The sequence below is a fragment of the Amycolatopsis sp. NPDC058340 genome, assembly GCF_042723975.1.
Classification (GTDB): domain Bacteria; phylum Actinomycetota; class Actinomycetes; order Mycobacteriales; family Pseudonocardiaceae; genus Amycolatopsis.
In genome coordinates, this window is sequence record NZ_JBHXIB010000003.1 from 127,834 (window position 1) to 209,519 (window position 81,686).

78 protein-coding genes and 2 riboswitches (1 of these 80 running past the window's edge) are annotated in these 81,686 nt (G+C 69.7%); of the genes, 44 read left to right on the forward strand and 34 right to left on the reverse strand.

What is annotated here, in order from left to right:
• Positions 1-746 carry the 5' end (the start) of a BTAD domain-containing putative transcriptional regulator gene (locus tag ACFWIW_RS05690; protein ID WP_378367327.1) on the reverse strand. 2,902 nt of this gene lie to the left of the window's left edge, so the window shows 746 of its 3,648 coding nt (coding positions 1-746); its start codon is at positions 744-746; the stop codon falls past the left edge of the window.
• A gap of 60 nt (positions 747-806) precedes the next feature.
• On the reverse strand, positions 807-2,852 hold the full coding sequence (locus ACFWIW_RS05695; RefSeq protein ID WP_378367328.1) for a BTAD domain-containing putative transcriptional regulator: 2,046 nt from the start codon (positions 2,850-2,852) through the stop codon (positions 807-809).
• A 267-nt stretch (positions 2,853-3,119) separates the two neighbouring features.
• Here ACFWIW_RS05695 and ACFWIW_RS05700 point away from each other — a divergent pair, with 267 nt between their 5' ends.
• Both ACFWIW_RS05700 and ACFWIW_RS05705 read left to right on the forward strand, forming a co-directional pair.
• Entirely contained in the window at positions 3,120-3,371 is a 252-nt protein-coding gene (locus ACFWIW_RS05700; protein WP_378367329.1) for a hypothetical protein, read from the forward strand.
• 75 nt (positions 3,372-3,446) lie between these two features.
• The gene (locus ACFWIW_RS05705; protein ID WP_378367330.1) at positions 3,447-4,082 is read left to right on the forward strand and encodes a response regulator transcription factor; all 636 of its coding nucleotides are present in this window, start codon (positions 3,447-3,449) and stop codon (positions 4,080-4,082) included.
• Here the strand turns inward: ACFWIW_RS05705 and ACFWIW_RS05710 are convergent.
• The 7 genes from ACFWIW_RS05710 to ACFWIW_RS05740 all read right to left on the reverse strand — a co-directional run bounded on the left by ACFWIW_RS05710 (position 4,079) and on the right by ACFWIW_RS05740 (position 12,798).
• Complete coding sequence (locus ACFWIW_RS05710) at positions 4,079-5,035, reverse strand: hypothetical protein (RefSeq protein WP_378367331.1); 957 nt, start codon at positions 5,033-5,035, stop codon at positions 4,079-4,081. The two genes, ACFWIW_RS05705 and ACFWIW_RS05710, sit on opposite strands and share 4 nt — an antisense overlap.
• Positions 5,036-5,122: 87 nt before the next feature.
• Positions 5,123-5,650, reverse strand: coding sequence for an EF-hand domain-containing protein (locus tag ACFWIW_RS05715; RefSeq protein WP_378367332.1), 528 nt, complete (start codon positions 5,648-5,650; stop codon positions 5,123-5,125).
• 45 nt (positions 5,651-5,695) lie between these two features.
• On the reverse strand, positions 5,696-6,241 hold the full coding sequence (locus ACFWIW_RS05720) for an HPP family protein (protein ID WP_378367333.1): 546 nt from the start codon (positions 6,239-6,241) through the stop codon (positions 5,696-5,698).
• Positions 6,238-6,963, reverse strand: coding sequence for a respiratory nitrate reductase subunit gamma (narI, locus tag ACFWIW_RS05725; RefSeq protein WP_378367334.1), 726 nt, complete (start codon positions 6,961-6,963; stop codon positions 6,238-6,240). Before narI ends, ACFWIW_RS05720 begins: the two co-directional genes overlap by 4 nt.
• Positions 6,960-7,571 carry a nitrate reductase molybdenum cofactor assembly chaperone gene (gene narJ / locus ACFWIW_RS05730; protein ID WP_378367335.1) on the reverse strand — a complete coding sequence of 204 codons (612 nt, stop codon included), beginning with the start codon at positions 7,569-7,571 and terminating at the stop codon, positions 6,960-6,962. The genes narI and narJ overlap by 4 nt, the downstream gene beginning before the upstream one ends.
• Positions 7,568-9,133 (reverse strand): nitrate reductase subunit beta, encoded by a 1,566-nt coding sequence (narH, locus tag ACFWIW_RS05735; protein ID WP_378367336.1) that lies wholly within the window; start codon positions 9,131-9,133, stop codon positions 7,568-7,570. The genes narJ and narH overlap by 4 nt, the downstream gene beginning before the upstream one ends.
• A complete protein-coding gene (locus tag ACFWIW_RS05740; protein WP_378367337.1) occupies positions 9,133-12,798 on the reverse strand; it encodes a nitrate reductase subunit alpha in 3,666 nt (1,221 codons plus the stop codon). The genes narH and ACFWIW_RS05740 overlap by 1 nt, the downstream gene beginning before the upstream one ends.
• Before the next feature lie 303 nt (positions 12,799-13,101).
• Between ACFWIW_RS05740 and ACFWIW_RS05745 the strand changes: the two genes are divergently transcribed.
• From ACFWIW_RS05745 to ACFWIW_RS05755, 3 genes are all read left to right on the forward strand, one after another.
• A complete protein-coding gene (locus ACFWIW_RS05745; protein ID WP_378367338.1) occupies positions 13,102-13,308 on the forward strand; it encodes a hypothetical protein in 207 nt (68 codons plus the stop codon).
• Between the two features lie 89 nt (positions 13,309-13,397).
• Positions 13,398-14,057, forward strand: a complete 660-nt coding sequence (locus tag ACFWIW_RS05750) for a pentapeptide repeat-containing protein (RefSeq protein ID WP_378367339.1) — start codon at positions 13,398-13,400, stop codon at positions 14,055-14,057.
• Between the two features lie 45 nt (positions 14,058-14,102).
• On the forward strand, positions 14,103-14,435 hold the full coding sequence (locus tag ACFWIW_RS05755; RefSeq protein ID WP_378367340.1) for a helix-turn-helix domain-containing protein: 333 nt from the start codon (positions 14,103-14,105) through the stop codon (positions 14,433-14,435).
• Between the two features lie 227 nt (positions 14,436-14,662).
• Here the strand turns inward: ACFWIW_RS05755 and ACFWIW_RS05760 are convergent, their stop codons facing one another.
• From ACFWIW_RS05760 to ACFWIW_RS05770, 3 genes are read right to left on the reverse strand one after another with little or no spacing between them, the layout of a single operon-like run.
• Positions 14,663-15,253, reverse strand: coding sequence for a ClpP family protease (locus ACFWIW_RS05760; protein ID WP_016335566.1), 591 nt, complete (start codon positions 15,251-15,253; stop codon positions 14,663-14,665).
• On the reverse strand, positions 15,250-15,876 hold the full coding sequence (locus ACFWIW_RS05765; protein WP_378367341.1) for a ClpP family protease: 627 nt from the start codon (positions 15,874-15,876) through the stop codon (positions 15,250-15,252). The genes ACFWIW_RS05760 and ACFWIW_RS05765 overlap by 4 nt, the downstream gene beginning before the upstream one ends.
• Before the next feature lie 56 nt (positions 15,877-15,932).
• The gene (locus tag ACFWIW_RS05770) at positions 15,933-17,135 is read right to left on the reverse strand and encodes a serine/threonine-protein kinase (protein WP_378367342.1); all 1,203 of its coding nucleotides are present in this window, start codon (positions 17,133-17,135) and stop codon (positions 15,933-15,935) included.
• 88 nt (positions 17,136-17,223) lie between these two features.
• Here ACFWIW_RS05770 and ACFWIW_RS05775 point away from each other — a divergent pair, with 88 nt between their 5' ends.
• Entirely contained in the window at positions 17,224-18,783 is a 1,560-nt protein-coding gene (locus ACFWIW_RS05775; RefSeq protein WP_378367343.1) for a PucR family transcriptional regulator, read from the forward strand.
• Here the strand turns inward: ACFWIW_RS05775 and ACFWIW_RS05780 are convergent.
• Genes ACFWIW_RS05780 through ACFWIW_RS05790 form a run of 3 tightly spaced genes read right to left on the reverse strand, consistent with a single transcriptional unit; the run spans position 18,771 to position 21,363 of the window.
• Positions 18,771-19,640 carry a polysaccharide deacetylase gene (locus ACFWIW_RS05780; protein WP_378367344.1) on the reverse strand — a complete coding sequence of 290 codons (870 nt, stop codon included), beginning with the start codon at positions 19,638-19,640 and terminating at the stop codon, positions 18,771-18,773. The genes ACFWIW_RS05775 and ACFWIW_RS05780 overlap by 13 nt on opposite strands.
• Positions 19,637-20,749: a tRNA-dihydrouridine synthase gene (locus ACFWIW_RS05785; RefSeq protein ID WP_378367345.1), complete on the reverse strand. Its 1,113-nt coding sequence runs from the start codon at positions 20,747-20,749 to the stop codon at positions 19,637-19,639. Before ACFWIW_RS05785 ends, ACFWIW_RS05780 begins: the two co-directional genes overlap by 4 nt.
• On the reverse strand, positions 20,746-21,363 hold the full coding sequence (locus ACFWIW_RS05790; protein ID WP_378367346.1) for a DUF1989 domain-containing protein: 618 nt from the start codon (positions 21,361-21,363) through the stop codon (positions 20,746-20,748). The genes ACFWIW_RS05785 and ACFWIW_RS05790 overlap by 4 nt, the downstream gene beginning before the upstream one ends.
• A gap of 217 nt (positions 21,364-21,580) precedes the next feature.
• On the opposite strand from ACFWIW_RS05790, the gene ACFWIW_RS05795 reads away from it, so the two are divergent.
• From ACFWIW_RS05795 to fahA, 3 genes are all read left to right on the forward strand, one after another.
• The gene (locus ACFWIW_RS05795; protein ID WP_378367347.1) at positions 21,581-22,114 is read left to right on the forward strand and encodes a MarR family winged helix-turn-helix transcriptional regulator; all 534 of its coding nucleotides are present in this window, start codon (positions 21,581-21,583) and stop codon (positions 22,112-22,114) included.
• Positions 22,115-22,194: 80 nt separating this feature from the next.
• Positions 22,195-23,037 (forward strand): hypothetical protein, encoded by an 843-nt coding sequence (locus ACFWIW_RS05800; RefSeq protein ID WP_378367348.1) that lies wholly within the window; start codon positions 22,195-22,197, stop codon positions 23,035-23,037.
• Positions 23,034-24,209: a fumarylacetoacetase gene (fahA, locus tag ACFWIW_RS05805; protein ID WP_378367349.1), complete on the forward strand. Its 1,176-nt coding sequence runs from the start codon at positions 23,034-23,036 to the stop codon at positions 24,207-24,209. The genes ACFWIW_RS05800 and fahA overlap by 4 nt, the downstream gene beginning before the upstream one ends.
• 1 nt (position 24,210) lies before the next feature.
• Here the strand turns inward: fahA and ACFWIW_RS05810 are convergent, their stop codons facing one another.
• The 6 genes from ACFWIW_RS05810 to ACFWIW_RS05835 are packed head-to-tail and all read right to left on the reverse strand — an operon-like array spanning position 24,211 to position 29,786.
• Complete coding sequence (locus tag ACFWIW_RS05810) at positions 24,211-25,518, reverse strand: ABC transporter substrate-binding protein (RefSeq protein WP_378367350.1); 1,308 nt, start codon at positions 25,516-25,518, stop codon at positions 24,211-24,213.
• On the reverse strand, positions 25,515-26,516 hold the full coding sequence (locus ACFWIW_RS05815; protein ID WP_378367351.1) for a branched-chain amino acid ABC transporter permease: 1,002 nt from the start codon (positions 26,514-26,516) through the stop codon (positions 25,515-25,517). The genes ACFWIW_RS05810 and ACFWIW_RS05815 overlap by 4 nt, the downstream gene beginning before the upstream one ends.
• A 1-nt stretch (position 26,517) precedes the next feature.
• Entirely contained in the window at positions 26,518-27,396 is an 879-nt protein-coding gene (locus ACFWIW_RS05820; RefSeq protein ID WP_378367352.1) for a branched-chain amino acid ABC transporter permease, read from the reverse strand.
• Positions 27,397-27,407: 11 nt separating this feature from the next.
• Positions 27,408-28,112, reverse strand: a complete 705-nt coding sequence (locus ACFWIW_RS05825; RefSeq protein WP_378367353.1) for an ABC transporter ATP-binding protein — start codon at positions 28,110-28,112, stop codon at positions 27,408-27,410.
• Positions 28,099-28,869 carry an ABC transporter ATP-binding protein gene (locus ACFWIW_RS05830; RefSeq protein WP_378367354.1) on the reverse strand — a complete coding sequence of 257 codons (771 nt, stop codon included), beginning with the start codon at positions 28,867-28,869 and terminating at the stop codon, positions 28,099-28,101. The genes ACFWIW_RS05825 and ACFWIW_RS05830 overlap by 14 nt, the downstream gene beginning before the upstream one ends.
• 59 nt (positions 28,870-28,928) lie before the next feature.
• Positions 28,929-29,786 carry an alpha/beta hydrolase family protein gene (locus ACFWIW_RS05835; protein ID WP_378367355.1) on the reverse strand — a complete coding sequence of 286 codons (858 nt, stop codon included), beginning with the start codon at positions 29,784-29,786 and terminating at the stop codon, positions 28,929-28,931.
• 140 nt (positions 29,787-29,926) lie between these two features.
• On the opposite strand from ACFWIW_RS05835, the gene ACFWIW_RS05840 reads away from it, so the two are divergent.
• Together ACFWIW_RS05840 and ACFWIW_RS05845 are read left to right on the forward strand one after the other, a co-directional pair.
• On the forward strand, positions 29,927-30,523 hold the full coding sequence (locus ACFWIW_RS05840) for a QsdR family transcriptional regulator (RefSeq protein ID WP_378367356.1): 597 nt from the start codon (positions 29,927-29,929) through the stop codon (positions 30,521-30,523).
• Positions 30,524-30,571: 48 nt separating this feature from the next.
• A complete protein-coding gene (locus ACFWIW_RS05845) occupies positions 30,572-32,938 on the forward strand; it encodes a LuxR C-terminal-related transcriptional regulator (RefSeq protein ID WP_378367357.1) in 2,367 nt (788 codons plus the stop codon).
• Positions 32,939-32,995: 57 nt separating this feature from the next.
• On the opposite strand, the gene ACFWIW_RS05850 is transcribed toward ACFWIW_RS05845, so the two are convergent.
• Positions 32,996-34,003, reverse strand: a complete 1,008-nt coding sequence (locus ACFWIW_RS05850; RefSeq protein WP_378367358.1) for a prenyltransferase/squalene oxidase repeat-containing protein — start codon at positions 34,001-34,003, stop codon at positions 32,996-32,998.
• 31 nt (positions 34,004-34,034) lie between these two features.
• A riboswitch (cobalamin riboswitch) is annotated at positions 34,035-34,177 on the reverse strand.
• Between the two features lie 100 nt (positions 34,178-34,277).
• Positions 34,278-34,345: riboswitch (cobalamin riboswitch) on the forward strand.
• 89 nt (positions 34,346-34,434) lie between these two features.
• Here ACFWIW_RS05850 and ACFWIW_RS05855 point away from each other — a divergent pair.
• The 10 genes from ACFWIW_RS05855 (at position 34,435) to ACFWIW_RS05900 (ending at position 44,314) form a co-directional block, all read left to right on the forward strand.
• Entirely contained in the window at positions 34,435-36,876 is a 2,442-nt protein-coding gene (locus tag ACFWIW_RS05855; protein WP_378367359.1) for a prenyltransferase/squalene oxidase repeat-containing protein, read from the forward strand.
• The gene (locus ACFWIW_RS05860; protein WP_378367360.1) at positions 36,873-37,433 is read left to right on the forward strand and encodes a flagellar hook-length control protein FliK; all 561 of its coding nucleotides are present in this window, start codon (positions 36,873-36,875) and stop codon (positions 37,431-37,433) included. Before ACFWIW_RS05855 ends, ACFWIW_RS05860 begins: the two co-directional genes overlap by 4 nt.
• Positions 37,430-38,353: an ABC transporter substrate-binding protein gene (locus tag ACFWIW_RS05865; RefSeq protein ID WP_378367361.1), complete on the forward strand. Its 924-nt coding sequence runs from the start codon at positions 37,430-37,432 to the stop codon at positions 38,351-38,353. The genes ACFWIW_RS05860 and ACFWIW_RS05865 overlap by 4 nt, the downstream gene beginning before the upstream one ends.
• Positions 38,353-39,465, forward strand: a complete 1,113-nt coding sequence (locus tag ACFWIW_RS05870) for an energy-coupling factor transporter transmembrane component T (protein WP_378367362.1) — start codon at positions 38,353-38,355, stop codon at positions 39,463-39,465. Before ACFWIW_RS05865 ends, ACFWIW_RS05870 begins: the two co-directional genes overlap by 1 nt.
• The gene (locus tag ACFWIW_RS05875; RefSeq protein ID WP_378367363.1) at positions 39,462-41,057 is read left to right on the forward strand and encodes an ABC transporter ATP-binding protein; all 1,596 of its coding nucleotides are present in this window, start codon (positions 39,462-39,464) and stop codon (positions 41,055-41,057) included. Before ACFWIW_RS05870 ends, ACFWIW_RS05875 begins: the two co-directional genes overlap by 4 nt.
• Positions 41,006-41,875: an ECF transporter S component gene (locus tag ACFWIW_RS05880; RefSeq protein ID WP_378367364.1), complete on the forward strand. Its 870-nt coding sequence runs from the start codon at positions 41,006-41,008 to the stop codon at positions 41,873-41,875. The genes ACFWIW_RS05875 and ACFWIW_RS05880 overlap by 52 nt, the downstream gene beginning before the upstream one ends.
• A 105-nt stretch (positions 41,876-41,980) precedes the next feature.
• The gene (locus ACFWIW_RS05885) at positions 41,981-42,595 is read left to right on the forward strand and encodes a TetR/AcrR family transcriptional regulator (protein WP_378367365.1); all 615 of its coding nucleotides are present in this window, start codon (positions 41,981-41,983) and stop codon (positions 42,593-42,595) included.
• A gap of 313 nt (positions 42,596-42,908) precedes the next feature.
• Entirely contained in the window at positions 42,909-43,520 is a 612-nt protein-coding gene (locus tag ACFWIW_RS05890; protein ID WP_378367366.1) for a hypothetical protein, read from the forward strand.
• Positions 43,521-43,636: 116 nt separating this feature from the next.
• Positions 43,637-43,933, forward strand: a complete 297-nt coding sequence (locus tag ACFWIW_RS05895; RefSeq protein ID WP_378367367.1) for a hypothetical protein — start codon at positions 43,637-43,639, stop codon at positions 43,931-43,933.
• Between the two features lie 147 nt (positions 43,934-44,080).
• Entirely contained in the window at positions 44,081-44,314 is a 234-nt protein-coding gene (locus ACFWIW_RS05900; protein WP_378367368.1) for a hypothetical protein, read from the forward strand.
• A gap of 4 nt (positions 44,315-44,318) precedes the next feature.
• On the opposite strand, the gene ACFWIW_RS05905 is transcribed toward ACFWIW_RS05900, so the two are convergent.
• Positions 44,319-44,546: a hypothetical protein gene (locus tag ACFWIW_RS05905; RefSeq protein ID WP_378367369.1), complete on the reverse strand. Its 228-nt coding sequence runs from the start codon at positions 44,544-44,546 to the stop codon at positions 44,319-44,321.
• Positions 44,547-44,790: 244 nt separating this feature from the next.
• On the opposite strand from ACFWIW_RS05905, the gene ACFWIW_RS05910 reads away from it, so the two are divergent.
• A complete protein-coding gene (locus tag ACFWIW_RS05910) occupies positions 44,791-45,612 on the forward strand; it encodes a hypothetical protein (RefSeq protein ID WP_378367370.1) in 822 nt (273 codons plus the stop codon).
• A gap of 15 nt (positions 45,613-45,627) precedes the next feature.
• The gene (locus ACFWIW_RS05915) at positions 45,628-46,341 is read left to right on the forward strand and encodes a hypothetical protein (protein ID WP_378367371.1); all 714 of its coding nucleotides are present in this window, start codon (positions 45,628-45,630) and stop codon (positions 46,339-46,341) included.
• Between the two features lie 39 nt (positions 46,342-46,380).
• Here the strand turns inward: ACFWIW_RS05915 and ACFWIW_RS05920 are convergent, their stop codons facing one another.
• Entirely contained in the window at positions 46,381-48,036 is a 1,656-nt protein-coding gene (locus ACFWIW_RS05920; RefSeq protein ID WP_378367372.1) for a glutamate--tRNA ligase, read from the reverse strand.
• 171 nt (positions 48,037-48,207) lie between these two features.
• Here ACFWIW_RS05920 and ACFWIW_RS05925 point away from each other — a divergent pair, with 171 nt between their 5' ends.
• From ACFWIW_RS05925 to ACFWIW_RS05940, 4 genes are all read left to right on the forward strand, one after another.
• The gene (locus ACFWIW_RS05925) at positions 48,208-49,446 is read left to right on the forward strand and encodes a hypothetical protein (RefSeq protein WP_378367373.1); all 1,239 of its coding nucleotides are present in this window, start codon (positions 48,208-48,210) and stop codon (positions 49,444-49,446) included.
• Positions 49,443-50,978: a substrate-binding domain-containing protein gene (locus tag ACFWIW_RS05930; RefSeq protein ID WP_378367374.1), complete on the forward strand. Its 1,536-nt coding sequence runs from the start codon at positions 49,443-49,445 to the stop codon at positions 50,976-50,978. Before ACFWIW_RS05925 ends, ACFWIW_RS05930 begins: the two co-directional genes overlap by 4 nt.
• Positions 50,965-51,738, forward strand: coding sequence for a hypothetical protein (locus tag ACFWIW_RS05935; RefSeq protein ID WP_378367375.1), 774 nt, complete (start codon positions 50,965-50,967; stop codon positions 51,736-51,738). The genes ACFWIW_RS05930 and ACFWIW_RS05935 overlap by 14 nt, the downstream gene beginning before the upstream one ends.
• Positions 51,739-51,884: 146 nt before the next feature.
• Positions 51,885-52,061 (forward strand): hypothetical protein, encoded by a 177-nt coding sequence (locus ACFWIW_RS05940; RefSeq protein WP_378367376.1) that lies wholly within the window; start codon positions 51,885-51,887, stop codon positions 52,059-52,061.
• On the opposite strand, the gene ACFWIW_RS05945 is transcribed toward ACFWIW_RS05940, so the two are convergent.
• Positions 52,008-52,949, reverse strand: a complete 942-nt coding sequence (locus ACFWIW_RS05945) for an MBL fold metallo-hydrolase (protein ID WP_378367377.1) — start codon at positions 52,947-52,949, stop codon at positions 52,008-52,010. The genes ACFWIW_RS05940 and ACFWIW_RS05945 overlap by 54 nt on opposite strands.
• 82 nt (positions 52,950-53,031) lie before the next feature.
• On the opposite strand from ACFWIW_RS05945, the gene ACFWIW_RS05950 reads away from it, so the two are divergent.
• Together ACFWIW_RS05950 and ACFWIW_RS05955 are read left to right on the forward strand one after the other, a co-directional pair.
• The gene (locus tag ACFWIW_RS05950) at positions 53,032-53,892 is read left to right on the forward strand and encodes a LysR substrate-binding domain-containing protein (protein ID WP_378367378.1); all 861 of its coding nucleotides are present in this window, start codon (positions 53,032-53,034) and stop codon (positions 53,890-53,892) included.
• A gap of 90 nt (positions 53,893-53,982) precedes the next feature.
• Positions 53,983-54,399, forward strand: coding sequence for a hypothetical protein (locus ACFWIW_RS05955; RefSeq protein ID WP_378367379.1), 417 nt, complete (start codon positions 53,983-53,985; stop codon positions 54,397-54,399).
• Positions 54,400-54,402: 3 nt separating this feature from the next.
• On the opposite strand, the gene ACFWIW_RS05960 is transcribed toward ACFWIW_RS05955, so the two are convergent.
• Positions 54,403-55,308, reverse strand: a complete 906-nt coding sequence (locus ACFWIW_RS05960) for a glutaminase (protein ID WP_378367380.1) — start codon at positions 55,306-55,308, stop codon at positions 54,403-54,405.
• 171 nt (positions 55,309-55,479) lie between these two features.
• On the opposite strand from ACFWIW_RS05960, the gene ACFWIW_RS05965 reads away from it, so the two are divergent.
• A complete protein-coding gene (locus ACFWIW_RS05965; protein WP_378367381.1) occupies positions 55,480-56,868 on the forward strand; it encodes an amino acid permease in 1,389 nt (462 codons plus the stop codon).
• Between the two features lie 119 nt (positions 56,869-56,987).
• On the opposite strand, the gene ACFWIW_RS05970 is transcribed toward ACFWIW_RS05965, so the two are convergent.
• Positions 56,988-58,472, reverse strand: coding sequence for a CoA-acylating methylmalonate-semialdehyde dehydrogenase (locus tag ACFWIW_RS05970; protein ID WP_378367382.1), 1,485 nt, complete (start codon positions 58,470-58,472; stop codon positions 56,988-56,990).
• A gap of 20 nt (positions 58,473-58,492) precedes the next feature.
• Positions 58,493-59,362 carry an aldolase gene (locus ACFWIW_RS05975; RefSeq protein WP_378367383.1) on the reverse strand — a complete coding sequence of 290 codons (870 nt, stop codon included), beginning with the start codon at positions 59,360-59,362 and terminating at the stop codon, positions 58,493-58,495.
• A gap of 109 nt (positions 59,363-59,471) precedes the next feature.
• Here ACFWIW_RS05975 and ACFWIW_RS05980 point away from each other — a divergent pair, with 109 nt between their 5' ends.
• The gene (locus tag ACFWIW_RS05980; protein WP_378367384.1) at positions 59,472-60,221 is read left to right on the forward strand and encodes a GntR family transcriptional regulator; all 750 of its coding nucleotides are present in this window, start codon (positions 59,472-59,474) and stop codon (positions 60,219-60,221) included.
• On the opposite strand, the gene ACFWIW_RS05985 is transcribed toward ACFWIW_RS05980, so the two are convergent.
• The 5 genes from ACFWIW_RS05985 to ACFWIW_RS06005 form a co-directional block, all read right to left on the reverse strand.
• Positions 60,201-61,646 (reverse strand): APC family permease, encoded by a 1,446-nt coding sequence (locus tag ACFWIW_RS05985; protein ID WP_378367385.1) that lies wholly within the window; start codon positions 61,644-61,646, stop codon positions 60,201-60,203. The two genes, ACFWIW_RS05980 and ACFWIW_RS05985, sit on opposite strands and share 21 nt — an antisense overlap.
• A gap of 135 nt (positions 61,647-61,781) precedes the next feature.
• A complete protein-coding gene (locus ACFWIW_RS05990; RefSeq protein ID WP_378367386.1) occupies positions 61,782-63,074 on the reverse strand; it encodes an APC family permease in 1,293 nt (430 codons plus the stop codon).
• A 75-nt stretch (positions 63,075-63,149) separates the two neighbouring features.
• The gene (locus ACFWIW_RS05995) at positions 63,150-63,602 is read right to left on the reverse strand and encodes a MoaF C-terminal domain-containing protein (RefSeq protein ID WP_378367387.1); all 453 of its coding nucleotides are present in this window, start codon (positions 63,600-63,602) and stop codon (positions 63,150-63,152) included.
• A gap of 99 nt (positions 63,603-63,701) precedes the next feature.
• The gene (locus ACFWIW_RS06000; RefSeq protein ID WP_378367388.1) at positions 63,702-64,175 is read right to left on the reverse strand and encodes a carboxymuconolactone decarboxylase family protein; all 474 of its coding nucleotides are present in this window, start codon (positions 64,173-64,175) and stop codon (positions 63,702-63,704) included.
• A gap of 78 nt (positions 64,176-64,253) precedes the next feature.
• Positions 64,254-65,102: a cobalamin-binding protein gene (locus ACFWIW_RS06005; RefSeq protein WP_378367389.1), complete on the reverse strand. Its 849-nt coding sequence runs from the start codon at positions 65,100-65,102 to the stop codon at positions 64,254-64,256.
• Between the two features lie 141 nt (positions 65,103-65,243).
• On the opposite strand from ACFWIW_RS06005, the gene ACFWIW_RS06010 reads away from it, so the two are divergent.
• The 10 genes from ACFWIW_RS06010 (at position 65,244) to ACFWIW_RS06055 (ending at position 78,863) form a co-directional block, all read left to right on the forward strand.
• Positions 65,244-66,125, forward strand: coding sequence for an SIS domain-containing protein (locus tag ACFWIW_RS06010; protein ID WP_378367390.1), 882 nt, complete (start codon positions 65,244-65,246; stop codon positions 66,123-66,125).
• 7 nt (positions 66,126-66,132) lie between these two features.
• A complete protein-coding gene (locus ACFWIW_RS06015) occupies positions 66,133-67,023 on the forward strand; it encodes a 1-phosphofructokinase family hexose kinase (protein ID WP_378367391.1) in 891 nt (296 codons plus the stop codon).
• Positions 67,024-67,033: 10 nt separating this feature from the next.
• A complete protein-coding gene (locus ACFWIW_RS06020; protein ID WP_378367392.1) occupies positions 67,034-67,915 on the forward strand; it encodes a ketose-bisphosphate aldolase in 882 nt (293 codons plus the stop codon).
• A gap of 81 nt (positions 67,916-67,996) precedes the next feature.
• Positions 67,997-69,397 carry an ABC transporter substrate-binding protein gene (locus tag ACFWIW_RS06025; protein ID WP_378367393.1) on the forward strand — a complete coding sequence of 467 codons (1,401 nt, stop codon included), beginning with the start codon at positions 67,997-67,999 and terminating at the stop codon, positions 69,395-69,397.
• A complete protein-coding gene (locus ACFWIW_RS06030; RefSeq protein WP_378367394.1) occupies positions 69,397-70,347 on the forward strand; it encodes a carbohydrate ABC transporter permease in 951 nt (316 codons plus the stop codon). The genes ACFWIW_RS06025 and ACFWIW_RS06030 overlap by 1 nt, the downstream gene beginning before the upstream one ends.
• A 10-nt stretch (positions 70,348-70,357) precedes the next feature.
• A complete protein-coding gene (locus tag ACFWIW_RS06035) occupies positions 70,358-71,287 on the forward strand; it encodes a carbohydrate ABC transporter permease (RefSeq protein ID WP_378367395.1) in 930 nt (309 codons plus the stop codon).
• Between the two features lie 6 nt (positions 71,288-71,293).
• Positions 71,294-72,361 (forward strand): ABC transporter ATP-binding protein, encoded by a 1,068-nt coding sequence (locus ACFWIW_RS06040; protein WP_378367396.1) that lies wholly within the window; start codon positions 71,294-71,296, stop codon positions 72,359-72,361.
• Positions 72,358-74,214 (forward strand): DUF5107 domain-containing protein, encoded by a 1,857-nt coding sequence (locus ACFWIW_RS06045; RefSeq protein WP_378367397.1) that lies wholly within the window; start codon positions 72,358-72,360, stop codon positions 74,212-74,214. Before ACFWIW_RS06040 ends, ACFWIW_RS06045 begins: the two co-directional genes overlap by 4 nt.
• Positions 74,215-74,340: 126 nt before the next feature.
• The gene (locus tag ACFWIW_RS06050; RefSeq protein ID WP_034316006.1) at positions 74,341-75,126 is read left to right on the forward strand and encodes a DeoR/GlpR family DNA-binding transcription regulator; all 786 of its coding nucleotides are present in this window, start codon (positions 74,341-74,343) and stop codon (positions 75,124-75,126) included.
• 602 nt (positions 75,127-75,728) lie between these two features.
• The gene (locus ACFWIW_RS06055) at positions 75,729-78,863 is read left to right on the forward strand and encodes a TIM-barrel domain-containing protein (protein ID WP_378367398.1); all 3,135 of its coding nucleotides are present in this window, start codon (positions 75,729-75,731) and stop codon (positions 78,861-78,863) included.
• 49 nt (positions 78,864-78,912) lie between these two features.
• Here ACFWIW_RS06055 and ACFWIW_RS06060 read toward each other — a convergent pair whose 3' ends face one another.
• Entirely contained in the window at positions 78,913-79,554 is a 642-nt protein-coding gene (locus ACFWIW_RS06060) for an FMN-dependent NADH-azoreductase (protein ID WP_378367399.1), read from the reverse strand.
• Between the two features lie 83 nt (positions 79,555-79,637).
• Here ACFWIW_RS06060 and ACFWIW_RS06065 point away from each other — a divergent pair, with 83 nt between their 5' ends.
• From ACFWIW_RS06065 to ACFWIW_RS06075, 3 genes are all read left to right on the forward strand, one after another.
• A complete protein-coding gene (locus tag ACFWIW_RS06065; protein WP_378367400.1) occupies positions 79,638-80,117 on the forward strand; it encodes a MarR family winged helix-turn-helix transcriptional regulator in 480 nt (159 codons plus the stop codon).
• A gap of 93 nt (positions 80,118-80,210) precedes the next feature.
• The gene (locus tag ACFWIW_RS06070; RefSeq protein WP_378367401.1) at positions 80,211-80,792 is read left to right on the forward strand and encodes an ATP-binding protein; all 582 of its coding nucleotides are present in this window, start codon (positions 80,211-80,213) and stop codon (positions 80,790-80,792) included.
• The gene (locus ACFWIW_RS06075; RefSeq protein ID WP_378367402.1) at positions 80,789-81,322 is read left to right on the forward strand and encodes a hypothetical protein; all 534 of its coding nucleotides are present in this window, start codon (positions 80,789-80,791) and stop codon (positions 81,320-81,322) included. The genes ACFWIW_RS06070 and ACFWIW_RS06075 overlap by 4 nt, the downstream gene beginning before the upstream one ends.
• Positions 81,323-81,686: the final 364 nt, after the last annotated feature.

Genomic DNA, 81,686 nt, shown 5'->3' on the forward strand with positions numbered 1-81,686 from the left:
CTGCCGTCGAGGATGCGCTGGTGCAGATTCCGCAGCGGGGCACCGGGTTCGACGCCGAGTTCGTCGCGGAGGATCCGCCTGGCCTCGCGGTACGCGCCGAGCGCTTCGATCTGGCGTCCGCTCGCGTACAGGGCGCGCATGAGCGTCTCGTGCAGCGATTCGCGCAACGGATGACGCTGCACCAGCGCGGTCAGCTCGGCCACCACTTCACGGTGATCGCCGGTGCCGAGCAGGGCGGTGGCGCGCAGTTCGGCGGCGGTGAGCTGGAGTTCGGCCAGCCGGACGCGTTCCGCTTCGGCGAACGGGCCCGGTACGCCGGAGTAGGCCTCGCCGCGCCAGAGACCGAGTGCGGAGGTGAGCCGTGCGGCCGCGCCCCGCTGATCGGCGGGTGCCGCCTTGACGGCCGCGACGTCGGTTTCGAACCGGTGGACGTCGAGCGCCTCCCCGGCCAGGCGCAGCGAGTAACTCGATCCCGACGAGCCCAGGATCTCGTGCGCGTCACCGCCCGCCTTGCGGATCGCTCCGCGCAGGCCGGAGACGTAGGTGTGGACACTGCCGGTGGCGCTCGCGGGCGCCGACCCGCCCCAGACGGCCGAGATCAGCTCTCCCAGGGAGATCGCCTGGCCGTGCCGCGTCGCCAGGGTGGCGAAGACCGCGCGCTGGCGGGCGGGCCCGAGCTTCAGCTCGACGTCGCCGAGCCAGGCACGAGGCGGCCCGAGCAGCTCGACGCGCAGCCCGTTCGTCACGCCGGCTCCATTTCTCGTCATACCTCGAAAGTGGCCGGATCACTGATGTGTCCCCGCAGTTTAGGACGTCCTCGGTGCGGTCGGGTTGCGCACCCGGGCGAGCGCGTGCAGCGGCGTGCACCAGGGCTGGGTGGGCCAGGCGGGAGCGGTGTCCGTTTCGGGCAGCAGCAGGGCGGCGAGTTCACCGGTCAGCTCCTGGTGCTGCTCCTCGGTGAGATTCCGTTGGTGGGAAAGCACATTGAGTAGTTCGACGGCGGGCCCGGCGGACAGCGCGCGGACGTTGTCGAGCACCCAGCGGGGGATCCAGGGCGCGGTCAGCTCGTCGCCTGCCTGGAGCAGCTGCTCGGCGACACGATCCGCGGGGGCGCCGGAGTCCGCCATGGTCGTGGCGATCTCCTGGTGCAGCACGGCGCGGATGGCGGGCGGGGTGTTCGCGGCGAACACCGCTCGAATGAGCGGGACGCGGAACCGCAGGCGTTCCCCGCCGGCCTCCAGCACATGCGCCGCGAGCGCCTCGTCGACCGCGTCGGTGAGCGACCGCGGTTCGCGGCCGGTGATCCCCGCCAGGTCCGAGACGGTGAACGACGAGCCGAGCAGCGCGGCGGAATTCAGCGTTCGCTTGCACGGCACGGAAAGCGTGGCGAGATGATCCTCCACCACGGCCGCGAGCCTGCCGTGCGGCGTGGTGTCCGGCTCGTGGCCGTCGGCGAACCCGGCGAACAGTTCGCGCAGATAGGCGGCGTTCCCGGCGGTGTACTCGGTGGCGAACCCGAGGAAGTCCTCACCTGGATCCCTGGCCAGGGTCTCTTCGGCGAGCGCGGCGACGGCCTGGCCGTCGAACGGCGGCAGCGGGACGATCTCGCCGTCGAACTCCGAGCGGAGGAGGTCGAGCGTCCGGCGCCGGGGGAGCGGGCGCGCCGAGCCGATCAGCAGCAGCGGCAGGTGCGCGGTGAGCCGGTGCAGCCGCTGCCAGGCGAGCAGGCTTTCCTCGTCGGCCCAGTGCAGATCTTCGAAGACGAGCACCCGCGGCCCGTCTTCGCATAATCCGGTGACCGTTTTGCCGAGATCGTCCAGCGCCTCGCCGCCGAGGCAGTCGGCGATGAGGCTCATCGGGACCGCGCCGCTCAGCTCGTCGGCCCCGGCCCAGCGCGTCCGGCTTCTCGCCGTGGCCAGCGCCTCGGCGAGGAACGCGCTCTTGCCGCTGCCCGCTTCGCCGTCGAGCCAGACCGTGCCGCCGCGACCTTCGTCCAGCAGGGCGGACAGATGCCGCCGAACCCTGCCGAGCTCGAACTCCCGGCCGACGAAAGCGGACGGCCGCCCGGGTACGGCCCGCGTCCGGTCCCGGGGGTGCAGTGACGGATCGTCGTCCAGGATCCGTCGCCGCAGGTCCAGCAGGTCCGGGCCGGGTTCGAGGCCGGACCGCTCGATGATCGTCTCGCGGGCGCGGTCGAACGCTGCCAGTGCCTCGGCCCGCTTCCCGGACCGGAACAGGGCGGTGATCAGCATGCGGTGCAGGCCTTCGCGCAGCGGATGGCGCTCGACCAGCACGGCGAGCTCGCCCACGAGGTCGTGGTGGCCGCCGAGCCGCAGGGTGATCTCGGCCTGGCGTTCGAGCGCGCTCAGCCGGAGTTCGTTCAGGCGGGCACGCTCGGTCTCGGCGAACGGGCCGGGGATCCCGTCGAGCGCGGAACCCCGCCACTGCCCGAGCGCGGACCGCAGGGACTCCAGCTCCCGCTGGTGCGCGCCGTCGAGCCGGTGCGCGCGGGCACGGTCCAGCTCGGCCTCGAAAACGTGCACGTCGACCTGCTGTTTCGGCAGGTCGAGACGGTAGCCGGCGCGGCTGGCGACGAGCGGTTCGCCGACCGGCTCCAGCGCGCGGCGCAACGCCGAGACGTAGTTGTACACGATGCCGGTGGCGCTGTCGGGCGGCCGCTCGCCCCAGACGGCGTCGATGATCTCCCGGCGGGAGACGAACTGGCCGGCGTGCAGCGCGAGCGTGGCGAACACCGCCTGCCGCTGGGCAGGCCCCAGCGCGATCTCGCCGTCGCCGTGGCGGGCGGGGGAACCGCCCAGCAGCCGCACCGTCAGCGAGGAAACCTCGTCCATGACCCGCCGCCTGTGCGTCCGACCGCTGAAAAAGAATGTCCCGCTCGGCGGAAATCCTAGTGGCGCCGATGTGGGATTCGCAATCAATCGGACACCCACCGTGTGGGTTTGGCCCGCCATGACCGGATTTCGCCGATCCGTGGACTGTCGGATGTCCGTTCATGTGGGTTTCCGCGCCCCGGACGAGTGGGCAGACCCGGACGTTCGCAGGGGCAAAGTGTCGTCCGGTGCTGGTGGCGGGCATGCGCGGCTGTGCATGCTGTGCCGGTGAGCCAGGATCAGGAGCTGTTCGCCGGTGATGTCCTGCTCAGTCTCGCCCAGAACGGCAGGCTGGTCCTGGACGCCGATGAAGCGGAAGCACGCGTCGCCGAGCTTCGCCGGACGCTGGCCTACGGCTACGCCCTCCTCGCCGACCCGGACTACACCGGCCCCGAGGCCAGGCTCCGCGAGCTTCTGGACGAGCTCCCCAAGTACGTCGAGGCGTTTCAGCAGGCCACGAAGTCCTTCACGCCTCGTTGAGAATTCGTGAAGAGCTCCTTCGCAGACTGTGTCCCATCCATCCGACTGGGGCCGCGTACAAGCGGAGGGGACGAAGTGGACACGGAAACCCGACAGATCACCGTGGCGGTGCACGCGCCCGATCCGATCACCACGGCGGGCCTGGCCAGCCAGCTGGGCATGCAGCAGGGGATCGACATCCGGGACTGGGAGCGGCGCGCCGAGACCGACGTGCTGGTGTTCGCCGCCGAATGCCTGACGCCGGAGATCGTGCTCTGGCTGCGGCGGCTCGCCGCCGAGGACGGCAAACCGGTGGTGCTCGTGGTGAGCCAGATCAGCGAGGCGGAGCTCGTGCCCGCCATCGAATGCCGGGTGGTGGCGGTCCTGCCGCGGTCGGCCACGACCGGCGAACGGCTGGCGCACGCGGTCCGCGCGGCCGCCACCGGCGGCGGAGTGCTCCCGCCGAGCCTGCTCGGCGAACTGCTCAAACACGTCGAACGGCTGCAGCGCGAGGTGCTCGACCCGATGGGCGTCAACACCGCCGGGCTCACCACGCGGGAGATCGACGTGCTGCGGCTGATGGCCGAGGGCAAGGACACCGTCGAGATCGCCGGTGAGCTCAGCTACTCGGAACGCAGCGTCAAGCACATCATCCAGGGCATCACCGGACGGCTGAAGCTGAAGAACCGCCCGCACGCCGTCGCGTACGCCGTTCGGGCCGGGGTGATCTAGGCGGGACTCGCGTGATCAGGCGCCGAACTCGCGTGATCCGTCGCGCGGTGCCGGTCGAGGCGTTCGGCGACGGCGGCCAGTTCGAGCGGCTGGTCGCGTTCGCGGGCCAGCCGGAGGCATTCGGCGGCGGGCTCCTCGCCGAGGCAGGCCCGGACCAGATGGCGATGCAGCAGCACCCGTCCCGTCGGCATCGCGGCGGCGAGAGCCTCCAGCGCGTCGAGTGCCTGTTTCGCCGACGCCCGGTCGTTCCTCCGCAACGCGAGGTCGGCGAGATCGGCCCAGGCGATGTCCGTGCCGACGGCGAGTCCGCGGGTGGCCTCGCGGAGACGGCTGGCGGCGCGGCCGGTCTCACCCATGGCGATGTCGACGCGGGCTTCCGCGATGTCGAGCAGATGCGCCAGTGTCGGTGCCGTGGCGCGGGCGGCGGTGAGCAGCTCCCGTGCCTCGGTGGGCCGTCCCTGTGCCAGCAGGACCGACACGGCCGACAGACACATCGCGGACGAGCCGATGTCGTAGCCGCGCCGCGAACGGTCGGCGACGGCCCGGCGGGCGAGGTCGATCGCCGGACCGGGCCTGCCGCGCATGGCCGCGAGCATCGACCGTTCGCTGTCCCGCAGGCCGGATTCGGGGAAGGCCTCGTCGGCAAGCAGCTTCTCGGCGCGTGCCCGTTCGCCCAGCACCAGCAACGCGGAGACGTACGAGGCGATCTGGTCGTTCAGGTACCGCGGTACCGTCCTCGACGGCCACCGCTCGCGCTCGGTCAGACTCGCGCCGAACCGCGCGGAACGGCCGTCCCAGAGCTCGGCGAGGCCGCGGAAGAGCTCGCCCAGCATGGCGGAAGCCGCCGGCCCGGCGCGCCAGGAATCGTTCTCCGCCAGCAGTTCGGCCGCTTCCGTCCACCGGTCCCGCAGGCACAGCGCGATCGCGCCCGAGACCATCGAGTCGGCTTCCACGCGTGCCATCCTGAGCGGCCGGGACGGTGGCGACCTGCCGAGTGGCCGGGGTCGGCCCGTTTGGACGCGGGGTCCGCCCGAACGCCGTCAGACCGCCAGCGGACCGAAGACGAGCGTGCCCGGCGCCTCCGCGTCGTCCCCCGCCCAGAACTCCAGCCACAGCGCGGCGAACTCGTCACGGGACAGCATTCCGTCGCCGTCGGAGTCCAGCAACGGGAAGGTGGCGTCGGTGTCGGTGGGGCACCCGTTCCACACCTCGATCAACTGGTGGTATTCCGCCGCGGAGATCAGCCCGTCGCGGTTCTCGTCGACCGCTTCGAACATCGCGTCGGCCGTGGCGGTCACGGCCTCGGGCGTGTCCGGGAGCTTGTCGACCACCAGCAGCACCTCGTCGAGGGAGACCTTGTCGTCGCGGTTCAGATCCGAGGCCGCCAGCAACGTCGTCCACCAGCTCAGCATGATGCCGGTCAGCCGCCGTTCGTCGCCAGGGCCGCGCCGCCGCGCCCAGCGGTCGGCCAAGGCCTGGAAGTCTTGCTCCTCAAGGAAACCGTCGCCGTCGACGTCCATCGCGGCGAAGACCCCCGACACCTTGCGCCGTTGCAAGTCGCTTGCCATGCGTCCGAACGATAGAACCGGGCACGGTGGGGGAACAGCGGCCATTCAGGGGCCCGGGGAGCCACGATCGAGGGACGGCCGCTCACGCACGGCAGGCGCGCGCCACCAGGGATAGGGCAGGCCGAACAGCCTGTTGATCAGCACCGCGAGCAGCGCGATGAGGGCCACGCCCACCAGGACCGCGGCGAGCTGCGGAGCGGTGTGCAGCAGGCCGAGCGCGATGATCAGGGTGGTGGCCCCGGCGGGCGGATGGGGGATCTCCAGCGCGGCCATCGCGGCGCACGTGAGCCCCAGCGCGATCGCGGCGGCCCCGATCCTGGCCCACGACGGATGCGTCAGGTCAGGGGCGGCCGACAGCAACCCGGTGGCCGCGAGACCGGTGAGCCCAGCCACGACACCGGCCAGATGTCCGAGCACCGTGTTGCGCGGGCTGGCGGCGGGTGCCCGCGGGCTCGTGAACACCAGGAACGCGGTGGGCCCGAGCGAAGGGAACAGCAGGGGAGCGCCGGAAAGGATCGCGCAGAGCCCGATGAACACGATGCAGCCGAACGAACCCAGCCCGGCGTAGACGGTGCGGCGGATCCGGGTCATTCCCAGCCACGGCGCGGTTCGCGGGTGCCGACGCCGCCGGGGGCGCGGTGCCGGTAGACCACGTACGGGCGGAGCAGGTACCGCACCGGCGCGCTGAAAGCGTGCACCAGCCGGGAAAACGGCCACAGCGCGAACAACACCATGCCCAGCGCGACATGCAGCCGGTAGTCCAGCGGTGCCGACGCCATCAGCTCCGGCTGGGGATCGAGCAGCAGGATGCCGCGGAACCAGGGCGCGACCGTCTCGCGGTAGTCGTAGCCGCCGCGGACGCCGTTGTCGACCACAGTGGTCGCCAGCCCGGCGAACATCACCAGCACGAGCACCACGTACATGTACCGGTCGCTGACCGAGGTGGCGCCGCGCACCGCCGGCACCCGGATCCGCCGCCACAGCAGCAGACCGAGCCCGCCGAGCGCGACCAGCCCGGCGAGGGTGCCCATCCCGAGCGAGACCAGGTGATAGCCGTGTTCGTCGAGTCCGGCGAATTCGGTGACACCCTTCGGCACGAGGAGGCCGAGCACGTGGCCGCCGATGACCATCAGCAGCCCGACGTGGAACACCGGACTGGCCACGCGCAGGAGCTTGGCCTCGTGGAGCTGGCTCGACCTGGTGGTCCAGCCGAATTTGTCGTGCCGGTAGCGCCAGATCGTGCCGAACACCAGCAGCACGATCGACGCGTAGGGCGCGGCGCCCCACAGCAGCAGGTCCAGTCCGGAACTCATCGGCCACCTCCGGCGCCGGTGGGGAACGGGTCGAGGCCGACCAGCTCGGCCGGCGGTTCGGCGGGCAGCGGCGCGGGGACGGCGGGCAGCGTGGCCAGCACCGCCGCGACGGCGTCGCGATACGGGGTGTCCATAGTGGACATGTTGCGGTGCAGGAGTTCCAGCGCGGGATGAAAGCGGGTGAGCACCTGGGTGGCGGCGCCGGGGCCGGCCGCGGCGGCGAACTCCAGGATGACGGGCAGGAAGTCCGGTAACTCGTTCTCGGCCGGCGCGAAGCCGTGGGTGCGGTAGAACCGGCGCAGGGCGGCCAGTGTCTCGCCGCGCCGCCGGGTGTCGCCGTCGAGGAACCAGCTCAGATGCAGGGTCCGCCGGGGTTTCCGGTCGAAGACCTCGATGTAGTGCGACGCCAGCTCGCGGGGATCGCCGTGTTCGAGATAGGCGACCGTGCGGCCGAGTTCGCCGTGGCCGGGGCCGGTGGTCTCGTCGAGGCAGGCGCGCAGCAGGCCGAGTTTGCCGAGGACGGCTTCGTCGGGATATTGCAGGCACCAGCCGGCGATCTGGCGCAGGGCCGCGATGTCCCGCGTGGCACGGGGACGGAGGAGTTTCACCGGCCCTGCCCCCGCAACGTCGGGAAAAGCGCGTCCGGCCGGGCGCCGTCGTCCCAGCTGACCAGGTCCACTGTGGACTCACCGCCGCCCATGCCCGGTCCGCCGTCGACGTCGAGGCTGCACCGGGTGGCGATACCCTCCAGATCGTGGGCCTGCCCGATACCCGCGGTGGGGATGACGTACCGCTCGTCGTACTTCGCCAGCGCGAGCAGCCGGTGCATGGCGAAGATCTGCTCACCGGTGAGGCCGACGGAAGCGGGGATGTCCTCGTCGGTCTCCTGCCCGAGGTTCACCGCCCGCAGGTAGGACCGCATCGCGGCCAGCCGCCGCAGCGACCGCCGGACCGGCGCGGTGTCCCCGGCGGTGAACAGTTCGGCCAGGTACTCCACCGGGATGCGCAGGGCGTCGATGGCGCCGAACAGATTGTCGCGGTGTTCGCCGTCGTGGCCGCTTCCGCTGACCGCGTCGACCACCGGCGACAGCGGCGGGATGTACCAGACCATCGGCATCGTGCGGTATTCCGGATGCAGCGGCAACGCCAGCCGGTAGTCGTGGATCAGCTGGTACACCGGCGAACGCCGGGCCGCGGTGAGCCAGTCGTGCGGGACGCCCGCCACCTCGGCGGCCCGGATCACGGCGGGATCGCGCGGGTCGAGCAGCAGATCGAGTTGCGCCGGGTAGAGGTCGTGCTCGTCCTCGACGGACGCGGCCGCGGTGACCTTGTCGGCGTCGTAGAGCAGGACGCCGATGTAGCGCAGCCGTCCGACGCAGGTTTCCGCGCACACCGTCGGCTGCCCGGCCTCCACCCGGGGATAGCAGAAGGTGCACTTCTCGGCCTTGCCGGTCTTGTGGTTGAAGTACACCTTCTTGTACGGGCAGCCGGTGACGCACATCCGCCAGCCGCGGCACTGGTCCTGGTCGACCAGCACGATCCCGTCCTCCGCGCGTTTGTACATCGCGCCGGACGGGCAACTGGCCACACAGGACGGATTGAGACAGTGCTCGCAGATCCTCGGCAGGTAGAACATGAAGCTCTGCTCGAACTCGAACTTGATCCGGATGCCGAGTTCCTCGCGCAGTTTCTCGGCGATCGGGTCCTTGACGCCGTGTTCGGTGGATCCGCCGAGATCGTCGTCCCAGTTCGGCCCCCAGGAGGGCTGGGTGGGTTCGCCGGTGATGGCCGACCGGGGCGCGGCGGTGGGCACGTCGTCGCCCAGCGGCGCCTCGATCAGGGTGGCGTAGTCGTAGGTCCACGGCTCGTAGTAGTCGGAGATCTCCGGCAGTTCCGGGTTGGCGAACAGTTTCGCGAGCTTGGTCAGGCGCCCGCCCGCGCGGAGCCGCAGCTTGCCCTTCGCCGTCCGCTCCCAGCCGCCCTTCCAGCGCTCCTGATCCTCGTAGCGGCGCGGATATCCTTGCCCCGGCCGGGTTTCCACGTTGTTGAACCAGGCGTACTCGGTGCCCGCCCGGTTCGTCCAAGCCTGTTTGCAGGTCACCGAACAGGTGTGGCAGCCGATGCACTTGTCCAGGTTCATCACCATGGCCAGCTGTGCCATGACCCGCATCAGTAACGCACCTCCTGGGAACGGCGGCGGATCACGGTGACCTCGTCGCGCTGGTTGCCGGTGGGGCCCAGGTAGTTGAAGCCGAAGGAGAGCTGGGCATAGCCGCCGATGAGATGGGTGGGTTTGAGCAGCAGCCGGGTCAGCGAGTTGTGCGTGCCGCCGCGTTTCCCGGTGGCCTCGCTGCGCGGCACGTTCACCGCCCGGTCCTGTGCGTGGTAAAGGAAAACGGTGCCCGCCGGCATGCGATGGGAGACGATCGCGCGGGCCACCACGACACCGTTGCGGTTGACCGCCTCGATCCAGTCGTTGTCCTTCGCTCCGATGGCCTCCGCGTCGGCCGGGCTCATCCAGATCCCCTGTCCGCCGCGGGAAAGGGTGAGCATGTGCAGGTTGTCCTGGTAGGTCGAGTGGATCGACCATTTGCTGTGCGGGGTCAGATAGCGCACGGTGACCTCGGTGGAATCGCTGGAGAGATACTGCGCACCCAGCGGCGGCCGGTAGACCGGCAGCGCCTCGCCGAGTTCGTGCATCCAGTCGTGGTCGAGGAAGAAATGCTGACGGCCGGTCAGGGTGTGCCACGGTTTCCCGTGTTCGACGTTGATCACGAACGCCGAATAGCGCCGTCCTCCGCTCTCGCTGCCGGACCACTCCGGGCTGGTGATCACCGGCGCCGGACGGGACCGGGTGTCGGCGAACGTGATCTTCTTGCCCTCGTGTTCGGCGGAAAGATGCGCCAGTTCGGTGCCGACACGCTTCTCGAGTTCGCGGAAGCCCTGGGTGGCCAGCCGTCCGTTGGTGGTGCCCGAAAGCGCGAGCACGGCGTCCGCCGCCTTGATGTCGGTGTCGATCAACGCCTGGCCCTGTGCGGCGCCTGTCCTGGCGACGCCGTTCTTCGCACGTAGCCAGTTCACTTCCTCGCCGACGTCGTAGGTGATGCCTTTGCTGGTGGCGCCCAGCTTCTCCAGCAGCGGCCCGAGCGTGGCCAGTTTCGCCGCCACGGCGGGATAATCGCGTTCGACGACGGTCAGCCGCGGCATCGTGACACCGGGGATCGGTTCGACGTCGCCGTCGCGCCAGTCGCGGACGACCCCGCCCGGCTGCGCCGTCTCACCCGGGGTGTCGTGCGTCATCGGTGTGGCGACAAGGTCTTTGCGTACGCCGAGATGCCTTTCGGCGAGCCGGCTGAACCGTTCCGCGATGGTGTGGAACGCCTCGAAGTCGGTGCGGGTCTGCCACGGCGGATCGACGGCGGCGTTGAACGAATGCACGAAGGGATGCATGTCCGTCGACGAGAGGTCGTGCTTTTCGTACCAGGTCGCGGCGGGCAGCACGAGATCCGCGAACAGGGTGGTGCTGGTCATCCGGTAATCGATCGCCAGCATGAGATCCAGCTTGCCGACGGGCGCGGTGTCGTGCCATTTCACGGATTTCGGCCGCGCGTCCGGCGGTGCCTCGTCGCCACGCAGGTTCGCGTCGGTGCCGAGCAGATGGCGCAGGAAGTATTCGTGCCCCTTGGCCGACGAGCCGAGCAGGTTGGACCGCCACACCGTGAGCACCCGCGGCCAGTTCTCCGGCGCGTCCGGATCCTCGGCGGCGAAGCCCAGCTTCCCTTCGCGGAGCTGGGCCGTCGCGTGCCGGACGGGGTCGAGCCCGGCTTCCTCGGCCTCGTCCACGAGATCGAGCGGGTTGCGGTCGAAGGTGGGGAACGACGGCATCCAGCCCAGCCGCGCCGACTGCGCGAGGGTGTCCGCGGCGCTAGTGCCGGCGAGTTTCCCTTGTGCCAGAGGGGAAGCCAGTTCGTCGTTGCGCAGCGCGTCGTAACGCCATTGGCCGGTGTGCAGGTACCAGTAGGCGGTCCCGATCATCTGCCGGGCGGGCCGCACCCAGTCCATCGCGCCCGCCAGGGTCTGGTGCCCGGTCAGCGGCCGCACCTTCTCCTGCCCGACGTAATGCGCCCAGCCGCCGCCGTTGCGGCCCTGGCAGCCGGTCATCGTGAGCAGCGCCAGGAAGGACCGGTAGATGGTGTCGGAGTGGAACCAGTGGTTGGTGCCCGCGCCCATCAGGATCATGCAGCGGCCGCGGGAGGCCTCCGCGGTCTCGGCGAACTCCCTGGCGATGCGGGTGACGCGATCGGCCGGGACCGAGGTGATCTCCTGCTGCCACGCCGGGGTGCACGGCTCCGCCGGATCGTCGTAGCCGGACGGCCATCGGCCGGGCAGATCGCCGCGCCGCACACCGTACTGCGCCATCAGCAGGTCGAACACCGTGGTGACCAACCGCCCACTCTGCTCCACGGCGGGCACCCCGCGTCGTAGGACACCCTCCGCGTCGAAGCGGGGAAGGAGCACCTCGACACCTTGGTGAGCCGGATCGGCGAGCAGGCTCAGCCGCGGTACGACGTCGCCGAGGTCGAGGTTCCAGCGGCCCTGGTCGTGCTCGTTCCAGCGGAAGCCGACGGAGCCGTTGGGCACGACCGGTTCGCCGGTGCGGTCGTCGACCAGCACGGTCTTCCAGTCCGGCTCGGCTCCGGCGTCGCCGAGGTCGGCGGCGGTGAGGAACTTCGACGGGACGTACGCGCCGTCCCGCTCGGTCAGCGTGACCAGGAAGGGCAGGTCGGTGAAGCGGCGGACGTAGTCGGTGAAGTACGGCACCTGCCGGTCGGCGAAGAACTCGGTGAGGATCACGTGCCCCATGGCCATCGCCAGCGCGGCGTCGGTGCCGGGATGCGGGGCCAGCCACTCGTCGGCGAACTTGGTGTTGTCGGCGTAGTCGGGGGAGACCACGACGACCTTCTGGCCCCGGTACCGTGCCTCGGCCATCCAGTGCGCGTCCGGTGTCCTGGTCACGGGGACGTTGGAACCCCACATCATCAGGTACGCGGCGTCCCACCAGTCCGCGGATTCCGGCACGTCGGTCTGGTCGCCGAACACCTGCGGCGAGGCCACCGGCAGATCGGCGTACCAGTCGTAGAACGAAAGCATCGGAGCGCCGATCAGCGCCATGAACCGGGACCCGATCGCGTGCGAGACCATCGACATCGCCGGGATCGGCGAAAAACCGGCGACCCGGTCCGGGCCGTACCGGGAAATGGCGTGCACATGCGCGGCGGCGGCGATTTCCGCGGCTTCGTCCCAGCTCACCCGGACCAATCCGCCCTTTCCCCTGGCCCGCTGATAAGAAAGCCTCTTCATCGGGTCGTCCATCACCGACGCCCAGGCGACGACGGGATCACCGTGCTGTTTCAGCGCGGCGCGGTACATTTCCACCAGTACGCCTCGCGCGTACGGGAAACGTACCCTGGTCGGCGAGTAGGAATACCAGGAAAAGGAGGCGCCGCGCGGGCAACCGCGTGGTTCGTACTCCGGTTTGTCGGGGCCGACGGAGGGATAATCGGGATCCTGGCTCTCCCAGGTAATGATCCCGTCCGAGACGTACACGTTCCAGCGGCAGGAACCCGTGCAGTTGACGCCGTGCGTCGACGGGACCACCTTGTCGTGGCTCCAGCGATCGCGGTAGAACACGTCGCCTTCCCTGCCGCCGGTGAGATGTACGGAACTCTCCGCGCGGGTGAGATAACGGCCGAGGCGCAGCAGTGCGGTGGTGGCCGCGCCTTCCTCGTGGTGGATTCCCGAGCCGTTTCCGTTGGCTTTTCGTGGCGAGCGCACGCTCGCGACCTCCCGACTTAAGTCGTGAATGAGGCAGACAGCGCGAACAGGACGTGCCTAGTCTGTCCGGAGAACGCTTGCGATGTTAGCGGCATCGCGCACCGGTTGTCTTTGCGCGAAGGTGATCATGGCCGCCGATCACTCGAAAAGACCAGCAAGTAAATGTCTTGGTAATGGCCGGGTAAGTGTGGGTAGAAATTCGATTGTTCCGTTCGGTCGGGCGATCGAAATATGCGCCTTTCGTTGTATTTCCGGAACCGGATGCCGCGGCGGGTACCGTATGTACCCGTCAGGAGGTGGAGCATGACAGCCGGAATCGAGCGGGCGGCGCACGCCTACTGCCCGGTCTGCAACCCGGACCCCGGCCTCGGCGAGCCGGTCACCGCGCTCTGCGGAGCCACTCATCCGTACTGGGGCCGTCGTGAGCGGCCGGTGAACAACTGCCCGGTCTGTGAAGCCGTCGTAGCCAGGACGGAGTACCCCTGTGGTCACACTGGTGCCGAGAGGTGACGTGTCGCGCGCCGCGGTGAGACCGCCGTTTTCGGAGCCGCGGTGTAGGGCGTCCGGGACTGATCTCGGGCCCCGGTACGGTCCGGGACATGGAGTTCCGGGATTTCGGCGGCATCAAGGTGCGGCGGCCTTCGGTCGAGCGTGACGACCTCGGCAGCGAACCCGCCGTGTTCGGCGGCGATTTCGATTTCGACACCGTCCATCTGGACGGCGGTGAGCAGGACGGTGCCCGCGGGGGCGGCGAGATCGCGCGCTCCCTCGTCTCGGAGGTGAGCCTGGCGAACGCCCGGCTGGACAGGTTGACGCTCTCCGACGTCGTCCTCGAAGGCGTCGACCTGTCCAACGCGGCCATTCGCGAGTTGTCGGCCCGCCGGGTCGAAATCCTGCGCTGCCGGGCGATCGGGCTCGGGGTGGCGATCACCTCCGCCACCGATCTGTACGTCGAGAACGCGCCGTTCGACTACGCCTCGGTGACGGTCGAGCGGGTGAAGGGCGCGGTCGTGTTCTCCGGATGTTCGTTCCGGGAGACGGTGTTCTCCGGCGACCTGTCCCGGCTGACGTTCCTGGACTGCGACTTCACCGAAACCGAATTCGCGGCGACCGCCGCGGTGGGCTGCGATCTGCGCGGCTCGCGCCTGTCCGGTGTCCGCGGTCTGCTGACCCTGCGCGGCGCGAAGATCACCGGTGAACAGGCCGTCTCGGTCGCGGGCATCCTCGCGGCCGAGAGCGGCTTGTCGGTTTCGCCTTGAGCGGAACGGGGCACGCGGGCCCCGGCCCGATGTCACGATGATCGTATGGCGGACATCCTCCCTTTCCAGCAGAAGCGTCCCGAACCGGCACCGCTGTGGCGTGACGTGCTGGGCCGGAGCCTGCGCGCCGCGAGGGAGGAACAGGGCGGCCGCCTCGTCGACGTCGCGGAACGCGCCGGGATCTCGCCGCAGTACCTGTCCGAGATCGAGCGCGGCCGCAAGGAGCCGTCGAGCGAGATGATCGCTGCGGTCACCGGCGCGCTCGGGCTCGACCTGGCGGACCTGCTCTTCGGGATCGCGGGCACGATCAGCCGGGGCGGCAGCACGGGCCTCGCGGTCGGCCGTCGTCCGCGAGGGCCGGTGCTCATGGCCGCCTAAGCCCTGAGGTCACGACCACCTGTACCGAACGGTGGCTTCGCGTGCTTGATCGGACGGCACGTGTGATCCGACGGACGACACACGTGACCAGGCGGACGGCACACTCGCGGTGAAGGCATCGCCGCGAGTCGTCCGTCCGGACACGCGTGTCGTCCCTCCGCTCACGTGTGTCGTCCAACCAGTCACGCGAGACCGCCACTGGGCATCCGCGCAAACTTGCCGAGTCCCTAAGCCCGTTCGTCCAGGACGCGGTCCGCCAGCCCGTAGGCGACGGCGCCCGCCGCGTCGAACACACGGTCCCGGTCGGTGTCGTGACGCAGATCCGAGACGGCACGGCCGGTATGGGCGGAAAGGATCTCTTCCAGCTGCGTCCGCACCCGCACGACCTCGTCGGCCTGCAGGATGAGGTCCGGGATGGTGCCGCGACCCTGCGCCGCGGGCTGGTGCAGCACCACCCGGGTGTGCGGCAGCACGAACCGGTGCCCGGCCTCGCCGGCGGCCAGCAGGATCGCGCCCGCCGCGACCGCCTGGCCGACACAGGTCGTCGCCACCGGCGCCTTGATGAAGCGCATGGTGTCGTACAGCGCGAGCATCGCCGACGGGTCACCGCCCTCGGTGTTGATGTAGAGGTTGATCTCCTGCTCGGGGTTGTCCGCCTCCAGGTACAGCAGCTGCGTGATCAGGGCGTTCGCGACCCCGGAGTCGATCGCGGTCCCGAGGTAGATGATCCGCTCCGACAGCAGATGCGAGTACACGTCCATGATCCGCTCGCCGGCGGGGCTGCGGGAGATGACGTTGGGGATGGTGTAGGTGCTCATTCGCCCGCACCCCTTTCCGTGCCGAGGCCGAGTTTGTGGGTGCGGACGGGGACGATCTGGTCGAGGCTTTCGACGATGTGGTCGATGAAGCCGTATTCGCGGGCCTGCTCGGTGGTGAACCAGCGATCGTGCAGCGAATCGGCGAAGATCCGGTCGATGGGCTGCCCGGTGTCGTCGGCGATGAGCCCGAGCACGGTGTCGCGTGTGTAGCGCAGATCGTCCGCCTGCACCTCGACCTCGACGGCCGAGCCGCCGATACCGGCCGAGCCCTGGTGCATCAGGATCCGTGCGTGCGGCAGGGCGAACCGTTTGCCCGGCGTGCCCGCGGAAAGCAGGAACTGCCCGGCGCTGCACGCCAGCCCCAGCGCCAGGGTGGCGACGTCGCACGGCACGAGCCGCATCACGTCCCGGATCGCCAGCATCGAGGGGACCGAACCGCCCGGCGAATGGATCCACAACGCGATGTCCTTGCGCGGATCCTCGCTCGCGAGTGACAGCAGCTGGGTGGTGAGGACCGTCCCGTTGTCGTCGTCGAGCGCACCGTCGAGGACCAGGACTCGCTGGCTGAAGAACCTTTCCCGTTGCCGTTGGTCGAAGAGTGGCTGCTTCTCGTTGTCGGTCATGCCCCGACCATGCCGCCGGGGCCCGGCCGCCCGCCGCTTTCTCTGCTGTGAGCGGATCAGCCCACAGCAGGGCGTTTCGCCGGGACCAACCACACGCCGATGATCAGCGCGGCGGCGAAGACGAGGGCGACGAGATCGAGGACGCGCCCCGGATACAGGGGGAGGCCCAGGTATTCCCGTTCGCCCAACGTCTGCAGCAGGAGCAGGCTGAGCAGCGTCAGCCCCGCGCCGACGGTGGTCATGACCTGTCCCCGGCGGACCCTGGCGAACAGGAGGCCGCCACCGGCCACCGAGAACACACCGGCCAGGATGAGGCCGACCTGGCAGAGCAGGAGCGGCACCCAGTGCCCGTCCAGCAGGTACGCGTGGTGGACCATCATCGCGTCGGTCAGCACGTAGAAACCGAACACGATCCCCGCCACCCCCGCCAGGATCGCGGGCACCGAAGGCATGCTGAGCCCGGGAGAAGGCGGCCGCGGTACCGGCGTTTCGATCCCGTTCGCGGCCTGGGCCAGCAACGGGAGGGCGACGTCCGGCAGCATGCGCGCCTGTGGGGCTTTCGCCAGCATCCCGCGAAGGACGTCCGCGAGCGGGCCGGGTGTCCGGTTGACCGGTGGCTGCTCGTTGACCACGGCGTACAACGTGGCCGCGACGTTCGCCCGCTGGAAGAAGTTCCCGCCCTCGCTCGCGCTGAGCAGCGTCACGCCGAGCGACCAGAGATCGGAATGGGGCGTGCCTTCGTGCCCCGCGATCGTTTCGGGGGCGAGGAAGGCCGGAGTGCCCGCCGGATCCAGTGCCTTGGCGATCCCGAAGCCGGTCAGCTTCACGGCGCCGTCGAGACCCACCAGGATGTTCGCGGGCCGGACGTCCCCGTGCACGACGCCCGCCGTATGCGCGGCGGCGAGCGCGCCGAGCACCCTCCCGCCGATGTCGGCCACGAACCGCGGCGGCAGCGGACCCGCGGCGGCGAGATCCTCCAGGGTCCGTCCCTCCACCGGGTCCATCACGATGAACGCGGTCCCGTCCGCGACCACGACATCGCGGACGGGCACCACCGACGGGTGATCCACCGCGACACGGGCTTCGCGCTGGAGCCGCTCGGCGACGGCGGGCTCGTGGGTGGGAAGCCGCAGTTCCTTGATCGCGACCTCGGCGCCGTCCGGGCCGTCCTCGCCGCGCCAGAGCACGGCCGTCCCGTCGTCGGCCAGCTTCTCGAGCAGCGTGTAGCGCTCGGCGATCGTGCTGAAAACTGTTGTCACGGTGGGGACGCTAACCAGGGCTCATGACAAAACGATGAAATGGCCGTTCATCCATAAAGGACCGGCTCGGCTGGATATATTCACAGTCATGCTGACCTTGGCGGCACTGGTCGAGGACCCGGCCCTGGAACTGAGCGTGGTCGTCCCCGGCCACGACGGAGCGCTGGCCGGGCAGGTGTTGTGGGTGCACAACACGGAGCTCCCCGATCCGGGCCCGTACGTGCGCGAACACGAGGTCGTGCTGACCAACGGCCTGTGGCTGGACCGGGTCGATCCGGCGGAGTTCGTCGCGAGGGTGGCCGGCGCCGGAGCGGCGGGGATCATCTTCGGCCTGCGCGTGGAACAACGGGACACCCCTCCCGCGCTCGCCGACGCCTGCCGGGAAGCCGGGTTGCCGCTGCTGGAGATCTCGGTAGCGGTGCCGTTCACCGCGGTCACCCGCGCGGCCGCGGCGATCCAGGCCACCGACCGGCAGAACGCGCTGATGTCGTTGGTGCGCCGAGGCGACGAGCTGACGTCCGCACTGTCGAGGGGCGCGGGCGCGTCCGGGGTGCTCGCGGTCCTCCGCCGCGAGCACGAGCTTCCGCTGGCGGTCGTGGACCGGATGGGCCGGGAGCTGGCGTCGGCCGGCGCCGAGCTGGACGCCGGGCAGACGCGTGCCGCGGCCGAGGCGCTGGCAGGCCATCCACCGCCGCTGGAGGCGGATCTCGGCGCGGGCACGCGGGCGGCGTTGTTCCCCGTGGGCGCGATCGGCGACGCGGACGCCGCCCTGTTGTGCCTGCGTCCCGCGGCGGAGCTGACGCCCGGCGAGCGGGACGCGCTGGAGCAGACCGCCCGCTACCTCAGCCTGGAGGTGGCCCGGCACCAGGCGGTGCAGGCGATCGAGATGCGGTTCGCCGTCGAACTGCTGGACATGGTGCTCTCCGGGGCGCAGCGTGCCGCGGAGGTGCCCGGCAGGTTGCGCGCCTTCGGGGTCGATCCGGACGGGCCGCTGGCGGTGATCGCGCTGGCGTTCGCGGGTGAGGAAACCGCGACCCCGCCCGGGATGGCGGAGGCCGTGACGGATTTCCTGCTGGCGGACGGGTTGCCCGCGGTCGTGGCGGCGGGCAGCCAGGACGTCGTCGCGGTGCTGCCGTTCCGTTCGGGCAGGCAGTCTCCCGCCGCCTTCGCGCCGCGGCTGGCGGCGTCGGTGTCGCACCGGCTCTCCGGTGGGCGCGTGGTCGTCGGGCTCGCCGACCCGGTGCCGGGCGCCGCCGAACTGCGGACGCCGTTGTCGCGCAGCCGCGAGGCCTGCCGGGTGCTCCGGGGCAGGCGCGGCGGGCCGGTCGCGGCGAGTTTCGCCGAGCTGGGCAGCTACCGGCTGCTGCTGGAGTCGCACGACGAGCAGTGGCGGCACACCTTCGCCGACGCCCTGCTCGGCCCGCTGCGCGAGCACGACCGCGTCCGCGACGGCGAACTGGAGACCACCTTGCGGGCGTTCCTCGACCACGACGGCCAGTGGGCGGCCACCGCCGCAGCGCTGTACGTACACGTCAACACCTTGCGGAACCGGCTGGCCAAGGTCACCGAGCTGACCGGTCGCGACGTCGGGCGGACCGCGGACCGGGTCGACCTGTTCCTGGCCTTGGAGGCGGCTCAGTCGGGATAGACCGCGGGGTCGGCTTCGAGGCGCCGCAACGGTTCCACGGGCAAGGCGGGGTCGGCCAGCGCCGCGGCCGCCACGTCGCGGCACCGGGCGAACCGGACGTCGCCGAGGCCGAGCCCGAACTCGATGAGCGCACGCACGGCCTCCAGCCGTCCCGGCCTGCCCGAAAGGAACGGGTGCAGGCACAGGTTGAACAGGCATCGATAGCGGCGCATCGCGTCCAGCTCGGCGCGCCACATCTCCAGCACCCGCACCGGCGAGGTGATCACGGAGCCGACCTGGGGCGCCGGAAGGAACGCGTACTGTTCCCAGTCGTCGAGCGACCAGTGCACCGGCAGTTCGGCGATCCGGCCGGCCCCGGTCTCGATCAGGTACGGCCGGTCGTCGGCCATCAGCGACGAGTCGTAGCTCAGCCCGTGTTCGGCCACCAGCGCCGGAGTGTCCCAAGTGGACTCCCAGCCGGCCGCGCGATGACCGCTGATCTCGATGCCCTGTGCGGCGAACACCGCCATGCCCCGTTCGAAATCGGCGCGCTGTTCGGCGGCGGTCATCGCGGTCGGCGGACGGTGGCTGTAGGAGTGGTGGGCCACCTCGTGCCCGCGCTCCACGATCGTGGCGGCGAGGCCGGGCCGCTGTTCGGCGACCCAGCCCGGCACGAAGAACGTCGCGGGCACGGCCAGCTCGTCGAGCAGGCCGAGGATGCGCGGCACGCCGACCCGGGGCCCGTACGCCTGATGGGACATCGTCGACAGATGGTCCGCGTAGCCCCGTCCTCGGGCGAGGATCGGGGATTCCGCGTCGACGTCGAAGGTCAGGGTCGCGACCGCGGCCGCGCCGCCGTGCCAGTTTGCTTCCGTCACGCCTGCCGACTCTCCCGCCAACGGCGCGCGTTCGCCACCGTGACCGTCGGCGAGACCATCGCCCGGTCGAATTCGGCCAAGGGCTGTGCCGCGGCGACACGGGCGGGCAGATCGGGGTTGGCCAGCGCGCCGTGCCCGAGCGACAGCAGGTCGGCGTGCCCGCCGGTGAGCACCTCCTGCGCCTGCGCGAGGTCGTGCATCCCGCCGTTGGCGATCACCGGCAGCCCGGTGACCTTCCTGGCGAGCGCGGTGATCGTGCCGCCGTCGGCCAGCTTCGCCGTCTCCAGCCAGTTCCTGCCCTCGCTGGCGATGTGGAGATACTGCGCGCCGGCCTCGGCGACCGCGGCGAAGATCACCTCGGCGTCGTCGCGGCCGCCGGGCCAGCGATAGGTGAAGTCGTTGACCTTCGTCTGCGACAGCCGCACGCCGGTCACCAGCTCCGGCACGGCCTCGGCGACCGCGGTCACGACGCGGGCGGTCAGCCGGATCCGGTTCGCGACCGGCCCGCCGTAGGAGTCGGTGCGGTGGTTGGTGTAGTCGGTGAGGAACTGGTCGAGCAGGTACCCGTTGGCCGCGTGCACCTCGACGCCGTCGAAGCCGGCCTGGCGGGCACGTACGGCCGCGGCCGCGAAACCGTCGACGACGCCGTCGATCTCGGTGGTGGTCAGTTCGCGGGGGACCGGCCACGGCCCGGAGCCGCCGTACGCGCGCATCTTCTCCCCGCGCGGCTGGACGGCCGAAGGAGCGACGGTGTTCGAGTGGCCTTGCGCGATCGCGCCGGCGTGCATGAGCTGCGCGATCATCCGGCCACCCGCCGCACGCACTCCGGCGGTGACCACCCGCCAGCCCGCGATGTGTTCGTCCCGCGCGAGGCCCGGCTGGTTGAGGTATCCCTGGCTGGCGGCGCTGTCGGGGTAGGTGCCTTCACTGAACACCAGCCCGAAGCCGCCGCGGGCGAATTCGGCGTAGTAGTCGGCCATTTCGCCGGTCGGGGTGCCGTCCGGCCGCGCGGAGACACGGGACATCGGGGCGACGGCGTAGCGGTTGCGCAGCGCGAGGCCGCCGAGGGTGGCCGGGGCGAGCGCGGGGTGTTCGACGGTGGTCGTCATGACCGGGTTCCTCCAATGTGGACGGTTTCGATGGCGAGCGGGGAGAGTCCGGCGTCGCTGATCCGGACGAGGTCTTGCGGGCAGGCGGAGACCACGACGACGCAGTCCATCTCGGCGCGCAGGGTCACCGCGTCGCCGGGCCGCGAGGTCGCGGTGAGCCAGTTCAGGCGTCCGTCGTCGCCGACCGGGACGCGCATGAAGACGTTGATCGGCTGCGGCGCCGGGCCCGTGAAGCTCAAGCCTTCGTCTGTCAGCGCCTCACGCAGGTTCGTGGCGCAGGACCGGTGCCCCGGAGCGCCCAGCGCGGTGTACCGGGCCGGGTCGCAGGCCGGGATGAGCATGTCGTGCTCACCGGGCGAGGTGTCTTCGACCAGCGTGAGGATCGGGCGGCGCAGGTCGGTCAGGAAGGCCTCGCCGACGGCCGGGAACAGCCTGTCGACGCCGGCGCGGGTGTGCGCCGCGCTGTGGTGCTCGGTCAGTCCGGTCCCGCCGCCGTCGCGGAAGGCGAACACGTCCCCGACCTGGCCGCCGTCGACGTCGATCACCCGCACCAGATCCCCTGCGGCCACCCGGACGGCCTTGGCGGTCCCGGGTGGCACTTCCGTTCTGCTCATGTCCCCAGCAAACCGGTGCCACCCGACCTCCCGCCATGGAGAAACCTCCATGATCAAGCGTGCGAAATGGGCGAACCTCCAGGCGTAACTCGCGTGATCGAAGGCGTAACTCGCGTGATTGGAGGCGGAACAGCGTGTTACGGCCCCAATCACGCGAGTTACGCGCAAAGTTGTTTCGACTTTGACCATTTTCGGAGTACCGGGTTAGTGTTCGCCGATGGAAGACGGGGACGCGGCCGGGCTGGACTTCTGGTCGTTCGTGGCGCTGGCGAACCGGCGGCTCGCGCACGAGTACGGTTTCCGTCACCAGCTGGCGACCGAGGTGCTGCTGACCCTCAATCGCGCCTCCGACCTGGTGACCTACGACCTCGAAGCCGCGGTGCACCGGCCGCGCGGACGGTCCTGGTCGGCGTTCCGGCTGCTGTTCGTGGTCTGGCTCGCCGGACCGCTCGAACCGACCAGTGCGGCCCGGCTGACCGGGATGAGCCGGGCCGCGGTGTCGAATCTGGTCAAGACGCTGGTCGCCGAGGGGATGCTCGACCGGGCCCCGGACGAGCGCGACGGCCGGTCGGTGCGGTTGTCGCTCACCGAGGCGGGACACGAGGAGATGGTCTCGGTCTTCCGTGAGCACAACGAGCGCGAATTCGGCTGGACGAACGCGTTGACCGAGACCGAACAGCGCATCCTCGTGATGCTGCTGGGCAAGCTGATCACCAGCCGCGCCGAGTTCGGCACCCGGAGCCGCAAGTAGGCCTTCCCGTCGTCAGGAAGACCGGGCTACGCTGCCCGATGGATAGTCAAAGTGTGAACTAAATCGGCGAGGAGGAGACCATGGTGCACGGCGGACGGATTCCCGCGCTCTTCGCCGGGCTGTGCGACGACGCCGCGGTGTTCCCGCCCGGTCTGGCCCCGCTGCCGGACGCCGTCGCGGCACACGACGAGCACCTCGGCGCTTGGTACGCCGATCTCGTCGGGCCGCTGGTCATCGCCGCGACCGCGCTCGGCGACCTCGCCGAAGTGCTGGGCGACCGGGAGACCCCGCTGCCGGTCTCGGTGACCCTGCCCGGCGGACCGGCGCAGCTGGACGGCGTGAACGAGGCCGTCGCCAAGCTCCCGGTGAAACTCGCCGCGCTCGAGATCGCCGTCCCGGACGGGATGGGCCCGGACGAGGTGCTGGCCGCGCTTTCCCGCGCCACCGCGCCGGTCTTCGTCGAGATCCCGCGTGACGAGCGGCGTGTCCCGCTGCTGACCGCGCTTTCCGGCACCGGTCATCAGGCGAAGTTCCGCACCGGCGGCGTCCGGGCCGATCTGTACCCCGGCGAGGCGGAACTCGCCGCCGCGGTCCGGGCGGCCGTCGAGGCGGACGTCCCGTTCAAGGCCACCGCGGGGCTGCACCACGCCCTCCGCAACACCGATCCGGAGACCGGCTTCGAACAGCACGGTTTCCTCAACCTGATGCTCGCCACCGACGCCGTCCTCACCGGCGGCGACGCCGAAGCCGTGCTCGCCGAACGAGACGGCGCCGTCGTCGCCGAGCGGCTCCGGGCGCTGGACGCGGATCGTGTCGCCGCGGTCCGCGCGGGTTTCACGTCGTTCGGCACCTGCAGCATCACCGACCCCCTGACCGAACTGGCCGGACTCGGCCTGCTCGAGGCGCCCCGAGGAGAGGCATGACCACGATCGACATCCCCGCAGGCTCGCTGTTCGGGATCGACAACCTGCCGTACGGCGTGTTCTCCGTCGACGGCGATTCGCCACGCGTCGGCGTGCGTGCCGGCGACTCGGTCGTCGACCTGGCCGCGGCGCTCGGCGACGACGTGTTCGCCGCGCCGACGCTGAACCCGTTCATGGCGCAGGGATACGACCGCTGGGTCGCGGTCCGCGAGCGGATCCGCGACCTGGTCTCCGGCGAGGTCCCCGACGGCGCGGTCCACGCGATCGGACGGGTGACCCTGCACCTGCCGATCGAGGTCGCGGACTACGTCGACTTCTACGCCTCCGAACACCACGCCTCGAACGTCGGCAGGCTCTTCCGCCCCGACGCGGAACCGTTGCTGCCCAACTGGAAGCACCTCCCGGTCGGCTACCACGGGCGCTCCGGCACGGTCCTGGTCTCCGGTACGGACATCGTGCGCCCGAGCGGCCAGCGCAAGGCCCCGGCCGAAGCGGCGCCGGTGTTCGGGCCGAGCGCGCGGCTGGACATCGAGGCCGAGATGGGGTTCGTCGTCGGCACCGGGACCCCGCTGAACACCCCGATCACGCCGGACGACTTCCCCCGTCACGTCTTCGGCGCGGTCCTGCTCAACGACTGGTCGGCCCGTGACATCCAGGCGTGGGAATACGTCCCGCTGGGCCCGCACCTCGGCAAGAGCTTCGCGACCTCGATCTCTCCCTGGGTGGTGCCGATCCTGGCGCTCGAAGCCGCGCGGATCCCGCTGCCCGGCCAGACCGATCCGGAGCCGCTGCCGTACCTGCGCGAGAGCGACCCGTGGGGGCTCGACATCGACCTCGTCATCGAGTGGAACGGCGAAGAGGTCAGCCGTCCGCCGTTCCGCGAGATGTACTGGTCACCCGCGCAGATGCTCGCGCACCTGACGGTCAACGGCGCCTCCTCACGCACGGGTGACCTGTACGGCTCCGGGACGATCTCCGGACCGGAGAAGCGTCAGCGCGGCGCGTTCCTCGAATTGTCCTGGGGCGGCAAGGAACCGCTCACGGTCAAGGGGGAGGAGCGCACCTTCCTGCAGGACGGCGACGAGGTCGTGATCACCGGCACCGCGCCCGGCGCGAACGGCTCGCGGATCGGGTTCGGCGAGGTGCGGGGACGCGTCCTGCCGGCGAAGTGACTCAGCTGCCGGGAATCCCGTTCGGCGGCGGCGCGTCGTTCGCCGCCGAGTCGTTCGCCTCGATGGCGGCGTCGCCGAGGTCGGTCACCAGTACCGGTGTCAGATCCTTGCCGACGCCGCCTTTGAGCTCGACCACGGACATCCCGGAGATGCCCAGGTGGCTTTCCCCGGTGTAACGGAACGGCGCGAGGCCCGGTCCCTCGAACGACTTCCCGGACTGCTGGAGCACTTCGACGATCCGTTCCCGCGTCAGGTCCTTTCCGGCCGCCCGCAACGCCTGGACGAACGTGTACGCCTGCGCCATCCCGTAGATGCGGTAGTTCGTCAGGTCGCCGCCCTTGCCGTGCGCCTTCCAGACGTTCTGCCACAGCTTCGTCCACGCGTTGTCCGGCGCGTCGACACCGGGCAGGTATTCGGTGGTGACCACGCCGTCGATGAGCGACGCACCGTTGGTCACCTTGCCTTCGGAGAACCGCGCGAGCAGGGAGCCGACGAGCGCGGGATCGGAGCCGACGTTGCTGTAGAACCACTTAGGCTTGAACCCGATCTTCAGCGAAGCCAGCTGTGAAAGCGCGGTGTACGACGGAACGGTGAAGCCCAGCACCAGATCCACGCCCGCGGCCTTGAGTTTCGCGATCTGCGGCGCGATGTCGGTGTTGCCAGGCGAGTACTTCGCGACTTCCACGATCTGCTGGCCGAGGTAGCGCCGCGCGCCCTTCTCGCCGTCGCGGCCGAAGTCGTCGTCCTGGAGGAACAGGCCGATCTTGGCGTTCGGCAGGTTCTTGCGCACCCAGTCGCCGATGATCTTGCCTTCGATCTCGTAATCCGGCTGCCAGCCGAAGGTGAACGGCGCCTTCTTCGGGTCGTCGCCCCAGCGCAGCGAACCCGACGACACGAACAGGTCCGGCACCTTGGAGTTGTTCAGGAAGTCGACGACGGCGCTGTGCGTCGGCGTCCCGAGACCGCCGACCATCGCGAAGATCTCTTCCTTGAGCACCAGTTCGTTGGTGACCGAGCTGGTCGTGGTCGGGTTGTAGCCGTCGTCCTTCACCACGAACTCGATCTTGCGGCCGTGGACGCCGCCGTTCGCGTTCACGTAGTCGTAGTAGGCCTGATGCCCGCTCGGGATCTCGCTGTAGCCCGGCGCGGCGACGCCGGTCAGCGGGAAATGCGCCCCGATCTTGATGGTCGTGTCGGTGACGCCGACCGTCGACCCCTTCTGTTCGCCCTCGGGTCTGCCGCCCGCACCGCAGGCGGCGGTGACCGTCACGGCCAGGAAGACGGCCACGGCCTTGGTCCAGCGTTTCATGAACTTCGCCTCCAGTGGATGAGTTTCCGCAGCCCGCCGGCGAGGCCCGCCGGTGCGAGCAGCACGATCAGCACGGTGACCAGGCCGTAGATCAACGGCGCCAGATGCGCGGCCTGCACGTCCGTCAGGCCGAGATCCGTTCCGGCGCCGGTCACCAGCGGCGGCAGGAAGGTCAGCAGCGCGGCCCCGGCGAGCGCTCCGGTGAGGCTCCCGAGACCACCGAGCACCACCGCGGACACCAGCAGCAGCGACAGCGTCAGCGCGAAACCGCTCGGCGCCGCGAGCCGCGCGGACAACGCCATCAGCGCTCCGGCCAGTCCCGCGCATCCCGCGCTGACCACGAACGCCCGCACCCGGGTGCGGCCGAGGTCGATCCCGGCCAGCTCGGCGGCCACGTCCTCGTCGCGGACCGCCCGCCAGTCGCGTCCGACGCGACCGCGCGAGAGATTCGCCAGCAGGACGAACACGGCGATCACCGCGAACCAGGAAAGGTAAGCGAGATAACGGATCGCCGTGAGGTCCTGGCCGGTGACGAAGTACGCCGCGTCCGCCAGCCAGGCGGGGATCTCCGGCATCCGCACGGGCAAACCCTGCTCACCACCGAGCGATTCACCGAAGAACAACGGGATCCCGGGGACCGCGACGGCGAGCGCGAGGGTCGCCCCGGCGAGATACGGCCCGTGCAGCCTGGCGGCGGCGACCCCCACGAGCGCCCCGACGATCAGGGTGATCACCGTCGCCAGGAGCAGGATCACCAAGAGCGGCAAGGTATCCGACCTCAGCAGGAGCGCCGTCGAGTAGGCGCCGACGGCCATCAAAGCGCCGTGGCCGAGGGAGAGTTGCCCGTTGAGTCCGGTGAGGACGGTCAGACCGCCCGCCGCGATCGCGAGATACGCCATCGTGGTGAACTGCGCGGTGAGGTACGGTCCGGAGTTCTCCAGCACGAGCACGACGACGACCAGCGCGGCGAGCGCGGTCGGCAGATGACGCCGCGGCACGTCAGACCCTCCGTTCGCGAACGTTCGTGAACAGGCCGCCGGGTTTCAGGAGCAGCGCCGCCATGAGCAGCGCCAGCGCGGCCAGCGGCACCAGTTCCGCGCCGACGTAGCCGCTCACCAGGCTCAGCGACAGGCCGAGGACGACGCCGCCGACGACCGCGCCGACCGGGCTGTCCAGCCCGCCGAGCACCGCGGCCACGAAGCCGTACACCACCACACCGTCCATATAGGACGGATGCACGAGCCCGCCGCCGGCGATCAGCAGACCCGACAGGGAACCGGCGAGCGCGGCCAGAGCCCAGCCGAGGGTGAGCATCCGCCCGACCCGCACGCCGAGCAGGCGGGCCACCTCGCGGTCGAAGGCCGCGGCCCGCATCCGCAGGCCCAGATCGGTGCCGCGGAACAGCACCACGAGCCCGATCAGCACCACGCCGACGGCGGCGATGGTGAACACGCCGAATCCGGTCAGCGCGATCGTCGTGCCGCCGACCTGGAACCCGGTGAGCCCGAACGGCGCCGGGAACGACCGGTACCGCGAGCCGAACACCAGTGCCGCCAGCGCGTGCAGCACGATGAACAGCCCCAGCGTCAGGATGACGGCGTTGATCTCGGGTTTCCCGGACACGAACCGGATCACGAACCGTTCCACCAGCGCGCCGAGCGCCAGACCCGAAAGCAGGGCGATGGCGAATCCCGCCCAGTACGACCAGCCCGCGTCGATCAGGACCAGCGCGACGTAGGTGGTGATCATCGCCATCGGCGCTTGCGCGAAGTTCACGATCCGCGTCGCGCGCCAGATCAGCACGAGCGCCAGCGCGAACGCGGCGTAGACCGCGCCCAGCGTCAGGCCGGTGAGCGCGGTGGTGAGCAGTTGCTGCACGAAGCTCCCTTTCAGAATCCGAGGTAGGCGTGCCGGAGCGCGTCGTCCGCGACGAGCGCGGCCGCGTCCCGCCGGACCACGACCCGCCCGAGGTTGAGCACGACACCGTGATCGGCGATGGACAGCGCGCTGCGCGCGTTCTGCTCGACCAGCACGACGGCCAGCCCTTCGTCGTGGACGAGAGCGCGCAGCAGGCCGAAGATCTTCGCGACGATCCTGGGCGCGAGGCCCAAGGACGGTTCGTCGAGCAGCAGCACCTTCGGCCGGGAGAGCAGCGCGCGGCCGATGACCAGCATCTGCCGCTCCCCGCCGGAAAGGACGTGCGCGAGACCGTTCTTGCGGTCGGCGAGCACGGGGAAGAGGTCGTAGATCCGGCGCAGGTCGGCCGTTTTCACCCGGCCGCGTGCCCCGAGCGCGCCGAGCCGCAGGTTCTCCTCGACGGTCAGTTCGGCCAGTACGCCGCGGCCTTCGGGAACATGCGCGAGACCCAGTGCCGGAAGGTCCTCTGTGGACACTCGGCTCAAGTCCCTGCCGCCGAGACAGACGCGGCCGCCCGCGTGCCGGACGAGCCCGGAGATGGTGCGCAGCAACGTGGTCTTGCCCGCGCCGTTCGCGCCGAGCACCGCGGTGATCTCGCCTTCGGCGGCGGAAAGGCTCACCGAATCGAGTGCCCGCACCGGGCCGTAGCTCGCCGAGAGCCGCTCAACGGTCAGCACCGGCCACCTCCTCGCCGAGGTAGGCCGCCTGGACCGCGGGATCCGCGCGGATCCCGTCCGGGGTGCCGCGGGCGATGACCCTGCCGAAATCCAGCACCACGATCTCGTCGCAGACCTCCATCACCAGATCCATATGGTGTTCGACGAGCATCACCGACATGCGTTCGGTCAGGCCGCGGACCAGCGCGCCGATCTCGTCGATCTCGGCCGACGACAGGCCGCCCGCCGGTTCGTCGAGCAGCAGCAGGTCGGGTTCGCTTACCAGCGCTCGCGCCAGAGCGACCCTTTTCCTGATCGGGTAAGGAAGGCTGGTGGGATAACGCTGGGCGACGTCGGCGATGCCGAAATCCTCCAGCTGCGTCATCGCCCGCTCGGTCAGGGCCTTCTCGTCCTTCGTCAGCCCCAGCAGCGAAGTCCAGAAACTGGATTTCGCGTGCTTGCCGGCGCCCACGAGGACGTTCTCCAGCACGGTCATCCGGTCGAACAGGCCGAGTTCCTGCAACCCGCGCGCGATGCCGAGGCCGGCGAGGTGATGGGGACGCAGCCGCCGCAGTTCCTCGCCGCGCCAGGACAGCGTGCCGGTGTCCGGCCGGACGAAACCGCACGCGACGTTGAAGAGCGTGGTCTTGCCCGCCCCGTTCGGGCCGATCACCCCGAGCACCCGGCCCGGTGCGACGGTCAGGGAGACGTCCGACAACGCGACGAGACCACCGAAGGTCACCGATACGCCGGACATCTCGAAGGTCGACAGGGTCACGCAAGAACTCCCAACGGCGGAAGGGGGCCCCGGCGCGGGCGCGCCGGGGCCGAGGACACTCAGGCGTGCGGACATGTGTCCCGGTAGTCGCTGATCGTGCGGTCGTCCGGGGCGGGGCAGAGGAACTGCTCGTAGCGGGTGTCGTTGTCCACGAACCGCTTCAGCCACGAGATCGTGTACTTGGCCATGGTCGTGTTCGCCGTGTTCGGGAAGAAGTGGCTCGCGTTGTCCAGCTCCATGTACGCCTTCTCCGCCGAGGCGGGAATGCTGGTGTAGAACGGGATCGAGTGCGACGCCACCGGCGCGACGGAGTCGGACTCGCCGCCGATGATGAACGTCGGCACCCGCAGCGAGGACCACGATTTCTGCGTGTTCCACGGCGCGAGCGGCACCGCCGCCTGCAGCGACGGCCGGTCCTGCGCGGCTTCGAGCGACCCGCCGCCGCCCATCGAGTGCCCCGCCACCGCGAGCCGGGTGGTGTCGATGCGGGAGCGGACGGTGCTGCGCTGGGTCAGGTAGTCGAGCGCGGCGAGCAGCTGGTCACCGCGGCTCTCGGGCTGGTCGTAGATGGTGTTGGTGTCGATGGTGAACACCACGAAGCCCTGCGACGCCAGCCGCGGGCCCATCCACGCGATGCTCGACTGCGTCGCGGTGAACCCCGGCGAGATGGCGACCGCGCCGAACGTGCCCTGCGCGGTGCTGGTCGGGTAGTAGATGGTTCCGCCGCCGAAGCCGGTGACGGCCAGGCTCGACACGGAGGTCTGAGACACCGCGAAAGAGCCGCGGGAGGCTTCGATGCTGCTTTCCGTCGGGTCCGGTCCTCGTTCGTAGGGGTTCTCGGCGGCGTAGGCCGCGGGGGCGACAGTGAGTGCCGCGACGGTGGCCAGTCCACAAAGGATCCGGGTCGTACTACGCATGGTGCCGTCTCCGTTCGCCGTTGAACACAGTCCGTGGTGATGGACTGTGACAAACCGGCGGAGGCGCCTGCATCGGTGAAATCGCCAGTGTTGATCCGCGGCCGCCCTCACCGGGCCGGGCGCCCGTACGATCGGCGATCGTGAATCCCTCAGCCGAGGACATAGTCCGCGCGGCGGCCCGGTGGATCGATCGCGGCGTCCGCGTCGACACCTCCGCCTTCGCCCAGAACCTGGGCATCTCGCGCAGCACCCTGTTCCGTCGCGTCGGAAACCGGGAAGACCTGCTCGGTGATGCCCTCTACTACCTGTCCGAGCGCACCCTGACGGCCGCCGCGCGCACCTGGGAGCGCGAAGAGGGCGACGTGGTGCGCAACGCGGCCGGCGAACTGCGCTGTCTTTCGATCATGCGCGAGTACCGGTCCGTGCTGGCGGCGAGCGCGGGGTTCCGGCGCTTTCTCGACGACGAGCCGGTGCTGGCGATCAGGCTGCTGACCGATCCGGACGGCCGTGTCCAGCCGAGGGTGATCGCGGCACACGTCGAGCTCCTTCGCCGCGACGTCGACGCGGGTGGTTTCGTACCCGCGGTGAGTCTGGACAGCCTCTGTTACGCCATCGTGCGGCTGGGGGAGGCGTTCCTGTATTCGGACGTCCTCGCCTCCCGGACCCCCGATCTCGAAGCGGCGTCGACGCTGCTCGGGGCGCTCGTGGAAGGACGGGTGCCGAGCAGGACCTTGTGAAACACTTGCGCCTGGTGTTTCATCGAGAGGGATCTCGAGGAGGCACGGATGCCTGTGTACCCGTTGCGGGGCAGGGACGACCTCTTCGGCGGGCTGCGCTCGCCCGCCGGTCGCGCCGTGCTGATCCGCGGCACGGAAGGCCTGGGCAAATCGGCCCTGCTCGCCGCGCTGCGCGCCACCCTCGGCGTCCGGCTCGTCGGCGTGCGGGGCCTGCGCGCGGAAAGCGGGCTGCCGTACGGCGCCCTGCAGCGGATGTTCGGGGCCTCGGTCTCCGGCGGCGCGGAAGTGCGAGACCGGCTCGGCGCCGTCTCGGCACCGACGATCTGCTGGGTCGACGACGCGCACTGGGTCGATCAGGAGTCCTTGGCGGCGCTGGGTTTCGCCGCCCGGCGGTTGGCGGGCGCGCCGGTCGGGATGGTGCTCGCGTCGCGATCAGGATCGGACGAGTTCGACTCCGTCGAGCTGCCGCCGTTGAGCGAGTCCGCCGCCGACCAGGTGCTGCGCGACCGCGGCGTGCCCGCCGGGGTACGTCCGCAGCTGGTCGAACTGGGCGACGGGAATCCCGCCGACCTGGTCGCGCTGGCGGCGTCGCTGACACCAGCGCAGGCGGCCGGGCGGGAGCCGGTTTCGCCGATCCTGCGGGACCGCCTGCCTCGGTACGCGGCCGAGCTCGAGGCGATGACGCTCGACGAGCGCCTGCGTTTTCTCGGCACCTGCATGGACTTTTCCGCGCGGAAGGCGACTTGGTACGCGGCGGCGTCCCCGGCCGATCGCCGGGCGGCGCACGCGCGGCTGGCCTCCGCCGAGGAGGGGCCGGACGCGCTCTGGCATCGCGCGATGGCGACGGCCACGCCGTCCGAACCGCTCGCGGACGCGCTCGCCGCGGCACCCGCGGTGGATCACGCCGCTGCCGCACGGCACCTCGAACGCGCCGCCGCGCTCACCGCCGATCCGGCCACGCGGTCGGCCCGGTTGCTGGCGGCGGCGGACGCGGCCTGGCAGGCGGGCAGACCGGGGTGGGCGCGGCTGCTGCTGTCCAGGGCCGACGCCGAACCGGGCGCGGTGGCGTTGCTGCACGGGGAGATCGAGCTGCGGGACGGCGATCCCGCCGTCGCCACCCACGAACTCGGCACGGCGGCGGAACTGCTGCCCGATCCGGCCGCCGCGCTCCTGCTGGCGGGCGAGGCGCGCAGGCTCGGCGGCGATTTGAGCGGCTACCGGGCGTTGGCGCGGACGGTCCCGGCCGGAGAAGGGCTGGCCTTCGCGCATTTCCGCGGCCTGACCTCGGTTTACGCCGGACGGCACGACGACGCCGTCGCCCCGCTGGAAGACGCCGTCGCCAAGGGGATGGCGGATACCGACGTCGCCGGAGCCGTCTGGGCCGCCGAAGCGGCCTTCGCCCGCGGGCACGCGGAACAGGCGCACGAGTACGCGGCGGCGGCGGTGAGCCGCGCGCGGCTCGGCAAACGGCACGCGGAACTGCCGTGGGCGCTGGTCTACCTTTCGCTTTCGGCCATCGCTCTCGACCGGATCCCCTGCGCGCGGGCGGCGTCCCGCGACGGCCTGCACGCGCCCCACAACCTGCGGATGGAACACCTGACGCTGCTGGGGCTGGCCGCCGCGCTCCTCGGTGACCGCGCGCCGGAACTGGACGAAGCGGCCGAGGGCATCGCCGAACGCGGCCTCGGCAGGCCCGCCGCCGTCGCCGCGTGGGCGCGCGCCTGCCTGGACCTGGCCGAGGACCGGCCAGACGACGCGCTCAGCAGGCTGGAGGATCTCGCTTCGGGTGTTTCCGGCGACCAGCCGGTGATCCGCGTGCTGGCCACTCCGCAACTCGTCGAGGCGGCCGTCTACGCCGGACGGCCCGAACGCGCCCGTGCCGCACTGGAGGTGTTCGACCGCTGGACCCTGGCCGGGGCGGAACCCTGCTGGCTCGCGCTGAGCCACCGCTGCCACGCGCTGATGGCGCCGGATCCCGCCGTGGCGGAACGACGTTTCCGGCTGGCCATCGAGGCGCACCGGCGGGCGGGCGGCGCGATGGAACTCGCCAGGACGCGGTTCGCGTACGCCACCCTGCTGCGACGGCACCGCCGGACCCGTGACGCCCGCGATCAGTTCCGCGATGCCTTGCGCGGCTTCGAAAACGTCGGCGCGACCCGGTTCGCCGAACGGGCCAGGGCCGGGCTGCGGGCGGCAGGCGAGACCGTCGACGTGCCGCACCGGTCGCTCGCCGGGCTCACCCCGCAGCAGGACGCCATCACCCGGCTGGTGGCGGCGGGGGAGACGAACAAGGAGATCGCGCGGCGGCTGGTGATCAGCCACCGCACGGTGGACCACCACCTGCGGAACATCTTCACCGCGCTGGGCGTGCGGTCCCGCGTGGAACTCGCGCGCCGCGTCGCCGCCGGCGAGTGAACCGCCTCGTGAGTGGTAAGGACGGTTAGAACCGTCCTTACCACTCACGAGGTGACGTCACGGGCAGGCGAGCACCGGAGCCTGCGGACGGCCACCGCCGTGCAGGTCGCTCAGCGGAACCCTGGCCAGGCCGAGGATCGCCTGCGCGGTCGCGCGCGGGGCGGTCGCCGGGTTCAGGCCGGTGGCGTCGTAGGCGATCGCGCCGCGGTCGGCCTCGGCGCCGGCGCAGCCGGTCTGCAGTGACCGCAGGAATTCCCGCGCCTTGCTCGCGGCGGCGGGGCGGTGGCCCGCCAGCGCTTCCGCGGCGAGGCCGGTGCTGTTGGCGTTGGGCGCGTTCGTGCCGAAGCCGAAACCGCCGTTCGCGTGCTGCTTCGTGACGAGCCACGAAGTGCCCTCGCGGGCGTTCACCGCGTCGCCGGTGGCGCGCAAGGCCTGCACGACCGTCGCGGTCGCGTCGACGTCGCTCGTGCACGTCGCTTCGCCGAAGTTCAGCGGGAAACCGCCGTCCGCGCATTGGGTGCCCGCGAGGAACGTCACGGCCGCCGCGGGAGCGCCGCCGGGCGTGCGATCCAGCGCCAGGAGGGCGAGCGACTGCGAGAGGGCGTTGGAGTAGTCGCCGTACTCGGACCGGTCAGAGAACCGGCCGGACGGCGTGAGCAGCGAAAGCAGGCCCGCCTTCAGGTCGACGCCGCCGAACGACGCCGGGTCCTTGCCCCGGATCTGCGCGGCGAGCATCAGCTTGGCGTGCGCACCCGCGTAGGCCTCGGCACCGCCGCCGACGTAGCCGGTGGTGACCTCCGGTTTCGCCAGCCAGTCGATCGCCTTGCCCGCGTTCGTGTCGGACACCCCGGCCGCGGCGAACGCGAAGATCGCGTCGATCGTCAGGCCCTGGTCGGGGAACTTCTGGCCGCCGAAGTCGGCCTCGAACCGTTCCCCGTCGGTCATCTGCCTGGCGAGCCAGCCCGCGGCGGCGTCCGCCTTGTGGTGGGTGGCCGCTGCGGCCGCCGGGGCGGCGACCAGCCCGATGCCGCACAACAAGGCGACAGCGAAAACCAAACGTCTCATGAGAACCCTTTCCCGCATTTCCACGACAGGAGTCGGTGACATCGCGCGACGTGGGTGACCGGGCTCGCCTGGAAGGCACACCGTTGCGGGACAGCGCCGGACTCTCACCGGACTTCCCCCACGACCGCGCGAGAAGACTCTCACCCCGGTCGAACGCGGGATACCGCCGGGTGCCGATGTGATCCTGGCTACCGACCTGGTCAGCGGTACCTGCCTGACGTGAACGGGTGTTAACCTCGGCTGGCTCGACAACAGAACACCGCCGCCCGTGACGGGGAAGCCGGTCGAAATCCGGCGCTGTCGCGCAACCGTGGGCCCTTTCGCAGGGCGAGCCGGGATACCGAACGGGCGGGTGAACGAACCACTGTCGCGATAAACAGGGGTGACTGCGGCGTCCCGCGCTGTCCTCCGCCATGCCGCAAGGAGGAGTCATGCGCCGCGGGTACCTGGCCGCGACGGCCTTCGCCGTCTGCGTCGCCGTGATCGCCGCACCGCTCGCCGGGACGGCGACGGCCGCGAACGATCCGGGCGCGGCGAAGGCGGGTTCCCGCTGGCTCGCGGCGAAACTGAAGCCGGACGGCACGCTCGACAACCCCAACGGCGGCTCACTTCCCGACCACGGCCTGATGCTCGACGTGCTCTTCGCGATGTACGCCGCGGGCGAAGGCTCGCGGGCCGAGCCGATCGTGAAATTCCTCGACGACCAGGGCCACGCCACCGACTACTTCACCTGGGACGGGCTCGCCCCCGGTGCCGGGTACGACAAGATCGTCGTCGGCGGCGCCGTGGCGAAGACGCTGGTCGCCGCCCAGGTCTCCGGCCGCGATCCCCGGCGTTTCGACGGTCACGACCTCGTCGCCGAGACCCAGGGCGCGATCATGCGCAAAGGCCCCGACACGGGCCGGATCAGCGATTACGCCAAGGATCCCGCGCTCGCCGACGCGGTGAGCAACAACGCGAACATGTTCGGCCAGGCGCTCGGGGTGATCGGCCTCGCCGCCGCGGGCGTGAACGACCGGCTCGCCATCGACAAACTGTTGACCCAGCAATGTTCCGAGGGCTACTTCCGCGTCCTCTTCGCCTACATCCCGACGAAGGAGACCGGCGACCACGTCACCCCGGACGGCCGCAAGGTCTCGACCTGCGACGAGGGCAAACCGCTCGGCCTTTCCCCGACCGACGGCGACGCCACCGGCCTCGCCCTCTCGGCGATGCTGGCCGCGAAAAAGGCGGGCGCGGCCGGTCTCGACGCCCCGATCGCCAAGGCCGTCTCCTGGCTCAAGGCGAACCAGACGCCCGGCGGCGGCTGGGGTGGCGGTGTCGGCACCGAGGCGCCGAACACCAACAGCACCGGCCTGATCGTCCAAGCGCTCGCCGACGCCGGCGGCGCGGACGCGGCGGTGGACAAGGGCGTGCGGTACCTCGAATCCGCGCAGGCGAACGCCGCGGCCGACTCCGGGAACAAGCTCGCGGGTGAACTCGGGGCGATCGCCTACGACCCGGCTTCCTACGAGGCCGCGCGTTCCTCCGGAATCAGCGGCGTCGACACCTGGATCCGCGCGAGTGCCCAGGCCTCGCTCGGGTTGTCCCAGGTCGGGTTCTACGCGCTCGCGAAGGGCGTCCCGGAAAGCCCGGCTCCCACGGCGCGGCCGCACCGACCCACGCCGAACCCCACGACGCCGAAACCCAAGAAGGTCGTCACGCCCAAGGCGTCCACCGGCGCCCGGGTGTCGACGGCGACGGCGATCACCACCCCGGCCGACACGACGCCGGCCGCCCGCCTCGGTGCCTACCTGGCGAACCGGCTCGTCGGCGGCGACCACGTCGAGGTCACCGAGGACGGCAAGACCTACGTCGACTACGACGCCACGGCCGATGTCGTGCTGGCCTTGCGGGCGCTGGACCAGCAGCCGGACGCGGTCGCTCGCGCGTCGCGGTTCCTGCTCAAGCCGGAGGCCGTGCGGGCCTACGCCCACGGCGCGCCATACGAACAGGGTGAGGCGTCGTACGCCGAACCGCTCGCGAAACTCGTGCTCGTCGCCGAATTCGCGAAGTCGGACGCCACCGGGCCTTTGCGTGCCGATCTGGTGAAACTGCGCGGTGCCGACGGCGAATTCACCGACACCGGATCGTTCGCCGACGCCGACCGGACGGTCGAGCGGCACGCCTGGGCGGTGCTCGCCACCGCCGCGGATCCCGGTCCCGCGGTCGAACTGCTCCTTTCCCGCCAGTGCGCGGACGGAACCTTCCCGAAGCACCTCGACACCGCCGAGTGCGGCTCCGGCGACCTCGCCGCGACGGCCGCCGCGGTCACCGCGCTGGTCGCCCGCCCGCACACCGACGCCGCACCGCCGGCCAGGCGGCCGGACGGCTGGACCGAGCGGCGCGTGTCGGCGGTCGTCTCCGCGGTGGGCGCGCTCGGCGTCCGGCCGACCGGCGAGGGTTTGGTGACCGGCGAAGGCGGCGAAACGGACGTCGCGCTCAGCGCCGCCGTCGCCGCCGCGCGGCAGACCGCCGGTCTCGACGCGAGCGGCACCGCGCGCTCGCTGGGCAAGCTCGTCCAGGCGGACGGCGGATTCGCCAAGGGAGCGGGCGGAGAGTCCGATTTCCCGACCAGTTCGGCCGCCGCCCAAGGGATCGCGGGCCGATCCTGGCTCACCGCCGCGGATTCGCCGCTGTCGCCCGCGATCCGGCTCCCGCTGTCCGACACCGCCGCGCCCGGCCCCCAGGTGCTGGCCGCGGCCCAGTCCGGCGCGCGGCCGGACTGGCTGGTCTGGGGACTCGCCGGGCTGGCCGTGCTGTTCCTGGCCGCGGCGATCACGCTCGTCTTCGTACTTCGCCGTATCACCAAGAAAAAGGGGGTAACACCATGAAGAGACTGCTCGCCGTCACGACCGTCCTCATCGGACTGATCGGGCTGTCCGCCGCGCCCGCGAACGCGGTCGACACCACCAAGGGGTACAACGGGATCTGCACCGGCGCCGACGCGCGCACCGGGGTCACGGTCGTGATCGACTTCCAGGAACTGGCCGCGCCGACGATCACCCGCTGTTCGCCCAACGCCGCGCCGGGTACCGCCCGCACGGGGATCAAGGCGTTGCAGGACGCGGGGATCGCGGTCGCCGGCACCGCACGCTGGGGGCTCGCGTTCGTCTGCCGCCTGGAAGGCCGCCCGTCCGCGACGGAGACCCTCCCGCTGACGACCAACCCGAACTACAAGGAAGCGTGCGTCACCACCCCGCCCGCGGGCGCGTACTGGGGTTACTGGCACGCGGACGGTTCCGGTTCCACCTGGACCTACAGCAGCTCGGGCGCGCTGAACCGCAACGTCGTCCCGGGCGGGTTCGAGGGCTGGTCGTTCTCGCTGAACAAGACCGCGACGACCAACCCGCCGCCCGGCGTCACGCCGAGGAACCCGGCCATCCCGTGAAACGGCTCTTTCCCGTGGTGGCGGCGGTCTTCCTGATCGCCGCCACGGCGCCGTCCGCGCACGCGGTCGACCAGGGCAAGGGCTATCCGGGGTTCTGCAAGGACGCCACCGGGGTCACCGTGGTGGTGGACTTCCAGCAACTCGGCGGTACGACCATCGTGCGCTGTAATCCCCAGGCCAGCCGCGGCACCGGGCTCGACGCGCTCAAGGGCGCCGGTTTCCAGATCGCCGGGGTCCAGCGCTGGGGTGAGTCGTTCGTCTGCCGGGTCGAGAACCGCCCGTCCGTGACCGAGAACGTCCCCATGACGGGCCGCGAGGACTACCGGGAGCAGTGCGTCGACACGCCCCCGGCACAGGCCTATTGGTCCTACTGGCACGCCTCGAACAACTGCGCCTGGGATTACAGCCAGTGGGGCGTCAAGAACCGCGACTTCATCCCGGGTGGTTTCGAAGGCTGGTCGTTCTCCCTGAACGCCACCGCCAAGAGCAACCCGGTCCCGCGGGTCTCCGCCGTCCGGCCGGGTACCGAGAACCAGCCGTGTGTGCCACGCGAGGAGGCGAAGCCTGCCACCGGCGACCCCGGTGAGCGGCAGCAGCGACCGCCGGAGGGGAATGGTCAGCAGGCCGACGGATCCCAGCCGGCGACGGGCGCGGGAGAGATCCCCGCCGCGGGGCCGGGTTCCGGCGCGCTGCCGCCGCCCAAGCCGCGTCCGAGTGCTTCGCCGCGGCCGAAGGCGCAGGACCCGTCCTTGAACGTCGCGTTCACCGGCGGCGAGAACGCCGAGGACGTCAACGCGGTGCTCGAACGAGAGTCCGGAGCGGCGGGCTGGGCGCCGTGGGCGGCCGGCGCCGCGGTGCTCGCGTTGTGCGTGGCGGGATTCCTGATGGCACGCAGACGCAAACGCGCACAAGGAGTTTGATGACGTCCTACTTCCTGCCGCGCGATCTGCATCCGGCCGCGTGGTGGGTGTGGGCGCTCGGACTCGCCGTCGCGGCGACCCGCACGACGAACCCGTGGCTGCTGCTGACCATCGTGGCCGTCGCGGGGTACGTCGTCGTGGCCCGCCGCGGTGAGGCGCCGTGGGCGCTGGCGTTCCGGCTGTATCTGTACCTCGGCGCGTTCATCGTCGCGATCCGCGTGTTCTTCCGCGTCGTGTTCGGCGGCGCGGAGGGATCCACGATCCTCCTGCGGCTGCCCGAGATCCCGCTGCCGGAATGGGCGGCGGGTATCCGGCTCTTCGGCGACGTCTCCGCGGAATCGTTGCTGGGCGGGCTCTACGACGGGATGCGGCTGGCGACGATGGTGATCTGTCTCGGTGCGGCCAACGCGCTCGCGAACCCGAAACGGCTGCTCAAGGCGATGCCGCCGGCGCTGTACGAGGTGGGCACGGCGGTGATCGTCGCGCTGTCGGTGTTCCCGCAGCTCGCCGAGAGCGTGCTGCGGGTCCGGCGGGCCCGCCGGCTGCGCGGCGGCTCGGGCAAGAAGAAGGTCAAGGCGCTGCACACCGTCCTCATCCCGGTACTGGAGGACGCGCTTTCCCGCTCGCTGCGGCTCGCCGCGTCGATGGACTCACGCGGCTACGGCCGGGCCGGGCTGGTCGAAGCGCGCGCCAGGCTGATCACGGGCACGCTGATGATCGCCGGGCTGATCGGTGTCTGCGTCGGCGTATACGCCACTTTGGACGGTTCGACGCCCCGGTACCTGGCCGCACCGGTGCTTTCCGCGGGAGTCGTGGTCGGGCTGATCGGGTTCCGGTCGGCTGGCAAACGCGTCCAGCGCACGCGCTACCGGCCTGATCGCTGGCATCCGCCGGAAATCGTCGTCGCCGTCAGCGGGATCGCCGTCGCGGCCGTCCTGTTCACGACGTCGGAGGTGAACCCGATGAACATGAACCCGTCGCTGATCGGCCTGTCCTGGCCGTCGCTGTCGTGGGTGCCGTTGCTCGGGGTGCTGATCGGCGTGCTGCCCGCGTTCCTGACCCCGGCTCCCGAACCTCCTTACGCCGCACTGGAAGAAGAAGCCCGCGCATGATCGAACTGGACCACGTCTCCTTCACCTACCACGGCCGCGCCGAACCGGTGCTGTCCGACGTGACACTGTCCATCGGTGAAGGCGAACTCGTGCTGTTCGCGGGCCGGACGGGGGCGGGCAAGTCGACGCTGCTCGGCACGATCAACGGTCTCGTCCCGCATTTCACCGGCGGTCACCTCGAAGGCACGGTCGCCGTCGACGACGTGACGACGCGATCCCGGCCGCCGCGCGAGTTCGCGCATCTGGTCGGCGTCGTCGGCCAGGATCCGCTCGCGGGCTTCGTCACCGACACGGTGGAGGACGAACTCGCGTACGGCATGGAGCAACTCGGCCTGAGCCCTCAGGTGATGCGCCGCCGGGTGGAGGAGACCCTCGACCTCCTCGGTATCGCGGAACTGCGCAGGCGCGCGCTGCGGACGCTGTCCGGCGGGCAGCAGCAGCGGGTGGCGATCGGCTCGGTGCTCACCACCCATCCCAAGGTGCTCGTGCTGGACGAACCGACGTCGGCGCTGGACCCGACCGCGGCCGAGGAGGTGCTCGCGACGCTGGCCCGGCTGGTGGAGGACCTCGGCACGACGGTGCTGATGGCCGAACACCGGATGGAACGCGTGATCCCGTTCGCCGACCGGATGATCCACGTCCCGGGCACCGGGGGAGTGATCGACGGGACACCGCCGGAAGTGCTGAAGGACATGCCCATCGCGCCGCCGATCGTCCACTTGGGACGGTTGGCGGCCTGGGATCCGCTGCCGATGTCGGTCCGTGATGCCCGGCGGCGCGCTTCTTCGCTGGCGCTGGGGGCGCCGCCCGCCCGAAACACGAGCGTTGGCGAGGAGCTGCTGGCCGCGTCCGGTGTCGTCGTGCGTTACGGGCCGAAGGTCGCGGTGCGGGAGGCAGACCTGACCCTGCGGGCCGGCGAGGTGCTGGCGATGATGGGGCGCAACGGTTCCGGCAAGTCGTCGCTGCTGTGGGCGGTGCAGGGTTCCGGCCCGCGGCAGGGTGGCAAGGTCACCGTCGACGGCAAGGACCCGAAGACGCTGACGAGCGCCGCGGCCCGTGCCCTGGTCGGCATGGTGCCGCAGACCGCGAGTGATCTGCTGTACCTGCAGACCGTCGCCGCCGAATGCGAAGCCGCCGACGCGGAATCGGGTGCGGAGCCGGGGCAGTGCCGGGAACTGCTCGACAGGCTCGCTCCGGGCATCGATCCCGGGTCGCATCCGCGTGACCTCTCGGAAGGGCAGCGGCTCGCGCTCGTGCTCGCCGTCCAGCTGTCGGCCGCCCCGCGGATCATGCTGCTGGACGAACCGACCCGCGGCCTCGACTACACCGCGAAGGCGGCGCTGGCGCGGATGATCGCTTCGCTGACGGCCGAGGGTAAGGCGATCGTCGTGGCGACCCACGACGTCGAGTTCGTCGCGACGATCGCGGACCGGGTGCTCGTGATGGCGGAAGGGGAGATCGTCTCGGACGGCCCGACCGGTGAGGTGCTCGGCGGCTCCCCGGCGTTCGCGACGCAGATCGCGAAGATCCTCGGCGAGCCATGGCTCACCGTCGAAGACGTCCGGTCGGCGCTGCCGCAGGAGGTCCCGTGACCACGACGGCGGTCCGGCTCGGCCCCCGGTCGGCGACGGTGCTCGGCCTCGCGTCGCTGGCGGGGCTGATGATGTTCGTCTGGCCGCTCCTGGTCCGGGTCGAACCGCAGTCCATGCAGCACGGCCCGGACGCGCCGTTCGTGTTCATCGGGATCCTGCCGATCCTGATCGTCATCGTGCTGGCCGAGCTGTCCGAAGGGGGCATGGATTCCAAGGCCCTCGCCATGCTCGGCGTGCTGTCCGCGGTGAACGCCGCCCTGCGGCCCCTCGGCGCGGGGACCGCGGGTATCGAGACCGTGTTCTTCCTGCTGGTGCTGGCCGGGCGGGTGTTCGGTCCCGGTTTCGGTTTCGTGCTCGGCTGTACTTCGATGTTCGCTTCGGCGCTGCTGACCGCCGGGGTGGGGCCGTGGCTGCCGTTCCAGATGATGTGCTCGGCGTGGATCGGGATGGGCGCCGGACTGCTGCCCCGCCGCGTCACCGGCAAGGCGGAGATCGCGATGCTGGTGGCGTACGGGATCTTCGTCGCGTACGTCTTCGGATTCCTGATGAACCTGTGGTTCTGGCCGTTCATCACCGACGCCGAAGTGCCGTACCACGACGGGCACATCTCGTACGTGCCCGGCGCCCCGCTGCTGGAGAACCTGCACCGCTTCGCCGTGTTCACCCTGCTGACCTCGACGGCGGGCTGGGACACCGGCCGCGCGATCACCAACACGGTGGCGATCCTGGTGCTCGGGCCCGCCGTGCTCGCGACGTTGCGCCGGGCTTCGCGGAAGGCCTCCTTCGGTGTGACCCCCTCGTTCACCGACCGGGTGTGAAGCGCGGTCGGCAGTGGGATCCGGCGGTGGGCCAGCGGATCGGGGCATCGCGTGAGCGCCAATAGGAAAAGTGATAGCCTCTAACTTCGCGGAAGGGGGTGGCCGGTGGAGACCTCGCGTGAGCGCTACCGGGCCCAGGTGCGCGCGGAGATCAAGCGGCACGCGTGGGAGCAGCTGGCCACGACGGGTGTTTCCGCGTTGTCCCTCAACGCGATCGCCAAAAACGTCGGCATGAGCGGGCCCGCGCTCTACCGGTACTTCCCCAGTCGCGACGACCTGATCACGGACCTCGTCCGCGACGCGTACCGAAGTCTCGCCGACGCCGTCCAGGCGGCGGCCAACGTGACTGAAGCCGCCTACGCGATCAGAGAATGGGCGCTCGCGGACCCGCAGCGATACCTGCTCGTCTACGGAACCCCCGTCCCCGGCTACCGCGCGCCCGGCGACACCACGGAGATCTCGAACGAGATCATGGCCGTGCTGCTCCGGGTGCACGCGGCGGAGCCGGACGGGCGGCCGACGGCTTTCGACGCTCATCTCGAGGAGCATCGCGGGTGGGCGGGCGTGATGCCGGTGACGGCCGCGGTCCTCCGTCGCGCCGTGACCTTCTGGACCCGTGTCCACGGCGTGCTGTCGCTCGAGCTCGCCGGGCACTTCGCCGGCATGGGATTCGACCCCGCCCTGTTGTTCGCCGCCGAGGTCGACGGCCTCCTCCGGTGAGCGTGTCGTCCATCCGGTCACGTGTGTCGTCCGTCCAGTCACGCGTGTCGTCCGTCCAGTCACGTGTGTCGTCCATCCGGTCACGTGTGTCGTCCGTTCCGGCCATGCGCACCTGCCGGGCGCCCGTCGACGCATGTCGCGAAAGCCACTTTCGGGACATCAGACGTCGCGAAAGTGGCTTTCGCGACGTCCGCGCCGAGGGGCAACGGCCGCGAGCTGTGTCCACAAAGGACGATTCCCGCTGAGTGGGGCATCGCCGGCCGCTTTCGGCGCTGTGCGGCGGTTTTCGCGGCGGCTGTGCTAGCTTCCGGGAATGCGCGGAGGATCCAGGATTCGTACGCTCGCGGTGGTCTCGTCGGTGTTCCTGGCTTCGCTGATCGGCCCGGGCGCCGTCGCGAACGCGTCCGCCGGGCACGGCTGTGAATGCGCCACCCCGTCGATCGACCGGCTGCAGCAATGGCTCGCCTCCGGTGAGGGCACCACGGTGCCGCCGACCGGCAGCCTGCTCGTCCGCGAACGTGGCGGTTACGCCGCCAAGGTGACCTTCCTCGACGCCGAATGGCACGTGGTCGTCGTCTGGCTGGGGAACCGGTTCGAAGCGCAGGCCGACCTCTCGAAATCGGCCGGTTTCTGGATGACGTACAGCGCGACCGACGACCTCTACGTCCAGCTCCGCCCCGCCTCGCATTGGAGCGGCGGGGACAAATGGCTCACGAAGGTGCCTTCGACCGGCGGGAAGATGGTGAAGAAGTTCTTCAGCTTCAAGCCCGCCGCCTGGACGACGCTGCCCGAGCTGGGTACGCCCGGCTACTCCTTCGCGTCGGCGCTCACCGAGGCGAGGGGGCTGGTCTTCGTCGGCAAGACCCCGAACAAGCTCGACTTCCGCGGCCTCTCGATCGACCGCTACCGGCCGCCCTGTCTCTGAACGTTCCTCGGTCTTTCACCTGTCCGGAGCGACGGCCGTCGCACACCGTGCCCGTTTTGTCCTGTACGGTGAACCTTCAGCCGCCCTTCGCACGACCGATCCGAGGAGTACCCCTGATGAGCCTGTTCGACTCGCTGAAGGAAAAGGCCGCCGAACTGCTGGGCGGCGCGGGCGACAAGGTCAGCGAACTGACCGGCGTCGACCTTTCCGGCGCCGCCGACCAGGTCACCCAGGCGACCGGCGGGCTGGCCGAGACCGGTCAGGGCCTCGCCGAGAGCGCCACCACGGCCGGCCAGGACGCCGTCGACTCGGCCACCGCGGCCGGTCAGGGCGTCGTCGACTCCACCGGTGCGCTCGGCGAAGCGGCCACCGGGCTGGCAGGCGACGTGATCGACCCGAACGCCCGGGGCTGACCCGCCCCCGGTGCCCGGTGTCCGCGAAACCTCGCGGACGCCGGGCACCGTCATGTCCGGGCTTTCCGTCGGCGAAAATAACGCCCCGCCCGGATACCGTTCACCGCTATTCTGGTCGTAACTGACTGATCTGCGGGGGAGCGGACCATGGTCGTGATCTGGATAGTGCTCGGCGTCCTCCTGGTGGTGATCGGCGTCGCCGTCGTCACCGATCTGCGCGACCGGGGGCGAGGTGGGACGCGCAAGATCATGTTGCCTGGCTGGGCCTCACGGCGCGCCGATTACACGGAGAACGACCTCGTCCACGGGCGCTGGACGGAAAAGCCGCCGCGTGAACAGGACGAAGAACTCCGGCGCCGGTACAAATCAGGTGACGAATAGGGGATCACGCGGCGCGCTTCGCCCAGCGCCAAGCGTCGTGCAGGGCGGTGATCAGCGCCTCGTCGTCGGCGAAGGTGGGTTCTTCCCCGACCGGTATCCAGGTGTGGCCGACGATTTCACCCTCGTCGCGCCGGACCACCGAGATCCCGGGATACGACAATGCCGCGCGGCCGCCGCCGTCGGCCACGTGGCGGGGCTCCCAATGCAGCTGGACAACGCGATCAGTGCTCATCGACCACAACTTTCCGTACTTGCGTATCGGGTAAGTCGTCCGTCGAGGCCCGCACGTTTCACGTCAGCGTTGTGATCTGCGCCCTTCGCGCTACGGATTCCCGCGCGGGATTCGATTCTTTTCGTGAATTCCGCGGAGGGGAAGTCGTCGCACCAAGGCGGTGACCCCGATCACAAATCTGCTCCACGATCGTGAGAACATGAAGGCCAAGCTGCCGGATCCCGGAGGGTGAATGCTCCGCAGAATGCGTCGCTGGCTCGAATTGCTCAGTCTCGGCGGGTTGGCGGTGGCCGGCTTCGCCGTCGGAATCGCGGAACAGCTCGGCCTGCTCGAGAAAGTCGCGCCGAAAGGCGTCACCACGCTGACCCTGATCATGGTCAGTGGTGTGGTCGTGGTGCTGCTCATCGAGCTGACCCCGTTGCGCGCACTGGAAGACATCCGCGACCGCCTCGCCGGTCTCGACATCGACACCATCGCCGCGAGCCTTCGCCGTTCGCACTACGGCGGCGTGGTCGAAGTGCACCAACGCTTTCCGGACGACGAGTTCGCGGCACACGTCGCGAAGGCCAAACAAGTGACGATCCTGAACACCTGGATCCCCAACCTGCAACGCCTGGAAAAGGAACTCGAAGCCGCGATCGTCGAACGGCGCGCCGAGGTGCGGATCATGCTGCTGCACCCGAACTCCATGCTGGTCGGGCTGCGGGAAGCGGCGCTGGGCCGGAGCGACGGCGCGGGCAACCCCTTCGTGAGCACGGGGATCGCGGAGTGCCTGGAGATCCTGTCCCGGATGCACCGGCGGCTGGCGAAACGCCAGGGCAACCTGAAGGTGCGGGTGTTCAACTCGCAGGCCTCGGTTTCGGTGTACCGGGCCGACGGGCGCTACCTGGTCAGCATGTTCCTGCACGGCCAGCTGGCGGTGAATTCGCCGCAGTTCCAGATCGAGGGCACGCACGACACCGTGCTCGGCGAACAGATCCAGCGCGAGCTCGACACGTTGTGGGACATCGGCCGCGACGTCGACCTCGCCGACTGGAACCGAAGCATCGACATGATCCGTTTCTGAGCAAGAGGTGTACTGATGCGCGAGCTCGACGAGTTCGAAGACGGTTTGATCGAGCGGTTCCGGAACCACCCGGCGCTGCGGGGTGTCACCGAGCTCTCGGAGGAGGACCTCCGGACCGTCCTGTTGCAGCGCCGGTTCCTGTCACTGGCGTTCACCATGGCCTACGACCTGGCGATCGACCTGCTCACCGACGAACAGTCCAAACGGATCGCCCGCGTCATCGTCCGCGAGGAGTATCCGGACAACAATTCGCCCGGCAGCACACCTTCGCACCGCGAGGACCTGATGGCGGACATCCTCGCCTTGGGCGTCCCGCGCGAAGTGCTCGTGCGGTCACGGAGGTCCCTGGCCACGTCGGCCTGCCTCGACACCACCATGGAGCTGATCGCCTCGGCGGGCGACTCGAAGCACGCCGACGTCGAGCTGCTGACCATCCTGCGGTTCTGGGGCGAGGTGCTGGTGTCGGTCGAGTACGGCGAACTCTGGCGCCGGATCGGCCCGGTGCTCGGCGACAAGTCCGTCTTCTACTACCCGCATCACGTGCACGACGCGAAGTCGCGTCCGCTCGCCGCCGCGTCCCCGCTGTCGCTGACGCATTCCGACCAGCTCGGGCTGCGGCTCGTGCAGCTGATCGACTCCGACGAGGCGCGGGAGCGGTTCCGGGAGACCGAGGAGGCGGTCGTCGCGGTCAAGACGGCTTTCTACGACCAGTTCCTGCCCGCCTCGTGAGTGGTAAGGACGGTTCTAACCGTCCTTACCACTCACGAGTCAGTCGGCCACGAGACCGGCGAACCGGCCCAGCGTCTCCTCGCGTCCCAGCGCCTGGGTGATCGAGTGCAGGTCCGGGCTCCGGGTCGAGCCCGTGATCGCGATCCGGATGATCTGCGAAGCCTCGCGGATGGAGCCCGGGAAGCCTTCGGGGTTCTTCTTGAACTCCTTGGCGTTCTTCGCGAAGCCGTGCTTCGACGCCACGTCACGGATCTGCTGGAACCACTCCTGGCCGTCGTCGAGCTGCCGGTAGTTCTCGACGAAGTCCCGCACCACGGCCTGGACGACGGCGCGGTCGACGCCGAGGGCGGTGATCCGCTCGTCGTCGGGGCTCGCGACGGCCGCGTGCAGCTGCGGGAAGAAAAAGCCGTAGACGGCGCGGAACTCGCTCCACTTCTTCAGGTCCTTGCGCGGGTTCTCGGCGCCGTCACGCTCGACGGCGAGCGCCCGGAGCGCGAGGTCCGGCTCGGCGTCGAGGACGCTCCGCAGCTCGGCGTCGAACCGCTCCGCCCAGCCCCGGACCTCTTCGAGGATCTCGGCGCCGGACAGCGTGGCGATGTGGTCGGCCGAGATGTCGTCGAGTTTGACCAGGTCGACCAGCGGGCCGGCGACCCCGCATTCCTCGAGGTTGATCGGCTCGGCCAGGGCCTGGTCGAGCGGCATCTCGGCGAGACGGCCGTTGGCGAGGCCGCGCAGGTAGTAGAGGACGGCCTTGGTGGGGTAGCCGGACTCGATGTAGAAGTCGACGCTCGCTTCCGGGTCCTTGCGCTTCGACAGCTTGCGCTTGCTGCCGCCCTCCTGCTTCATCAGCGGCGCGATGTGCGCGTACGTGATCGGCTCGAAGCCCAGCGCGTCGAACAGCTGCTGGTGCACCGGCACCGACGAGATCCACTCGTCGCCGCGGATCACCAGGTTGACCCGCATGAGGTGATCGTCGACCGCGTGCGCGAAGTGGTAGGTCGGCAGCCGGGGGCTCTGGTCGGAGCTCTTGAGGATGACGACGTCGTTGCGGTTGGCCTCGGCCTCCAGCGGGCCCCGGATGGCGTCGGTGAACCGGGCGCGGGCGCCGGTGTCGTCCGGCGCGCGGAACCGCACGACGTACGGGTCGCCCGCGTCGAGCTTGGCCTGCACGTCGGCGGGGTCGGCGTCGCGCCAGATGGCCCACGAGCCGTAGTAGCCGGTCGGCAGCTTCGTCGCCTGCTGCCGGGCGGTGATCGCCGCCAGCTCGTCCTTCGTGGCGAAGTCGAGGTACGCGCGGCCGGTGCGGAGCAGGTGGCGGACGTAGGTCAGGTAGATCTGCTCGCGCTCGGACTGCTGGTACGGGCCGTAGTCGCCGCCGCGGTGGATGTCCTCGTCGGCGGCGAGGCCGAAGTAGGCGAAGCCGCGCTCGAACTGGTCGATCGCGCCCTCGACCTCGCGGGAGCGGTCGGTGTCCTCGACCCGGACGAGGTAACGGCCGCCGCTGCGGCGGGCGACGTCCTGGTCGATGGTGGCGACGTAGACGCCGCCGATGTGGACGAACCCGGTCGGCGAGGGGCCGAACCGGGTGACCAGGGCGCCCTCGGGCAGCTCGCGGGCAGGGTAACGCTGTTCCCAGTGCTCGGGCTCGGGCAGGTCGGCGGGGAAGAGGGCGTCGATGACTGCTCGGTCCAGCATGGCGGTTCAGATCTCCCGGCGTCGTGGTGCATGGCGGTTTTCGCCACCGAAGAGCCTAACCGTCCGGCCTCCCGGGCTGGTGAGGGTGGGTCCCGAAGCCGGATCGAGACGTGCTTTTCCGTCGGTGGTCCCCGGTAAAATGGGCTTGCCGGACATTCGGGGAGGAAATCGGTGACCACCGATAGCTCGCTTCGTGAAGAACCCCAGCTCACCATCCGACCGAAACCCTCGGCGTTCTTTCTGCGCCGTCGTTTTCTCCGCACTTTCGGGCCCGCGCTGGCCCTGGCCGTGGCCGGCCTGATCGCCCTGCTCGTGAGCGGCACGATCGTGGTGCCGTTCCAGCAGACCCTCGTCCTGCGCGGCAAGATGGGCTCCAAATCGGATCTCTTCGAAGACGCGAAGATCCAGGAAATCCTGATGCGCCACCACATCCGCGTCCACGTGACCAGGGCGGGCTCGCGGGACGTCGCCACCCACGACCTCAGCCGGTACGACTTCGTGTTCATGTCGGGCGAGCCCGCCGCGAGCCTCGTCCGGCGGTCGAGGGCCAACGAGTGGACGGGCACCGCGCGGCAGCCGTTCACCAGCCCGATCGTCCTCGCCACGTATCGCCGCTACGCGGAAACGCTGGCGAGCAAAAAGATCGCCACGAAACCGGAGGGCGAGCCGGAGCCGCTGTACTACACGCTGGACACCGGGAAGTTCATCGAGACCCTGAAGGAGGGGAAGACCTGGAACTCGCTCGGCATCGGCCACTTCGGTGCGGAGAACGGGAACAGGGTGCTCGCCCAGACCTCGAACATCTGCGACTCCAACTCCGGCGCGACGTACCTGATCCTGCTGGCGTTCCTGGAGAACGGCCGCCAGGTCCCGGTCGTCGACCCGCGGCCGCCGGGCGCTCCCGCGGGGCCGCCGAACCTCACGGCCGCGAAGGAACTGGCCAACCGGGTCAAACCGCTCGTGGCGGCCCAAGGCTTCCCGTCGGCCGATCTGTCGGAGTCGTACGCGAATCTCGCCGAGGGGGACAAGCCGATCGTCGTCATCTACGAGCACCAGTACCTCGCCATGCAGCTGCGGGCCAAGGCGCAGAGCGGGCGGCCGGACCCCGACCGGGTCCTGCTGTACCCGAAGGACGACATCCTGACGAAACCCCAGTTCCTGGCGCTGAAACCGGAAGCGGAACGGCTCGGCGAGCTGATCACCTTCGATCCGGAGCTGCAGCGCCGCGCGATGGAGCTCGGTTTCGGCGTCGCGACCCCCGCTGGCAGCACGAAAAGCGCGCGGCTGTACGAGTTCCTGCGTGAACAAGGGCTGCCGGCCCCGGAGATCGCCGCCGACGACAGCACCACGCCGTTGCCGGACAACCCGGTGCTGGAAGAGATGATCAAAACGGTCGGGGACTGCCCGTGAAACGGCTCCTCGCGATCCTGTGCTGTCTGCTCCTGATGGTCGCCGCCTGCACGAGCGGCGGGCAGAAGGTGAAACTGCGCGTGCTGGCCAGTTCCGAGCTGGCCGATCTCGGGCCGATTCTCGAAGAGCTTCGCGAGGAAACGGGAATCGAACTGGAAATGGATTTCCGGGGAACCATCGACGCCGCCGCCTCGCTCACCCCGGGAACGGCCGCGCACGATCTCGCCTGGCTTTCCACCGACCGGTATTTCCAGCTCAAGCACCGGCGGTCCGGGGACAAGGGGGAACGGCCGCTCGCGACCAAGACCATGGTGTCGCCGGTCATCGTCGGGATCACCCCGGCGAAGGCGGCGGAACTGCGCCGCGGCAAACCGGACGGGAAGCTCTCGTGGGCGGATCTGGCGGACGCGGCGGCGGGTGGTGGCTTCCGGTTCGCGATGGCGGATCCGGCCAAGTCGACCAGCGGGCTCACCTCACTCGTCGGGGTGGCGACGGCCGCCGCGGGCACGGGCGCCGCGCTGCGCCTCCAGGACGTGAAATGCGACAAGCTTCAGGGCTTCCGCACCGGGCACACGCTCAAGGCGGACACCTCGGCCGCCGTGACCGATCGGTTCGCCGAACGCCAGGACGTGGACGCGATCATCGGCTACGAGTCCACCTTGCTCTCCTTGAACGCGAGCGGCAGGCTCAAAACCCCGTTGGAACTGGTGTACCCGCGCGACGGCATCGTCCAGTCCGACTATCCGGTCCTGCTGCTCGACCCGGCCAAACGGGAGGCGTACGACAAGGTCGTGTCCTGGCTCAGAAGCCCGGAGACGCAGAAGAAACTGATGGAGCGGACCCTCCGCCGTCCGATCACCGGTGAGGTGGGGCTCGATCCGCGGCTGCCGTCCTCGATCGGGAACTCGCTGTACTTCCCGGACGAACAGGCCGTCGTGGACAAACTCCTCGACGACTACGCGGCCTCCTCCTCCCGCGCGCCGGGCCGCGTGATCTTCGTGCTGGACTTCTCCGGTTCGATGAAGGGGCCGCGTATCGCCGCGCTCCGCGCGACCTTCGCCGGGCTGAGCGGCGGTCCGGGCGGAGGGTTCGACCGCTTCTACCGCGGCGAGCGGCTCACGGTCCTCCGGTTCGGCGGGAAGATACTGGGGGGCAAGGAGTTCACCATTGACGGACCCGGTGATCTCGACGCGTTGCGGGCCTTCATCGCGGCCGACGAGTTCGACGGCAGCACCGCGGTCTGGTCCGCGCTCGGCGAGGCGTACGCGAAGGCAGGCGCCCATCGTGGCGCCGAGCCTGGCAGAGGCGTCTCGATCGTGCTGATGACCGACGGGGAGAGCAACACCGGCCCCGGTATCGAAGAATTCCTGCGCGCGCCAAGGGATCCGGGCGTGCACACGTACACCGTCCGGTTCGGCGAGGCGAACCCCGCCGAACTGGAGCGCGCGGCCGTGGCCACCGGTGGCCGGATGGTCGACGCGAACACGACATCCCTGCTCGACGCCTTCAAGGAGATCCGTGGCTGCCGATAATCTGTGGTGGGACGTCTGGGGATGGTGGCTCGCGGTCTGGGTGGCGACCGTGATCGCCTTCCTCGTCGCGATCGTCGTTTTCGTGAGGCACTGGCGCCGCGCGCGCTCCGACGGCGATCAGGGCATGATCCGGGGTATCGGCTTCTACCTGCACACGAAATCCGTGATGGGCCTCTACCAGCTGCATCGCTACAACGAGGCGCTGGAACAGGAGGTCGAGAAACGGACGAGCCGGGGCTGGCGGTTCTGGGGTTCGGGCGGATTCGGCCCGCTGAAAGGGGAATCGGAACGCACCGACACCGACGAGGAGTTCCGGCGGTACATCCGCAAGGCCGAGCCGATCACCGTGATCGGCATCGTGACGAAGGTGCTGGAGAAGCACCACGACATCATCTACGTCGATCTGACGAAGCAGGAACTGGTCCACAACCGGGCACTGGTGAAGGAACTCGGCTGGGCCGACGGCCCCGAGAGCACCCGGCAGGTCAAGACCCGGCTGCGCGGCGTCGAGGCGTTCATCTCGGTGAAGGGCCTGTTCCGTAAACGCTCCCAGACCGACACCGAGACGGTTTTCGTGGCGCCGTACGGGAATCCGGACGATCCGGAGCGCGGCAGGCGGATCCGGTTCACCTGCGTGACCAGCGATCTGCGGGACTCCGCGCCCGCCGGCGCGTTCCGGGCCCGATGCCTCGGCAAGGTCGAGGACTGGGACCCGGAAACCGGGGAACTCGTCGTCCATCCCATCGCCATCTTCAAGTAGCAGGCTGCTCCACTCGCGTCGTCCGGTTGACACGAGTGGAGCAGTCGAAAACCACACGTCGCCCGTGTCGCTTCGCACTGTCGGCACCGGGGCCCGAACCTGCACGATTCCGGTATCCAACACCGCAGGTTCGAGGGAGATCTTCCATGAAGACCACCGTTTCCGACGATATCCGCAACTTCTTCGCCGACTCCGCCATCGATGTCACCGCGGCCGGTCAGACCGAGGTCGAACTCGTGATCGACCACTTCGACAACTGGAAGAACGCGTCAAGCGGAGGCGCCTTCGGCTGCTTCACCGGTGCCTGCTGCCTCATGGCCTGAATGGTCGGCACAGAAGCAGCCCACGCCCTTCGCGATCCAGTCCCGGCCTTCCCACTCGGGATGGCGTTCGATCATCAGCGCTTCGACCTCCGCGGCGATGGTCTCCTCGGGAAGCGCCGAGTCGCGCCGCTTCCAGGTCTCGTCGCGCAGCAGTTCGAGGTATTCGCGGACGTCGGTCAGGATCCGGCGTCCGGAGACGTCGCCGTGGCCAGGGACGACGAGGTCCGGTCCGGCGGCGGCCAGCCGTCCCAGCACTTCGATCCAGCGCGGCCCCGAGACGTCGGTGTCGTACGGCGGGAACCACGGGAAGATCGAGAACTGCCCGGTCTCGACCAGGTCTCCGGTGAACAGCACACCCGCGTCGGGCACGGTCACCACCTGATCGCCCTTGCTGTGGGCGCGTCCGGTGGCCGACAGGCGCACGACCCGCCCGCCGAGATCGAGTTCGTACACGTCGTCGTAGACCACGTCGGGGGTGGCGAGGCCGACGCCGTCCAGCGCCCGGGCGACCGGGGTGCCGAGGCCGCGGAACATCTCGAGATAGCCCGGTCCTTTGTGGACCAGGTCCGCGGCCTGGGCGCTGTTGACGAGGTAGGTCGCCTCGTCCGCGAAGACCTGCGCGCCGAAAGCGTGCTCGGGGTGGAAGTGCGTCGTGGTCAGATACAGCCTGCGGCCGCGGGCGTGTTCGGCCGCGAAGGCGAGCACCTTCCCGGCGTTGCGAGGACCGAGCCCGGTGTCGACGACGAGCACCGAATGAGAGCCGCCGATGACACCGATGTTGGGGACGAGCTCGACGCCGAGATTCGGGATCACCACGACGTCGCGGGCGATCTCGCTGGCCTGGGCGGGGTCGACGGCGGGTTCGTGGGTGAGAGGTTCGAAGGGCATGACGCCACTTTCGCGCCGGTCTCCGGACGCCGTCCAAGACCGATCTTCGTGTCCCGATACCTGATGGGTATCATCACTGGTGATGGAGCTTCGTCTGTTGCGTTACTTCGTGGCCGTCGCCGAGGAGCGCCACTTCGGCCGGGCCGCCGCGCGGCTGCACATGACCCAGCCACCGCTGAGCCGGGCGATCCGGCAGCTGGAGAACGATCTGGGCGTCGTCCTGCTGCTCCGGTCGGCCGCCGGCGTCGAGCCCACCGCCGCCGGAACCACCCTGTACGCCGAGGCCCGCACCCTGCTGGACCAGGCCGAACGCGCCCGCGCCCGGGTGGTGGAGGCGGCAGGCCCCGCGACGCTCACCGTCGGCACCCTGGCCGACGGAGCGGGGGAGGCGGGCACCCGTCTGGCCGCGGCGTTCCGGCGTCGGCATCCCGAGGTCTCGATCCGCTTCCGTGAGGCGGATTTCACCGATCCCACCACCGGCCTGCGCGCCGGGCTGGCCGACGTCGCGCTGACCCGGTCGCCGTTCGACGAAACCGGTATCACCGTGCGGGTCCTGCGTCCGGATCCGGTGGGGCTGGTGCTGCGCGCCGGTGACCCGCTCGCTTGCCGGGCGACGCTCCGGCTGGCCGACGTCGCCGATCGGCCGTGGTTCCAGCTTCCGGAGGGCACGGATCCGGTGTGGCGCGAGTACTGGAACGGGGCGACGCCCGTCGGCGAGCGGCCCGCCGGGCCGGTGGTGCGCACGGTCGGCGAATGCCTGCAGGCCGTCCTGTGGAACGGCTCGGCAGGTATCGCGCCGCTCGGGCACGCCCTGCCCGACGGGCTCACCTGGGTACCGCTGGCCGACATGCCGCCGAGCCCGCTGGTCGTCGCGTGGGTGACCGAGCGGGAAAACCCGCTGATCCGCTCGTTCGCGCGGATCGCCGTGGAAGCGCACTTGTAAGCGCGTGTGTCCCGTCCGGCCGGGCGGCACCCTCACCGCGCCGTTGGGCCGGCGGGGTGTAGAAACGCCGCCGCCGGGGCATTCACCGGCATGCCGGACTCATCCTCGGAACCCGACGACGCGACGATCGACGCCGTCGGGAAACTGATCTTCGCCGTCGAAACGGTCGAACAGGCGCGTGGCCACCTGTACGCCTTCCATCACCTCACGGGAACCGCGGACTTCGCGCTCGGCGAGGCCGCCGAAGCCCTCCGGAAGGCAGGGCACGCCGAGTGGGCGGAGCGGATCCAGACCGAACTGGTCGGGCTCAACGTGCTCCCGGAGCGGTGGACCTTCCAGCTGATCGAGGAGTACGACGACGGCTACTACGCGGCCTATCGCCAGATGGCGCGCGACGTCACCGGCGACCTGACCGGCGGGCGGCGGCACCTGCACGAAGAACGGATCAAGCGACGGCGGCGTACCGAGGGACGGCCGGGACACGAGATGGGGCGGCCGAGCGGCTGAGCGTCAGAAGACCGACCAGCCGGTCAGGGTGGTGAACCGGTCCAGCGCGGCGACACCGGCGACGGAGTTGCCGCGCGGGTCCAGTCCGGGGCTCCAGACGCAGATCGCGCACCGGCCGGGGACGATCGCGACGATGCCGCCGCCGACCCCGCTCTTGCCGGGAAGCCCGACGCGGTAGGCGAATTCGCCCGCCGCGTCGTACGTGCCGCAGGTCAGCATCACCGCGTTGATCCGCTTGGCCGCGCTCTGCCCCAGCAGCCGGGTGCCGTCGTTGCGCACGCCGTGGCGGGCGAGGAACACCGCCGCCCGCGCGACGTCGCCGCAGTTCATCGCGATCGAGCACTGGCGCACGTACTGGTCGAGGACGGAGGGCACCGGATGCCGCATGTTCCGGTACGACGCCATGAAATACGCCAGCGCGCGGTTGCGGTCCGCGTGCCCGGCCTCCGACGCGGCGACCTCGGCGTCGATCCCGATGTCCGCCCGCCCGCTTTCCTCCCGGAGGAACCGGAGCAGTGTTTCCGCCGCGTCGCCGTGGTGCGCCAATTCGTCGGTCACCACGAGGGCGCCGGCGTTGATGAAGGGATTGCGGGGGATCCCGTCCTCGTTCTCCAGCTGGACCAGCGAGTTGAACGGGTTTCCGGACGGCTCGCGGCCCACCCGTTCCCACAGCCCGTCGCCGTGGGAGAGCGCGAGCGCCAAGGTGAAGACCTTCGACATGCTCTGGATGGAGAACGGCACTTCCCAGTCGCCGACCCCGTGCACCCCACCGTCCACTTCGGCCACCGCCATGCCGAACCGGCCGGGTTCGACCCTGGCCAGGGCGGGAATGTAGTCCGCGACGGAGCCGCGGCCGATCTCCGGCGCGACGTCGTCGGCGATCCGGTCCAGCAACGCGGCGAGGTCCACGGCCGTAGCGTAGAAGCGCCCCTTCGCGCGCGACGATCGGGGTTCGCGGATGAAGTTGTCAAATCGAAAAGGGAAATACCCGGGAAACCGCCGGAGTGACGTCCCGCACACCTTAAGTCTTCCTTAGCAATGTTGGGTGACGTGCCGCACACGCTCTAGCGTCTGGCAACCATGGATTCCTCGCTGCTCACCGAAAAAGGTGAAAGCTACTCAAAAGCACTGGGCAACCGCCAAGTGCAGATGATCGCCATCGGCGGCGCGATCGGCGTCGGGCTGTTCCTCGGTGCCGGTGGCAAGCTCCACCAGGTCGGGCCGTCGCTGGTCCTCTCGTACGCGCTCTGCGGTATCGCCGCGTACTTCGTGATGCGCGCCCTCGGTGAGCTCGTGCTGCACGAGCCGTCGTCCGGCAGTTTCGTCACCTATGCCCGCAAGTTCATCGGGCCGTGGGCGGGTTTCGCCTCCGGCTGGATGTACTGGGTGAACTGGGCGATGACCGGTATCGCGGAGATCACCGCGGTGGCGATCTACGTGCACAAGTGGCTGCCCGAAGTGCCGCAGTGGATCACCGCGCTCGTCGCGCTCGGTGTGCTGCTGGCGGTCAACCTGCTTTCGGTGAAGCTCTTCGGCGAGCTGGAATTCTGGTTCTCGGTGGTCAAGGTGCTTGCCATCGTGGTCTTCCTGGTCACCGCCGCCGGGCTGGTGCTGACCAGCGCCGACATCGGCGGCACCACGGCGGGCGTGCACAACCTGACCGCCCACAGTGGATTCTTCCCGGCCGGTGTCGGCATCGCGCTGATGACGCTGCAGGCGGTCATCTTCGCCTACTCGGCGATCGAGGTCGTCGGCATCGCGGCCGGCGAGACCAAGGACGCCCGCAAGGTGCTGCCGAAGGCGATCAACGGTGTCGTCTGGCGGATCGGTGTGTTCTACGTGGGCTCCGTGCTGCTGCTGGCGATGCTGCTGCCGTGGCCGTTCTACAACGGCGGCGAGAGCCCGTTCGTCACCGTGTTCAGCCGCCTCGGGATCCCGGGTATCGGTGACGTGATGAACGCGGTCGTGCTCACCGCCGCGCTGTCGAGCTGCAACTCCGGGCTCTATTCGACCGGCCGCATCCTGCGCGCGCTCGCCGACAAGGGCGAGGCGCCGAAGTTCGTCGGCCGGATGAGCAGCCGTCACGTGCCCTACGGCGGCATCCTGTTCACGTCCGGCGCCTACGTGCTGGGCGTGGTGCTCAACTACCTGGTGCCGAAGGACGCCTTCGACATCGCGATCGCCATCGCCTCCCTCGGCGTGATCACCACCTGGGCGACGCTGATCTTCTGCCAGCTGCGGCTGCGCCAGGCCGCGCTGCGCGGGGAGCTGGAACGGCCGTCGTACCGGATGCCGTGGGCGCCCTACAGCGGCTGGGCGACGCTGGGCTTCCTGGCGCTGGTGGTCGTCTTGATGGGCTTCTCCGACGGCGCCGAGAAGATCGCTTTCTACTCGATCCCGGTGCTGGTCGTGGTGCTGGCGGTCGGCTGGCGGATCGTCGGGAAACGGCAGCGGCAAGAGGTGCGCTGACGCTGACGTCGCGAAAGCCACGATCGCGTCGTCCGTGAGGGCCTCCTTCCCTACCTTCAGAGTAGGGAAGGAGGCCCTCACGGACCTGCCGGCACATTCAGAGGACGAAACGCGATGGTTCAGCTGGAGGTCGGGAAGTTGAACCCCGCCGCGCTGTGCGGCCACCGCGTCGTGACGACCTTCGCCCGCGTGTAGAACCGCACGCCCGCCGGGCCGTGGATCGGGCTGTCCCCGATGAGGGAGTCCTTCCAGCCGCCGAAGGAGTAGTACGACATCGGCACCGGGATCGGCACGTTCACCCCGATCATCCCGACCTTCACCTCCCGCTGGAACCGCCGCGCGGCCTCGCCGCTGCCGGTGAAGACCGCGGTCCCGTTGCCGTACGGGTTCGCGTTGATCAGCGCGATCGCTTCGTCCAGTGTGGACACCCGGACGATCCCGAGCACCGGGCCGAAGATCTCGGCACGGTAGGCGGCCATCCCGGTGGTCACATGGTCCAAAAGGGACGGTCCGACGAAGAAACCCTCTTCGTGCCCGGCGACTCGCAGGTCCCGGCCGTCGACGACCACGGTCGCGCCCTGCTTCGCGCCGAGTGCCACGGAGTCGATCACCCGCTGCCGCGCGGCCTCGGTGACCACCGGGCCCATGTCGTTGCCCGCGTCGTGGCCGGGGCCCACCTTGATCTCGGCGGCCTTGCGTTCGAGGATCTCGATCAGCCCGTCGCCGGCCGATCCCACGGCGACACCGATGGAGATCGCCATGCAGCGCTGCCCGGCGGAGCCGAACGCGGCCGCCGTGAGATGGTTCGCGGCGTACTCCAGATCGGCGTCGGGCAGGACGACGGCGTGGTTCTTGGCCCCGCCCAGCGCCTGCACGCGTTTGCCGGTGGCCGTCGCGCGTTCGTGGACGTACTTGGCGATCGGGGTCGACCCGACGAACGACACGGCGGCGATCCCGGGATGCTCCAGAATCGCGTCGACCGCGACCTTGTCCCCGTTGACGACGTTGAACACGCCGTCCGGAAGCCCCGCTTCGGCGTACAGCTCGGCGACCAGCCGGGACGCCGACGGGACGCGTTCGCTCGGTTTGAGGACGAAGGTGTTGCCCGCCGCGATGGCGATCGGGTGCATCCACAGCGGAACCATGATCGGGAAGTTGAACGGCGTGATGCCGGCGACGACCCCGAGCGGCTGCCGGAAGTCGTGCACGTCCACGTCCCGCGAGACCTGATCGGAGAAGCCGCCTTTCAGCGCGTCGGCGATCCCGCAGGCGTACTCGACGATCTCGCGGCCGCGGACGATCTCGCCGCGCGCGTCGTCGATCACCTTGCCGTGCTCGGCGGAGATGATCCGGGCGAGCTCGTCCTCGTGCCGCACCAGCAGCTCGCGGAAGGCGAACATCACCTTCGTCCGTTGCGACAGCGACGAATCGCCCCACGTCTCGAACGCCTTGGCCGCGGCGGCCACCGCGGTGTCCACATCGGACGGTTCCGCGAGGAGCACCTCCGCCCGCGCGTGCCCGGCGGCCGGGTCGTACACCGGGGCCGTGCGGGTGGAGCCGGCCGTGGTCGCGGCGCCGTTGATCCAGTGGTCGATGGTCTTCACGCGTTGTCCTCCACAGATGTTCACAGCAGTCCGACGGCCGTGTCGACGGCCTTGGCGACGTCGCCGTCGTGCGGATAGAGCAGGGACCGGCCGACCACGAGGCCCTGCACGGTCGGCAGCGCGAGCGCCCGCTGCCAGGCGGCGAACGCGGCGTCGGGATCTTTGACCTCGCCGCCAAGCAGGACGGCGGGCAGGGTCGAGGCGGCCAGCACGCGCTCCATGTCCTTCACCACCGGGAGTTTCAGCCAGGTGTAGGCCGATGTGCGGCCGAGGGCGGAGGCGATGGTGATCGAGCGGATCACGGCGTCGGGGGAGAGGTCGTTGCGGAGACGTCCGTCGACCCAGTCCGAGAGGAACGGCTCGACCATCGCGATCAGCTTGCGTTCGGCGAGGTCGTTGACCGCTTTCGCGGTGTTCTCGAGAACGCTCGGCGTCGCCGGATCGGTCAGGCAGATCCTGGTGAGCGTCTTGCCGCCGTCGAAGCGCATCCGCTCGATCGTTTCGGCGTCGTAGCAGGCGAACCGGTCGTCGATCTCGAAACTCGACCCCGCCAGCCCGGTGCGGTTCATCGAACCGATGACGGTCTTGCCGTCGAGCACGCCGAGCAGCAGCAGGTCGTCGATGATGTCCGGCGTCGCCAGCACGCCGGTGACCCCTGGCCGTTCCAGCGCCAGGCCGAGGCGGTCGAGGAGTTCGCCGCGATCGGCCATCGCGAGCGGGTCGGAGCCGACGCCGTTGGCGCCTCGGGCCGGATGGTCCGCGGCGATGATCATCGTGCGGCCCTTGTCGTTGAACGGCGACTTCGCCCGGACGCGGGTGGCGGCGGCCACCGCGACGGCTCCCGGATCCCGCACTCGCGCGGCGACTATCCGGCGCACTGTGTCCGACACGTTCGTACCTCCCGGCTCGCGTGGTCCTTCGACCATCGCAAGCGCCCGGAGACTTTGTCAAGACATATGGACATAAGGTCATAGTGGCGGAGCGCGGTAGGCTCCGCGCATGAAACCCTGGATGCCCGGCGAGATCGTCGTGGATCCGAACGGCCCGGAACCGCTGTACTCCCAGGTCGCCCGGCAGATCGGCGCCGCCATCGAAGACGGCAGGCTGCCGAACGGCGCGCGGCTGGACAACGAGCTGGATCTGGCGGCGCGGTTGCATCTGTCGCGGCCGACCATCCGTCAGGCGATCCAGTCACTGGTCAACCAGGGGCTGCTCGTCCGCAAACGGGGTGTCGGCACGCAGGTCGTCCGCACCAAGGTCGCCCGGCCGCTGCGATTGAGCAGCCTCTTCGACGACCTGAGCGAGCTCGGGGACAAGCCGGAGTCCGTCGTCCTCGTGAACCAGGTCGAGCCCGCGGGCGACGAGGCGATCGAACAGCTCGAGACGCCGGGCCTGACCCACGTCCGGCGGTTGAAGCGGGTGCGGTCGACCGGCGGCGAGCCGCTGGCGATCATGAACAACTACCTGCCCGACGGCCTCATCGACCCGGCCGACGACGAGCTGCGGGACAAGGGGCTCTACCAGCTACTGCGCGCGGCGGGCGTCCGTCTGCACGCCGCCCAGCAGAACGTCGGCGCCCGGCAGGCGACCGAGGAGGACGCCGAGCTGCTCGGCGAGAAGCCGGGCGCGGCGCTGCTCACCATGCGCCGCACCACCTACGACGAGTCCGGCAAGGTCGTGGAATACGGGTGGCACGTCTACCGCGCCTCGCGTTATTCGTTCAACCTCTCACTGACCAACAACGTTTGACGGTTCGCGTTCCAGGTCGGTCTCCAGCGCCTCGTACACCGAAGGACGGAAGCGCCGCAGCCAGCCGGCGAGCGCGAGCCCGGCCAGCGCGACCACCAGGAGCAGCCACGGCAGATGCGGGACGACGCCGTTGCTCGACCCGGCCAGCGTCGGGAAGTTGAGGATCGCCAGCGTCACGATGAGCCCGAGCCCCACCGCACCCAGTCCGGGGGCGATCAGCGTCTTCACGACCCGGCGGTCCCGCGTCCGGCGGAAGTGGACCAGAATCGCCACCGCCGCGAACAATTGCAGGGTGAGGATGCCGAGGGTGCCGAAGCCGGTCATGCTCGCGGTGAGGTCGGCGACCGGGTCGAGACCGGCGAGCCGGAACGCCAGCGCCACCACCGAACCGAACACCAGCTGCACGATCGAGGCGTAGCGCGGCGCGCCGTTGCGGGGGCTGGTCTTGCCGAGCAGGCGCGGCAGCACACCGACCCGTCCGAGCGCGTACAGATAGCGGGTGGCCGAATTGTGCAGTGCCAGCAGCGCCGCGAACAGGCTGACCACCAGAAGCAGCAACATCAGCTTGGTCAACGGGCCGCCGAGGTACTCCTGGGCGACCGAGAGGACGAGATCACCGCTCGACAGATGCGCGGCGGCCACGTCCCGCGCCTGCTCGGCGCCGATCGCGCTGACCACGGCCCAGGTCGTGAACGCGGCGAACACCCCGATGAACCCGATGGCGATGTAGGTCGCCCGCGGGATCGTCCGTTTGGGATCCTTGGCCTCCTCGCCGAACAGCGCCGTCGCCTCGAAACCGATGAAAGCGTTGGCGGCGAACAACAACGCCAGTCCACCGGCCCCTTGGAACATCACGGACGGGCTGAACGCGGCGAACGAGAAACCGTGCCGGAACAGCACGCTGAAGTCCATGATCAGCAGGATCGACACTTCGAGGATCAGCGAGACGCCCAGCACTTTCGCGCTCACCGCGATCCCGCGACGGCTGAGCAGGAGGACCAGCGCGACCGAAAGCGCGCTCCAGAACAGCCAATCGAGTTTCAGGCCGAAGACGTCGTCGATCGCCGTGGAGGTGAAGAACCCGCTCGTGCCGATCGCCCCCGCAACGAAACAGTTGTAGCCGAGCATCGCGACGAAACCGGCGACGAGACCCGGTGTCCGGCCCAATCCCTTGACCACGAAGGCGTAGAAGCCGCCCGCGCTGGTGAGCACCCGCGACATCTGCGCGTAGCCGACCGCGAACAGCAGCAGGACGACCGTCGCCAGCAGGAACGCCGCGACCATGCCGCCGCCGTTCCCGACCGCGATGCCGATGGCCGCGATCACGATCATCCCGGTCAGCGGCGCGACCGCGGCGAGCACGAGGAAGACGATGCCCGGCACGCCCAGGACGTTCTTGGCGAGCGACGTTTCGTCTCGGCTCATGCGCTGCTCCTCATCTCCGCTGGACGGCCAGTATGGGAGCGGGGGCGGGCGTGGGCTTTGTCCGTGTGCGCGCATCGCTTGCCCGTGAGCGCTGGGTGACGCCGGCACGGCCGCGGCGCGTCCCTCCACCTCTGTCTATTGTGGATTGTTCACGTCGCCCCATTTGGAGAACCTGAGGTACACCAGCGCCCCCAGTGCCAGCGCCGCCGCGAACACCAGGTACCAGCCCGCCAGCACCAGCACCCCGAACACGAGGACCACCGCGACCACGGCGAGCCAACGCTGTTCGCCGCCGGACGGCAGGAGCCGGACGCCCGCCGCCATCGCCACCAGGTAGATCGCGATCAGGCAGGCGTTCTCCGCGCGCAGCGCCTGCTCCAGCTCGAAACCGGTGAGGATCGCGACGAGGAAGCTGATCGCGGTCCCCACGGTCACCACCAGCAGGCTGCGCTGCGGCACGTCCCCGGCGCGGCTTCCCTTGGCCAGCCACCGCGGCAGCGCACCGTCGCGGCCCAGCGCGGCGCCGAGTTTCGCCATGCTCGCCACGAAGACGTTCAGCACCCCGAACGTGACCACGACGGCGATGACCGCGGCCATCACCCGAACGGAGGTGCCGAGCCCTTCCCCGAGCATCGCGGCCAGCGGCGCCTGCGTCTCACCGGCCCGCGGTCCGAGGACGAGGATCGTCATCCCGCCCACGGCGAGATAGAGCACGCCGATGACGAGAATGGAGATTCCCGTCGCGAGCGGCATGTCCTTTTTCGGATTCCGGAAATCCGGGGCCAGATGGGTCACGGTTTCCCAGCCGACGAAGGACCACACCAGCAGGCTGATCGCGGTCGTGATCCCGGCCAAACCGTGCGGTGCGAACGGCTGAAGATTCGCGGTGTCCGCTTGCGGCGCCGCGAGCACGACCGCGCCGACCAGGAGAACGGTCAGAAAGCCGGTGAGCACCAATTGCACACGGCCGGACAGATGCACGCCGAACAGATTCACCCCGATGGCGATGAGGACGAGGACGGCCGCCAGCACCATCGTCATGGTCCGGCCGCCGCCGACCAGTTCCGTCACATAGGTCGCCCCGAACGCGCTGGCCGCGGGCATTCCCGCCAGGGTGCCGAAATAGAACCACCATCCGGTCACCGCGGAGGTCTTCGGCCCGAACGCCCGCAAAGCGAAAGTCGCGGGACCACCCGCGTCCGGATGCCGTCCGGCCAGCGCGCCGAAAGTGGCCGCGACCGGCGCGGAGACGAGCACCAGCACCAGGAAGGCGACCAGGGACGCCGGTCCCGCCGCCTTGGCGGCGAGGGAAGGCAGGACCAGCAGGCCGGTGCCGAGGACGGCGCCGACGTACAGCGCGACCCCCTGCGACACCGTCAGATGCCTCGTGTTCGACCGGGACGACTGCTCGACCGTTGATCGACTCATATCAGGGTGGTACCCGGGGCCCGGACCCGCTTAACGCTCGTGAGTGGCAAGGACGGTTCTAACCGTCTTTACCACTCACGAGGAGGCAGGCTCGGGAAAGGAAGGCCATCCGTGCGGTTTGTCCAGGATTTCGATCGTCGCCTGGTCGACCAGGAAATACTGCCCGCCGTCCTCGCGTGGATTCGTATAAGCGGCCGTGGCCACCATCCTGCCGAAGTCGGCCATCACCGCGATGGGATAACCGCCGTCGAAGATCTCACCGTGCTCCGCCGTCGCGACGGTCCCGGTTTCGTACCAGGTGACGAAATACTGCGCCGGGCCGGTTTCGAAGACGCGCAGTGTCGGCTCTTTCTGGCGGACACCGGCGAAGTCGCCGGAGACACCGGTCCAGATCATCGTCGTCTTGTCCGCGTAATGCTGCTCCAGCACGTTCCCGGAGCCGTAGTGGAAATTCGCGCGCAGCCCGACGAGGTCGGTGCTGAGCCGATGGGTGCCGGTCACGGGGTAGAAGCGGACGTCGAGTTGCACGGGCTGAACCTCCGGATCGCTGGTATCCGCAGGTTTAGCAGCCCGTCGCACCTCGATCGTTGTCCGGCGAAGCGATCCTGTTGTCGGTGAACGCGAGGATCAGCCGAACATGCCGGGCTGGTAGTCGCCGGCCGGGGTCCGGGCGATGACGTTGAGCCGGTTGTACGCGTTGATCGCCGCGATCAGCGAGATGAGGGCGCCGATCTGCTCCTCGTCGTAGTGCTTGCGGACCTGGTCCCAGGTTTCGTCGCTGACCCCGTGGTGCGCGTCGGCGATACGGGTGCCCTCTTCGGTGAGCGCCAAGGCCGCGCGTTCCGCCTCGGTGAACACGTTCGCTTCCCGCCAGGCGGCGACCAGGTTGAGCCGCACCGAGGTCTCACCGGCGTGCGCGGCGTCCTTGCTGTGCATGTCGGTGCAGAAGCCGCAGCCGTTGATCTGGCTGGCGCGCAGCTTCACCAGGTCCTGGGTCGCGTGCGGCAGCGAGGACTCCTCGATCGGGCGGTTCGCGGCACCGAGACGCTTGACGTAGTTGAGGACGACAGCGTTCTCGAACAGGTTGACTCGCGGTTCCATGATCTTTCCTCTCCGTCGGTTTCTGCACACATGACGATCCGGGCGGAGAGGTTGTGACAGCCCGCGGAGTGACGCCGGTCACCCATGCAGCAGCCCGGCCAGGATCTCCGCCCCGTCGACGACGCGGGGCCCCGGCCGGTTGAAATAGGCCGGTCCGTCCAAGACGTGCACGGCCGGGATGTCGTCCCAGCCCGGCAACCCGGTCAGCAGCGGCAGCTCCGCCTCGGTCCGGTCGGGCGGGAAGCCGCAGGGCATGAGCAGGAGCACGTCGGGCCGGGCTTCGGCGACGGCGTCCCACGTGATCGGCCGGGTGTGTTCGCCCGCGGTGGCGAGCAGCGGAATCCCGCCTGCGGCGTCGATCTGCTCCGGGACCCAGTGCCCGGCGGGCCAGAGCGGGTCCAGCCATTCGATGGCCGCCACTCGCGGACGTGGCCGTCCGGCGACGCGGGCACGCACCGCCTCCAAACGGTCCTGAAGACGACGGGTCTCGGCGGCCGCGCGCTCGGGAACGTCCAGTACTTCGCCGAGGGTGGCCAAACAGGTGAAAATGCCGTCGAGCGTCCGCGGTTCGAGGCTGACCACTCGGGTGTCGCCGTCCATCGCGCGCACGGTCTCGGAGACCTGGCGGTACGAGACCGCGCAGACATCGCAGAGATCCTGCGTGAGGACGACGTCGGGCTCGGCCGCCGCGAGCACGGCGGCATCGAGGGAGTACAGGCCCGATCCGCGATGTCCGCCGCCGACGGCCGCCGAGATCTCCCGGCTCGACAGCACGTCGTGGTCGATCGCGCTGCTCGTGACCACCGGGACCTCGTCCAGCGCGCCGGGCGGCCAGTCGCATTCATGGGTCCGGCCCGCCAGCGAAGGCAGGAGGCCGAGGGTCGCGACGAAGTCGGTCGCGGCGGGAAGCAGCGAGACGATCCGCATCCGCCCACGGTAGGCCACCAGGCCATCCTGCACATCTGCGCGGATCAAATGCGTGAAAGTGCGCTAACAGAGCATTGACGTTGCACAAAACTGCACCTAACGTGACAGCTATTGCGCACAACTGGCACGGATGGGGAGTTCATGAGCGGGACCTTCATGGCGGCGGAGATCGCGAGCCAGCCCGGCCGCTGGCGGGACGCGGCGGCGCTGGCCTCGGCGAACAGTGAGCTGCTGCCGCCGCCGGGCGCGCGGGTCGCGATCGTCGGCTGCGGCACGTCGTGGTTCATCGGCCAGGCGTACGCCGTCCTCCGCGAGTCCGCCGGGCTCGGCGAGACCGACGCCTTCGCCGCGTCGGAGTTCCCGGACGGCCGCGGTTACGACCACGTCGTGGCGCTGACCAGGTCGGGTACCACGACCGAGGTCCACGCCCTGCTGGCGAAGCTGCGGGGCAGGACGCCGACCATCGCGATCACCGGTGTGCCCCGCGAGATCGAGGCCGCCGCGGACACGATCGTCGACCTGTCCGTCGTCGACGAGCGCTCGGTGGTGCAGACCCGCTTCGCCACGACGGCGCTGGCGATGCTGCGCGCGCACCTCGGCGAGGACCTGACCGCGGTCGCGGACCAGGCCGAACGCGTGCTCGCCGAGCCGCTGCCCGGCGAACTGATCGCCGCGGAGCAGTTCAGCTTCCTCGGCACCGGCTGGTCCGTGGGCATCGCGAACGAGGCCGCGCTCAAGTTCCGCGAGGCGTGCCTGCTGTGGACGGAGTCGTACCCGGCATGGGACTACCGGCACGGGCCGATCAGTATCAGCGAGCCCGGTCGCGTGACCTGGATGTTCGGGCAGGCGCCGGAGGGGCTGGCCGACGACGTCGCCCGCGCGGGTGGCCTGTTCGTCGAGAGCGGCCTGGACCCGCTGGCGGACCTGGTCCGCGCGCAGCGTGTCGCCGGGGCGATCGCCGCCCGCAAGGGTCTCGACCCGGACAACCCCCGCAGCCTCACCCGTTCCGTCGTCCTGACCTGAGGCAGCCGTGATCGTCACCGTCACGCCGAACACCGCGCTGGACGTCACGTACACAGTGGACGGTCTGCGGGCCGGTGACGTGCACCGGGTGCGAGACGTGCGGCACCGGGCGGGCGGCAAGGGCGTCAACGTCGCCCGCGTGCTGCACACGCTCGGCGCCGACGTCCGGGCGATCTTCACGGCGGGCGGCGCGACGGGCGCCGCCGTCGTGGGCGATCTCGCGGCGGCGGGCATCCCGGCCACGGCCGTGCCCGTCGGCGGCGAGACCCGGCGCACCATCACCGTTCTGGCCGACGACGGATCGGTCACGCTGCTGAACGAACCCGGGCCACAACTCGCGGAAAACGAGTGGCAAACGTTTGCGACGGCCGTGCAGGCCCGCAAGCCGGACGTGCTCGTCTGCTCGGGCAGCCTCCCTCCGGGAGCCGGGGGATACGCCGGGCTGCTCGGCGCCGCGCCGTCCATTTTGGACACTTCCGGTGCGGCGCTGCTCGCCGGGCTGGCCGGGAAACCGTCCGTCGTCAAACCGAATGCCGACGAACTGCGCGAGGTCACCGGCCTGCGGGATCCGGTGGCCGCCGCGGGCGAACTGCGCAAGGCCGGGGCCGGCGCCGTCGTCGTCTCGCTGGGTGCCGAAGGACTGCTGGCGGTGACCGGCTCCGGCATCTGGCACGCGAAACCGTCCACTGTGCTCAGTGGCAACACCACCGGCGCGGGTGACGCCGTCGTCGCCGCGCTGGCGCTGGGGCTGAGCCGCGCCGAATCGTGGCCCGACATCCTGCGCCGCGCCGTCGCGTTGTCCGGGGCGGCCGTGCTCGGCCCGCTCGCCGGGGACGTCGACCTCGCGCACTACCGAGCCGAACAGGGGCTGGTCGCCGTGCGCGCCCGCCCGGACTAGGAGAACCCTCATGCCCCTGGTGGGAACCGGAGAGATCGTCGGAGCCGCCGTGGCGGCCCGGCACGGCTGCGGCGCGTTCAACGCGATCCAGCTCGAACACATCACCGCGATCATCGACGGCGCCGCCGCGGCGCAAGCACCGGTGATCCTGCAGCTGAGCCAGAACGCCGTGAAGTACCACGGCTCGCTGGCGCCGGTCGGCACCGCGGCCCTCGCGGCGGCGAGAGCGGCAGGCACACCGGTCGCGGTGCATCTCGACCACGCGGAATCGGCCGAGCTGGTCCGCGAGGCGGTCGCGCTCGGTTTCGGCTCCGTCATGTTCGACGCGTCCAAACTGGACTACACCGACAACGTCCGCGCCACGCGGGAAGTCGCCGCGTACTGCCACGACCACGGCGTGTGGGTCGAGGCCGAACTCGGCGAGGTCGGCGGCAAGGACGGCGTCCACGCGCCCGGCGCGCGCACCGATCCGGAGGAGGCGGCGGAGTTCGTCGCGTCCACCGGCGTCGACGCGCTGGCGGTGGCGGTGGGCAGTTCGCACGCCATGCTCACCCGTGACGCCGCGCTGGACTTCGGGCTGATCGCGCGCCTGCGGGAGCGGGTACCGGTGCCGCTGGTGCTGCACGGATCGTCCGGCGTGCCCGACGACGGGCTGGCCGAAGCCGTGTGGGCCGGGATGACGAAGATCAATATCGCCACCCAGCTCAACAAGGTGTTCACCGCGGCCGCGGCGGGGGATTGGCGTGCGCATCCGGAGCGCGTCGACCCGCGGAAGTACCTCGGTGCCGGACGCGCCGCTGTCGCCGTCGAGGTGCGGCGGCTGCTGGGAGTGCTCAAGCTTGATCATGTTGAACCGGTCAAGGTGACGATTGAGCAGACTTTGCGCGATTGACTGTTGACATGTGCTTGAAACCTCACAAAACTGCGCAACAACAAGCAGAACTTGTGTGATCTTCGATCCAGGTGGTGGCGGATGCGGGTAGGCAGGCTCACGACAGTGATGTCAGCGACGGCAGGGGCGGCGCTCCTGCTCGCGGGATGCGGCGGCGGGGGCACGGCGGGTGGCACCGGCGAGAACGCGCTCCCGGGCGTCGATCAGTTCCTCAACGCGCCCTGTCCGGAGGCGGGGGTGAAACCCGCGACGGACAAGGAGTTCACGTACTGGTCCATGTGGACGGCCGACGAGCCGCAGGGCAAGGTCCTCCAGAAGGCCTTCAAATGCTTCCAGGAGAAGACCGGCGTCAAGGTCGATGTGCAGTGGCTGGGCCGCAAGGCCTACACCCAGAACCTGGTGCCCGCGCTGAACACCGACGCCGTCCCGGACCTGTTCGACCAGGACGTCAGCAAGGTCGGCGCGGCGGTCATGACGCCGGGCGGCACGCAGAGCGTCGACGACGTGTTCGCGATGAAGGTCGGCGAGGGCGACAAGACCGTCAAGGACGTGCTTTCGCCCAGCTCCTACGACTTCCCGCAGAACAAGGACCGCGAGGGCCACAACTTCATGGTCCCGTACACGATCCAATCGAGCGCCTGGTGGTTCAACAAGGACACCGCCGGCGACATCCAGCAGCCGAAGACGATGGACGAGCTGATCGGCCTGTTCGACAAGGCGAAGGCCGACGGCAAGGCCGCGATCAGCCTGGACGGCGACATCCCGTTCTACAACATGTACTTCTACACCCAGCTCGCCGAGCGTTACGTCGGCGCGGGCGGGCTGTACAAGGCCGCGACCGACAAAACCGGCCAGGCGTGGAAGACCGACCCCGGTTTCCTCAAGGCCGCCACCGAAACCGCGAAGCTGCCCAAGTACTTCATCGACGGCTGGGACGCGGCGAAGTTCCCGCAGGTGCAGCAGCGCTGGGCGGACGGCGACTCCCGCTTCCTCTACGTCGGCAGCTGGGCGCCGAGCGAGACCCGCGAGTACCTGGACAAGCAGGGCGCCGGGACGAAGATCAACTACGGCTCCTTCCAGTTCCCGATGCCCGAAGGCGCCACGCACGACACCGTCGAGCAGATGTCGATCGGGTTCTCGGTGACCAAGAAGGCCAAGCACGCCGAGGCGGCCAAGGCGTTCATCGCCTACTTCCTCAACAAGGACCTGCTCGCCGGGATCCCCGTGGTGGCCGACAACCTCGTGCCGCGTGCCGACCTCGCCGTGCCGGACGACCTCAAGCAGGTCAAGGCCGCGCTGGACGACCCGAAGAAGGAGCACGTCCTGCAGTACGACGGGATCGACGGCATCGCGGGCGGCAAATGGCAGACCGACGTGTTCGATCCCGCCGACATCGCGCTGCTGAAGGGGCAGATCACCCCGCAGCAGTTCGTGGACCAGCTCGCCACCAAGGGCGCCGAATTCTGGAAGAACCAGGGCTGATGGCGACAGTCACGACTCCGGCGACACCGCCGGCGCGGGCCGTGAAGGCCGGGGCGCACCTGAGTCGCAAGAAACGGCTGTTCTGGCCGTTCGCCGCGCCGGCACTGGTGCTGTACCTTGCCTTCCTGGTCCTGCCGACGATCGCGACCGTCGTGCTGAGCTTCACCAGCTGGGCCGGGGCGGGGGACACGCCGGAACCCAACGGCGTCACCAACTACACGCAGATGTGGGCGAGCGACTCGTTCCAGTACGCCTTCCGCAACACGCTGATCTACGTGTTCCTCGGCGGCATCGGCACGTTCGCGCTGGCGTTCCTGTTCACCATGGTGCTGCGGGACATGAAGGGCGGCAAGATCGTCCGCGCCATCCTGTTCTTCCCGAACATCGTGGCGCCGGTGGCGCTCGGCATGTTCCTCGGCTTCGTCTTCAAGTACCAGCCGGGGAAACAGGGACTGGCGAACTACGTGCTGGAAGGCCTCGGCGCGGACGCGGCGAAATTCCTCGCACCGTCCAATGTGACCGGTGTGGTGACGGCTTCGCTGATCTGGGCCAGTTCGGGGTTCTACATCACCATCCTGATGGCCGCGGTCGACCGCATCCCGCCATACCTCTACGAGGACGCGGAGCTGGGCGGCGCGTCGCCGTGGCAGAAGTTCAAGAACATCACGCTGCCGATGACCTGGGACGTCGTCGGCGTCGCCGGGGTGCTGTGGACGATCAACGCGCTCAAGATCTTCGAGCTGGTGTTCGTGCTGGCCGGTCCGGGCACCTACGCCCCGCCCAACGAGGCGTGGACGCTGGGGATCTACGTGTTCGACCGGACCTTCGGCTCGAACGGCACCCCGGACTTCGGTGCCGCGTGTGCCTGCGCGGTGGCGATGATCGCGCTGGTGTCCGTGCTCGTCGTCCTGCTCCGCCGGTTGATGCGCCGTGACGCGATCCAGTTCTGAGGGAGACGAAATGTCCGTCACCGAGGTCGAGGCGCCCGCGCGGCGAGCGGCGAAACCGGTGCGCAAGCCGCCACGCAAACCACGTCCGGCACCCGGCTCGAAACGGTTCAGCCCGTTGCGGGTACTGGGTTCCACGATCGTGTGGCTGTTCACCGCAGGCAACATCCTGGTGCTGTACTGGCTGCTCACGGCGTCGTTCAAGACACCGGTGGAGATCTTCACCAAACCGTTCGACCTGCCGTACCAGTGGTTCAAGGTCGGCAAGCCGTTCCGGAACTTCATCTACGCCTGGAACAACGCCGGTTTCGGCGAGGCCGTGCTGACCACCGTGGTACTGGTCGGGCTGGCGACGGTCGTCACGGTCGCCGTCTCGGCGCCCTGCGCGTACGCCCTGACCAGGCTGGGCGTCCGCGGCTCCGGGCCGATGACGAACGCCGTCGCGATCGGCATGGGCGTGCCGTTCCAGACCGTGATCATCCCGCTGTTCGTGGTGCTCAGCAAAGTGCACCTTGACAACGAATACGGCCTGTTCGTGCTGTACGTCGCGCTGTCGATCCCGTTCACGGTGTTCCTGATGACCGGGTTCTTCCGGTCGCTGCCGGACGAACTGGAGGAGGCGGCCGCGCTCGACGGCGCCTCGCCGACGCGGACGTTCTTCTCGGTCATGCTGCCGCTGACCCGCGGCGGCATGATCACCGCGCTCACGCTGAACGCCATCGGACTGTGGAACGAGACGCTGCTGGCGATCGTGTTCCTCAAGGACCAGGCGCATTTCACGCTGTCGCGCGCGCTCTTCACCTTCTACGGGGCGGCGAGCTACCAGTCGGAGTACGGCGGGCTGATCGCCGGTGTGGCGATCGTCGTGCTCCCGATGCTCGTGCTCTACCTCGTACTCGCCCGCCGGATCATCACCGGCCTGACCCTCGGCGCCGGAAAGTAGGACCTGATGGCCACCGTGACCTTCTCCGACACCACCCGGTTCTACGCCGGGGTGGACCGCCCCGCGGTCGACGGCCTCGACCTCGAGGTCGCCGACGGCGAGTTCCTGGTGCTGGTCGGCCCGTCCGGCTGCGGGAAGTCGACCACGCTGCGCATGCTCGCCGGGCTGGAAGGCGTCGACGACGGCTCCATCCACATCGGCGACCGCGACGTCACCGAGCTGCCGCCGAAGGACCGGGACATCGCCATGGTGTTCCAGAACTACGCGCTCTACCCGCATATGACGGTGGGGGAGAACATCGGCTTCCACCTGAAGCTGGCGAAGATGGGCAAAGCCGAACGCGAACGCAAGGTGCGCGAGGCCGCGGCCGTGCTCGACCTGACCGAGTACCTGGACCGCAAACCCGCGAAACTGTCCGGCGGTCAGCGGCAGCGCGTCGCGATGGGACGGGCGATCGTGCGCGAGCCCAGTGTGTTCCTGATGGACGAACCACTGTCCAATCTGGACGCCAAGCTCCGGGTGCAGACCCGGACCCAGATCGCCTCGCTGCAGCGGCGGCTGGGCATCACGACGCTGTACGTCACGCACGACCAGGTCGAAGCCATGACCATGGGGGACAGGGTCGCCGTGCTGAAGGACGGGCTCCTGCAGCAATGCGACACGCCCGTCGGGCTGTTCGCCAAGCCGGTCAACGTGTTCGTCGCCGGGTTCATCGGCTCGCCCGCGATGAACCTGCTGGAGACCACTGTGGACAGTGACGGCGCCGTCGCCGGTGGTACGCGGCTGCCGCTGACCCCGGCGCAACGTTCGGCGCTGACGGGGCCCGGCATCGTCGTCGGCGTCCGGCCCGAGGGCTGGACGATCGGCGACGGCGGTTTCGAGGCCATCGTCGAGGTCGTGGAGGAACTGGGCAGCGACCAGTACCTCTACTGCCGGGACGGCGATCGCGTGCTGACCGTCCGGACCCCGGGGATGGCCCCGTGGCAGCGCGGCGAGCCGATCTCCCTGACACCGCAACCGGGTGCGGTGCACCTGTTCGACGCCGCGACCGGTGACAGGCTCCCGGACGCATGACCAGGCTGTACCGCACCGGGCTGGTGCTCCCGGCCGCCGAGCTGGGCCCGGAGAACCCGCTGCCGCCGCTCCGGAAACCCGAGGCGGTGGCCAAGGTGTCCAATGTGGACGAGCTACCGCCGGACCTGGCCGAGAACATCGGCTACGGCCGCCTGGACACCACGCTGCCGTGCCTGCTGCAGGACGGCTACACCCGCGAGCGCACCGACCGTGAACTCCCGGCGCTGGTACTGGAGAACGACGAACTCCGCGCCACCGTGCTGCCGTCGCTGGGCGGGCGGCTGTACTCGCTGGTCCACAAGCCGTCGGGACGCGAGCTGCTCTACCGCAACCCGGTGTTCCAGCCCGCGAACCTCGCCCTGCGGGACGCGTGGTTCGCCGGCGGTGTCGAGTGGAACCTCGGCAGCACCGGGCACACGACGCTGACCTGCGAGCCGATGTTCGCCGCGGAGATCGAGGGACCGGACGGCACGCCGGTGCTGCGGCTGTGGGAGTGGGAACGCACGCGTGACCTGCCGTACCAGGTCGACTTCTGGTTGCCCGACGGCTCGGAACATCTGCTCGTGGCGGTGCGGGTGCGGAACCCGCATCCCTACGACGTGCCGGTGTACTGGTGGTCGAACATCGCGGTGCCGCAGAACGAAGGCACCCGGGTGCTGGCACCCGCGACACAGGCGTGGCACTACGGCTATTCGGGACGGCTCGACCTGGTCGACGTTCCCGGCGAGCTGACCTATCCGTCCCGCGCGGAGGCCGCGGCGGACTACTTCTTCGAGGTGACGGGGCGACCGTGGGTCGCGGCCGTCGAAAGCGACGGGACCGGGCTGGCTCAGCTGTCCACCGGCCGGTTGCGCGGCCGGAAGCTGTTCCTGTGGGGCGAATCCGACGGCGGACGTCGTTGGCAGGAGTGGCTCGCTCCGGGCGCCGGAGGCTATCTGGAGATCCAAGCCGGCCTCGCCCGCACGCAGCTGGAGCATCTGCGGTTGCCGCCGGGGGAGAGCTGGGACTGGCTGGAGGCCTACGGTCCGGTCGCCGCCGATGCGGCCGTGGCGCACGGCGAAGACTGGACGGCGGCTCGCGAAGCCGTCGCCGCCGGTCTGCCGTCGGCGGAGACCATGGACGAGTACCACGACGCTTGGCGGAAGATCGCCGACGTCACCCCGGAATCCTTCCTGGCCACCGGTTCCGGCTGGGGCGCGCTGGAGAACCGGCGCGCGCCGATGTGCTTGCCCGGCACGCCCTTCCCGGACGAATCACTGGGACCGGACCAAGAACCGTGGCTCGCGCTGCTCGATGGCACGCCGCCGGACGGCGATCCGCTCGCCGTACCCCCGGCGACGCTGGTGAACCGGTACTGGGCGGATCTCATGGAGTACGCCCCGAAGAACTGGCTGACCTGGTATCACCGCGGCGTCGCGCACTGGGCCGCCGGACGGCATTCGGACGCGGTCGGCGCCTGGCGTGAATCCGTCTCGGCGGCCGAGAACCCTTGGGCCCTGCGGAATCTGGCGATCGCCGCCTCCGGGCACGAGGCCGCCTGGCTGTACCGGCGGGCGGTCGCCCTCGCGCCGTCGCTGCGTCCGTTGGTGGTCGAGGCCATCGCGGCGCAACTCGCCGCGGGTCTCCCGGACGAAGCGAGTGTGCTGCTGGACGGGCTGCCCGTGGAAGGTCGGATCGCCCTCCTCACCGCCCGGACCCGGCTCGCGCTCGGCGACGTCGCCGGGGCCAAGGCCGTGTACGACCGCGGATTCGAGGTCGCGAACATCAGGGAAGGGGAAACGTCTTTGTCCGACACCTGGGCGGCGGTTTCCGAGGAACCGCTGCCGGAACAGCACGACTTCCGGATGAAGTGACCGGCCGGGCCACTCGACCGGCGTGCCGCTCGCGGCGGACAACCGCGATGCAGCATACTGCTCGAAACAGTGGCCAACAGCGCACCGGTATGCGCGATAGGCCGCAGCGAGCTAGGAGTGGCGCCGATGGCCCGGCACGAACGGCTGAGCACCCTGCTGGACCTGCTGGGGCAGCGGGAGAAGATCGACGTCGAGGACGTGGCGGAGGAGCTGAACGTCTCCGCCGCCACGATCCGGCGCGACCTCGATCACCTGGCGGAGCAGCAATTGCTCACCCGCACCCGAGGTGGTGCGGTGGCCAACGACCTCGCCTACGATCTGCCGCTGCGCTACAAGACCGCGCGGCACGTGCCCGAGAAGCAGCGGATCAGTGTCGCCGCGGCGGCGCTCGTCGCGCAGGGCATGGTGGTCGGTCTCAACGGCGGGACGACGACGGCCGGGGTCGCGCGATCGCTGGCCACCCGGTCCGATCTGGCCGGTCTCCGTGATTCGCCCGGGCTCACGGTGGTCACCAACGCGCTGAACATCGCGCACGAACTCGCGGTCCGGCCGCATGTGAAGATCGTGGTCACCGGCGGCGTCGCGCGGCCGCAGTCGTTCGAGCTCAGCGGGCCGCTGGCCACGCGCGTGCTCAGCGAACTGACGATCGACCTGTTGTTCCTCGGGGTCGACGCCTTCGACGCCGACGCCGGCGCTTTCGCCCACCACGAGGGCGAGGCGAGTATCAACCGGCTGATGGTCGAGCGGGCGGAACGCGTCGTCGCGGTCGCCGACGGCTCGAAGCTTGGCCGCCGCGCGTTCGCGCGGATCTGCGCGACGCCGCAGGTGCACGCCCTGGTCACCGACTCCAACGCCGACCCGAAGGTGCTGCGGGCGTTCGAGGCAGCCGGGGTCGAGGTCCAAGCCGTCTGACCCCAAGTACATGCCCTGAGTACGTGAAGGTCCCCTTCCTTGCGCCTAGGTCAGGGCCCCGGCAAAGTCGCATAACTGCTGGTCGGTGTCACTCTTGGTGTAGTGAACGAGGGTGTCGGCCGCCGGTGGGGCGGGGTCGCGAGCGGTGGGACCGGCCCTCGCCCCCGAGTGTCCACGCAGGACACTTCGTGCCGAGTGAGTGCCTGGTTGATGTCACGATGTCCGGTTCTTGCGGGGGTCGTGAGTGGCCAAGAGGGTTAGAACCCGAATCGCCACTCACGACCCCCGCGCAGAACCGGGCAAAGTTCTCACAACGGACACGGCCGTGACGGGAAGCGTCCCGTGTGGACACTCGCGAAGGTGATCAACCTCGTTGGCAGGCCCCGAAGTCGTCCTGGGTCACCCGAACCACCGCCGTAATCCCGCCACTCCGACCAGCGGTCATCCGACCTTGCCGGGGCCCTGGCGCCTAGGTGTGGGAAGAGGCTCTTCAGGTACTGACCCCGACGAAAGTCGGCAGCACCGCTTCGGCGGATGACTTTGCGCGAAACGTGCGCTATACAGAGACCCTATTGCGTATTCATGCGCGAAAGGTGTCTCGAATGAGCAGAGTTGCGCAATCCCTGAGTTGTTTGGCCGCAGTGGCCCTTCTCGGGCTTTCCCCGGTCGCCGCCCACGCGGATCCGGCCGCGGCGGCGTCCGGCAAGCTGGGCGATCTGACCGGGATCTCCGCCGAAGGCCCCACGGTCACGCTGAAGTCGGGAAGCGCCGCGGTGCGCGTCGGCTTCCCGGCCGAAGGCGCCGTCCGGGTCTGGCTGGCGCCGGACGGCACGTTCACCGACCCGGCGGGCAGCAAGATCGTGCTGCCGCGCACCGGTGACCCGGTCACGCCCAAGACGGCCGACAAGGGGGATTACTGGGCGGTCTCCACGGCCAAGGCGACGTTGCGGGCCTACAAGCACCCGCTGCGGCTCGCGCTGTACGACGGCGCGGACCGCAAGCGGCTCTGGGAGGAGTCGGCGCCGCTGTCCTGGACCGACAAGCAGACCACACAGACCCTCGCCCGGACGGCGACCGAGCAGTTCGTCGGCGGCGGCGAGCAGAACGGCCGCTTCAGCCACCGCGACCAGACGATCCGGATCTTCGCCGACTACAACTGGAACGACGGCGGAGCACCGAATTCGCAGCCGTTCTACGCCTCCACGGCGGGATACGGCGTGCTGCGCAACACCTTCGCGCAAGGCACGTACGCCTTCACCGAGCCGGTGCGCACCACGCACGACGAACGCCGCTTCGACGCGACGTACGTCGTCGGCGACGGGCTGAAGGACGTCATCACCGGCTACACCGACCTGGTCGGGAAGCCTTTCCTGCCACCGCTTTACGGCCTCGAACACGGTGACGCCGACTGCTATCTGCACAACGCCAACCGCGGTGAGCGGCACACGCTGGACGCGGTGAAGATCGCGGAGGGGTACACCGAGCACGGGATGCCCAACGGCTGGATGCTCGTGAACGACGGCTACGGCTGCGGATACGAGAACCTGCAGCAGACCGGCGAAGGCCTGCGCAAGAACAACATGCAGCTGGGCCTGTGGACCGAGAACGGGGTGCCGAACCAGGTCGAAGAGGTCAAGGCCGGGGTGCGGGTCCGCAAACTCGACGTCGCGTGGGTCGGCCCGGGCTACCAGTTCGCGCTGGACGCCTGCGACACCGCGCACAAGGGCATCGAGGACAACAGCGACGCTCGCGGCTTCGTCTGGACGCCGGTCAGCTGGGCCGGCGCACAGCGCTGCGGCGTGCTGTGGAGCGGCGACCAGGCCGGTTCCTACGACTACATCAAGTGGCAGATCCCGACCTACGCCGGCGCCACGACGTCGGGAATCGCGTACAACACCGGCGACATCGACGGCATTTTCGGCGGCAGCCCGCAGACCTACGTCCGCGATCTGCAGTGGAAGGCCTTCCTGCCGGTCTCGATGACGATGGACGGCTGGGCCGCGTCGGACAAGCAGCCGTGGCGGTACGGCGAGCCGTACACCTCGATCAACCGCAAGTACCTGCTGCTCAAGGAACGGCTGCTGCCCTACACCTACAGCCATTCGGTGGAGGCGCACAAGACCGGCGTCGGCCAGGTCCGCCCGCTGGCGCTCGAATACCCCGACGACCCGAACGTGTGGGGCGAGAAGGCGAAGTACGAGTTCCTCTCCGGCAAGGACTTCCTCGTCGCGCCGGTGTACGAGAACTCCACCGTCCGCAACGGCATCTACCTGCCGAAGGGCACCTGGGTCGACTACTGGAGCGGCAAGACCTACACCGGTCCGACCACTGTGGACGGTTACGACGCGCCGCTCGACACGCTGCCGCTGTTCGTCCGCGCCGGTGCCGTGGTGCCGATGTGGGCCGAGGGCACGAAGTCGTGGCAGACGCGGGACAAGGACGTGCTCGATCTCGACGTCTACCCGCAGGGCAAGGGCTCGTTCACGCTCACCGAGGACGACGGCGTGACCAGGGCGTACAAGAACGGCGACCAGGCGAAGCAGACCTTCACCGTGGACGCGCCGACGTCCGGCCTCGGCACGGTGACGGTCGGGATCGGGGCCAGTTCCGGTTCCTACGCCGGAAAGCCCGCGTCGCGGAACTACCAGCTGACCGTCCACACGGGAAGCAAGCCCGCGACCGTGCTGGCCGGGAACTCGATCCTGCGGCAGTACGGCAGCAAGGCCGAACTGGACGCGGCGCCGTCGGGCTGGTGGTTCGATCCGGCCGCCGGCGGGGTCGCGCGGGTCAAAACCGGCAAGATCGGCGCCGGTGACCGGCAGGACGTTCGGCTGTTCGGCACGAGCGCGGTCGGCGGGATCTTCCCCGAGGACCGCGACGGCTCGGTCACCCTGTCCGTCCCGGCGGTCGCCGGCCCCGGACAGACCGCGACGGGCACGCTGAGCTTCACCAACGGCACGCCGTTGCCGGTCCGGGACGTCAAGTTCTCCTTGCCCGCCAACGGCTTCCGCGTCGAAGTGCCCGCCGGTCCTCGACTGGTGATGCCCGGCAAGACCGTCCAGGTCCCGGTGAAGGTCACGCCGGACGCGGGGCTCAAGCCGGACGACTACCAGCTCACCGCGTCGGCGTCGTACCAGGCGCGGCTCGGGGAGAACCGGGTCACCGACTCGGTGACGGTCACCGTCCCGCACGGTTCGCTGGCCGCGGCCTACGGCAACGTCGGCGTGACCGACGCGGCCCACGTCGCGGTGGGGGACATCGACGGCGGCGGCAGCAGTTTCCGGGCGGAAGGCCTCGCCGAGGCAGGCCTCAAGCCCGGCACCGGCTTCACCGCCCTCGGTGCTCAGCTGACCTGGCCCGTGACCGGCGCCGGGCAGAAGGACAACGTGCTCGCGTCCGGTCAGACGATCGCGGTGCGGGGTACGGGCGCCAAGCTGGTGCTGGCGGGAACCGGTACCGGCACGGCGAAGGGCACCGTCGTCGTCCGCTATGCCGACGGCAGCACGAGCCAAGCCGAACTCGGGTTCCCCAACTGGTGCTGCGCGGATCCCGCCCAATACGGCGCGGCCACGGTGGCGACGGTGCTGGGTAAGCACACCCGCGCCGGGGCCGCGTATCCGACCACGCCGTACCGGGTGTTCGCGAACTCGGTCCCGCTGACCGCGGGCAAGGAGGTCGTCGCGGTGACGCTTCCGTCCAACACCGCGATGCATGTGTTCGCGGCGGGCATCGGCTGAGTCCTCGTGAGTGGTAAGGACGGTTAGAACCGTCCTTACCACTCACGAGTCAGGCGGCGACGGGAGTCCACAAGGCGTCGATGGCGCGTTCCGCCTCGGCTTGGCTGGCCTCGGCCAGCGGGATGAGATCCGCCATCGCCGGGTTGGTCCTCGCCAGGGTCAGCTCGGCGGTGACGAATCGCGGTTCGAGGCCGGTCAGCGAGACGCCGTGCGGGATCCACGACTGGGCGTGGTCCCAGCCCGCGCGCGGGGTGCCTTCGCCGTACCCGCCACCGCGCGAGACCACGACGACGAAGTCCCGGTCGCCGAGCAGGCCTTGCCTGGTCTCGGCGTCGAGCGTCAGCCCGGGCACGATCAGGTGGTCGACCCAGGCCTTGACCGTGCTCGGCGGCCCGAAGTTGTACAGCGGCAGGCCCAGCAGGATCGTGTCGGCCGCCTTGACCTCGTCGACCAGTTCCGTGATGAGCCGCCAGGCCGCGGCCTGTTCCGGGGTGTGCTGCTCCGGCGGCGTCGTCCTGGCCACGTTGCTCACCGCGTCGAAATGCGGCAACGGGTCGGCGCCCAGGTCGCGGTAGGTGACGGTGCCTTCCGGATGCGCCGCACGCCAGGCCGCGGCCGCCCGCGCGGTGAGGCGACGGCTGATCGAGTGCTCGCCCGTGATGCTGGAGTCGATATGCAGCAGGTTCGTCATACCGGCTATCTTGCACAGATAGTTTGTGTAACGCAAACCATTGATGCTGTGGCGGTCATCATGAAGGAACGTACACTTGACGAGTGTCCGAACTCCCGGTCGTGAACCAGCCCCCGCACCGTTGCGGCGCGCTGCTCGACCACGTCACCCGCCGCATCCGGCTGCGCAGCGAGTCCGTCCTGGCCCCGCTCGGCCTGCGGCCCCGGCATCTGGTCGCGCTGACCGTGCTGCGTGACCTCGGCGGTTGTTCGCAGCAGGACCTCGCGAAGACGCTGGAGATGGACAGCACGAACGTCGTCGGGCTGCTGAACGACCTCGAGTCCGCGAACCTGATCGAACGCAGGCGATCACCGGAGGACAGGCGGCGGCATATCGTCGAGCTCACCGACGTCGGCGCCAAGCAGCTCGTCAAGGCCGAGTTCGCGCTCGCCGGAGTCGAGGACGAAGTGCTCGGCGGACTCGACAAGGACCAGCGCGAGACGCTGTACAGCCTGCTGTACCAGGCGGCGGGGCACGCCGAACACGCCGCCTGCCTCGGGGCCGCGCACAGCGAAGACTGCTAGCCCCCTAGGCCGAACAGGTCGTGAAGCTGTTTCGTGGCTTCGGCGCCGTACAGGACGCTTCCACGGCACCCCGGACCGGGCAGAATCGACGGGGTGAGTGAATGGCGCAACACCACGCACGACTGGGCCGGTTCCGTGGACCTCGACCATCTGGCGCGTATCCGCGGGAACCCTGGGGAGTTCGCCCCCGGCGGGGTCGCGCACCTCGTCCTCGAAGTGCTCGCCTACGCGGCCGAGGAAGCCGAAAGCACCGGCGGCGGGCATGCCGTCGTCACGGTCCATCCCGACGGCTCGATTTCCGTGGCGGACGACGGGCGGGGCACCGATACCCGCGCCGACGGCCACGGCGGCTTCGTGAAGAAGCCGGTCATGTCGACCAAGGATCTGCGTTTCTTCGATTCCCCCGAGGCGCAACGGCTCCCGGACGGCCGTCCGCGCCGCGGTGTGTCGGTCGTCGCCGCCTTGAGTGACTGGCTCGTGCACACCAACCGGCGTCGCAACGGTTCCTGGACCCAGCGTTACGAACGCGGCGTCCCGGTCACTGACCTGACGCCGATCGCCGGCGACGGCACGACCGGCACGACGGTGCGTTTCCTGCCAGGGGAGGAGATCGGCGCGATCCGGCTGCCGGAGGCCGACGGGTGGCCGTATCTGAGCGTGGAGGTCGTCCGATGAGAAAGTGCCTGGCGGTGGTGGCTTCGGTCCTGGTCCTGCTTGCCGGATGCTCCGCCGAGCAGGCGAAACCACCCGCCAAACCCGTCTACGACCTCCCCGCGCGCGAAGTCCGCCCGGACGAGACCGCGCTGCACCTGCCGCCCGCGCTCAACGGGGAGACCGAGTTCTCCCTCATCGGGCTGGCCGCCGGGCTGCCCAGCCTCACCGGCAGTCACACCGAGTTCGAGGCGAAGGGGCAGTTCGTCCGGTTCCGGCTGGTGGTCACGGGCAAGGGAGTGTCCGGGATCCTCTTCGACACCCGGCGCCAGCAACTGGTCACCGATTCCGGCGCGGTGATCGCGGTCGACAACCAGGCGATGACGATCAAACGGCAGCCGGACAAGTTCGAGCTGGGGCGCGGTGTGCGGGTCGAGTTCGACCTCTACTTCGACCTTCCCAAGGAGGCGAAACCCGTGGTGCTACGCGCTTTCGGCGGTCCGACGCTCACCGACATGAAGAACCTCGAGGGCACCGACATCAACCTGGGATGAGCGGTGAAGAAGGGCAGGGGCGTTCTTCGCGCATGGGTCTGGGCTGACCGACGAGAGCAGGGGGCGCTTTCGAGATGTGAATGTCCAGTTTGTACAGTCCGCGCGGTTCCTTGACGGGGTCGTGAGTGGCAATGGTCGTTCTAACCCTCTTTGCCACTCACGACCCCAGCGAGAACCGGACTTTCAGGCATCAATCGGGCATGCTGAGGGCGGTCGGCAACCCTGGGCGGCCGTCTCATCGCGAAGGCGCGGTCATCTCCGCGGAGGCGTGGGGGGGGCGGAAAAAACCCCAAAAAAACATATGAGACAAGGTTGTAAAAAAAAACAAAAAAAAAAAAAAAAAAAAAAAAAAAATACCACCCCC

Bases quoted from the DNA above. Each gene is read 5' to 3' on its own strand.
- ACFWIW_RS05870 (WP_378367362.1), top strand. From the start codon at position 38,353: ATGACGTCCTACTTCCTGCCGCGCGATCTGCATCCGGCCGCGTGGTGG.
- ACFWIW_RS05915 (WP_378367371.1), top strand. From the start codon at position 45,628: ATGCGCGAGCTCGACGAGTTCGAAGACGGTTTGATCGAGCGGTTCCGG.
- ACFWIW_RS05890 (WP_378367366.1), top strand. From the start codon at position 42,909: ATGCGCGGAGGATCCAGGATTCGTACGCTCGCGGTGGTCTCGTCGGTG.
- ACFWIW_RS06075 (WP_378367402.1), top strand. From the start codon at position 80,789: ATGAGAAAGTGCCTGGCGGTGGTGGCTTCGGTCCTGGTCCTGCTTGCC.
- ACFWIW_RS05760 (WP_016335566.1), bottom strand. From the start codon at position 15,253: ATGAGCACCTACACCATCCCCAACGTCATCTCCCGCAGCCCCGCCGGC.
- ACFWIW_RS05900 (WP_378367368.1), top strand. From the start codon at position 44,081: ATGGTCGTGATCTGGATAGTGCTCGGCGTCCTCCTGGTGGTGATCGGC.
- ACFWIW_RS06055 (WP_378367398.1), top strand. From the start codon at position 75,729: ATGAGCAGAGTTGCGCAATCCCTGAGTTGTTTGGCCGCAGTGGCCCTT.
- ACFWIW_RS05855 (WP_378367359.1), top strand. From the start codon at position 34,435: ATGCGCCGCGGGTACCTGGCCGCGACGGCCTTCGCCGTCTGCGTCGCC.
- ACFWIW_RS05845 (WP_378367357.1), top strand. From the start codon at position 30,572: ATGCCTGTGTACCCGTTGCGGGGCAGGGACGACCTCTTCGGCGGGCTG.
- ACFWIW_RS05785 (WP_378367345.1), bottom strand. From the start codon at position 20,749: ATGACGACCACCGTCGAACACCCCGCGCTCGCCCCGGCCACCCTCGGC.
- ACFWIW_RS06040 (WP_378367396.1), top strand. From the start codon at position 71,294: ATGGCCACCGTGACCTTCTCCGACACCACCCGGTTCTACGCCGGGGTG.
- ACFWIW_RS06005 (WP_378367389.1), bottom strand. From the start codon at position 65,102: ATGCGGATCGTCTCGCTGCTTCCCGCCGCGACCGACTTCGTCGCGACC.
- ACFWIW_RS05850 (WP_378367358.1), bottom strand. From the start codon at position 34,003: ATGAGACGTTTGGTTTTCGCTGTCGCCTTGTTGTGCGGCATCGGGCTG.
- ACFWIW_RS05755 (WP_378367340.1), top strand. From the start codon at position 14,103: ATGGCGGACATCCTCCCTTTCCAGCAGAAGCGTCCCGAACCGGCACCG.
- ACFWIW_RS05775 (WP_378367343.1), top strand. From the start codon at position 17,224: ATGCTGACCTTGGCGGCACTGGTCGAGGACCCGGCCCTGGAACTGAGC.
- ACFWIW_RS06000 (WP_378367388.1), bottom strand. From the start codon at position 64,175: ATGGAACCGCGAGTCAACCTGTTCGAGAACGCTGTCGTCCTCAACTAC.
- ACFWIW_RS05905 (WP_378367369.1), bottom strand. From the start codon at position 44,546: ATGAGCACTGATCGCGTTGTCCAGCTGCATTGGGAGCCCCGCCACGTG.
- ACFWIW_RS06060 (WP_378367399.1), bottom strand. From the start codon at position 79,554: ATGACGAACCTGCTGCATATCGACTCCAGCATCACGGGCGAGCACTCG.
- ACFWIW_RS05950 (WP_378367378.1), top strand. From the start codon at position 53,032: ATGGAGCTTCGTCTGTTGCGTTACTTCGTGGCCGTCGCCGAGGAGCGC.
- ACFWIW_RS05955 (WP_378367379.1), top strand. From the start codon at position 53,983: ATGCCGGACTCATCCTCGGAACCCGACGACGCGACGATCGACGCCGTC.
- ACFWIW_RS05860 (WP_378367360.1), top strand. From the start codon at position 36,873: ATGAAGAGACTGCTCGCCGTCACGACCGTCCTCATCGGACTGATCGGG.
- fahA (WP_378367349.1), top strand. From the start codon at position 23,034: ATGACCACGATCGACATCCCCGCAGGCTCGCTGTTCGGGATCGACAAC.
- ACFWIW_RS05940 (WP_378367376.1), top strand. From the start codon at position 51,885: ATGAAGACCACCGTTTCCGACGATATCCGCAACTTCTTCGCCGACTCC.
- ACFWIW_RS05895 (WP_378367367.1), top strand. From the start codon at position 43,637: ATGAGCCTGTTCGACTCGCTGAAGGAAAAGGCCGCCGAACTGCTGGGC.
- ACFWIW_RS05945 (WP_378367377.1), bottom strand. From the start codon at position 52,949: ATGCCCTTCGAACCTCTCACCCACGAACCCGCCGTCGACCCCGCCCAG.
- ACFWIW_RS06030 (WP_378367394.1), top strand. From the start codon at position 69,397: ATGGCGACAGTCACGACTCCGGCGACACCGCCGGCGCGGGCCGTGAAG.
- ACFWIW_RS05875 (WP_378367363.1), top strand. From the start codon at position 39,462: ATGATCGAACTGGACCACGTCTCCTTCACCTACCACGGCCGCGCCGAA.
- ACFWIW_RS05790 (WP_378367346.1), bottom strand. From the start codon at position 21,363: ATGAGCAGAACGGAAGTGCCACCCGGGACCGCCAAGGCCGTCCGGGTG.
- ACFWIW_RS05750 (WP_378367339.1), top strand. From the start codon at position 13,398: ATGGAGTTCCGGGATTTCGGCGGCATCAAGGTGCGGCGGCCTTCGGTC.
- ACFWIW_RS05910 (WP_378367370.1), top strand. From the start codon at position 44,791: ATGCGTCGCTGGCTCGAATTGCTCAGTCTCGGCGGGTTGGCGGTGGCC.
- ACFWIW_RS05985 (WP_378367385.1), bottom strand. From the start codon at position 61,646: ATGAGCCGAGACGAAACGTCGCTCGCCAAGAACGTCCTGGGCGTGCCG.
- ACFWIW_RS06010 (WP_378367390.1), top strand. From the start codon at position 65,244: ATGAGCGGGACCTTCATGGCGGCGGAGATCGCGAGCCAGCCCGGCCGC.
- ACFWIW_RS05980 (WP_378367384.1), top strand. From the start codon at position 59,472: ATGAAACCCTGGATGCCCGGCGAGATCGTCGTGGATCCGAACGGCCCG.
- ACFWIW_RS05745 (WP_378367338.1), top strand. From the start codon at position 13,102: ATGACAGCCGGAATCGAGCGGGCGGCGCACGCCTACTGCCCGGTCTGC.
- ACFWIW_RS05795 (WP_378367347.1), top strand. From the start codon at position 21,581: ATGGAAGACGGGGACGCGGCCGGGCTGGACTTCTGGTCGTTCGTGGCG.
- narI (WP_378367334.1), bottom strand. From the start codon at position 6,963: ATGAGTTCCGGACTGGACCTGCTGCTGTGGGGCGCCGCGCCCTACGCG.
- ACFWIW_RS05990 (WP_378367386.1), bottom strand. From the start codon at position 63,074: ATGAGTCGATCAACGGTCGAGCAGTCGTCCCGGTCGAACACGAGGCAT.
- ACFWIW_RS05880 (WP_378367364.1), top strand. From the start codon at position 41,006: ATGGCTCACCGTCGAAGACGTCCGGTCGGCGCTGCCGCAGGAGGTCCC.
- ACFWIW_RS06020 (WP_378367392.1), top strand. From the start codon at position 67,034: ATGCCCCTGGTGGGAACCGGAGAGATCGTCGGAGCCGCCGTGGCGGCC.
- ACFWIW_RS05765 (WP_378367341.1), bottom strand. From the start codon at position 15,876: ATGACCGACAACGAGAAGCAGCCACTCTTCGACCAACGGCAACGGGAA.
- ACFWIW_RS05800 (WP_378367348.1), top strand. From the start codon at position 22,195: ATGGTGCACGGCGGACGGATTCCCGCGCTCTTCGCCGGGCTGTGCGAC.
- ACFWIW_RS05810 (WP_378367350.1), bottom strand. From the start codon at position 25,518: ATGAAACGCTGGACCAAGGCCGTGGCCGTCTTCCTGGCCGTGACGGTC.
- narH (WP_378367336.1), bottom strand. From the start codon at position 9,133: ATGCGGGTCATGGCACAGCTGGCCATGGTGATGAACCTGGACAAGTGC.
- ACFWIW_RS05715 (WP_378367332.1), bottom strand. From the start codon at position 5,650: ATGGCAAGCGACTTGCAACGGCGCAAGGTGTCGGGGGTCTTCGCCGCG.
- ACFWIW_RS05720 (WP_378367333.1), bottom strand. From the start codon at position 6,241: ATGACCCGGATCCGCCGCACCGTCTACGCCGGGCTGGGTTCGTTCGGC.
- ACFWIW_RS05920 (WP_378367372.1), bottom strand. From the start codon at position 48,036: ATGCTGGACCGAGCAGTCATCGACGCCCTCTTCCCCGCCGACCTGCCC.
- ACFWIW_RS05965 (WP_378367381.1), top strand. From the start codon at position 55,480: ATGGATTCCTCGCTGCTCACCGAAAAAGGTGAAAGCTACTCAAAAGCA.
- ACFWIW_RS06035 (WP_378367395.1), top strand. From the start codon at position 70,358: ATGTCCGTCACCGAGGTCGAGGCGCCCGCGCGGCGAGCGGCGAAACCG.
- ACFWIW_RS06050 (WP_034316006.1), top strand. From the start codon at position 74,341: ATGGCCCGGCACGAACGGCTGAGCACCCTGCTGGACCTGCTGGGGCAG.
- ACFWIW_RS06045 (WP_378367397.1), top strand. From the start codon at position 72,358: ATGACCAGGCTGTACCGCACCGGGCTGGTGCTCCCGGCCGCCGAGCTG.
- ACFWIW_RS05695 (WP_378367328.1), bottom strand. From the start codon at position 2,852: ATGGACGAGGTTTCCTCGCTGACGGTGCGGCTGCTGGGCGGTTCCCCC.
- ACFWIW_RS06025 (WP_378367393.1), top strand. From the start codon at position 67,997: ATGCGGGTAGGCAGGCTCACGACAGTGATGTCAGCGACGGCAGGGGCG.
- ACFWIW_RS05835 (WP_378367355.1), bottom strand. From the start codon at position 29,786: ATGCGTAGTACGACCCGGATCCTTTGTGGACTGGCCACCGTCGCGGCA.